This window comes from Algoriphagus iocasae (assembly GCF_014206875.1).
GTDB classification, from domain to species: Bacteria; Bacteroidota; Bacteroidia; order Cytophagales; family Cyclobacteriaceae; genus Algoriphagus; species Algoriphagus iocasae.
In genome coordinates, this window is record NZ_JACIJO010000002.1 from 1398069 (window position 1) to 1513411 (window position 115343).

The window sequence follows — 115343 nt, forward strand, 5'->3', positions numbered from 1 at the left end:
ATTTTGATTAGCTGCAGTCCTGTTGAGGATCCCGATTTAATAAATGTTTACCCTACAGAAAAGGGGGTGCCTGAAATTACTCAAGGTGTTGAGGTTAAAGTTTCAAAAGAGGGTGGTCCAATAGGTGTTATTATTGCGATTAATGATAAATGGAATGATTTATCAAACTATGATTTCGAAAAAAATATCGGCAGGTTCTTTAGCCAAGATTCTTTGCATAGGGTTGCGGCTAAGGAAGCTGACTTTTATAGGTTTGAATTAGATGAAGGCAATTATCTATTGCATATTGGCTCAGGTAAAAATTTCCCCCATTTTTTCTCACTAAAAGAATTTACAGTTGTAAAGGGTGAGGTAACCATATTAAAAAAGGATTTTTCGGAGCAAGAAATGGACTTCTCTGAAATAACAGATTACCAAAGAGAAAGAGGGGTCTATATCCCATGGTAAAAGTTAAAATTTAATATACCGTTTCGCTATTTGCCTAATACATTCTAGCCTTGAGAGCCTGATTTCGAGAAATTGGAGTCAGGTTTTTTTGTGATAAGATGATCACAGTTTAGCCGAAAAACATTCCAAAAAATTCAACTAAAAACAAAAAAAATGGAAGCAAGCGAAATATCATTGGGCAATTTAGTTTATATCAAGACTGACCCACAACAATTCATAGGCTACATCGTCGCAATCCCAGAAGAAGGTGAAGAATTATTTACTGTACGGATTGGCCAAGTCAGCTCACAGCATTTTCCGTGGGAATTATCAACCCAGAAAAGTGAGCTTGTTAAAAGAATTGGAAGCAGTACTATTATCCGAAATGGATAGGTAACGGATTGGAAAATGAGAAACTCAATTCTGATTTTTCGGGAGCCCAAAAATTGGCTAGAAAAGCAAATTTGGCATAGGCCAAAACTTTGGAAAGTTTATGAGCTTTTAAATGTTGAAAAATTAAGCATTGAAATAAGGCCGGATTTTTTAACAAAAAATAGCCTTATCAAAATTGCGATGAATATCAGATTGATTGAAGAGAAATTAGGCGAAATCAACCCTGATATTCTTTCAATAATGCTGGCGCAAAACCCAAGGTCTGTAATGGAAATTATAAAGGTTTTTATACCTCGCAGTGAAAGGGAAACCACCTTAGCATGGATTGAAAGAAATGCCAAATCAAAAGATCTAGCAGATGCATTTTATTTCTGTAGGGAACATGCACTGAATTCAATATAAGGGCGAATAACAGAAAAAGATAATGGCTGTTAAATCAAAAAACGGTGGATTAATTTGGGAAGCTGGTATTGATACCGGAAGGCTTGTTAGTGATGCAAACAAGGTTGAGAATATTTTTAAAAAACTGACTGAAAATCAGGTAAAAGAAGAAAAGAACCTACTAAGAAATATATCATCAAGTTATGCTCAAATAGCAACTGATGGTAGGCGTGCATTTAGTGCAATGACACCACAAATGCAAAATCAGATTGTTACTGTAAATAAGCTGAACAATGAGCTTAGAAAGATTGCTGATACCCAAAGATATTTGGATCAGGAATTCAGGAAAGGAACAATTACAGAAGCCCAATATTTAGCTACAACAAACCAACTAACTGCAAGCACTAGAAGTCTGAATGCTCAACTTGAAAGGCAAAACCAAACTGTTGCCAGATCAACCAAGACAAATGCATTATACAACCAGGTGCTTGCAAGTACTGTTGGATTTCTTTCCATTCAACAGGGCACAAGGTTAATTAGCGACATAGTAAGAACAAGAGGTGAAATTGAACAGCTGGAGGTTGCCTTTACAACAATGCTTCGATCAAAAGAGGCAGCAACTCAGTTAATGGCTGAAATTGTAGATGTAGCAGTTGAAACACCTTTCAAACTTACTGAAGTTGCCAGCGCAACCAAACAGCTTTTGGCTTACGGCTTCGCCCAAAAAGAAATCAAAAATGAGTTGATTTCGATAGGTAATATAGCCTCAGGAGTTGGGGCTTCATTCGGTGATATAGCATACGCTTACGGAACCCTGAGAGCGCAAGGAAGGGCTTATGCTTATGACATTAGACAATTTACAGGTCGAGGTATTCCGATTATAGAAGAGCTGTCCAAAGTAATGAACGTATCTACTCAAGAAGTTCAAGCTTTGGTAGAGGCTGGGAAAGTGGGATTCCCAGAAGTTCAAAAGGCATTCCAGAACCTAAGCGGAGCGGGCGGTCAGTTCTTCAACTTGATGGAGAAACAAAGCCAGACAGTTACCGGGCAAATCTCAAAGCTTCAGGATCAGATTGAACTTATGTTCAATGAAATAGGAAAATCCAACGAGGGAGCAATAAGGGATGTGACCGCAGGAGCTGCTTTCATAGTTGAAAATTACCAAACAGTAATCAAGGCACTAGAAGTATTGATTGCTACATACGGAGTTTACAGAACAGCGTTAGCCATCAACCTAGCCTTAACAAATGCTGTTTCGGCAGGTGAAATAAAATCAGCTGGAATTAAAGGATTGTTGACTTTAGCAACAGGGAAGCTAACTGCAGCGCAGCGGGCTTTAAATATTGTTCTGGCAGCAAACCCTTATGTAGCGGTAGCCACTGTATTAGCTGCTCTAGTTGCTTCACTCTATTTGTTCAGGGAAAGGGTTAAGCAAGTAGAAGATGTTCAGGTTAGACTTAATAGGGCTACAGAAGAAACCAATAAATATTTCACAGAACAAGAGGCAAAAATAAAGACACTAGTTTCTACACTTGGAAACCAAAATGTTGCCGAATCTGTAAGATTAAAAGCCTATGAAGAGCTTAAAAGTATTTCTCCTGACATCGTCAAAGGATTGACTTTTGAAGAAGCGAAAACAGGTGACTTAACTAAAGCTGTCTACGGTTATGTTGATGCTTTGGAAAAAAGGTTGAGGGTTGAAAATCTCACTAATGAAGCGGTACAGTTAAGGGGCGAGATCTCGGAAAAAGAACAAAAACTACTTGAGTCAAGAGATAAACAAGCCAGATTAAAAGCAGAAGGTAAAACTATTTCAACTTCAGTATTTGTTGATTCCCCCTATGAAAAACAGAGACTACAATCAGAGAGATTGGTAAAGGAGCTTGAAAACCTATACAATCAGGAAAAACAGTTAGGTGATCAGATTGCAAGCAACCTAGACCAAAGCAACAACTCAGCAGAAGATAGAATTGCTGTTTTGAAAAGGTTACAAGGTCAGGTGTCTGAGACCTCAGTTGCTTACAAAAAATACGAAGATGAGATAAAATCACTTCAATCTACTATAGAAGTAGTAGAGTCCAAGCCGTCAAAGAACAAGGCTTACTTTGAAAAGATAGTAAAGGAGAATACCGAGGCTTTGGAATTACTGGATTTATCTTCAGATGACTTTGAAGCGAAATCCAAAGAGTATAAGGACAAGATTCTTGAAGCCCAAAAGAACTTAGATTCCTTTGGGCTGAAAGGTGAGAAGGGTGAGTTAAAGAGGGAAAACAAAGATCAAAAGGATGCAATCAAGGAACGTGAAAAAATCCTTAATCAGATTTCAAACCTAGAAGATAAGGCCTATAAAAAATCGTTTGACAAGAGGGAAAAAGAGAAAGCAGATCTAAAACGCCAATTGGATGAAATAAGAGAATTGGTAAAAGATGCAGGGTTTCAAAATGCCAATGGAATATTAAATCGAATTGACAACCTTGAATTAAAGGCAACTGGAGATATTGATTACAGAAATGATACCGAACAGTTCAAGACTGAATTTGAGAAGCGAAAGAAAATCTATGAGGATTATGAAAACCATGTCCGTGACTTTGGTGTAACGAGTGCTGACAAAAGATTTAGCTCTGAATTGGAGATTGCCAAAAATTATCTTGGTACCATTCAGTCAGAGTATGAAAAGATATTGACTATTGCACCGGAAAACAGGTCAGGAGTGCAACAGGAAAGATTGAGGTATTTTCAGATTATCCTTGATACCGAAAAGAGAGAGCAGGAAGCGCAATTGGAAGCACTTCTAAAAGCAAATCAATCCTACCAACAGCAAAGAACTGCTTTACTTGAAAATCAGACAGAGCAAAGAAAAAAGATAGAAGCAACCGGAGATTTAGAGGCTTTGGCAACTTTTGAAAAGAATGCAGAAAAAGCATTGTTTGACTTAAATGAAGTTGCAGCAAAAGATTTAACCGGTTTTTCTGAATTCTTCGACAACGTAAGGTTACTATCAAGGAAAGCAGCTTTTGAAGGGATTGACGTGCTAAAAAAGGCTATTGAAAAACTTTCAAAGCTGGATAAGGAAAAAGGAGGTATTGATCCAGATTTAGCAGCTGAATGGGTAGACCAATTAAACCAGGCTGCTCAAACTATAGGTGCAGAGATCCCACAAGAAATGCAAAAGTGGGCAACATCCATGAATTCCATTGCTCAAAGCGTTTCAGAAATAAATCAGGATTTAGGAGCGATGTTTGGCACTATAGGGGATATTATTGGTGGTTTGGCAAATGTCCAACTCGGATTTAATGAGCTTCAAACAGCCCAACAAACCGAGAATAAAACCGATGATTTCACAGCCAAATCAAACCTATACGCGACTGCAATAAATTCAGTGGTCAAGCTAACTAATCTAGCTGTCAATGCATCCAAACAGAGGCGACAGGTGGAGGAAAAATATTACCAATCTGTAATAGGATATCAGCAGGATTACAACCTTGCATTGGTTGAACAGATGAGGTTGCAGAGCGAGGCATCAGGAAGTGTTTTTCTAACCAATTATCAAGGGAAACTAGAAAATGGGTATTTATCGCTAACCGAGGCATCAAAGGGATTTAATGAGGCTTTGAAGGAGTTGGACAGGGTCCAAGTTAAAACAGGTACTGAAAGTTTCTTTGATCTTAAGGCAGCCGCGGGAGCTACAGGTATTGGGGCAATTGGCGGTGCTGCAATCGGAGCTCTTGGAGCAGCTGCAGTTGGAGCTGCTATTGGTTCAGTTGTTCCAATATTAGGAACCGCCATTGGGGCAGGTGTTGGGGCAATTGTAGGGATTTTTGCAGGAAAGAAAAAGAAAAATTCTTATGGGGAACTTTTGGAAGAATTCCCGGACTTGATTCAAACTTCAGCTGATGGATTGGTTGCAGTCAATGAAGAACTTGCAAAGGCAATTTTGGCGAATGATTTAATCCGAGAAGGGGGTAAAGAGCTTGTTGAAAATGTTTTAGAATGGGGTGAAGCAGTGGAGGCAGCAAGGGAGCAGATCACACAGACTATAGGAGAATTAACCGGACAAATCGGAGGTGAATTAAGAAATGCATTAGTAGATGCATTTAGAAACGGAACAGATGCAGGCTTGGCTATGACTTCCACTGTTGGGAAGGCCATAGAGGACATGGTTAGTCAGTTGCTGTTTTCCGCTGTGTTTTCAGACGTATTTAAAAGCCTTGAGGATGATTTGGTTAAATCTCTAGATCCTATTTCAGGAGATCAAAGCGTAATTGATGATTTTGACAGGTTCTTGGAAAAAGCTGGACCAGCTCAGGAAACTTTTTTTGATCTAATGGATCAAATTCAGAAACAGGCAGCAGGTAAAGGGATTGATATATTTAAGCCTGGAAGTTCAGGATCATTACAGCAACCCGGTTTAGTTGGCGCAATCAGAAAAGAGCTTACAGAGGCTACAGGATCGGAATTGGCAGGTCTTTTCCGTGGATTCTATGACCTTCAGAAGATAGCAAACAATGTTTCTTATGAGCATCTGGCAGTTGCCAACAGTCAGCTTGCATCAACCATGGCCATACAGGTGAATACAGCTCAGACGGTGGTGGAATTACGAACTATGGCTGTAGACATTAAAGCTATTGTGAAAAACACAAAGCCAGCTCAAAACGGACGTGACCTGGGAGACGGATAAGAAATTATAGATCAATGGATATTTTCGAAAATAGCACTTTAGTTCACTCAGTGTCTATAGATGATCAAACTGTTTATAGTTGTCAGCTCATGGGGGAGGACAAAATCACTGCAGTTTGGATTTCTAGTAATGCCATGGAAATTAACATTGGTGATTACATAGAGCATAAAGGGCAACGCTACTCTTGTAACCTTACACCTACGGTGGAAAAGATTGACAATAGAACCTTTCGCTATGAAGTGGTTTTTGAAAGTCAGATTTACAGCCTATTTAGAAAGAAGCTCAAGCATTTGTATAAGGGAGATTTCACTTATACAGCTGACCTTTCTTTATTCCTTCAGTTGTTGATTGACAATATGAATTCCATTGATTCTGGATGGAGCTTTTTAACCGATGGATATGAGACGCCATTACATACAATTGGATTTAAGGGAGAATCATGCAGGGCGGCACTGACTCGAATTTGCGAAACTTTCGGAATGGAATTCAGGCTAAATGGAAAGCAGATCATAGTAAAGCCTAATGTTGGATTCCTGACAACCCAATCATTTCAATATGGCCGTGGTCAAGGTCTTTATAAGCTTTCCCGTGAAAACGTAAATGAAAATAGTGTAGTTACTAGACTCTTTGTTTACGGAGGTACCAAGAATATTCCTTTCGATTATAGAGAAGGATCAGAGCGGTTGATTTTTGCACCTCCTGCAACTGCATATTTGGAAAATTTTGACTACACAGATTTGATTATTGAAGGAGATGTGTATTTCGATGACATTTACCCTGAAAGAACCGGGTTTGTAACAAGTAGCCCAGATCCTTTGACTATAATCGATTTGGGAATTGATTTTGATATCAATGATTATTTATTGGAAAATGAGGAAGCTAAGATTGTTTTCACTTCAGGATCCTTGTCAGGAATTGAATTCGTAATCAATAAATATGATCATCCTGCAAGAAAGATATCTCTCAACAAATACATTGAAGGTGAGGATTTTTCATTGCCTAGCGAAACCCGATATCCTGAAGCTGGAGATAAATATGTTTTGGTGGACATTAGAATGCCGGAAAGCTATATCACTGATGCTGAAGCTAGATTATTAGCAGCTGGAACTGAGTACTTGAATAAGGTAAAAAGTCCAAAGGTTTTGTACAGGCTTGACATCGATGAAAAGTATGTCCGTGACACTGGCATCGAAGTAGGTATCGGAAATACTGTTCAGGTGATCGATGCTTCTTTGGGAATTGACGACAGGATCAGGGTTGTTTCAGTTTCCTATCCTTTGGTGAATCCTTCTAAGGTTACATGCGGACTTTCTGAATCAATCCCGCTTACAGTAACTGAACGTATGAGAAAAGACGTTGCTACTTCAAAGGTAGAGATTAGGGAGGTTGACAGGAAAAGAGCTGAAAACCTAAGGGAATCAACTCAGAGACTAAGACAACTGCAGGGATTGATTTATGATGCTGATGGGTACTTCAATCCTGTAAATATAAAACCTGGAAGCATTGAAACTATTATGCTTGCAGTGGGTCAGAAATCCCAAAACCTGATTCTTGATGAATTGATAGTTACCCCAAATGTTGGAGCTGATCCGGATAGCTTTGAAATGAGTGCAGCCGATGTGGTCCACTTGGAATATGAAATTGAGGGATTGGGATTTGACTGGGAAATTGATCTGAGATTGTTTGAGGATCTGGATCCTGCTATCCCATATTATGTGTATGCCAGATGTTCCAAAACAGCCCTAACCGGAACATGGGAATTGTCACCTACTCCGATACTGACAGAACAGGAATCTGGTTTTTATCATTTCTGGATAGGAGTTCTTTATCAGGTAAACAACGGATTAAGAGCTTTTGAATTCACTACCGGAATGACCTATATCATAGGTGGTCAGACTATCACCGGAAGAATAAGAAGTGCGGACGGCTTGAACTACATGGACCTTACCCAAGGTACATTCAAATTAGGAGATACAGAACAATCCATTGATTGGGGCGTGACCGTTGCAGGTCAGTTGACTATTAACGGGGTGGTAGTTTCCAAAATGAGTTTTACCGAAGACGCCGAAATTATCAACCTGATTGTCCATAATCTAAAAACACAATCTGAAGGAAAGAGAATCCAGATATTAGAAACTGAGAATGCATTGAAGTTCATCAATGATGATGAAGAAGTTGTATTGGAAATAAATGATAGTTTGGGGACTGATGCAGATGGGAACATCATTAGCGGTATTAGAGTAAACAATCCTTCCAACGGCGGTACATCTTGGTTAAGTGGTGGAGGCGTTTTTTCAAATGCTTCAGGGGTAGCCTGGGAGTCCGCTACTACTGGAAGAAAGACCAATGCAAGTTTAGTGGGTTTGCTTCAGTCAAGGAATTCAGAATCAGATGGGATTAGCGCGGCTATAGTTGGTATTGATCAAACTACTGAACTCGACGGTGATTCAAAAAGCTATGGAGGGTATTTTAATTCAGCATTAATAGGTAGTTCATTTATAAACGCCCTAAACCTTAAAGTTAAGGTTATTGAAGGAACGACATACACTATTGATAACATGACTGATGGCAAATCAACTTTTTTTAGCTGTTATAATGATTCAGGGCTTACTATTACCCTTCCAGTAGGTGAGGGCCAAAGAGTGATTTACATTCGAAGAAATAATTCGGCTGGGGTTACTATCAATAGAGCTGGTAGCGATCAGATTTTGAATCCATCAACATCAACCTCTGTTAGTATTCCTGATGTTGGAGGTTTGGCTATGCTTGTTTGGGATGGAAGCTATTGGACTTCAAATATGTTGTAATACCACTGATTATTCGAAAAAAAAATCTAAATCCTGGTAATTTGCCGGGATTTTTTGGTTAAAAATACCCAGTACTGGGTATAGGGATTAAATGAAGTATTTGAGACATTAGTATATTATCGATATGAAATGAAAAGACTGATTTTAGTTTTAGAATGCCTATTACCAAGCTTTTGCCTTTATGGCCAAATCAGTATTACTGATATTGAAAATAAAGAGACTCAACAGACAGCAGTTTACGACAGTCTTAAGAATTTTTTAGGTTATGATTATCAAAAATATTTAGGCCAAGATCTTTATGTTCTTCCTAAAAATGAAAAATTAAGGATTTATGGCTATAGTGATTTTAAAATAATTGTTAACAACAATTTTCAAACTTATAATCCTGAGAACAGTTTTTCAAGCAGGACTAAATATGATTCTATTGCAGGCCAGTATTTTACAGTTATTAAAACATCCGGAGAACCTGATGATTTCACCAGGGATAAGTATTTAATCCTTAATTCAAGGAAAAATGGACAAACCTTATATTTCTTGTATGATCCTAAATACGAATCATCATTCCCTTTTTTGGTTGTGGGTTATTTCGAGAAGTTAAAGAAGACCTATTCTCAAAAAAATTGGTTTGTTAATTATGCAAATGATGAATCATTTGATCTTTCAACAGGGAATAAATTATCTATCGCTAAAGGGAGCTATTATTGTGAGGACGTAACGATAGACTCTGAGAACTTTAAAGTATCATTGTTGCTTTTGACTCCTCAAGGAAATAAATTTTTATATCAACTTTATGATACAGGGCTATATCCTGTAACTATTCTTCCCAAAACTGATGCTGAAAAATATAAAAGAAAATTTGGTTCTGACAATTGGCAATCAATATTAGATCGGAAATTAAAGATTGGATTTACCGAAGAAATGGTTAAAATGTCATGGGGAGAACCACTAGAAATAAATCGATCTAGCAATCATGATCAATGGGTTTACAGAAATCAATATCTTTATTTTGAAAATGGTTTACTGACAGACTTTAATTGAAGGTAAAGATATTCTCGTATCAATTGAAAAGTAAACAACCTTTGATGCCCGGAAAGTCCGGGTTTTTTATACCCAAACGAAATATTTTTTTCTCATACTAATTGCCCGTAAATTGCACTCAAATCAATACTTGTTTGCAAAAACGTTGTTCAGATAGTTTTAAAAAATATTCTAAGTATTTGATTTACAGATTAATACGACCCATATTATGACAATACACAGAGAAGGACGAGTTTTGCTATTTTGGATGATGATCATCCTGGTAGCTTTAAATTACCTATTATATTATTTCCTGCCTGAGCAGGATCTTTTATTGAATGTTTCCATGCTTGGAAGCATCATCATTTACCTGTTGGTTCTGCAGTTTTTTAGGAATCCTGTTTTCCCTCTTCCAAATGAAGAAGGGGTAGTTTATGCGCCAGCAGATGGGAAAGTAGTGGTCATTGAAGAAACTTTTGAAGATGAGTACCTAAAAGAAAAAAGAACGCAAGTTTCCATTTTTATGTCACCTGTGAATGTCCATGTCAATCGCTCTCCAATCAAAGGAGTGGTAGATTTTTTTAAATATCATCCAGGAAAATACTTGGTAGCTTGGCATCCAAAGTCAAGTACCGAAAATGAAAGAACCACGATGGTGCTACGCAACCAAAATGGTACTCAGATTTTAGTAAGGCAAATTGCCGGAGCTGTGGCCAGACGTATCAAATGGTATGTAAAGGAAGGTTCTCAATTGGATCAAGGAGGAGAATTTGGTTTCATTAAATTTGGATCAAGAGTAGATGTATTTCTTCCATTGGATGCTGAGATTCTGGTAGGTCTAGAACAAAAAACCAAAAGTGCCAGAACTCCAATAGCGAGGTTGAAAAAATAAAATCAAAAAAATAACAGTAACGATTGGGTATTTGATTGCGTCATTAGTTTTAACAACTAAATCCCAACCCATGAAAACTCTATACGCTGTATTTTTTGCATTCTTTGTATTAAGCATCGTTTCCTGTAGCGATGAGGAGGAGCCAAGATCTCCACTTATTGGTACTTGGGAAAATCGGAATTATGTAGACTCTTTAGAGTTGTGGTTTGTAAATACTTACAATTTTAGAAATGATAGTATTTTTGACATAACCTCAACTGTGAGAGAAACTGAAATTGGAAATGATTTAGGATACAGATTGATTTCTACCGCTTGGTACAATTTGGAAAGTGATATTTTTCAATATTATTATGATGACGGGTTATTTCATTTTGGAGGTGGGGAGGATGATCCATTATATGTTCCTGAAAAAGATTTAAAACCAGGGATCATTGATTTTTTCAGAATACCAAAAGGAAAATTGACCTTTTCAAATGATTTTAGGCAATTTACTTTTCAGGAAGATTGCTGGAAGCCAAACCCAGAAAACGAAGATTGCTTCGAGTTTCCTGTCAAAACTTTTGTAAGGGTGGATTAAGAACCTCTCTTGATTTTATAAATCCAGTATCCAAGACCGATTGTCGCTAAGAAAAAAAATGTTGTGGTCCATTCAAAGGTTCGACGCGTGCTCAGCATATCCTCAATTTTTTTGTCTTTTTCAGCCATGACCCGCTTTACTGCTTGGAGATCTTGCTCCAGCTTTAAAGTGATGGCTTTGTAATCATCTCCGGTTTGAGTGGCAACGGTGGTCTCAATATCTCCGATCATTCTCAATTCGTCCATGATCGCATTGTCTTTTACCAAAATTCGTTGTAACCACTCATTGGTTTCGATCATGTCTTTTTTGGTTCGGTTACCAAAAATTCCCGATTTCTTACTTTCGCTTCTTTTCCATTCTTCTGTCAGCGCATCCCTTTCCTGGATCATGCGCTCCAGTTTGGCTTCACCCGCTTGGGTAAGTTGGTTCGGCATGAAATAAAGTAACAAAAGCAATAAACCGTGTATCATTCTTTTTCTGCGAAAATTGGAATTAAGGAAGTGATCTTAGGCATTTCTAAAGCCAACTTGTCTTTGACAAAAAGCCAACCAAAAGTGATCATTCCAATGAAAAATATTAAAGTAGCCAATTCGAATTTCCTCTTTTCTAGTTGGGATGCATTTACTTCATACCCTTTTTGTGCCAAGGCATTCTTTAATTTCTGGATGTCCTGCTCCTGAGAGAGTGTAATTGTTTTGTATTGCTCGTTTTCTGAAACGATAGAAGAATGGTCAATTCGGTCATTCAATTGAAGCTTCTGAATAATCGCATTGTCTTTTTCAATAATCCTCATAGCAACTTGATTAGCATAAGAAGAATTGCTTTCCATTTCATCACTGACCAATGCAAAAGAAGATCTATAACTTTTTTTCAGTTGAGATAATAGACTGGCTCTTTCCTGAAGAAGGTTGTCAATTGGAGCTTGTGCGTAAATTTGGAGTGGTAGTAAAAATACCCAAAAGAATAAGATGGTTTTCATGGTGGTAAAAGGTTGTGTTTCTCCTACCTAATCCAAAGCTTAGACCAAAATTCCTTTATTTCTTCCAGCCTCTGGTCATTTCCTTCTTTCCTGGAGGGCCTGGAAGCGATTCTACTTCAAAACCTATTTCTTTTAGATCTCTTTTTAATTTTCCCTGTGCACAGTAAGTAGTGAAAATTCCACCTTGGTTCATTGACTCATAAATCTTCTCCAAAAGCTGTTTTTCCCACAATTCAGGCTGTTTGCTGGGGGCAAAGGCATCAAAAAACACCACGTCACTTGGATAAAGAGTGACTTCTTCAAGAGTGGTTTTCTCTTTTTTCATATTGAAATACTCAGAAACTACCGCTCCTTTATCCCATTCCATTTTATGTAATCTCGTGAGGTAAGGTTTGTAATGAAAAAAGCCATCGTCTAAATCGCCATAATTTAACTGAGAATAAATTTCCTCAGAAAGTGGAAAAGGTTCGATGGTATGGTATAAGACTGGAATTTGGTTTTGCTCCGCCCAAACCAAGGTAAGCCAAGCGTTTAACCCGGTGCCAAATCCTACTTCAAAAATCCGCAAAGGTTTCTTGGTTGGGTTTTCCATCAGCCATGAATCCAGACCATATAGCATGAACACATGAACGGACTCCTTTAGCGCTCCATGAAAACTATGGTAAGTTTCTTTGAGATCTTCATTATATAATGAATGTGAGCCATCCTCAGTGAGGATAATTTTCAATTTTTCACTCATACCTTATAGATTAAAGCAACACAATACGCAGAGACTCCTTCTTCTCTACCTACAAACCCAAGCCACTCGGTAGTTGTAGCTTTGATAGAAATAGCGTTTTCAGGGACTTTCATTACCTCTGCCAAACAAGCTTTCATCGCTGGAATATGTGGATTTACCTTCGGGTTTTGAAGGCAAATGGTAGAATCGATGTTACCTACTTCATATCCTTCTTCTCGAAGCAGGTCCAGCACGTCTTTCAATAAAATTTTGCTGTCTATGCCTTTAAATTTGGGATCCTTGTCAGAAAAGTGATAACCAATATCCCGAAGATTTGCTGCTCCCAATAAGGCATCGCAAATCACATGGATTAATACATCAGCATCCGAATGGCCAACGGCACCTTTTTCATGTTCCAGTTTGATCCCACCCAACCAAAAGTCATAGCCTTCCTTAAGCTGGTGGACATCATAGCCCATACCTATTCTAAATGTGTTCATGAAGGAATAGATTTATAATGAATCACAGAAGACTTCTCCTCAGTCAAGATGTTTCTTGCCCAACTGGTTAACTCCTCTGCGTTGATTTTAGATTTATTTTCAAATTCTTTTAAATACAAATCGGGACTGCCCAGAGATGCATAATAAGCTAAATTAAAAACTCTATTCAGTAATTGAATGGATTCGTAGGATTTCATCGCCTCTCCCTGGTTTTTGATTTTTTGAAGTTTGACTTCAGAGATTTCTTCGTTCAAAAACTCTTTCAATTCATGATCTAAAGCAGCTTCTCCCTCTTCAGATGTTATTCCTGAATCCATTTTACCGGAAATCACCAAAAGACCCGGGTCAACAGATCCCAGAACATAAGCGCCAATAGATGCAAATAACTTCCCTTGCTTGACAAGTTTTTGTTCGAGAATGGATGACTTTCCAAATCCTAAGATGTCAGAAGTTAAATCTGCTGCAGTGTATCCTACTTCAGTTTTACCTGGCATTTTAAAAGCTTTATAAAGCGCGTCAGTTGGAACTTTTGATTCTACAATTTTAACTCTCTTTTCTGATTGAATTGGTTCTGAGGTGATTGCTTTTCGAGTTTTACCACTTGATGGTATCGGTCCAAACCACTTCTTCGTCAAACTTTCAATCTGGCTTTTTGTGACATTTCCCCCAACTACTAAGACGGCATTGTCTGGACTATAATGAGACTCATAAAAATCCCAAATATCTTCATTTATATACCCTTGAATATCTTCGATTTTTTGACCGATTGTTGGCCAGCGGTAGGGATGTTTTTCATAAGCCAAATCCCTCATATGATGCCAAATATCACCATAAGGCTGATTTAAATACCGCTGTTTGTATTCTTCAATGACTACCTTCCTTTGGGTTTCAATGGTTTTCTCACTTAAGGTCAGTTGCAGCATGCGGTCAGATTCCAGCCAAAATGCTGTTTCAATATTGCTGGCAGGAAGTGAAATGTAATAATTGGTGACGTCGGGACTTGTAAATGCATTGCAAGACCCACCAACTCGCTCTAGCTCCCTGTCAAACACAGGGACGTTTTTAGAACTCCCAAACATCAGATGCTCAAAAAAGTGAGCTAGACCGGTTTTTCCCGGTTTTTCATTTCTAGACCCTACTTTATATAGAATGTTGAAAACCGCCATTTTGCTACTGGGGTCTTCGTGGACGATTACTTCCAGTCCATTTGGTAAGAAAAATTGATGGTAAGGCAGCATGTTATTTGGCAAACAAAACTAAGTTTTTCCTGAAATTGGGTGAAACTGAAAAGTCCGAAGCCCGTTGTAAATGATAAATCGCGTCAGAATTATCCAAAGAATTTACCGTTGGTCGAAGCTTTTCAATTTTTTTACAAAAAAAACCGAACTTTGGTTCAAGTCACTAAGTTAGCTTCCCAAAATATACTTCACCCTATCCAACCATGAAAAAACATTGTGTAAGCCTAAATAAAACTGGTCAGTTTTCTGAATTTTTTCTGGATTACATTGAAGGGAAGGAATCGCTGAAACCTTTTTACACACATAAGCCGACCCTGGAAAGTTTTAAAGAGGCAATCAATGCGAAGAATTTTTCCCAGGAAAAACGTGAGGTTTTAGTAGAGGCATTGAAAAGCCAGTATGAAGGAATCGAAATTAGTGATTCTGTTCGTGGGAATATCGAGAGCTTGGGAAAGCCAAATACTTATACAGTGACAACTGGTCATCAACTGAATTTATTTACCGGTCCGCTTTATTTCATTTATAAGATCGTTTCCACCATCAATTTGGCGAAGAAACTTACGGAAGCTTATCCTGAATCCAATTTCGTCCCCGTGTATTGGATGGCTTCAGAAGATCATGATTTTGATGAAATCAATTATTTTAAGTTGGACGGGAAGAAGTATCAATGGAATTCTGATCAGACTGGTGCTGTGGGAGATTTTAAGCTAGATTCTTCATTTAAAGAATTTTTAAAGTCTGTTTCCTTCGCTCCTGATTTTTTCAAAGAAGCTTATTCAAGTTCCAAGACTTTGGCCGAAGCAGTTCGAAAATATGTCAATCACCTCTTTGGAGATCAGGGTTTGGTGATTTTGGATGGGCATCATTCGTCCTTAAAAGGTCTTTTTAAAGAGGTAATAGATAATGACCTTTTCGAGCATGCGCCATTTCAACAGGCTCAAAAGAATACCGAGGAACTGGAAAGTTTAGGGTATAAAAGTCAGATTTATCCGAGAGAAATTAATTTCTTTTACCTCCAAGACGGGATTCGTGAAAGAATCGAGCAGCATGGAGATGAATTCTTTGTACTCAATACGGATTTGAAATTTTCAAAATCTGAATTAAAGAAACAGATTGAAAACAATCCGGAATATTTTAGTCCTAATGTGGTTTTGCGCCCGCTTTATCAAGAAATGATTTTGCCTAATCTGGCGTATTTGGGTGGGCCTGCTGAAGTTGTTTACTGGCTTCAGTTGAAAGGAGTTTTTGACCATTTTGAAGTTCCATTCCCAGTTTTGCTTCCAAGGAATTTTGCGTTATTGATTTTAGAGCCAATCAGGAAAAAACTCAATCAGTTGGGTTGGGGCAATGAAGATATCTTCAAATCCTTTACAAATTGGAAGAAGGAATATGTGCTTGAGGAGTCAAGTTTGGATATTGAATTAAAGAAGCAAAAAGAAGTGGTGTCAGCGCTCTTTGATAAAAAGGGCGAAGAAGCGGCCCAACTTGAGGAGAGCCTGAAATCTGCATTTGAAGCTGGTAAAGTCAGGTCCTTGAAGATATTGGATCAGATGAGCCGGAAATTAAGGAAAGCTGAAGAAAGAAGATTGGATATTCAGATTACTAGAGCTTTGGCCATACAGGATTACATCAATCCGGGAGGTTCACCACAAGAGCGTGTGGTCAATATGATGCAGTTTTATCTGGAGGATGAGACATTGATTGAGTGTTGTCTCGACTGTTTTGATCCTTTGGATTTCAAAATGATGGTATTGGATCTATGACTTTGGATAAAGATCAGATCCGAAAAGAGTTTAGAGTAAAGCGGAAAGCCTTATCTGAAGAGGAAGTTCAGGCTAGTTCCGAGCAAATTTTTTTGAGGTTTAAAAGTTGGTTGGAAGAAAGATCAAGTATTAACCACATCCATATTTTTTTACCCATAGCCCATCATAAGGAAGTGAATACTTTTCTTATTCGGGATTACTTGTTTGAAAAGGGAATAAAAGTTTATACCTCCATCATTCCTGAGGGAAAATCAAAAATGGATACTGTTTTGATTGATTCCAACACAAATTATAAAATTGACGCATGGGGTATTCCCATTCCAGTAAATGTAGAGCCTGTTGAGCCAGTGGAAATCGAATTAGTTTTGATTCCTCTGTTGGCATTTGATGAAAAAGGAAATAGGATTGGTTTTGGGAAAGGGTATTATGATCAGTTTTTAGCTTCATTGAAACCTACAGTTTTGAAAATGGGATTGAGTTTTTTCTCTCCAGTCAAAAGTATTTCTTCCGAAAAGCATGATATCCCTTTGGATTATTGCATTACTACTGAAAAAGTTTTTACTTTTTGACCGATTAAATTTTCTTGTGCTTTTATGAATAAATCTTTACTGTTTGCCGGCTTACTAGTCGCAGGGCTTTTCTTTTTCGCTTCAGATGCAGAGGCACAGTTAAAAGCATATAATACATCCATAGGGATTAGGGGAGGTACCAGTGTTGGTGGCTCTGTCAAAAGATTTATTTCTGATCATGATGCGGTTGAGTTGATGGTGTACACGAGATGGAAGGGCTGGGTAGGTAATCTTTTGTACGAGCATCATATGGATATCAGAGAATTTGAAGGATTGGAATGGTATGTAGGAGGTGGAGGACACTACGGGGTCTGGAAAGTAGGTAAAAGTGAACCACCATGGGTTTATAAAGCAACCGAAGATTATGCTGCGTTTGGAATCGATGCGATAGTGGGCTTGGATTACAATATTAATAGGACAAGCTGGTTTATCAGTCTGGATTGGAAGCCATCCTACAACTTTCAGGATTTTACAGACCTTTGGTGGGATGAAATAGCCTTCACTTTAAGATATGCGTTCTAATTTTGCGAAAACCTCATTTTTTTAAACCGGTTTTTAAACTTTTCACAAAAAATCCTTAGAAATACTGATTTTTTGAACCCTTGAAGATTGGTTTTGACATTTTTTCAATTTTTATCTCTTGTTAAAATTCGTTTCCAAGAATATTATTTTGCAATGAATAATTGATAGTTATTTTTATTCTGAAAATAGCTATTAAATAGCCTTGATATTCCAGAAAAATTTTTTTTCCAAACAAAAATTTTTTTTTTGAAAATAGAATTTTAGGGTTTTGACAAAATATTGTTTTGTAAATGTTAAAATTTTACATGAAATCAGTTAATATTTGTTAAAATGCTTATTCAAACCAAATATTTACTGTTTTGAGCCATTAAAACAAATAATCAACCGTTAATCGGGTATTTTGCTTTAAAATTGTATTAATAAATAAAAAATATGGATTAAAGTAATTGTTAATATTGTAATTGCACTTTATGTATTATAAATAGATTTTTATCAAGTATTTTTTCTTCTAGGTCCCTATTTTGAAATTAAAATCAAATAATTTTTATTTACGCTTATCAACTAAACTAAATACCTTATGAGAAAAGCTTTACTCTTTGTTGTTGCGCTTTTCACCATGGCCCTCAGTTATGAGGTGTCGGCGCAACAACGGGTAATTACCGGTACGGTAATTTCCGAGGAAGACGGACTGGGTTTGCCGGGTGCAACCGTCCTCGTGAAGGGTACAACAGTGGGTACTACCACCGATCTGGATGGTAATTATTCCATTAATGTCCCTGCCGGTTCTGACGTATTGATTTTCTCTTTTGTAGGTCTAGAAACCTCAGAAGAGACGATTGGCAACAGGACCATTATTAATGTCACCCTGACAACAGATGCAGCGCAACTATCCGAAGTGGTAGTAACTGCGATCGGTATCGAAAGGGAGAAAAAAGCCTTGGGTTATGCAGTTACCACTGTAGGTGACGAGCAACTTGAGAATCGCCCTGAGCAAGACGTTGCCCGCGTTTTGCAAGGTAAAGTTCCGGGTGTAAACATTACTTCTACTAACGGTATGTCTGGTTCTGGTACGAACATGGTTATCAGAGGTTATTCCTCTGCTACTGGTTCTAACCAGCCTTTGTTCGTTGTAGATGGTGTTCCTTTCAATACCAGCACTAACAATACCAATGGTTTCACTACTGGTGGTGCTACTACTTCTTCTCGTTTCTTGGATATTGATCCAAACAACATCGAGAGCATGTCTGTATTGAAGGGTCTTTCTGCTACAGTACTTTATGGAGACCAAGGTAGAAATGGTGTAATCTTGATTACTACCAAATCTGGTGCTTCTAAAAGAAAAGCTGCAGAAGTAACAATCAACCAATCAGTATTCTCTAACAAAGCAGCTTCTTTGCCTACATATGGTACAACATATGGTAATGGTTTCCAGCAGGCTCCAGGTTTCTTCTTCTCTAACTTCGGTCCTAGATTGGATGAGGGAAGAACAGTAAATCACCCTTATGCTTCTTCTTCAGTAGCATCTGTTAGAAATGCTTTCCCAGAATTCTGGGTTGATGGTGTTGTAGGTGGTACTCCTATCCAGTATGAATACAAAGCGTATGAAGATCCTTCTACTGCTTTCTTCAGAACTGGTTTGGTAAGTAATACTTCCGTACAGATTTCCGGTGGTTCTGACAGAACTGGTTTCAATGCATCTTTCGGTTATACTGATGATGAAGGATTTACTCCTGGAAACGAATTGAAAAAGTATAACTTCGGTTTGGGTGTAAACTCTGCTGTTTCTGATAAGTTGTCAATCAACTCTTCGTTTACTTTTGCAATCACTGATTTGCAATCTCCTCCTGTTAACGCAGCGTTTGGTTCTGGTCCATCTGGAGGTATTCCTTCAGCATTTGCTCACGTATTGTATACTCCAAGATCTGTAGATTTGGCAGGTCTTCCATTCGAAAATCCTACAGATAATAGTTCTGTTTATTACAGAGGTGGTAATGATATTGTTAACCCATTGTGGTTAGTGAAATATTATCAGAATACTTCTGATGTGAAGCGTTTCTTTAACTCTACTTCTATCAACTACGATCTAAACGATAACTTCTCTGTGACTTACAGAATTGGTTTGGATACGTATTCTGAAGTTCAGGAAAAAAGATATAACAGAGGTGCAGGATCAGGTAGTGCAGCGATTCAGTCAGGTATGTATACTACTGCAAACATTGTAAATACTATCTGGAACCAAGATTTGATCTTGAACTGGAAAAAAGAATTCTCTGATAAATTCGGTATGAGTGCATTGTTGGGTGGAAACTCAAGATATGACGTGTTCGGCAGAACTGGTATTGAGTCTCAGAACCAATTGGCATTCGGTTTATTTAACCACTCTAACTTTACTTCTGCTTCTTCTGGAGGTCTAAACTACAATGAAGAGCAAAGAAGAATGGGTATTTATGCCAACTTGACTTTCGATTATTCTAACTACTTGTATTTGAACGTTTCAGCAAGAAATGACTGGACTTCTACGGTTGAGAAAGAGAACAGAAGGATTCTTTATCCAGGAGCTTCAGTTTCCTTCATTCCAAGCACGGCTTTTGACTGGAATTCTTCAACTATCAATGATTTGAAATTGAGATTGGGTTACGGTACTTCTGCTGGTTTCCCAAGTCCTTATAGTACAAGAAATACCTTGGCTCAGAATCCAATTGCATTTTCAAGAGATGGTTTGATCACGCAGACTCACTCAGTATCTAATGCTTTGGGTAACCCTAACTTGAAGCCAGAGCTTCAGGAAGAATTGGAATTTGGTGTGGAAGCAGTAATGTTTAACAACAAATTGAGATTTGATCTTTCCTTGTATGAGAAAAACACTAATGACTTGATCACTCAAGCTCCAATAGATCCTGCAACTGGATTTACTTCCACTGCAATCAACGTGGGTAAGATCAGAACAAGAGGTATCGAATTCCAGGCTAATATTACTCCAGTATCTACTGCTTCAGGATTTACTTGGAATTCTATTGTAAACTGGGGTCTTTATAGATCTGTGACCATGGAATTAGGCGATGGACTTGATGAAATCGTTGTTGCTGGTTTTACAACTCTAGGCAACTTCGCTATTCCTGGTGAGCCTTTCAACGTAATCAAGGGTATCGGTTTTGCAAGAGATGAGCAGACTGGCGAGCCAATCGTTCTTTCTGATGGTATCTACAAAGCAGATCCAGAGTTGAAAATCCTAGGTGATCCAAACCCAAGATGGAATGGTTCATGGATTAACACTTTCTCCTTCAAAGGATTCACTTTGATGGCAATGATGGAATACAGACACAAGGGAGCAGTTTTCTCTAACACTGTAACTGCAACTCTTGCTAGAGGTGTAACAAAAGATCCAGTAGCTGACAGAGAATTGACTTTCATCATGCCAGGTGTGAAGGAAGATGGAACTCCTAACGATATCCAGATTTCTGCTTCTGATTATTTCTTCTCTGGTTATCAGGGTAGAACTGATGAGCCAAACGTATTTGATGGTTCTATGATCCGTCTTCGTGAGGTTTCTTTGGGTTATGAATTACCTACTAGCCTAATTGCTAAGACTCCATTTAAGAGAGCTTCTATCGCAGTTAGTGGTAGCAACTTGTGGTTCAAAGCTTTGAACTTCCCTCCAAACATGAACTACGACGTAGACGTGTTGGGTACTGGTGTGGGTAACGGTCTTGGTTTCGACTTTGTGACTGGACCTAGCTCTAGAAGATTTGGTGGAACTGTAACTCTTGCATTCTAATCCCAAAACTGAAACAAAATGAAAAAATATATTTATAGTTTGTTGTGTGCAGCAACCATGTTATTTGCGTCATCTTGCGATTTAGATTTGCTGGATAACCCAAATGCGGTAACTGCAGAGACAGCTTCTCCCGATTTCCTGCTTAACAGGATTCAACTTGATTATACTGGATTCTATCAAGGGATCTCTAATACAGGGATGTCTTTGACAAGAATTGTAAACCAAGGTAGTGCTCAGTATGAAAGTGCTTATACTGCTGCTTCTACAAACGGTTGGTGGTCAAACTCTTATTCCAACATCTTAGCGGATATCCAGTTCCTTGAGCCTTTGGCAGAGGAAGGTAATCTTCAAAGACACTTAGGAATTGCTAAAACTATCAAGGCAATGGTTTTATTCCACTTGGTAGATGTGTTTGGTGATGTACCTTATTCTGAGGCTCTTGATGCGGCTCAGTTCAATCCTAAGGTTGATGCTGGTAAGTCAGTTTACGATGCTGCTTTTGCTGCTTTGAATGAGGCTGCAGGTCACTTTACGGCTGCTTCTTCTGGTTCACCAAATGATTATTTCTACGGTGGAAATTATACTAAGTGGGTTAAATTGGTTAATACCTTGAAATTGAGATATTTCCTTAACCTACGTTTGACTGAAGAGTCTACTGCAAAGGCAGGTATTGATGCATTGGTTGCTGAGAATAACATGCTGAAAGTTGGAGATGACTTCGTTTTCAGATTTGGTACTTCAACAGCTAACCCTGATTCAAGGCATGGTAACTTTGTAGGTTCTTATACTTCTGGTGGTGGTACTTACCACTCTACTTACTACATGTGGCACATGACTGAAGCGAAAGGATTTGATGATCCTAGAGCTAGATTCTACTGGTATCGTCAGGTGTTGGTAAACTCTACCAATGTGGATGAAATTGAGTGTATTTCTCAAATTGCTCCTCCTCATTACCTAGCTGGAAACTTTATCTATTGTCTTCCTGGTCAAAGAGGTTATTGGGGTCGTGATCACTTGGATTCAGACGGTGTTCCACCAGATGGTTTGAAGAGAACAATGTGGGGTCTATACCCAGTAGGTGGAAGATTTGATGATGATTCTGCTATGCCTACAAATAGCCCAACTCTTGGAAACCAAGGTGAAGGTCTTTATCCTATCATGCTTGCTGCTTACGTAGATTTCATGTTGGCCGAGGCTAAACTTGAGATCGACGGAGACGCTGCTGCTGCTAAGACTTATATGCTTTCTGGTATCCAAAAGCACATGGATTATGTAAAAGGGTATGGACTTGCTTCTAAAGAAGCTGGTGCGATCAACGCATGGTTTGCAGATCAGGAAACTACATTAGATGAGGATATCGTAGCTTATAAAGCATATGTTTCTAATGAGTATGATGCTGCTTCTAACAAGATGTACATCATCGGTCGTGAGTACTGGTTGTCTCTTTTCGGAAACGGAGTTGAATCTTACAACTTGTATAAGAGAACTGGAGAGCCAGGAAACATGCAGCCAGGTTTAGAGCAGAATGCTGGTTTATTCCCACGTTCTTTCTTGTATCCTAACGTGTACATGGTTACCAATACAAATGCTAGCCAGAAATCAGGACTTGATGCACAGGTGTTCTGGGATAACAATCCTGCAGGAAATGCTTGGGTTTACTAACCAAAAAATTTGAGATAATATGAAAATGTTAAAATATAGTTTTGGCTTTCTCTTAAGTGCTTTGGTATTCCTAAGCTCATGTAGAGATTTCGTTGAGCCAAATATTCCGTACTCTGAGTTTGATACGGGAGCTTACTTGCGTACTATTCGTACCACGGATGAAAATACCAGTCTTACTTTCAATTTCTTTAACTTGGCAAATTCAAAGTTCGCTTTGATACTGGAAGCGGTGGATATTGAAGATGGAGCTACAGTAGAAACTGTAGAGATCAAAGTACAGCACAGAAGATTGATTACAGGGGTTGGTTTGGAATATACTCCTTCCGAACCGGTATTAGTCAAAACCTTGTCTGCTGCTGACTTTGCACCAAATACTGAATCTAGATTCCTTAGAACATCATTTCAAATTCCTGCATCGGAAGCAATTTCTGCAGTGGGTTTGACACCTGCAGATATTGAGGGTGGTGACACTTTTGAATTCAGTTTAATCTTGACTGATAATAAAGGTAGACAATTCAATAGAGAAAACGTATCCGGTAACATTGCTGGTGCGCCATTCTATGACTCTCCATTCCAGTATTTTGTAAATGTTATTTGTCCTTCTGATTTGGGTGGAACTTATGAGTTTACTCAGACAAATATGGATTCAATTTACGGGTCTTGTTCTGGAACAATATCTGGAACAACTACTTGGACTCCTGTTTCTGGCGCTCCTGGTGCCTACAGAATTTCAGATGCAACTTTTGGCTTCTGGGATTGTTATGGAGATTCTTGGGGTTCTGGTAGCGTAAGAATCAATGATGCATGTGGAAACCTATCCATGTCAGGTGCTGATAAATACGGTGTTGGATATTCTATTACAGTGCTTAGTAGTACACCTGAGGAACTTGTTTTCGTTTGGTTGAACGGGGATGGTGAAACTGGTGAAGTGACTATGAAAGCGCAGGACGGAAAACCATTGCCTACTTTGATGTAATCTTGATCAAAAATTAGTATAAGCGGCATCCTTTGGGTGCCGCTTTTTTTTAATCATTTTGGGCTATTTATTTAATTTATGAAGTTGTGATAAACTCTGGTAGTATGAACTTTTGGGTTACCTCTTTATTTGAATATTAATATTCTGAAAGAATATTAATATTCGTGAATGCAAATAAGCGATTTTTTTAATTGACTTTATCCTTATAGTTTTGTGGAGATCTGAATAACCCATCATGGATAAATTTTCATTTATTGCCAACGCTCATGTTTCATATATCGATGAGCTTTACGCTTCATTTAAAAGCGACCCAAGTTCCATAGACCCTAGTTGGAAAGAGTTTTTTGAAGGCTTTGATTTTGCGCTAGCAAATTATGACGCAGATTCTACCGCTGAAAGCAAAGGAAAACCTACACCAAAAAATGGTGCTCTTGCCACTCCAGGAACCATTATGGACATGGAGCAATTGCCAAAAGAAATTAAAGTTCGTGCGCTGATACATGCACATAGATCACGTGCTCACCTTCGCTCCAAAACTAACCCTGTTCGGGAAAGAAGAGATAGAAAAGCGCTGATTGATCCTGAATATTTCGGTTTGGGCCCAGAAGATATGAATACGGAGTTTCAGGCTGGGAATGAAATCGGAATTGGAACTGCAAAATTGTCTACCATTATAGAATCATTGAAAAAGATCTATGAAGGACCAATAGGCTTTGAATATTTATACATCCGTGATCCGGAAATGCTGGATTGGTTTAAAACCAAAGTTGAAAAAGAAGCTCTTGCTTTTAATCCACAAGTGGAAGAGAAGAAAAGAATTCTTTTTAAACTGAACCAAGCGGTAGTTTTTGAAAATTTCTTGCATACCAAGTACTTGGGGCAAAAGAGATTTTCTTTGGAAGGTGGCGAAAGTACCATTCCATTTTTAGATGCAGTAATTAACACAGCAGCAAAATTAGGTGTAGAAGAAGTGATGATCGGCATGGCCCATAGAGGTCGATTGAATGTGCTGGCGAATATCATGGGTAAAACCTACGAACAGATTTTCTCAGAATTCGAAGGTACAGCCAAGCCGGATTTGACTATGGGTGATGGTGACGTGAAGTATCACATGGGGTATTCCAGTGATATTGTAACGCCTGATGAGAAAAAGGTTCACTTAAAATTAGCACCAAATCCATCCCACTTAGAAGCTGTTAACCCAGTAGTAGAAGGTTTTATCAGAGCTAAAATCGATTCAGAACATAAAGGAGATAAATCTAAGGCTCTTCCTATTTTGATTCATGGTGATGCTGCTGTTGCAGGTCAGGGGATCGTTTATGAAGTGACTCAAATGGCCGATCTAAAAGGCTATAATACAGGAGGTACAATCCACTTTGTCATCAATAACCAGGTTGGTTTTACTACTGATTTTGATGATGCAAGATCTTCAATTTATTGTACTGATGTCGCGAAAATCATAGATGCGCCAGTAATCCACGTAAATGGTGATAATGCAGAAGAAGTGGTTTTTGCAGCCAATCTTGCTGCAGAGTTCAGACAGAAATTTGGCAAAGACATTTTTGTCGACATGGTCTGCTACAGACGTCATGGTCATAATGAATCTGATGAACCGAAATTTACTCAGCCAGAATTATATAACCTGATCTCAAAACACCCAAATCCAAGAGAGATTTATGTGAAGAGATTGACCGAGCGAGGAGATATCGATGCTAAAATCGCTTCTCAGATGGATGAAGAATTCCGTCAGCTCCTTCAGGATCGTTTGAATATGGTGAAGGAAAAACCTCTTCCGTATCAAGCTACTAAGTTTGAGAGAGAGTGGGGAACATTGAGAAGATCTACACCTGAGGATTTTGATCACTCTCCTGAGACAGGAATTTCTGAAGAAGTTGTAAAAGAGGTGGCTGATGCATTGACTTTAATCCCGAAAGGATTTAAGCCGATCAAGCAGATTGAAGCCCAAATGAAGCAGCGAAAAGATATGTTCTTCCAGTCCAAGGAATTGAACTGGGCAGCTGCCGAACTATTGGCTTATGGATCTTTATTGACCGAAGGAAAATCCGTGAGATTGACTGGCCAGGATGTTCAGAGAGGTACATTCTCCCATAGACATGCGGTATTGCATGATGCCAATACCAATCAGCCTTACAATTCCTTGTTGGAAATGAAGGAACGTAAAGCAAATTTCCAGATTTATAACTCCCTTTTATCGGAATATGCAGTTCTAGGTTTTGAATATGGTTATGCCATGGCAAACCCTAATTCTTTGACTATTTGGGAAGCTCAGTTTGGTGACTTTGCAAACGGTGCCCAAACAATGATTGACCAGTTTATTTCTTCTGGCGAATCAAAATGGCAGCGTATGAATGGATTGGTGATGTTGCTTCCTCACGGTTATGAAGGTCAAGGCCCAGAGCACTCCAATGCCAGACCAGAGCGATTCTTGCAGCTTTCTGCAGAATATAATATGGTAGTTGCTAACATTACTGAGCCATCAAACTTCTTCCACTTATTAAGAAGACAATTGGCTTGGGAGTTTAGAAAGCCATGTATTGTGATGTCTCCGAAATCACTTTTGAGACATCCTAAAGTGGTATCTCCACTTTCAGAATTCACCTCAGGAACATTTAGAGAAGTCATTAAAGACACAACTGTTGCTGCCAAAGATGTGAAAAGAGTGGTTCTTTGCTCAGGAAAAATCTATTATGATTTAGAAGAAGCAAGAGAGAAAGAAAAAGTAAAAGATGTTGCGATTGTCAGAATCGAGCAGCTTCATCCACTTCCTAAGAAACAAATGTTGGAAGTTTTGGCTTCTTACAAAGGTGCCGAAGTAGTATGGGTTCAGGAAGAGCCAGAAAATATGGGCTATTGGAACTATATTCTAAGATTGCTTTATAAGGAATTGCCGATGGAATTGATCGCCAGAAAATCTTCTGCTTCTCCAGCGACTGGTTACAATAAGGTTCATGTTGAAGAACAAAAATCAATTGTAGCCAAAGCTTTGAAACTTAAATAATCCGAAATAATCATATCATTTTGTTCCAACTTTTGCTCTTAACAGCAAGAGTTAAAAAGAAAAACACATGAGCAAAGAAATTAAAGTGCCAGCAGTAGGCGAGTCTATCACCGAAGTTACCGTCGGTCAATGGTTTAAAAATGACGGAGATCAGGTACAAATGGATGAAATCCTTTGTGAGCTGGAATCTGATAAAGCAACTTTTGAATTGCCTGCTGAGGCAACTGGAATATTGAAAATTAACGCTCAGGCGGGAGAAACTTTGGAAATCGGTGCTGTCATCTGTACCATCGAAGAGGGTTCAACTCCTGCTGCCAAGGCTCCAGAGGCAAGTGCTGCTCCAGCGGCTGAAAAAAGCTCAGGACCTTCTGCCACTGGTGAAGTAAAAGAGATGATTGTCCCTACTGTTGGAGAGTCTATTACTGAAGTAACTTTAGCAAACTGGATCAAAGCTGATGGTGATTATGTGAAGTTGGATGAAATAATTGCTGAAGTAGATTCAGATAAAGCAACTTTTGAATTACCAGCCGAAGCTTCTGGAATTTTAAGGCACGTAGCACAAGAAGGCGATGTACTTGAAATTGGTGGCTTAATCTGTAAAATTGAAGTGACCGAAGGTGAGCCAGCATCTCAAGCTTCTTCTGAGTCTAGCGCAGCACCTGCGGCATCTGCTCCTTCTGGAAATACAAACTATGCAACTGGACATGCTTCTCCTGCTGCTTCCAAAATTTTGGCTGAAAAAGGAGTTTCTCCTGAATCAGTAAAAGGTACCGGTAAGGATGGTAGAATCACCAAGGAAGATGCACAAAGTGCTCAAAAACCTGCTCCAGCTCCAGCAAAAGCAGAAAGCATGCCTGAAGCAGCACCTGCTCCTGTGGCCGGTTCAAGAAACGAAAGAAGAGAAAAAATGTCTTCTTTGAGAAAAACTGTTGCGAAGCGATTGGTTTCTGTGAAAAATGATACGGCGATGTTGACCACCTTCAATGAGGTGAATATGAAGCCAATCATGGATTTGAGATCTAAATTCAAAGAGCAATTCAAAGAGAAGCACGGCGTTGGACTTGGCTTTATGTCTTTCTTCACCAAAGCAGTTTGTGTGGCACTTCAGGAATGGCCAGCTGTCAATGCAAAAATTGATGGAAACGAAATCGTCTATAATGACTATTGTGATATTTCCATTGCAGTATCGGCACCAAAAGGCTTGGTAGTTCCAGTGATCAGAAATGCTGAAACGATGAGCTTTGACCAAATAGAGAAAGAAGTGGTGAGATTAGCTGGTAAAGCTAGAGACAACAAGCTTTCTATCGAGGAGATGACTGGTGGTACTTTTACTTTGACCAATGGAGGAATCTTCGGTTCCATGATGTCTACACCAATTATCAACGCACCTCAGTCAGCTATTTTAGGTATGCACAACATCGTACAACGCCCAATGGCTGTAAATGGTGAAGTGGTAATCCTTCCGATGATGTATGTGGCACTTTCATATGATCACAGAATCATTGACGGTAGAGAGTCTGTAAGCTTCTTGGTAAGAGTAAAAGAATTGCTTGAAGATCCGACTAGGTTGTTGTTTGGAGTTTAAAACAAGTACAAAGTACCAAGTATTAAGTACAAAGAATAGATTAGTAGTTAAGTCAGTGATTTTAGGTTAAATTAATAATTTATTTTTAACCTAAAGCACTTCCTTATGAATCGTTTTAAAGAATTACTCGTTTGGCAAAAGGCCATCGATTTAGCTGTTGAGGTTTATCATATCACAGAGAACTTACCAAAAGAAGAACGCTACGGATTGATTAGCCAGATAAACAGAAGTGTGATTTCGATTCCTTCGAATATTGCTGAAGGAGCAGGAAGAAACACCAACAAAGATTTCAATAATTTCTTGGGAATTGCCCAAGGTTCATCTTTTGAGTTAGAGACTCAGTTGATTATCTCAAATCGACTGAATTACATTTCAAAAGATGATTTTCAAAAAATAGAAACTCAGCTTGAACATATTCAAAATATGATCGCCAAGCTGAAAAAGAGTCTAAATGTTTAACTTCCGGATACTTGGTACTTTGTACTTAGTACCTGGTACAAAGACAATAAAATGTACGACGTAATAGTTATCGGTTCTGGTCCTGGAGGGTATGTGGCAGCGATTCGCTGTGCGCAACTAGGGATGAAAACCGCATTGATAGAAAAATATCCGACTTTAGGTGGAACATGCCTAAATGTAGGCTGTATTCCTTCCAAAGCACTTTTGGATTCTTCTGAGCATTATCATAATGCTGCACATACTTTTGAAACTCACGGAATTGGTTTGAGTAATTTGAAAGTCAATCTGAAGCAAATGATCACTCGTAAAAACGATGTGGTGAAGCAGAATACTGACGGTATTCAATACCTGATGAAAAAGAATAAAATCGATGTTCATCAAGGTTTGGGTTCTTTTGTGGATAAAAACACCGTGAAAGTGACCAAGGATGACGGTTCGTCTTCCGATATACAGGGTAAAAATATCATCATTGCCACTGGCTCTAAACCATCTTCTTTACCTTTTATCAAATTGGATAAAGACCGTGTTATCACTTCTACGGAAGCTTTGAACTTAAAAGAGATTCCAAAGCATCTTGTGGTAATTGGTGGTGGAGTAATCGGTTTAGAATTAGGGTCGGTTTATGCTCGCCTTGGTGCCAAAGTCTCTGTGATTGAATTCATGGATTCTTTGATTCCTACAATGGATCGTACCATGGGTAAAGAACTTCAGAAGTCTTTGAAGAAAATCGGATTTGAATTCTTTTTAAAGCATAAAGTAACTTCTGTTGAAAGCAAAGGCAAAGAAGTGACTGTGAAGGCAGAAACTCCAAAAGGTGAAACAGTAGAAGTGAAAGGTGATTATGTGTTGGTTTCTATTGGAAGAAGACCTTATACTGACGGCCTAAATGCGGAAGCTGCCGGGGTGAAGTTAACAGATAGAGGACAAATCGAAGTCAATGATCACTTGCAGACTAATGTTCCAAATATCTATGCGATTGGTGATGTGGTGAAAGGCGCTATGCTTGCTCACAAGGCCGAAGAAGAAGGTGTGTTTGTAGCGGAGACTTTGGTTGGTCAAAAGCCACATATCAATTACAACCTGATTCCTGGTGTTGTTTATACTTGGCCGGAAGTTGCTGCTGTTGGATACACAGAGGAGCAATTGAAAGAAAAGGGCATTAAGTACAAAACCGGTAAATTCCCATTTATGGCTTCCGGAAGAGCGAGAGCTTCCATGGATACGGATGGATTGGTGAAAGTTTTGGCGGATGCTGAGACTGACGAAATCCTTGGCGTACACATGATCGGCCCTAGAACTGCTGATATGATTGCGGAAGCAGTGGTGGCGATGGAATACAGAGCTTCTGCGGAAGATATTTCCAGAATGTCACATGCACACCCAACCTACACTGAAGCCTTTAAAGAAGCTTGCTTGGCTGCAACAGACAATAGAGCGTTGCACGTTTAATTCAAATAAAATCATTTTTAAAAGCCATCTGGAATTATTCTGGATGGCTTTTTTATTATTAAAGTAAATTTCATTTGCTATGATTTGTGCTTTTTAAACTATTTTGTTAGACGGGTCGTAAAATTTATTTAATTCTAACTCTTTGTTCATGAGATATTTTTTTCTTTTATGTTCTGTTATTTTTGGAAACAGTCTATTTGCCCAAAATGGAATTGTTTCAGGTAGCATTTTAGATAGCCAAACAAATTCTCCAATTTCTGAAAGCCATATTTTTATTCCAGGCACTGCAATCCAGACCTTTTCGGATAGCTTGGGGGTATTTAACCTAAAGGGATTGCCCACAGGAGCTTGGGATTTGGCAGTAATGAAAGAAGGATATCTTTATCAATCAAAATCGATTGTGATTAATCAGGCAAATACTGGATCCAAGTTGGATATTTTGCTAAATCTCAAGCCAAACCTCGAAACGGACGAAAATTCTGCTAAACAACAGAAAAAATTAGAGAGGGACTTTTTAGAATGGCTGGAAGTCGAATCGGGCAGTAAAGAAGAGCTTAAACTGATCAATCCTGAAGTTTTGATCTTTCAAAAAAATGAAGAAACAAAGGGGTATTGGGTAAATACAAAAGAGGCTTTATTGGTTCAAAACCTTAAAACATCCTACTTGATGACGGTCTATTTCAAAGAGTCCGTTAAAATGGATGGGGAAATTATCCCAGATAATTTTTTGATTAGCTATCTGGAGCTGAAGCCCGGTAGCGAGGAAGAAAAGGAACTGATCAATAAAAATCGCATTCAGCTTTATGAAAGTTCGCCAACTTATGCGCTTCGAATGCTTCTAGGTGAGCAAGATGGGCCAATTGAAATAAAACCATCAGATCAAGATGGTCAATTTTTATTGTTTTTGAGCTCTCCTCTAGTCTTGGAAAATGGTAGTAAATCAATTGCTTTTAAAAATAATGAATTGTTGATCCGGGCAAACGGAAGTCCTATTCATCCAGATAATCTGATTACTTCAGGATTTGCCAATTCATCTAATCCTTTCACCCGATTACCATTGGATTTTGATTATGACAAAGTATCTACTCTGGCGGAGGTTCAAAAAACACCCGAAACATTGATGGAAAGAGTTTTCCTTCATACTGATAAGGATATTTATTTGATGGGAGAGGAGCTGTTCTTTAAGGCCTACATGATCTTCGGAAATCCATTATTGGTAGAGGAATCAAGTAAAGTACTCCATGTTGAAATTTTGGATTCCAGCGGCTACAGTATGGTTCATCGGATTTTCCCGATTGAAAACGGGATGGCTCAAGGGAAAATTCCACTTACTCCTGAATTTAATACCCGTGATTTTATTGTAAAATCTTATACCATTTGGGGAGCTAATTATGGAGAGGAATTTGAGTTTTATAAACCTATACAAGTTTACACTAATTACCCTGAGTTAGAATCAAATTCTCTTGGTGAGTTATCAGAGGGGATAACGGTTTTTGCAGATAAGGAAGTCTATTCAAGTCAGGATTCTGTTACCTTAAATATTATAGCAAGGAATAAAATAGGTTCTATTTCCGGCGCCAACCTTTCTGTTTCGATCATTAGTGAAAAATCAAATTTGCTCATTAACCCGGAAAGAAGTGAATTTGTGAATTATGCTGCATTTACTCCCGAAATCAAATTAAAACAAACTGATTCTTTTCAGTTTGAAAAAGAACTAGGCTTCACTCTTGTAGGTAAAATTAAAGATGAAAATATCCTTATAGACAAAAGTAAAGTGGAGGTTTTGGTAGATAATTTTTTGGATAAGAGGGAATTGCTTGCAGATAAGGAGGGGCTTTTCTACCTCAAGGGATTGCAAAAATCAGGTGAATTTAGCGTACTGATCAAAGCTAGAAACAATCAGGATAGACAATTGGATGAATTTGAATTGAGCCTCCTTCAATCTCCTAATATGCTCAATCTTTCAGCATTTGAATTTCCTAGCCCTCCCCTTGTAAAAAGACCTTTGGAAAGAGTCGATTCCTTACAAAGAGCCTATCTGGCTTTAAGAAAGGGCGAGATTTTATTGGAAGAAGTGGAAGTGAAAAGCACAAGAAAAATCGACAGTAGATCCATGCCATTTGGAAGGGCTCCAATTGTTTTGGAAATGAAGGATGTTTACCTCACCGGAGATACCCAACAGTTTATTTATTCTTTAGCCAATAGGACGGGGCTGAGAGCTGCAGGAATTCCTCCAATGCTGATCAATCCTAGGGGATACCCGGGCGGTCCGCCCGTCATTTTATTAAATGGCAATCCGATCACAAGTGTCTTGGGGCCATCGATTGGAAGTAACCCACAGGAGAACCAATATCAAGCACTACAGTCAATCAACATTTTTACCATAGAAAGAATTGAAGTGATAAAATCAATCATTCCGCTACTTGGGGAGGCTGGTCGCTTTGGAGCAGTAAATATCATTACAAAAGTAGGACAGTATGTCGCATCCAATGAAAAGCCTTATCAGGAGTTCCAATTACAAGGTTTGGAGGAATCCAAGCCACTTCCTAACCCTTTATATTCTTTCCCCAGTACTACACTTTATTGGAATCCTGAAGTCAAAATTTCTCCTAACCAGACATCAACTTCTCTCAAATTTAAACTGCCAGAAGACTCAGAACCATTTTGGGTCATTGTGAATGGGGTAAATGCCTCTGGTGAACCAGTTTCGGGAAGAATTCTACTCAATGAGAATAAATTAGGCTCGAATTAACTAGAGGTCTTAAACTTAAAACTTGTAGCTTTTTCTTTGTTCTATTTTTTGCCTTATTTCGATTATGAAGTTTAAAATCGCCATCCTTGGAGCCGGAAATGTAGCTTGGCATCTTGCCCCAGCTTTGGAAAGTGCCGGTCATGAAATCACCGAGGTTTATGCTAGAGATATTTCTGAAGCCATCAAGATTACGGAAAGACTTTATGCCTCTGAAGCAAAAGATGATTTGGATTTTTCTGAATCCGAAGCAGAGATTTTTATTCTGGCAGTAAAAGACCTGGCTATCCCAGAGGTTGCAGATGAAGTCATTTTACCCGAAGGAAGTATTTTGGTGCATACTTCTGGAACCATGTCGCTAGGTGTGCTGGGCTATAGTTCAGCCAGTTATACCGGCATATTTTACCCATTGCAATCATTTTCTATCGGTAGAAAACTAGATTTTGAAGATGTGGCCTTTTTGCTGGAATCCGAAGATGAAGAAACCCTACAAAAGCTTCGCAAGTTGGCCAAGAGCCTTTCTTCGATGAATTATGTGGTAAAGTCCAAAGACCGAAAAGCCATCCATGTGGCGGCTGTCTTTGCCAGCAATTTCAGTAATCACATGATTCGGATCAGCGAAGAGATCATGAGAAGGCAAGGATTGGATTTTGATATGTTAAAGCCTTTGATCATCGAACAGATTTCAAAAGCGCTTCAAATTGGAGCTAAAAATGCTCAGACAGGACCGGCTATCCGAGAGGATTATCAAACCCTGGAAGATCATCATAGCTTTTTGAACTACAATGAGTCCATAGCTGAAATCTATAGATTGATCTCCCAGGATATTATTGACAGTTAATGGGACCAGGTACCGAATTTACCGTTTTGGTAATCTTCATAAGCTTGATGGATTTCTTCTTCCGTATTCATAACAAATGGACCCTGAGCTACCATCGGTTCATTAAATGGTTTTGCGTGACCTAAAATCAGGATCGAGCCTGTTTTTGCAGTAACCTTCAGATCTACCTCTCCCTTTTCGAATTCTACTAAATTTCTATAAGGAACCACTTCACCATTTACATCCAGTTCTCCTCTGACGATGTAAAAGAAAATGTTTTCATCTTCAGGAATAACCTTCTCAAAACTTCCACCTTCTTGCAGATAAATTGTGCTCATGGTCAGTGGAAAAGATTCCTCAAATGCTCCTTTGGTACCATTCCATTCTCCAAATAATTGCTGCACTTCGACCTTTCCTTCATCAAGGGTGAATGCAGGAATTTGATCCTTTTGCAATCCTACATATTTTGGATCAGTCATTTTTAGCCTAGCCGGCAGGTTTAACCAAAGTTGAAGGATTTCTAAATCACCACCTTTTTTCTTGAACTCCGAGCTACTCACTTCCGAATGGATCAATCCTCTCCCAGCAGTCATATATTGAACTCCTCCAGGACCGATCACTGATTCATGCCCAGAAGAATCTAAATGCATAATATCTCCTTCTAAAATAAAAGTAACCGTCTCCATACCTCTGTGGGGATGCGGTCCAAAAGGCAAGCCTCGGTTTGGCGATGGATAAGTCTGAAATCCATGATGGTTCAGAAAGATAAAAGGATCAATCTGCTGAAGCTGTCTGGTAGGCATAGGACTATAAGTCACTAAATCAGCAATGGGTCTGTATTCTCCTTTATGAATTCTTTTGATCTTGGTCATATGTTGAGTTTTTTGATGTCTATACATTAAATGGAGTTTGAATCTAAAAAGTTTACAAGATTCGATTTTATTTTAGTTGCTTGTCTATGCTCAAAATAGACTGTAATAACACATTTGCTCCATTGGCGATATCCTCTGGAGTGGAAAATTCCTGAGGGGAATGACTGATTCCGTCTTTGCTAGGGATAAAAATCATTCCTATTGGAGCGAATCGAGCCATTTCCTGAGCATCATGTCCTGCTCCACTTGGCAAATAGGTGCTACTAAGTCCGAGTGATTTGGCAGAGTTTTCAATGATTTTTTGAATTTCAGGATTTGCCAAAGCTGGCTTACTTGCTACTTCGATATGATTAATACTTAGCTCGGTATTGCTCTCCGCTGCAAGTTTCTTTGCTCTTTCCTCAATCTTTTGATACACCATCTGGATTTTTTCCGAGGACAAATCTCTGATCTCCACATTCACTTTTACTTCGCCAGGAATGACATTTCCAGCTCCGGGAAATACATCGACTTTGCCGACAGTAGCTACTTGTGCTCCTTCAAAAGAATTGACGATTTCATTGACTGCTAGAATCAATTTTGCAGCAGGAAGCATAGGGTCTTTTCTCATATTCATTGGCGTGGTTCCAGCATGATTAGCAAAACCCTTGAAGGTAAATTCATACCATTCTATCGCTACAATTCCTTCTACAACTCCAATATCTATCCCCTCTCGGTCCAGGTTTCCACCCTGCTCAATGTGTAACTCCAGAAAAGCAGCTACGTCCCCAGAATTCCTTTTCAATTCGGCAATTCGGTCTGGGTTTCCGCCAACAGCTTTGATTCCTTCAAACTGAGTCAAACCGCTAGAACTTTTCACTTGTAAAGCTTCCTTGGTGAGCTGACCAGCTAATGCCCTACTACCTACGACTCCACCTTCCTCATTAGTGAAAATGATGACTTCCAGAGGATGCTGGGTTATTTGATTATTTTCTGTCAAAGTCTGAACCACTTCGATCGCGCTCATCGAACCAACAGGTCCGTCATAATCTCCACCATTGGGAACCTCGTCGATGTGGGAGCCAAAAGCAATTGGTTTCAGATTGGGGTTTGACCCAGCTTTTTTGCCGATTAGATTTCCTGCGAAATCTGTAGAAACTTCTAACCCGGCCTTCGTCATCAATTCTTTTACATATTTCCTCGCTTCAATATCATATTTGCTAAAAGCTACTCGATCCGAGCCTCCAGCTTCATTTTTCCCATATGTTGATAGAGTCTTGAGCGTTGAGTTAAGTCGGTCTTTATTGACTTTGATGTCTGTTTGTGGGAAAGCATTTCCAAAAAATGTCAGAGTCAAAAGAAAAGTGAAAAGCTTTTTCATACCTATTGTTTTTCTTTCAATTTCAAGAATTCTTTCAATTGTTCAAACTTTTAAAATATCAGGTAACTCTTTAAAAAAGCAAAAGGTACTTGGGAGTATTGAGGAATAGATAGGGCGTCGTATTTTCCTTCATTTAAATAAATCTAAATCTGTGTGGGATCTGCGTAATTTCCTGCGTCAATCTGCGGGAAACTATAGAAATGTCATAAAAAAAACCTCTCCGAATTCGAAGAGGTTTTCCCAATAGGTTTGCTATTTGAGAGTTAATTATTTTAACCATGCGAGTTGAACATCATCTGGAGCTTTCATTCTGTCCGCTACGCGCATGTATCTTTCTGCTAATTTTGATAAGTAGATCTGAGCTTTGGATGCTACATCATTTAAGCCGGTCAGGCTTTCAATTTTCCAAAGGCTTACCAAATGTTCGATGATTCGAGCATAATCCCATCCTGTGTAAATCCCCACTTTCTGAGTGATTTCTGAGAATCTTGTATAGATAGAGGGATTTGATCCGCCTTCACCCATCAAGACTGCAGGCATCACAATTTGCTTTTTCATCATCTTTTCAAAAGCCAAAATCGCTCCGTTTGGATCGATCTCAAAAATCTGTGACATAAAGGACTTGTAAGCCTTTTCATGTCTTGCCTCATCTCCAGCGATGGTCTTGCAAATTCTGGAAAGAACAGGATCTCCAGCTTTATCAGCTAGTTTTCCAGTATTCACATGAGATATTTTGGTAGCTCTTTCCTGAAAGGAAGTATAGATCATGGCTTGATACGGATCGCTTTCAGATTTCGGATCAAAGCCATTGGTCAATAATCTATGGATGGTGATTTCAACTGCCTTCATATCTACCCTTCCAGTCATGTAAAGGTATTTATTCAAAAGGTCTCCATGTCTATTTTCTTCAGCAGTCCATGCTCTGGACCATCTAACCCAGCCTGATGGAGAAACTAAACTTCTTTCTTCATTGATTCCTTCTAGGAGGTTGAAATAAGTCTGATAAGATGGCAGAGCCTCTTCTGTAATCATATTTCCCACCAAAGAAGTAAGTACTGTGTCGGGAATCCCTTCGGCTCTTTTTTGTAATAATTTAATTTCTTCGTGAATATCAGGATTGCCAAAATCAGGCAAGAAATCTGTAGGCTGCCAGCAAGTCTCTGGATCAACCAAAATATTGTCTACCGCATCCGCCACAAAGCCATCAATTTGGCTGATGACCTCCATGTTTTTCTCCAGTTCGTAATCTATTGGTTTTGAGTTTTTCATGATTGAACTTCTTTATTTGAAGTGTTTAGAGTCCGTCTTATAGTTTTAAATCAATTAAACTAAGTCGGTACTCTTATCTAACGGGTAATTCGCTTACAAGATACGGACAAATTACCAGATTAAATCGAAAGAAACCCGATACCTGTTTTCGGTTTCTTTGAAAATAAAATGAAAAAAGCCTCGAAAATGAGGCTTTCCGATTGAGTTTGAAGTTTTTTAATAGTCTAATTTATAAGCTACCACCTTATTTTTCATAAATGTTGGTACCAATACAAGATTTTCTTCTGGTATGAATCCGACGTCGGCAGTGTTTGATTCTTCAGCTTTTGTGTCAAGTAGAAGCGTTTGACCATCTCCAGAAACGAAATAAATCTCACCTACCCATTTTGATGCAACGTAATTTCCATCTCCCAAAATGATCAATCCATCACCACCAGTAACTGTGGTGTTTAGCATAGTTGAACTTCCATCTGCATTGAACATTTTAAGACCTGATCCATCCAATCCATATATCTTTCCATCAGAACTTACAGCCACGCCATTCAAAGAAGCATTTCCTTCAGAAACTGTAGAAACGACACCCTCATCTAGTACATGAAGTAAGCCTTTATTCATCCCGGTAAAATATATTTTGCCATTGTAAGCAGCTGCATCATTCAAGAATTCAGCTCCTTCAACAGGATATTTGTTGGTGATTTCTCCAGATTCAAGATCGATTTCTACCAATTCATCAATATCTGTTACATACAATTTGCCATCAGAAATTGCCATTCCTTTTGGGGCATTTAGACCTGTAACCCATTCCTGATTGACAATTGTGCCATTTTTATCCAAAATAGAAATGGAACCTTTTCCATCCTTATCGGTTGGCGTTCCTTCAATGTTTGAAACATATAAATTTCCTGTGTTCGCATCATATAACACCGATTCGCAGGTTGTTAAAGTTGCAGGGGTTTCCCAGACTTTAGTGAGGGTAGGAGTTTTTGCATCTTCTACCACCATTTCTTCGGTAGATGCTTCTTCGGTCTTTTGAGGGCTGCATTGTGCAAAAAGGAATGCTGCCGAAAGGCCAAATAAACTTGATTTAATTAGAGTTTTCATAGTGTGATTAATTTTTGGTTAGTGTCCAGTTTTGTTGATTAAATGATGCTGGGGCGGTTTCTTTTAAACGATCTTCGATTTTATCCAAATACATCGTGTTGTATCGTAATCGGGTAATGTAGTTAGGAAGGTTAGGGTCACCGTTCCAGCAATGTTCTGCCCGGTCACCATATGCAACTTCTCCGCCGTAATAAGGTTTGTCGGTTTGCTCTAAAAATGTTTCAGTAAGGTATACTGCATTGTTTAGATAATAGTTATCCATATCACCGCAATAGATGTTTACTTTCCCTTCTAGCTTCGGTCCTAAAGTTTCCCAGTCCCGCTCCATGATGTAGCGAAGATCGTAATTCTCCCGCCAAAATTCAGCAACAGTAGGATCAATTTCCCCAGTCTTTTTATCCCAGATTGGTTTGGGATATCCATCTTCACCTACCGGTGAATAAACTGCCTGCCAAATATCAAATTGCTCTCCAGAGCGAGTTTTTGGGCCTCCAATGGCCAATTCCCTGTGATTCATATCTTTTACCATGGCAGAAACATGCCCTAAATAATCTCTATGTCCCGGGCGTAGGGTTTTTCTGAATTCTCCTTCCTGGTAATAAGCATTTTTATCATCGTAAAGATTAATAGTAGTAAAAGCTCGAAAGTCAATTGGATCGGGACAGGCTGCAAAACATCCATTATACTCTTCTGGGTAAAAAACCTGGGCTGCCAAGGCTTCCCATCCTCCCGTTGAACCACCATAAAGAAATCTGGACCAGCCTTCTCCTATACCGCGAAATTGCTTTTCGATATAAGGAATCAGCTCGTAAGTCAACGCATCTCCATACGGACCGAGATTTTCTGAGTTGACCGCATAGCTGTCATCATAAAATGGATTTGCGTGCTGGATTTCTATGATAATAAACCTCTTGAAATCCGGGGAGGTCCATTTTTTATAGAAGTCGTAAGCTTCCTGCTCTTGCATTTTTTGGTATCCATAGATTCCAAATCTTGCAGAATAGTCATCTTCCAGCAAATCAGGATCTGGTGGGATTGTTCGAAATCCTCCAAAGTCATCCGGGAAATGCCCATGAAAAACCATCAATGGATAATACTGATTAGGATTTTCATCAAAACCTTCAGGAAGTAGCACATGTGCGCCGAGATAAGTGTCCATCCCCCAAAACTTCGAAAGAAGTTCCGATTTCATTTTGATATGCTTGATGTATTTGCTGTCTTCCGGTTCTTCCACGGGTGGAATTTCCTGATTTATTGTGAGTTGAATCGTTGCCCCTTTTGTCCAATTGAAAGGTATGGCCTCGGAATAAATATTTCCAGGAGTATTGGCCCATTTTCTACCTTCTCCCTTGTCCATGGCTAATTTTACAGTATGGCCATCAGACCTAGTGAAAGTCTCATATTTGATGATGAAAGCCTGCATGACATAGTTTCCTTCCGCTAAGTCTTTCAAGTTTTCGATTGGATATCCAAAGCTGGACGTATCCAGTTTTATGACATCACCTGGAGTAAAATTTTCTATGTCCATCCCGAAAACTTGGGCAGTAGAAGCATCATCTGAGATGGAGAATCGGGGCTCTTTTTCTTTATCCGAAGAGAATATCATTAAGAGTCTGCCATCAGTCAGGCCAGCTTCAAGTTCAGGACTAATTTTGATACTTACTGGGGAATTTTCAATGGGTGGTTTACAAGCCCAGAAGAGGCAAATGATTAAAATGAAATTGAGTAATTTTTTCATGAGTAGGTGGTATTTCCTTTAAAAGTTAATGATAAAGGATGGAAAGTTTTGTAAAGTGGTGTTCAAACCCGTTCAAATCAGAATTATTTTTCATGAATTTCCCATTTATGGATTTTTTTTCAACAACTCAGCAAAACAGAGTATCTTTCATTTTTATAAACCACCAACACAAATGAAAAAAAACTATTCCTACCTGCTTTTAGGATTGCTGGCCTTTGCCTGTCAACCAAAAGAAACTACCCCAGATTACACAGCGATGAGCGACGATGAGCGTCTCAAAGTAGCTACTGAAATGGCTCATAATACCATCATGGTAGATGGTCATGTGGATCTACCATACAGGATGAAAGTCGGAGGATTTACTCTTCAAAGAGAAATTCTGGATGTGTCTGTCAGAACAGATGGAGGTAATTTTGATTTCCCTAGATCCAAAGAAGGAGGCTTAGATGCTCCATTTATGTCAATTTATATCCCTGCTGGCAACCAACAGACTCCAGGAGCTTCTAAAGCTTTGGCTGACTCATTGATCTTAATGACAGAGCGACTGGCGGAAACTTTTCCAGACAAATTCGCCATGGCATATAGCCCAGCTGATATTGAAGCAAATTTTGAAGCAGGAAAAATCTCCCTTCCAATGGGAATGGAAAATGGCGCTGGATTGGAAGATGATATCGCTAATGTGGAATATTTTCACGGAAGAGGAATTCGATACATCACGCTGACTCATGGTAAAGCAAACCTGATCGGAGACAGTAGTTATGATACAGTTAGATTGTACAATGGTCTAAGTGAATATGGAGAACAAGTTGTCAAAGAGATGAATCGAGTTGGAATCATGGTTGATTTGTCTCACGTTTCTGATGATACGTTTAAAGATGCTTTGGCCATTACAAAAGTTCCTGTGATTGCTTCACACTCTTCAGTTAGGAAGTTTACTCCCGGTTTTGAAAGAAACATGAGTGATGAATTGATTCAGGCAATGGCAAAAAATGGAGGAGTGATGATGATCAATTTTGGAGGATCATTTATTGATTCCGCATATTCAGCAGGAAGTACCGCAGTTAGAGAACATTTAGTGAATTGGTTAGCAGAAAATAATTTGAGCAGAAGTGATTCAGCAGCGCAGGCATATATCGCTGAATATACTGCTGCTAATAATCCTTTCCCAACGGTTCAACGAGTGGCAGATCACATTGACCATGTAAAAAACCTTGTAGGTATAGACTATGTGGGATTGGGTTCAGATTTTGATGGAGTAGGTGATTCTTTGCCAACTGGCCTGAAGGATGTTTCTATGTATCCAAATATAATAGCAGAGCTTCTAAAAAGAGGGTATTCTAAAGAAGATATCGAGAAAATCTGTTACAAGAATGTTTTCCGAGTATGGAAAGCAGTTGAAGATTATGCTACTGCCCAGAAATAAATTTTCCCTATAAACCTTTATACCGGACCCTGTTTCTTAAATGAAACAGGGTTTATTTTTTAAACCCAATCTGATTTCTTTCACCTAATGTAGGCTTTAAAAGTTCTTCTATCATTTGATAGATATGATTAATGTGTTGATTTTGATTTGATTCAGCATCTTGCAGTGCTTGAATTTTATCCTGTAATTCGGAATAGTTTAAGGTCCATTCTCGGATTTTCACGAAAATTCTAATTATAGAGATGTTGACCTGAATGGCTTTTGGACTATTAAGAACTGAAGAAAGCATGGCTACGCCTTGTTCAGTGAAAACATATGGCAAGGTTCGACGACCGCCCCAACTTGAAGTCGCAATTTGCGACTTCAAGTTTCCCCATTCTTCAGTTGTAAGCTGAAACATAAAGTCTTCGGGGAATCTGTCTATACTTCTTTTGACTTGCTCATTGAGTCTTTTAGTTTCTACACCATACATTTCTGCCAGATCAGAATCCAACATAACCTTTTGGTTACGGATCTTGTGGATAAGTTGGAGTACTTGTTCCTCGTTTAAAAGTTCATTCATGGATTTCTCTGAAAAAATGCAAATCAATATAGAAAAAAAATTTGCCTCTAAATGTACAATATGTCGTAAATCAACCCTTATCCGAATAAAATTCTGTCATAATTTCCGTTTTGACCGTGAAAACTTCAATTTTCCAGCCATTGTGGCCGAAAAAAGTAATTGGAAGTAGTTTTGATATTAGAGGGGAGATGCTTGAGGTTTAAAATGAATCTCTGCACCACAATTTCTAAATTCAGACAACACTAATAACCAACTATAATGGACTTTAAACAATATACTATCAAATCTCAGGAGGCGATTCAAAAAGCGGTGGAGTTGGCATCAGCTGCCGGACAGCCGAATATTGAGCCATCTCACTTGCTCAAAGGGATCTTCTCTGAGGATGAAAATGTAACTGACTTTTTATTTAAAAAGCTCGGTGCAAACAAGCAGTTGCTCAATCAAAAACTGGATGAGCAATTGGAACGCTTACCAAAAGTAAGTGGAGGACAGCAACCGTACTTAAGCAATGCCGCCAACCAAGTCCTGACCAAGGCAAAAGACTATCTCAAAACATTTGGGGATGAATATGTGGCTATTGAACATTTACTCTTAAGTATACTGGCGGCAGGAGACCCTTCATCAAAGATTTTGAAAGATCAGGGGATTGCTGAAAAGCCTTTGATCGAAGCAATAAAAGAACTGAGAAAAGGCAATAAAGTGACTGATCCAAACGCAGAAAGTAAATACCAGGCATTAGAGAAATACTCTAAGAACCTGAACGAAATGGCCAGAAAAGGGAAGATTGACCCTGTGATTGGCCGTGATGAAGAAATCAGAAGGGTACTTCAGATTTTGGCTAGAAGAACCAAAAACAACCCGATCCTACTAGGTGAGCCTGGCGTGGGTAAAACAGCGATTGTGGAAGGTTTAGCACAGCGAATTGTATCTGGAGATGTTCCCGAAAATCTAAAATCCAAGACGTTGATCTCTTTGGACATGGGCTTGCTGGTAGCAGGAGCCAAGTATAAAGGTGAGTTTGAGGAGCGGTTAAAAGCAGTAATCAAAGAGGTGACTGATGCAGAAGGAGAAATCATCTTGTTTATTGATGAGATCCATACGTTGATCGGTGCCGGAGGTGGTGGCGAAGGCGCCATGGATGCTGCCAACCTGTTGAAGCCTGCTTTGGCTAGAGGTGAATTGCATGCAATCGGAGCGACTACCTTAAAAGAATATCAAAAGTACATCGAAAAGGATAAGGCTTTGGAAAGAAGATTCCAGGCTGTCATCGTTGATGAGCCAGATGCTGCCGATGCGATTTCGATCTTGAGAGGTATCAAGGACAAATATGAATTGCACCATGGAGTGCGGATCAAAGATGATGCGGTGATTGCAGCAGTAGAGCTTTCTCAGCGCTACATTTCTGACCGATTCTTGCCGGATAAAGCCATTGACTTGATGGATGAAGCGGCAGCTAAATTGAGGATGGAGATTGACTCTTTACCTCAGGAGCTTGACGAATTGAATCGAAGAATCATGCAGTTGGAAATCGAGCGTGAAGCGATCCGAAGAGAAAAGAACAAGGACAAAGAAACTGTTCTTAGCAAAGAATTGGCTGAGCTTTCTGAAAAGAGAGACAGTGTTAAAGCCAAATGGGAAAGCGAAAAAGCTGTCATTACCGGTATTCAAAGAGAAAAAGAGCGAATTGACAACTATAAACTGGAAGCTGAGCAAGCTGAAAGAGCTGGGGATTTTGGGAAAGTAGCCGAGATCAGATATGGTAAAATCGGAGAAGCTGAGCAAAAGCTAGAGTCTTTCAAAAAGCAATTGGCAGAAATGCAGGCAGGTTCGCCTCTGTTGAAAGAAGAGGTAGATCAGGAAGATATTGCGGCTGTAGTTTCTAAATGGACTGGAATTCCGCTTTCCAAAATGATCCAATCTGAGCGCGAGAAGTTGTTGCACTTAGAAGAAGAATTAGGAAAGCGTGTAGCTGGGCAGAAGGAGGCGATTACCGCCTTGTCTGATGCGGTGAGAAGAAGTCGTGCAGGTTTGCAAGATCCAAAGAGACCTATAGGTAGCTTTATCTTTATGGGAACCACAGGTGTAGGTAAAACCGAATTGGCGAAAGCATTGGCTGAATACCTCTTCAATGATGAGAATGCCATGGTAAGAATAGATATGTCTGAATATCAAGAAAGACATGCCGTCAGCCGATTGGTGGGAGCGCCTCCAGGATATGTTGGGTATGATGAAGGTGGACAATTAACAGAAGCAGTGCGAAGAAAGCCTTACTCTGTGATCTTATTGGATGAGATTGAAAAAGCGCATCCAGATGTCTTCAATATCCTCTTGCAGGTCTTGGATGATGGACGATTAACAGATAATAAAGGTCGAGTAGCAAGCTTTAAAAATACGATCATCATACTGACTACCAATATTGGTTCTCACTTGATCCAAGAGCGATTTGCGGAAATCGAAGAGTGGAACAAAGATGAGGTGATGGAAAAGACGAAGCAAGAAGCTTTTGACTTACTGAAGCAAGCTGTGCGCCCTGAATTCTTGAACAGGATCGATGAAGTGATCATGTTTGAGCCTTTAAACAAGAAGATTATCCGGAAGATTGTGGATATCCAATGGAGAGAAATTCAAAAACGATTGGCTGAGGCAAATATCGAAATCGAAGCAACCAAAGAAGTCTTGGATTATCTAGGAGAGGTTGGGTTTGACCCGAACTTTGGAGCAAGACCTTTGAAGAGAACCATGCAAAGATTGGTATTGAATGAATTATCCAAGCAGATTTTGTCTGGATATATCAAAAACGATTCTGCGGTATTAGTGGATTTGGATGCAGATAAGCAGGTTTATTTCAAGAATATCGATGCCCCTGTGGAAGTGTAAAAAATAGTAATTCGGTAAAACCCTCGGAGAGTTTAGGCTTCGAGGGTTTTTTTATGAATGTTTATGATCGGGTTTAGTGCAAGTTTGAGTTTTTTCTGATTTGAAGGCTCCTTTAACTCTTTGCCAAAAATTGGGTTTTATGTAAATGATCTCACCCATTAAATCAACCTCGTCTTCTGATAATAGGATTTCGCCTAATTGAACAGGCTATTGGGTATCGTAAATAGTAATTTCCTTGGGCTTATATCCAATAAATGTAAGGGATAGTATTAATTTTTGACTGGTCACAGAATCAGGAACTTCTAGTTCAAAATTCCCATCAAGATCGGCATTTGTACCTGTTCTGAACCCTTTTAATAAAATGGAAGTCCCGGGTAAGGGTTGTATTTCATTAAAATAAGAACTAATCACTTTCCCTTTAATTGTTCTTTTGGTTTTTGATGTGTTATCGTTTTTTTTATTATCCAGATGATGAATAGGTGTTTGCTCTATAGATGCTTGTACCGGTGTCTGAGAAAATGCTGGCAAAGAAATTCCGGTGATCCCAATAAATCCTATAATCCATAATGGAGAAAATTTAGATTGTTTGAAAGTGATTTTTTGTTGCTTCAATTGATTTGGCTTGAAAATTCCACAGCTTTTACCTGAGTTAGTTAAAAAATAATCCGAAATCTCATTAGGACTCATAGTTCTGAAGTCCATCACTTCTTTTTGGCATGAACGACAAAAGCCTCCATTTTCAGTTTTTGAAAAATTGTCAAATCGCTGAGAGCAAGGGTTTGGTATCTTTATAATTTCTTTCATTTATTGAAAATAAGAATTATATACCAAAAAGCTAGTTTTAAAAAAGGTTCTTAACTTTTGGAGAAGCTTTAAAAAATAATCTATGCTCGAACACTTTTTCCAATGTCCTTATTGCCTAGCTGAAATCTCCATGTTGGTAGATCCCTCAATATCGTCACAAAAGTATATCGAGGATTGCGAGGTTTGCTGTAATCCAATCGAAGTTCAAATCACCATTGAAGAAAATGAAATTGTGGCCTTCGAGGCTAATTCAATTGAACAGTAGGCTATTTGGCCGACTTTGTTAAAATGATTTTGCCGAGATTCTTCGGTAATTTTTTAGTGTTTACTACGATTTCTTGGGTCTCATAATCAATCATTGAGATTTTGAGAGTTACCTCTTCCTGATCAAAATTCTTTAAATCGATATAAAATTTCCCACCTATATCAGTTACCGTTCCTGTGGTAGTATCCTTCACCAGGATAATCGCGCCTGGAATAGGTTTTTTATCCGCTGACAGAATGAGACCTGTGGCTATTTTGCCTTCCATGGCTACTTCTTTTTCAGGCGCAGCATTAAGTGAGGAAGCAGAAAAGATTAGCACTCCAAGAATTAAACAAACAGCAGTGACTACACCTATTTGTAAATTCCTGAGATAAATTTTTCGGGAGTTTTCCAATGTGTTTTTCATATTGTTACGAAATTTTAATAACAATATGATATAATTAGTTTTAAAATCCTAATTACCTGAAAATTAATTCACTGGCGTATGCTCCATTAAATAATTTGTAAGTAATGTATATAGATGAAGTGAGGTTCCTGTTCCCTCATAAATCCCATGTGACCTATTAGGATATGGCATCATCTGGAATTGCTTGTTGTGTTTGATCAACTCATTCATGAGCATTTCTGCTCCTTGGTAATGCACGTTATCATCGCCAGTTCCATGGACAACCAATAAATTACCTTCTAAATTTTTGGCATAGGTGATCGGAGAGCCATTGACAAAGTCCTCCATATTTTCCTGAGGAAGCCCCATGTAGCGCTCTTGGTAGATATTATCGTAAATCAGCTGATTGGAAACTGCTGCCACGGACATACCAGTCTGATACACTTCAGGGAATTTAAACATCAGATTCAAAGTCATAGATCCACCGCCGCTCCATCCCCAAACTGCCACTCGGTTTTCATCCAGATAAGGAAGTTTTAACAACTCTTTGGCTGCCAAGCCTTGATCTTGAGCATTGATTACTCCGATTTTTCTATAAATGATTTTTCTCCAATCGCTTCCTTTCAGAGTAGGTGTTCCACGATTATCCATGTCGATAATGAAATAACCTTTTTGCGCCAGCATAATATTGAATAATCCCACTTGCGTATCAGTAGCTACAGTACTCCAAGGTTCGCCATAGACGTGGAATAGCACCGGATATTTCTTCGATTCATCAAAATCCACCGGATAGATGACCCGTGCATCCATAGTTACTCCTTCAGAGGTAGTCACAGTGGTAAACTTGATTTCAGGAGTTTTAAGAGAAGCCAGTTTGGCTTTGTAAGCCTGATTCTCTACCAAAGTTTTCAGCACCTCATGCTTTGGCAAAGAGACCAATCTCGTGGTCAAAGGATCTGAAGTGCTTTGATGATTATGTACCGCAAATTCACCGTTTGGAGCGATATCATAAGTATTTACTCCTTCGAAAGCCTCTGGAGTCACTCGTCGAAGTTTTCCTTTGCCAGCTAAATTAATGGCGTACAGATAGCGCTGGGTGGCATTTTCAGGAGAAGCGATAAAGAAGACTTCTTTGTCAGAAAGGCCTCCAAAAGAAGCCACATCGTATTCTCCAGGAGTGAGTAAGGTCTTGTTACCACTTGCGATATCTACTTTATAAAGATGTCTCCAGCCGTCAGTTTCGGTCAATCGTAGAAATGCATTTCCATCATCTACCAGCGGCAAACTATTATCGCTCCAACCATATCTGGATAGGTCAGGATAGGCCAAATCCACCCAAGTCTTTTCAGTTTCTACATAAACCTTCTTCAGTTCTTCATTGGAAGGTTTATAGGTCCAGATCGTCAATTGATTTTGCTTTCTGTTCATCTGCTGAATCAAGAGTAGATCTTCATTGATCCACTGCATACCTGGTAAGTAATTTTCTTTTTCTCCACCGGGAATCGGAAGCCATTTTGTTTTTTTAGAAGCGATGTCGATTAGGCCAATTTTTGCTCCTGCAGGTTCTTCGCCCACTTTTGGGTATTGTAAAGGAATCGGTCTGGAATAGACTGAATCCGTATTGTTGATCATGTAAAAGGTTCCGATTTTGGAGGCATCGATTTGCCAAAAAGAGATGAACTTGGCATTTGGGCTCCAAGCAAAACCATCCCGCTTTCCAAATTCCTCTTCGTAAGCCCAATCAAACGTGCCATTGATGATTTTGTCAGTCCCATCGGAGGTCAATTGAGTGACTTCTCCTGTTTTAAAGTCCTCCAAGTATAAATTGAATTTCTGAACATAAGCGACTTTGGAATTGTCTGAAGAGAACTTAGCAAACATCAAAGAGGAAGATTCAAACTGTGTCCCCAACTTCTTCAGAAGTTTTGTGTCCAGATCATAAACGTAATAGTCTCCTTTAGTATTCGATCTCCAGACCCTGCTGGAATTGGTGAAAATCAAGACCTTGCTACCGTCTTCTGAAAGGCTGAAAGATTCGATTCTTATGGGCTTTCCATTGCTTTGCAAAGCAGATCCCGGAACGAAAACACTTTTCTCTAAACTTTTGCTATCCCATCTTGCCAGTCCATTATCGTTCTCAACAGTGACATAAGCCGCACCATTTTCTATCCATTGAATCGGCTGAAGCCTTTCTTGACTGAATTCATTGGAAGCGTAGATTCTCTCCAGTGTGAGAATATCAGAAGTTTGGGCTTGGATGCTTTGAGTGAAAACAGAAAAAAGGATTCCTAAAAAAAGGAGGTGATGGGGACGTCTCATGATGATCTTTGGGATATGATGTTCTCAAAAATAAAAGAATATCCCAAGACTTCTCATAGAAGGTTAATCCAAAAGAAAAACAGGTCAATTTGACCTGTTTATTAGAGTTGGATATTTAGTTTTTATAGCTATTCTTCAAAAGCTCCATCACTCATTTTTATTTGCCCAAAGGACATCGGTAAATCTTTAAGTTCCACCTCCACAGATTTATTTGCATGCTCAAAATGACCTAACACTAAGGTTACTTTCTTTTCTGTTATAAGACTGAGGTCCAACTCAAAAAAACCATTTGCATCGCTTACTGTGCCTTTTGTAGTTCCTTCAACAAGAACGGTTGCTCCTACAACTGGTAGTTTGTTTTTATTAACTAACTGTCCTCTGACAACAGGATTTGACGGCGGTTTCATTTGAGCGTTTGCTTCATGGATTAAGCCAAAACTCAAAATCAAGATAAATGCACAGGAAAAACGAAGTAATTGAGACATGTTCATGGATAGTATATAAAAGTTAACAGAACTAATTAACTAAATATATCGATTCGATCCAAGTAGTTGATTTTAAAACAATTGGATTATAGATTCCACCAATAAGTAAATTTCAATACCACAGATCTGTTCTTAGTGTAAAATGGAGCTGGTAAATAGTTATCCGTATAGACTAAGAAAATGTCTGATGCGGGTTTAAATCTCCATTGAAACCTCGTGTTCAGGTTAATATTTTCTATCTGTTCATTGTATTGGACAAATGCCGTGAAGAAAAGCGTATTGGTCATCGTGACATCCACTCTTGGTCCCACCAACCAAAAGTTGGTATTGTACCAAGGCTCAGGCAAATGAATGGAATTATAATTGGCGCTTAAGGCAATGCTGACATAGGGTTGAAACCTGTAGCCGATATCTGCAGTAACATTATATCGCTTGCCGTCCGCATAATATCCGCCCAATCGGGTAGTAAAGGCATAGGTAAAGACACTTTGTGGCTTGGAAGTAAACTCTGCACCTGTGGCGTACCATTGATGCTCAGTTCCCCTAGCAAGTGTATCACCGCTGTAATTTGTCGGGTCAAATGGGCGCTGAAGTAATACATAGTCTGTAGAAACCCAAGCCTGGAAGGTGCTTTGACTTCTCCATTTAATGTTATAGGCAAGAAAAGTGGTGTTATCTGTTTTCTCACCATCTGTATTGAAGAAGTAACGTACCCCAACTTTAGGGCCGTGATTCAGGATTTTTTCACTTTTTGGGAAAAACAAGTAACTCGCTTCTTGATTGATTTTATAAAATCCGTTTCTAGGAACGTAGCCCACTTCTGCGGTATAATTTTTAGAGACATATTGATGTTCCCAGTTCCAAGTCAGATTTCCGGAACTGTATTTCAAGTTTGCTGCATGGACAAATCCATCGCCAACCTGGTTAGGAGCAAAGCTCTTCATAAACATGGCTTTTCCAGTCCATAGATTGTTGGAAGAAGCCAAGTTGTATTCCAGTCCAGCATTTCGATTGAATTGGGAATAAATGGGTTGTTCCGCATCAGGGTCAGGGTTGTAGTTCAGAGACTGCTTGTTGATAAACATCCCGGTTATATTGGATCTGGCACCAACTTGTCTCTGTAAAGCAAAAACGGTAAAGTTTTGAGAAGGTAATCCGTCTTCCTCCACTTCTCCGGTTTGCATGTTCATTGCCCCGATCCGCCAGTCTTTATTGATTTTTCCGCTCAATCTTGCTCCAAACTGAATAGGTGCATTTAAGCCAATTCTTCTGGAGAAAAACGGCCGGATCGTCTCGTATCCAAAGCTGGCAAAGAGATCTCCATTTTCCAGAAAGAACTGCCTTCTTTCGGGAAAGAACAATTCAAATCGATCCAGATTTGTGACCTGCCTATCCACTTCTACCTGTGAAAAATCAGGATTCACGGTCAGATCCAAATTTAGAGAGGAAGTCAAACCGATTTTAGCATCCAGGCCTACTTCTCTTCGATATTCCGTATCGCCATTACCTGAAATATCTTTCTTGATTCCTCCCAAAGCGTAGGGAATTACTGAAATATTTGCACCTGTCTGTGGAGGCGCCTGATCCCAAATTAGCGAGCCTGTATAAGCCAAAGATGCAGAAGGGAACTGACGGGGAACGGGTGCCCATCCTGACTTTTCGGTGGTTTTCAGATCCAATCTCGAAAAGTTAATTCCCCATTCAGTAATTCCTTTTTTGTATCGAATTGATTTGAATGGGATCGCTGCCTCAAAAACCCATTTGTCATCGTAGTTGGTGACTTTTGATCGCCATTTATTATCCCAACTCAAATCCACACTACCTCCATTATACATAATGCCATCCCATTGCGCTCCGGCAGCATTAGCTCCAAATGAAAATCCGTTTGTTTGGTCGTCAAATGGATCCATGAAAAGCAGGAAGTTGTCGTTTTTGCCAAAGCTGAAATCCCGTCGAAGCGACTCGACCATATATGGGCCTTCCACGGCAAGAAAATTCTCCACCAATAAATAGAGATTTTCATCGTCATAAGTCATCCTGACATCCGTTCGAACCCGCGCAAAACTGGTGTCCATCGGAGTAATCATAAAGAAGTCAGTTGCTATTTCTGCATCTTCCCAAGCTTGTTCATCAATTGCTCCGTCGATTAGAATTTCTGAACTGGCTTTTTTGATATGAAGCTGATAAGCAGCATTGATTTTCTGTGCAGATAAATAGAATGAATTTGCAATACCAAAGAGCAAAAAAAGAATGAGTTTACGCATGGGATTACAATACTTAAGAATTGGGGTTCATTGATGAAGTTATGAGGAGAAAATGTTTGTTCTCTAATCTGGCTTAAATTTCTTAGCCTTATTGCTTTAATCGATAGCTCAGGGTTAGTATTAACTGTCTTCTTTGGTACTGTGAATTGCCTTCTGTAAAGAAATTTACTCCTTCGCTGATGTATCTGTTTCTTCGGGAATTGAAAATATCGGTAGCATTGAAAACCAAATTTCCTCTGTCTTGAAACACACTTTTGCTGGCGGAAAGATCCATAAAGAATATTCCTTTTCTAACTCCTTGAACAGTCTTTTGTCGGGCATCATAATTTGCCCGAACTTGAATATCGAACCCTTCTGCCACTGTAAATCTGGATGTCTGGCGGAATAACCAAGAAGTCGTTTTGGTTTCGTAGCCATTTTGGAAATTGGTACCATCAATTCTAGCGTGGAAGAAATTCAAATTGAAGTCTATTTTCCACCAGTCACGGATCTGATAGTCACTAGTAAGCTCAACCCCAAATGAGTTTTCTCCATTGAGGTTATAGGGCAATGTTCTGGAGTTACCATTCTCATCTACCGTGCGAAGTCGCTCTATTTTGTCATCAGTACTTCTGTAATAAACTGTCGTAAATAATGTTCCTTGATCAAAGTACTTGATGTGGCCTAGCTCGAATGCGTTAGTGTATTCTGGATTAAGGTCTGGATTTCCACTGAAAAAATTCCTAGCGTCTGATAGTGTGACATAAGGACTGAGGTCATTGTAAACTGGTCTTCGAACCCGGCGGCTGTAACTGACTTGAAAGGCATTTTCGGTTGAAATATTATAGGTCAGGTGTGCACTTGGGAAGAGGTTGGTATAATTTCTTGGGTTCACTTCATTCGTTTCTTCCAGTGTGGTCTTTACATCGGTGTACTCCACACGCAGTCCACCTTGGTAGCTCCATTTTCCTGAAGTGTTCCCTACTATTCCATAGGCTGCCAGGATATTTTCATCGTAAAGAAAAATATTATCCAATCCAGGCACAGGTTCAAACTCACCACTTTCATTTTCTTCTTCTACCAGGTAATCATTTTTCATTTCCCGGAAACTTGTCCTGAATCCCGTTTCAAATTTTCCTTCTTTGGCAAAAGGCTGAACATAATCCAGCATGGCTAAGTATTGGTTTTCGTATTCGTCATTTAAGGAAGTTTGGACCAAGGAGGAACCTGCTATGGAGGTGCCATTTGGCAAATAGGAACTTTGGGTAAAGGTCTGGTCAGAATTCTCCCAATAATTCAGATAAGTTAGTGTTCCGGTCAGTTCATGACCTTTCCGTTCAAAGCTTTTCTTGTAATTCATGGAAATTTCAGAATTAGGCTCTTGCTCTGTTTCGTCTTGATTTCTCAGAGTATAACCTTGAAGGTTTTCAAGGGTGTTCCATGAATCCTCATAGCGGATATCGGTATTTCTATGTGCATCAGATCTTCTCCATAGGTAGGAAAGCGTAAGGATACTATTTTCGCTGAAATAGTAATCTAAGCCTCCTCTGATGTTATTGTTCATACTTTTTACTAAACCTTCATTCGTTTGATTGAGGATAAAAGTGGTGTCTTCACCGTAAGTCTCCTGATAAAGTTCGCCTACATTTGGTGAGTGTCGGTAAGTAAGTCCGTAGTTGATAAACCAATTGATACGCTTATGGCGGTAATTCAGGTTGGCGGTAAAGCCCAGATTGGTAGGAGTTCCGCCTACTACCTCAAAGGAGCCATTGAAGCCCTGATTGTTGTCTTTTTTCAGAATAATATTGATCACCCCAGCCATTCCTTCTGCCTCGTATCTTGCCGAAGGATTGGTGATTACCTCTACCCGTTCGATCATATTTGCTGGCAATTGTCGGAGCCCCGCACTACCTTTAAAACTAACCAGCCCAGAAGGTTTTCCATCGATCAGGATGCGCACATTTTGCGATCCTCTAAGACGAACATTTCCTTCAGGATCCACTGCAATGGAGGGGAGGTTCATCAGAATGTCACTGGCATTTCCTCCAGCATTGGCAAGATCTTTTCCTACATTGAAAATTCGCTTGTCCAGCGAAAGCTCCATGGTTGTTTTTTCTCCCTGCACAACCACTTCTTCCAAATCACCAGCAGTAGATTCTAATTCTATAGTCTCTAAATCCACCTTATTGTTTTCTCTGGAAAAAGCAATTACCTGAGTCTTATGCGACTCAAACCCCATAAACTCTACCAATGCATAGAAATTCCCAAAAGGTACATCAACGGAGAATTTCCCATTTTCCTCAGAAATCCCGCCGGCGACTAAACTATCTGATGGAGAATAAATAGCTACAGAAGCAAAACCAAGAGGATTTCCCGTTGATTTCTCCTGAATTGTTCCTGAGAGTTTGGCTTTGTTCTGCTGAGAAAATCCAGAGAATCCCGTCAGAACGAAAAGTAAAAGGAAAGCAATAGGTTTTCCTGAATTGATCTTTTGGAAAAGATTCATGGTACTTGGCTAGGTTTGAGTTTTGGGTCAGTTCCAAATCATCTGTTGGATAAGGAAATAGGTGTGAAAAGATATTCTGAAAAATTGGTGTTTTCGGTATAAAAATGACTAAAGGCAAAATTTTAAGGATGGAGATTATCTATTCATTGGAAAAACCATAAGAAGAATGGGTGCTTTTAAATTTTATTCCAAGTCAGACTTATTTTAAAAATCAAATCTCCATACTCACTAAATAACTGGTGTAAGCCAAATAAACCAGTAACAAAATGGCAGCTTCCCATCTGTCCAGGCTTTTTCGTTTTCCGGTAAACATCGCCAAGAAAAGGAAAACTGTCCCTCCCATTAAAATGTACAGGTCGGTATTAAATGAAAGCTGATAATCCAATGGTTTGATAATAGAACTTACACCAAGGATCAGAAAAATGTTGAAAATGTTGGAGCCAATGATGTTTCCAATGGCGATGTCATTGTTCTTTTTTAAAGAGGCTACCACCGATGTAGCCAATTCAGGCAGAGATGTGCCGGCCGCAATAATTGTTAGCCCGATTATTTTTTCGCTGACACCCAGATTCTGTGCAATCTCCACTGCATTGTCTACGACAAGTTTTCCTCCCAAAACCAATCCTGCTAGACCTCCAAAAATCAATAATCCGATTTTGATAGTGGAATAGGGTTTAGTTTCAATTACTTCAGTGGAAGGCTCAGATTTTAATTGGGTAAAAACGTAATATAGAAAGGCCCCGAAACACAGTAATAACCCAATTCCTTCCACCATAGAAAGATTAGGTTGGCTTCCTGCAAAGAAATTATTTACCATCAGCAAAAGAATGATTGCTCCCAGTAGTGAAAACGGGATTTCTTTCCAGACCGAACTGGACTGTACAGAAAGCGGAGTAATAATTCCAGCAATCCCTAGAATAATAAAAAGATTAAAATTGTTTGAGCCGATGACATTTCCAAAAACGATGTCCGGGTATCCTCCTGATGCGGCAACTGAATTTACTACCAGTTCTGGAGCGGAAGTACCGAAAGCCACGATGGTCAGTCCGATTGCCAAATCAGAAACCTTGTACTTTTTTGCAAGAACAGAAGCTCCGTCTACCAACCAATCTGCTCCTTTGACTAATAGAAGTAGGCCCAGAATTAACAACAGAAATTGAAGAACCATAAGACGTACGAGATGAAATTTTTGAATTAAAAATTGGTCAAAAGTAGACGGAAAAATGAACATTAAATCGAACCCAAATAGATTTATTTTTGAACATTTTTAAGCTTTTTGGAAGACTGATTTTTTCGAAGGTTGTGGTGAAAAAATAATTGACTATTTTTCTATTATGCTAAAAATCAAATTTTTATGAAAAAGATCATTGCTTCAATTTTCGCCTTGCTAATCGTAGGTAGCATAGGCTGTTTTGCTCAAGGAGAAATGCCTCCACATATTAAAGAAAATATTGCCTACCCCGTTTTGGATTTTCATCCTTGGGTAGGAGTCATGCCAATAGAAGATCCAGTAATGAAATATAATCCTGAACTGGATTATAAAATCGCCATAGATCTGTATGGAAGAGTAAAAGATTCGACTGCAATCCAATCTGCTATTTTGGAAGTGGCCCGAACTTACAATCTGAATATAGCGAATGGAGTACCTGCAGAGAAAATTCAGATTGCTGCCGTGATTCATGGGGGATTAGTCCAGGCAATTTTAAAGGAAGACGATTATCAGAAAAAATATAGTCAGTCAAATCCAAATCTTGCTGCCATCAAAGCTTTGGAAGCAGTAGGGGTGAAATTCTATGTTTGTGGGCAAAGTGTTCGATTCAATAACTTAAATGCTGAAAATTTGACTCCAATGGTAAAAATGGCAGTATCTGCTAAGACCACTTTTATCACCTTAGACCAAATGGGATATTCGTATCTCAACGTGAGTGAAGATTAGTACTTGATAACCAAAAAGTCCGGAGCTAATAAGCTCCGGACTTTTTGCATTTTTTTCTAAGCCTCACACTGAATGGTCTTTTCAAGTTTGGTTAAATCAAATCCTTTCTCCTTGACTCTCTTCAAAATTCCTTCATAAATAGTTTGATCCATTTCTGGAGTTCTTGAAAGAATCCAAAGGTATTTTCTATTGGGGTGGCCGACTACCGCATAAGAGTAATCATCCGCTAAATCAATGATCCAATATTTTCCTCTAAATGGCCAAAAGAACTGAACTTTGAGTTTGGCATTTCCTGAGCCTTCCTCTACAAAAGCTTTGGCAGTAGCCGTTTTTGTTTTTTCTTTTTCCGGAAGGTTACAGGTGTTTTCAACTTGAATTGTCCCATCTTCATTTGGGGTGTAGGTAGCTTTGGTACAAGTGCAACCTTTCTGGAATGACTGGGGGAATGAAGCAATCTCATACCATTCTCCTGAATATTTTTCCAAGTCTACATAGTCGACAGTTTCAAGGTCCTGAGCATTTGTCTGATGAGATAAAAACAGGATTCCTGCTGCAGCTAATATTGGAATAGTTAAAGCTATTTTTTCTGATCTTTTTAATGTTCTCATAATTGGTTTAGTTAAATCTAAAGGGTGCAGTTTTCCTGTTTTGGTAGCCATAGATACTGATGGCTAAGAAAAGCACTCCCGCACCGATAAGTGCTGTCCATTGTAAAGAAGGGATCTTATCCCAATGTCTGACGGCAATGGCAACCAGCGCCCAAACTCCTACACAGGCGAATTCCCGGAGATTCCTTGTCACAATCATAAATAGGTTTAATAGTACGGCCACTACAATCATCACAATCGTCCAGGTAGTTTCTGATTCCCCAGTTCCCCAACCGATTTTTGCCAAATAGGCTGAAATGTTTGCGATTGTGGCTACCGCAATCCATCCGCTGTAAAGTGCGATAGGCCACCAAAGCCAAAAGATTATTGGTCTTGGAGCATGCCATCTTTCCATATTCGTATTCAGGATTACGATGACAAGAGAAGTTAGAATGCCTAGCATGACGACTACACTCAATCCTGTATTTTCCATCAACCACATGTAGAGCCAGAGCCCATTTCCAATGTTTGCCATAATTAGGTAAGGCCCGACTTGGGATAGGAAATCTGAATCTTTTGCTGGGTTAAATGCTCTGGAAATAAAGAATATAGCTTGTGCGAATAAGGAAAGGAAAATGATCCCCCAAATAGAGAAAGCATACCCGGCAGGAGTAAACAGATTTTGATATTCCGAGCTTAGAGAACTCACGGTGTTACCATTCAGGCCTTTGGATCCTACCCAATAATTCCAAAAGATGATCAACACCAAAACGATCATATTGATCGTAGCATAAATTTTATGGGACTTTTTCATGAGTTCGCTTTTATGGGTTTTAATTGTTGAAGTAGAGTAGGGATTAATTCAGAAACTGTCGGATGAGTTTGGACTGAATTCATCAAAGTTTTATAACTTAATTTTCCATATATAGCAGTAATAAATAGTCCAATAATTTCATCTCCACCTACACCTAAAACAGCTGCACCAAGGATTTGTTCTGTCTTGGAATCCACGATCACTTCCATTTTTCCTTTGGTTTCTCCTTTCTCACGGGCACGATTGATTTGTGACATTTCCATTTCTGCATAAAGAATTTCTTTCCCAGAATTTTTTGCCTGGGACAATGTCATTCCAACCCTTCCGAGAGGAGGATCGGTGTATAGCGCATAATTGAGAATTCGATCACTGACTTTTTTGGATTTATCGCCAAATAATTGATTTTGCAGGATTTCAAAATCATGGTAAGAAGTATGGGTAAAAGCACCTTTTCCGTTGCAATCTCCCAGAGCATAAATGCCTTTTACATTGGTTTCCAAATGGTCATTTACTTCCACAAAACCTTTCTTGTCAATAGCCAAACCTGCTGATTCTGGGTTCACCAAATCCATATTGGATTGTCTTCCTGTTGCCAAAAGTAGATGAGACCCTGAAGCCTGTTTCTGTTCTCCTCCGCAATTCATCAAAACCCTGACTCCTCCGTCAGGATTGTTTTTGCCCTCAAGACAATGGGAATTGCACAAAACTTTAATTCCTTCTGATTCCAAAATTTCCCGGATTCTTTCTGAAATGGATGGATCCTCTTTCGAAATCAAACGATCGCTCATTTCAATGATGGTGACTTTGCTGCCAAGTCTTCTGAAAATCTGGGCAAACTCCAATCCGATATAACTACCGCCTACAATCAATAAATGATAAGGGATTTCTTCCAGTTCTAATAAACTTTCATTGGTCAGGAAATTCACATTTTCAAAACCTTCGGGAATGCGTGGTCTAGTACCCACGTTGATAAAAATTTTTGGAACAGTTAGGATAGCAGATCCAGCCTGAACGGTCGTTTGATCCAAGAAAAAGCCTTTCGCCTGAAAGGTGGTGATTAACTTTTCTTTTCGAAGGCTATCGACCAATCCATCATGGGATCCAGCGACGATTTTATCTTTTCTTTCTTTTACTTTTCGAAGATCTATTTTTTCCAGTTTGGGGTTTGGAATACCCAAATCTGATGCGTTTTTTAACTCCCAGGCTCTCCTTGCACTGGCCACATAAGCCTTGGTTGGGGTGCATCCCGTGTTGACGCAGGTTCCTCCGAACCTCCCTTTTTCTATCAGGGCAACTTTTAGATTTTGGCCCGCAAGAGCAAATGCAAGTGGATTTCCCGCCTGACCTGAACCAATTATTATTGCGTCAAAAGATTGTTTTTTTGCGTCTTTCATAGAAAAATAGATTCAGTGATATGAAATTATCCTTCTATAATTTACAAAGATGAGACCATGAAAAAAGGAGTCCTGCAATATTGACTCCTTCATATTGATTTTAATTGGTAGGATTTTGAGCTTTTTACGCTCTAGTCGGGATGGCATTTCTTACATTTCCATGAAACTCATTGATCGCTTTGGTATGGAAATATGGGTAAATGATTTTGTCGCGAAACCAAGACCCGCTGCGATAAAAAGTCTTATGGGAAACCTCTGTTTTTCCATCAGGCAAGGTTTTGAAAGTAATGAATTGCGAGCCTTCGGATTTTGAGTTTTCCAGGTAACAAATACGGATTAATCTTTTGTCCTTATCCACTTCCATCACTTCATGTCCTACGGTCAGTTTTATTGCTCCATTGAAGACGTGAAGGTTTAGAATAATGACCTGACCGACGCCCATTCCTCCATTATATTCCTGGCCTGGGAAAACTTCCTCACCGGTTGATCTGGAATACAGTTGATTGAAATGGATCATCTTTCCCGCCCAGGCTTTTGCCGGGTCTATCGTTACATAAGTGTTCCAAACTTCCTCAAAAGTCTGATCGTAAAGGTATTTTTCAAAATGCTCGTGATAATTAGAATCAGAAGCGGAATAGCAAATTGAGTTTAATTGAGAATAAGGGGATGGATGAGGGGGCATCTAAATTTGATTGTGCGAATTGGTTTAAATTTAATTTCCTTCAGGAATTGGAAATAAAGAAAAGGATTGCACTTGGAATGGCAAACTGATTCATAAAAAAAAAGGAGCCCGATCTGGACTCCTTTTCTAATTAAAATGCTCTCTTTTCGAGATGTTCATCTAATTCCAGTTTATTGATCCCTTTTGACAACCAATCAGGAGCTTCTTCACCTTTCAAATGATGATTGAAGAATTCCATCATTCTCACAGAGTAGTCTTTTCTGTTCTCAAGTTTTCCAAGACCGTGGTTTTCTCCTTTATATTGTACCAAAATCACTGGTTTTTTCAATCTCCTCAAAGCAGAATAATATTCAATTCCTTGGGTGAAATCCACTGCTCCGTCTTTGTCATTATGAAGCATCAAAAGTGGAGTGGTGACATTTTTCACATGATACACTGGGCTGTTTCGCTCGTAAGAATCCCAGTTTTCCCATGGTCCGCCAGTGAATCTACCTTGAGAAGCTTCGAAGATTGACATGTTTCCTCCACCTGAATTCCAGTAAATCAAATCATACATGGAAATCATATTGGTCAAAGGAGCCCCAGCTGCTGCTGCCTTAAACATATTTGTCTGAGTGATCAAGAAAGCAGTTTGATAGCCACCCCATGAGTGACCGTGAATACCGATATTGTTTTCGTCGATTACTCCGGTTTCAATCGCTGCTTTTACCCCAGGGATAACACACCAAACGGCGGACATACCCGGATCATCCATCGTGTAAACGATATCTGGAATAAATACTGCAAAGCCATTGCTGGTGTACACATTTGGATTCCATCCGGTACCGCTGTAGCCTGGATTGGACCAATTGTGTAGAGTCTGTGAAAGCTTTTCATAATAGTAAACTACTGTTGGGTATTTTTTGCCTTCAACATATCCAGCAGGAAGGAACAAGGCACCTTGTAAGGTATCGCCTTTGTCAGAAACATAATCCACCAATCTTGTACCTGCAGACCATGAATATTTAGATGCATCAGGTGCATTTTCAGTCACCTTTTTAGCGGAAGCAAGAGAAGCATCCGCTACGTAAAACTGAGTGGGCTCGTTATAAGTCTCTTTGCTGTAGAAATAAACAGGGGCTTTTTCAGCTTTCTGAAGGGAACCGATCGAAGCGTCCTCCCAAACCAGTTTTTCTGTTCCTGCTGCTAGGCCAGATTTCTTGGCAGGGTTGATTTTTGCAATCCCACTTTTTTTAGTCCACTCGCCATAGATTCTGAAATACTGTGGCTTGCTCAGGTCAATTCCCTTTTCCTCTCTGTCCAAAGAGAATCGATACTGATATCTGATTTTCTCAGACCTTCCGTCTTGCGTCAGGTTAACCGCTTTTTCTTTGCTTTCCCCTGCAGGGATTTGCCAGATATCCCAACCATCGCTGATCAAAACATATTGGCTGTCACTGCTCCAGCCAAGAGAATTTTCAAGTGGCTTTTTCACATTATGATCATCCTCTACATCCACGAAAGTAACTGGAAGACTCGCAGTTAGATTTTTTTCTTCCCCGCTGGCAATGTCATAGCTGTAATAATTGCCATCATAACCATAAATCAATTTGGTGCCGTCGGGAGAACTTCTTGGGTAAGAAGAATATCTTGGTAGGTAGAAATTGGTGAAAAGCGTTGTCTTCTCGCCGGTTTTCAAATCAACAATATAAAAATCGCGATAACTCTGACCGTCTAAGTTGCTTTGCAATTCATAAGATTGCATGTCAGAACCCAAGGCATATTTCTCTTTTGGAAGGAGACTTAAATCACGCATGGAGCTATCCTGAAGCGCAATATGCTTACCTGAAGCGATATCATACATCGCCCAAAAACTGTAATTTTTGTCCATGTTTTCCAGGACTTGCTGGCGTGACTGCAATCTGCTGTCGTTCCAATGCCAAATGGTCATGTCAGGCTTTTCTGCATCTCCTTTTTTTGGTGAAGCTTTCGCAGTGTCAAGCTTTGAAATTGCTTTTTGTAAATCTTTGATCGAATGAATGGACGTGTCAGCCATGATTTTTTTCATCGCTTCAGATTCAGCTTTTGCGACAGAATCTTTATCTACTTCTTTCTTGGCTTCTTCTTTTTTTGCTAAAACCAATGGGTGGATTCCATAAAAAAGTCGAGTTAAATCTTCAGACCACATCGGACGTCTGTTTGGGCTGATGGTATAATCCTGATCAAATCCAGTAGAATCTTTCTGAGGATCATACACTGTTACCTGAGGTGCAGAAAGGTTCTTTACTCCAATGATTTTACCTTGGTCCTGCTTGTATTTTTTATCTTCCACCATTTTCAATGCGGCAAAAGCATCTCCCTTTTCAGTCCAGCTAAGTGATTTATAGCTTGCTTTGTCATTTTCCAAAACAGTAGTGCTGTTATTGGATAAGTTCAGCAAGTAGATTCCATTTCCAGATTTGTTTGCCGCATCTACCGTGTAGGCCAGATACGTACCGGGCTTGTTAAAAGAGAATTCAAGCACATTTCCCAAAGTCAGGGCTTTTTCAGTGCTAAGGTTATAAATCAATAAGTCTGATCCTTTTCCTTCACCATTTCCATCCTTCGGAAGGTTGATGGCCAAGACGGAAGAACCGTCATTATTGAAGGAGAAAGTGCTCACTTTCTCGAAGGTCTTTTTCTCGTCAGTACCAAGTTTGATCAGGTGAAGCTTGTCATGTAGTGGCTTACCTTTTGATTTTTCGTTTTTCTTTTTCTCGTCAAACTTTGGATCTTCCTTAAAGGCTATCCATTTGGAATCCTTGCTGAAAGCGACTTGCTGGCCGGTTACTCCACCGATATTATAAGTTTTCTTACTTTCTGGATCATTTACTTTTTGGACGATGAGTTCTCCGTCTCCCTCTAGCTGAACAATGGTATAGGCCATCCACTGACCATCAGGAGAAACTTCAAACCTTCCTCCATTCATATATTTCCAGGTGGGAATATCCTTCCAAGTAATGGGTTTTAGGTCTTGGGCTTGGATACTAACTGCTAAAAAAGTAAGCATCCAAAAAAGTGATAGAAATTTTCTCATTCGATTGATTTTGTGATGAATGTTTGAAAATAGAAAAAAATCGTGAAGGGTTGACCTTATTGTTTGTAAAAGGAAAGTAGTAGCGAATGATAGACTTGGTACGTTAGGGATTTTAAGTTATTAATTATGACTTTGCTTTTATAGTTTTAGGTTTCAGTTTTTCATTACTTTAGAGATAGCGAAGTCATTCTTATTCCTTTCTTTTAAAGCTAAAACAGTATTGATATGAGAAAAAAGTATCTCTTTTGCCTTCTTATTTTGACACTATTTTCATGTAATCAAAATAGATATCCAGTAGGTCATTTCCCTGATGAGGCGGTGAATTTAGGTGTCCTTAATTCTGCAAAAGATGATATCAATTCGGATATTATCACAATTAACCATGAAGTAGAGCTGGTTTTTTCATCTAACAGAATTGGTTCTAATCCAAATCACTTCAATCTGGTTGAGGGGAAATTAGTTTTTTATTGGGATAGAAATGAAGGTTTTTTGAGTGTAAATGAAGGGAGTAATTTATTCGATTCAGAATTTAGAGATTGGGTAAGAAAAACAGAGACTTCCTTTAATGAAAAAGGGCCATATAGCTTTCAAACGCCAGAGGGAAATCGAATTTTGTTGTTTAGTCGAGATAATGATCAAGGTTTTTATTCTATCCATGTTGAACCTCAAGTTTCCAATTCTTCCGAACTGGAAGTTCAAAACTTTAGAATCATGGATGAATCATCCAATGAAATGTATCCGAGTTTTTATGGAGCTGACTATTTGAAAGGCGGGAATGTAGAAATCCAAGGAATTCCTGAAAAACTGTTGTTTAGCTCAGATAGAGATGGGGCATTTGATGTTTATGAAATGGATATTCCTACAGATCAAAGCCTGATTCCTTATTTAATCGGAGAGACAGAAAAGAATATTCAAAAAATTTCTATCAATTCTTCCTCTCATGACCACATGCCATTTGTTTATGGTGAGATGTTGGTTTTCTCTTCAGATCGAGTGGGAGGGTTTGGTGGTTTTGATTTGTATTATTCTTTTAAAACGGAACAAGGATGGACAGATCCAGAAAACTTTGGCCCCTCGATCAATTCTGAATATGATGAATATCGCCCTGTTGTTTCAGAACACTCCCAGTTTGACAATCGACTCTTGATTTTCTCCTCCAATCGCCCGGAGGGCTTAGGTGGTTTTGATCTTTACTTTGTGGGAATTCCAAAGTATTGAAAATCCTGAATTGAAGTTTAAAAAAAAACTGCTTCAAAAGGAGCAGGTTTATAGTTTAGAATTTTTAGACTTCTAGTTTTATCATTCTGGTTTCTCAAAAACAATTTTTCCTCCCATAACAGTCATCATAACTTTACTATTTAAAATCTCCGACTCAGGGATTTCCATGATGTTTTTATCAAAAACAGTGAAGTCCGCCGCTTTTCCTACTTCGATAGAGCCTTTAAAATCTTCTTCGAATTCAGCATAAGCGCCATCTAAGGTATAAGACTTCAAGGCCTCTTCTCGGGTCATTTTTTGGCTGGATTCATAGCCTCCTTCGGGAGTGCCCACCAAGGTTTGGCGACTTACCGAAGCGAAAAATGAAGGTATCGGATCTACCGGCTCTACTGGAGCATCTGTTCCGTTTGCGACTACCGCTCCGCTCTGCATTAATTTTTGCCAAACATAAGCTCCATCTACAATTCTTTTCTCTCCTAATCGATCGATTGCCCAAGGTCTGTCTGAACTCAAATGAATCGCCTGCATGGCGGCAATCACACCCATTTCTCCGAATCTCGGAATGTCTTCTGGGTCGATATGCTGTGCATGTTCAATCCTAAATCGAAGGTCTTCAGCATCCGGATATTTTGCAAATGCCGCTTCGTATTGATCTAAAACTTCTCGGTTTGCCCGATCTCCAATGGCATGCGAATTAACCTGGAATCCCGCAGGAATGGCTTTTTCAGATACTTGGCCGACCACTTCCATCGGCAGCGTTTCATGCCCGAAATGGCCCGGTCTGTCGGTATATTCTTCCAAAAGCCAAGCTCCTCTGGAGCCTAAAGCCCCATCACAGAATAATTTGATGGACCTGACAGAAAATAGATGATCCACGCTGTCAATCATGGGGCCTCTCTTGTACCAATTTTCTAGAAGTTGAGGATCGCTGCCCGCCAACATCATATAATGCCTTGAAGTCAATTTCCCTTCTTTCTTAAATTTCAACAATAAATCAATCGTCTCCTGACCACTACCTGCATCGTGAAAGCTAGTAATTCCCTTTTCTGCCAATTCCTGAAGGGCCAAAGTCAGGGCCTGTTCTGCTCTTTCCGGTGTTTCTTGTGGCACCAATCTGCCTACTAATCCAGAAGCTCTTTCGGTCAAAACACCTGTTGGATTCCCTAATTCGTCTAAAATAATTTCCCCACCTTCGACCTCTCCCGGTCTTTCTCCTTTGAGATTATTGATGCCTGCCATTTCCAATGCTTTTGTATTTGCAAAGGAAGCATGGCCAGAAGCGTGTCTTAGGAATACCGGATTGTCTGGAGAAACTTCATCCAAAAGATCATTTGTCTGAAAGCCTTTCACCATCTTTTCCGGCTTTTCGATCCATTTGTCCTGATGCCAGCCTCGGCCGGTGATCCAGTCTCCCGGCTTTGCTTTGGCCACAGCTTCAGCTACTTTTTCCACCAGTTCATCATATGTTTTCACATACATCAGATCGAGTTCCAGTTTGTTATAGCCGATTCCCATCAGGTGCGCATGGGATTCGATCAAACCAGGAGTCATGGTCATTCCTAATAAATCTACTACTTGGGTTTGATCAGAAATGAATTCGCTGATTTCATCTGAACTTCCCAAAGCTAAGATCAATCCATCTTTGACAGCGACGGCTTCCACTTTTGGATTGGAGGGATCTACTGTATAGACTATGCCGTTGGTGAAGACAATGTCTGCGGGATCGGACTTTTTAGAATTACAGCTGATGAAAAAGAAAACTGCGAGGATAAAAATGGATAGATTCTTCATGGGTGATTTTTATTTACACCATAATCTAAACCATTTAAAGTAATGCTCAAAGTTTAAGAAAATTACTGGATCCAGATTTTCCTTGAAGTAGAAAAATTTCCATTGACTTCAAACTGCAGAATGTATAAGGCCGGAGCCAAAAATCCTGCTTGAATCTCAAGCTCCCGGTTGGGCTCAATCGTGATATTCTCTAACAGGACTTGCCCTAGAGAATTGATTAATCGGGCTTTTGCAGGAAGATTTGATATGATTTTAATTGGACCGTCTGATGGGTTTGGATAAATTTTTAGCCTAAACTCATTTTCTGCTGGAGGATTCTCCGAAATGGCTTGGAGATAGATCAGCCCACCAGCTCTAGTTCCTAGAATTAAATCAGGTTTTCCTTCAAAAATAGGTCTTACAGTTGTGATCCAAGTGTTTCTTCCAAGTTTAGTAGGAAGTAATTGATCACCAATTTCCACTTGAATTTCTTCGATTGTGGAAGAATTCATAAAGTCCGAAACTTTTTTCAAAACCCCATTTTGGTCTATCGCAAATAAGTCCGGGTTGGTTTGTGGGTAAACTGCAACTGTCAAATTTCTATTTGCAGGATTATCCGAGAAACCTAAAAAATCCTCTTCTAACAAGTTTGATGTAAGGTTTCCAAAATCAATTTCATACAAATCCAAACTTCCATTTTGCTCAGCAACTAGAAAATAGTCCTGGTCTTCGTAATTGAAAAACTGTAAATAATCTCCTCGATTGGGTTGGTATCCTGAAATCTCAATCGGCATGTATTGAGTTTGGTCCTCATTTAGTTCAAAGATCTTTTGGCTCGGTACGCCATTGGAAATGGAAATTCCTGAAAAAATATCATGGTCCTTTCCGGCTTGATCATCAAAAAGAATATGCTGTACATTGATAAGATTCAGCTCATCCAGTAAGGAATTGATTACTTCAATTTGGCGGAAGGTGCCATTTTCAAGTTCAAAAATGGATTGTTTGCTCGTGACTTTTCCATTTACCAGTTGATTGGAATTCACAAAAATGGATCCCGAAGTTTTGTTCCCAATGTAAAGCGGAATGCTGTTTTCGCCCAAATCGATCATTTGATCTTGGAGATAGTTAAAGTCTGATGTTCCATTTGGCTCAAGTTTGACGATTGAGTTTTTGAAGTCAATGTCAAAATTCACTGCAGATTCATTCGTGTTGAGTCCAATAATTAATTTCTCATTAATGACATGAGCAACATGAAAGATCGGGAATTGTGGCAAGTTTCCGTATCCCGGAAGTTCATTGGAATAGGTGTCAAAAAGCGCTTCTTTTTCTGTCCCCTTATTGGGTAAATAATAAAGAATGCTGCATTCATCTCTTCCCAATACCAAATCAGAAATTCCGTCTCCATCAAAGTCTCTATAAAGGATTGAATGACCTCCTGCATGCTGGATTCTGTCATTTTCATCCGTATTGGTTCGTAAGTCTATTCCAGAACATGTGACTCCAAAAGACATTTCACCGCAATTGCAAAATTCAAAATTCCCCCAATGTGTTTCTGGAAATGCAAAGCCATCCACATCCGGATTTCCGGATCGATCAACACTGGTGTTTTCATAAAACTCCAAATAATCTCCCGATGCAAAATTGAAAATCACTAGGTCCAAATCTCCGTCTCCATCCAAATCCTGAATAAGAGGTGTGTCCAGGTTGTTTGCCTGAATATTTCCCGATCCGTCGATTCTTAAAAAGTTTTGTGCAACTGACCAGCTAAGATTACCATTTTGACTGGTGTTTCGGTAAGCTTTTATCCCCAAAGGAGTCGAGGTGAAGAGGTCTTTTTTACCGTCTTGGTCAAAATCTGCCAAAACCAGGAATCCTGCTATGTCTTCAGGGAACAAATAACTTAATTCTGGAAGGTGAGTAAATGTTTCTCCCTCTTTTTTATAAACCTGTAATTGTCTGCTGTTAATATCCCAAATCACCCATTCTTCCACCTGATCGCCATCAATGTCCATGGTTTGAATTTGAGAGGAATTGATACCGCCTGAGAAAGGAGAGGAAATAGGATTGCCTGCCACCTCGACCTTGAGGGAATTCTTTAGGGAATAGACTTCTTGAGAAAATGCGGGAAACGAAAGAAGAATTAAAAGGGGAAATAAAAATTTTCGCATAAATCTGAATAAGAAATCTAAAATTAATACGGATGTATCCCCTCAAAGATGTGAATGATTCGTTTATTTTGGGAGTAAAATGGATTCAAAATGAATATTTCTATTCTTTATAAACTTTTCAAAAATAGCACTGGAGTAAGTACGGACACCCGAAAAATCGAAAAAGGGAATGTTTTTTTCGCTTTGAAAGGACCCAATTTTAATGCAAATGAGTTTGCTCCAAAAGCCTTGGAAATGGGGGCTTCTTTGGTGGTTATTGACGATCCAGCCTATTTTATTGAAGATGATGAGCGTTATTTCCTTGCGAAAGATGCTTTGAAAATGCTTCAGGATCTGGCCAACTATCATCGAAAGCAATTGTCCATTCCAATTATCGGATTGACGGGATCCAATGGGAAAACTACCTCCAAAGAATTGCTGCATGCAGTCTTGCAAAAGAAATATAAGACTGCAGCAACTATTGGAAATTTGAACAATCATATCGGCGTGCCTTTGACTTTATTATCGATAGGAGAGGATGCAGAGATGGCGATTGTTGAGATGGGTGCAAATAAGCAAGGAGATATTCAGGAATTGTGTGAGATCGCCGAGCCTACGCATGGATTTATCACCAATATTGGAAAGGCGCATTTGGAAGGAATGGGAGGCCCTGAAGGGGTTTTGAAAACAAAAACGGAATTATTCCAACATTTAAGAGAGCATAAAGGACAAGTTTTTATCAATTCTCAGGATCCGATTTTATCCAATTTGGCGAAGCGATTTGAACACCCGATTCTTTATCCAGCCAAGGGTGATTTTTGTGAAGTGAATTTTATTGAGGCAAATCCATTTGTGAAATTTTCTGTCGATGGAGGAGAAGAGGTGTTCCTTAGTTCCTTAATTGGAGCTTATAATTTTGGAAACATCGCGACAGCTTTGACTATCGGGAAGTTTTTTGAAGTGCCAATGGAAGAGGCTATTGAGGCTGTAATTTCTTATAAGCCATCTAACATGCGGTCGCAGTTGATTGAGAAGCGAAGTAATTTAATTATCCTCGATGCATACAATGCCAACCCATCCAGTATGGAAGTCGCAATCCGGACTTTCGGAAATATGACTGGCAAGAAACATAAAATGATCATTTTGGGCGATATGTTTGAGTTGGGGGACCATGCAGAATCAGAGCATGCCAAACTCGGAGAAATCGTCAGCGAATACGATATTGATAAAGTATGCTTTACTGGAAAGCTGATTGTTTCTGCTTTATCCAAAGCGCCAAAAGCATTGTATTTTCCAGATCCATTTTCCTTTAGAAATTGGCTTCAAGACAGCCAGTTAGAAGATTATTTGATTTTAATTAAAGGCAGCAGAGGGATGAAATTGGAGGGATTGGTTGATTTTATATAAACCAATCCATTAGGAAATCTGTTAACCCATCGAAAATTAAAACTTTGAATTTATGCGTCCGTACCTAGATTTTTTATCCCAATTAGCAGAGAACAATAACAAAGAGTGGATGGATTCCAATAAGAAATGGTATCTCTCCTGCAAGGAAGAGTTTTTGGAGGATGTTGCTGTGATTTTGAAAGGTTTGGCTGAAAGAGAGCCTGTCTTTGAAGCGTTTAAACCGAAAGACTGTGTGTTTAGACAAAACAGGGATGTTCGTTTTTCTGCTAATAAAGATCCATATAAAACCAACTTTGCCGCTTATTTCTCACCGAAAGGCAAAAAGTCAGAAGGCCCAGGATATTATCTTCACGTGCAGCCCGGCCAATCTTTTATTGGTGGAGGGATTTGGATGCCGATGGGGGAAACGCTGAAAAAGATTCGTAAGGAGATCGATTATTCAGGGGCTGAGCTGATGAAAATCGAAAATGAACCAACTTTCAAATCTACGTTTGGGGAGATTCAGGGAGAGAAATTGAAAACCAGTCCGCGAGATTATGATGCGGAACACGAGTTTATTGAATACCTCAAGTTGAAAAGCTTTACGGTCACCACACCTTTAAAAGACCAAGCAATTAATTCCGGTCAGTTTATCGGAATTGCATTGGATACCTTTAATACGATGCGTCCTTTTCAGGATTTCTTAAGCAAAGCGGTGGAGGAAGTAGAGGATGGTTCAGGAATATTGTAAAAAGAGCTTTTCTAGCGTGGCAGCTACCCCATCTTCTTTATTTCCTAAAGTAATTTCTTTTGCAACGGCCTTCACTTCTGGCCGGGCATTTCCTACCGCTACACCCATGCCAACAGCTTGTAGCAATTCTATGTCATTGTAATTGTCACCAAAAGCGATAACCGATTCCATTCCGAAATCGAAGGAATGTTCCAGGATTTTCTTTAAACCAGTTGCTTTAGAAATAGATTTTGGAGCGATTTCCAAGTAGTTGTCATTGGATCGGTAGAGATGAAGATCATTCCCATGCTCGAAATGAAGTTCTCCGAAAAGCCACGATATTTCCTGAGAATCTCCCATGCACATCACTTTGTGAGCTCCTGAATTATCTTTTCCCCAAAGGCTCATTACTTCTTGGCTTGGAAGCCAAATACAGTCTGTCTTTGTATTTCTGATTTCTCTCTGGGACCAGTAATCATCCTTTTCCTCATACCAGTTTTCGCCTTGATAGAGGCTGACATGGATTTCGGATTTTTTGGTCAGTTCGATGATTTTTTTGACGAGTTCCAAAGGAATCGATACTGAATCTAAAACTTCTCCGGAAGCACTGAGTACATAGCCACCATTATAGCTTACAAGAGGTTGATCTGGTTTTCCCAAGTCACGCACAAGATGCCTCATGGCGTTTGGCATTCTTGAGCTTGCAAGAATCACCGGGAAATCAGGTTGAAATTTAGCTATGATGGATTTAAGGCGAGGTGATAAATCTCGGTCTGAGTTGAGAAGCGTCCCATCAACATCAGAGCAAAATGCTTTTATATTCATGTAGGTAATTTCGATTTTTATTGGTCACAAGGAATCTCCTAAGCAGAAAAGGCGAACAAAGAATTCTCTTTTTAACTAGAGGGATTTTATCAATCGAATTCTGACCAATCTATTTCATCGGCAAAGTTGGCGAAAACACCAAAACCAATGATCGCGATGAAAATCATAACAGAGGCGAAAATAATAAGTTTCACAATCAATTCCGCTTTTGCCCATTTCGCCTTGTCTGGATCCGTATTGCTGTCCACAGCCCAAACAATCAACATGATGAAACCAATTAACGGAAGTCTTTTGATGATGACTGATATAATCCAGTCGCCTAATGTCATTGGCGGTTTTTTAAACTCAGGTGGCATTTCCATAATATCTTATAGGTTAGGTTAAAAGTCTCTCGTGTCAAAAGTATATTCCTGCATCGCTACGTTTTCCGGATTGTTAGGGTCCGTTTGAATAAACTGTACCGTGATCTGTCGATAATTTTCCGAATTTTCGAAATCCCTCAAATAAATTTCCGCGCAGTTTCTGGCCAGAATTTCAGGTTGATTACCCAATTTGACGGGGTCTCCATTTTCCAATTTAAGAAAGATTGTGGATTCTGTGTGATCATCTACTGTTGAGCTATTAAGTGCTACGCTCATTCCTCTAAAATCTCCCAAAGCCCGAATTTCTTCAGAAGGCATAAAACCTTCGCCCATCATACTTTCCATACCCTTCATAGCAAATTTTGCAATGTTTTCGGGATTGCAGGAGCAGGAGGAAAAGAATACTACTGATAAAAAAATCAGGAAATAACGATTTAAGAACTTATGCTTCATTGGAAAAGATTTGAAGCAAGATACAATTACTCCTCAGTCTTTTCAACTTCTAAAATCACTGTGTAGTCTTTTTCAGAATAGGATTTCGTAGTGTTTGGATATGGGGTCACGTCCATGAGTTTAAATAAATACCCTTTAAATTCCACTTCCGAAGGAATGCCATTAAATGGAGGGTAGCTACTTAAAGTGAATTTCTCTTCAGTCCCGTTTACTGCAAGAATGACTTCCAGTTCAACTAATCCCTGCCAGATGCATTGTACATTTTCAGGGCATCTGGAATCTCCTATTAGCTTTGAAAAAGTGATGGAAACAGGCTCACTGCAAAAATTGATGGTACTTTTAAAATCGACTTCAACGGGAGTCTCAAGTTGATAATCAGTACAAGGCGATTCACCCTGACAAGCCGTATTAAAAAGGAAAAGCAATGGAATAAAAATCCGAATAATGCACCATTGATTTAAGAGGGTATGACGTTTTGTCTTCATAATTGTAAAGACGTTAATAATCAGAAAAATGCAACTGAAACTTTTCCTTCAAAAGCTTAAGATTAAATTTCTAACACAAAAAAAGCCTCACATTTCTGTGAAGCTTTGAAGTGGAGAATACCGGATTCGAACCGGTGGCCTTCCCGAATGCTATCGGGACGCTCTAGTCATCTGAGCTAATTTGTTTTTGGGAAAGTATAGAAACAAAAAAGCCTCACATTTCCGTGAAGCTTTAAAGTGGAGAATACCGGATTCGAACCGGTGGCCTCTACACTGCCAGTGTAGCGCTCTAGCCAACTGAGCTAATCCCCCAAAAGGTTTGCAAATATAGAAAGGTCGTTTTACTGTGCAAACATTAATTATTCCGTAGAGTAATTAATTCGAGTCATGATACTTCTTCCTAAGGTTACCTCGTCAGTATATTCCAATTCACCTCCCACAGGTATTCCACGGGCAATTGTACTTACTTTGACGTTATTTTCTTTTAGTCTTTTCGCTAGATAAAATGAAGTGGTATCACCTTCCATCGTACCGCTAAGTGCCAAAATCACTTCTTGAACAGGTTCGTCTTCGGATGATTTTTTAACTCTCTCCAGAAGGGATTCAATAGTAAGTTCTTCGGGTCCGATCCCCTGGATAGGAGAAATCACACCTCCTAAAACATGGTAAGTACCTTGAAATTGATTTGTGTTTTCGATCGCCAAAACGTCCCGAATATCCTCTACTACACAGATCACGGTTTTGTCCCGACGCATGCTAGCACAAATGGTACATTGGTCAGAGTCGGAGATATTGTGGCAAGTTTTACAATATTGAATTTCTTGCCTCATTTTAGACAATGCCAATGTCAAAGCCTCTGTATGAACCTCATTTTGCTTGAGCAAATGCAAGGCTAGTCTCAAGGCTGTTTTTTTTCCGATTCCAGGAAGCCTGGAAATTTCGGTTACGGCATCTTCAATAAGTTTGGAAGGGATATTCACTCAGATTCGATTATACGATTGCGGCTTGGATTCCGGCATCTAATATAGCTTCACACATTGGTTTGAGCTCATCGATACTTCCTTTTTTTACAGCACATTTTCCTTTGAAATGGATGATCAATGTGCATTGCTCTGCTTGCTCAGGACTGTGCTTGCATACTTTCACCAAAATATTGGCCACATGGTCGAACGTATTGACATCGTCATTATAGACAATCAGATCTGAGGAATCTAAATCCACCACTTCCTCCAGCAATACTTCGGTCTCTTCCTGAAATTGATAAGTCATGTTCAATCGATTCATTTTGCAAAATTAATAATATTGGACAAATTAGCGGCTAATCTCCAACTCATTTATGAATCCACAGGTAGTTCTGATCGTTATTTCCTGCTATTTTTTACTTCTATTTTTGATTTCTTGGTTTACTTCCCGAAAAGTTACTGCCGATACATTTTTTACAGGAGATAGACAGTCCCCATGGTTTCTTGTCGCTTTTGGAATGATCGGAGCATCCCTATCGGGTGTTACTTTCATCTCTGTTCCCGGGGAAGTTGGGAATTCTAACTTCTTTTATTTTCAGGTAGTCTTAGGCTACACTTTGGGGTATTTTACTATAGCAAAGGTGCTATTGCCTCTTTACTATCGGTTAAATCTTGTTTCGATCTACTCTTATTTGGAAGACCGATTTGGTTTTTGGTCCTATAAAACCGGTGCTTTCTTCTTTATCCTATCTAGAACTGTAGGCTCTTCTCTTCGGGTTTTCTTGGTGGCTTCAGTTCTTCAATTAATACTTTTTGACTCTTTGGGGATCCCATTTTGGGTTTCTGTGTTGATCACTGTAGGGCTTATTTGGTTATACACCTTTCGTGGAGGTATCAAGACAGTGGTTTGGACGGATACGCTTCAGACATTCTTTATGCTTGCTGCAGTGATGGTCAGCATTATATTGATTGGAAGGGAATTGGAGCTTTCCAGTGTTACTGAATATTTCAGGGTGGTTTCGGAAGATTCGAGATCCACGATTTTTAACTGGAATTGGAAAGATGGCACCAATTTCTTTAAGCAATTTGTATCAGGTGCGTTTATCACAATTGTGATGACTGGGCTTGATCAGGACATGATGCAAAAAAACCTGACTTGTAAAAATATCGGGGAGGCACAAAAAAATATGTTCTGGTTTACCATTAGCTTGGTGATAGTAAACTTGCTTTTTTTAGGTCTAGGGGTGATGCTGTATTTGTTTGCAGAAACCAAAGGAATACCTCTTCCTGCCAGAACGGATGAACTATTTCCATTATTGGCGACCCAGTATTTCACACCATTTGCAGGCATTGTTTTCGTTTTGGGGATTACTGCTGCGGCCTATTCCAGTGCTGATTCAACTTTGACAGCTTTGACTACTTCATTTTGTATTGACTTCTTACAAATCGACAAAAAATATCCAGCCGAGAAACGAGTTGGGGTAAGGCAAAGAGTTCATATTGCCTTTACTTTTTTGATGTTTATCGTGATTCTGATTTTTCATTTGGTCAATGATCAAAGTGTCATCAACACAGTATTTGTCATCGCTGGCTACACATATGGACCCTTGTTGGGTTTATATTCCTTTGGGTTATTTACCAAAATGAGAGTAAAAGATCGCTGGGTTCCATATCTGGCAGTTGCAGCTCCTGTGATCACTTACATTATCAGCAGTAATTCTGAAGAATGGCTTTGGGGGTATAAATTCGGTTTTGAAGCCTTAATTCTTAATGGATTGTTGATGTTTATCGGACTTTGGTTGGTACGCGAAAAATCAAATGGATAATTCTATTTCTGGATTCCAAAAGACCTGATCAAAGTTCTGAACCTGGTCTTTTTCTACTTTCACACCTTCTTTTGCCAAAGCCTCCTGCATTGCTGTTGGAGTAGAAAAATGATGTCTTCCAGTCAATAATCCTTGTCTATTTACGACTCGATGTGCGGGGACATCCGGTAAAGTATGTGCGGCATTCATAGCATAGCCGACCATCCTAGCTCCACTTTTTAGACCTAAATAGTGGGCGATGGCTCCATAGGAAGTGACTCTTCCTTCAGGGATTTCCTTAACTACTTGGTAGACAAGATCAAAATAATTCGGTTTTTCAGTCATGATGTGAAAGGTTGATGATCGCCTGATTGATGGTTTTCCTGATTTTAGTTTCTGTTTCTTTTTCTCCGGTTTTGATAGGGAATTGAAAGCGGATCAAACTAACGCCGGATTTTCTTTCTAAAACATTGAGTTGGGCTCCTTTGATATAAACCAGATCAGAGAAGTCTTTTAGCTTTTGGGAAAGCTTGGTTTCGATCTCAGATATTTGCATCCCTGTCATATTGTCGATCTCAAAATCAAAAATCATCTGATGAGAATTATTCCTGCTGAAATTGACTATTTCGGAGGCCAAAACCATAGAGTTTGGAACTATGATCGTTTCACCAGTTTCATTTTTCAATACCAAGTTTATCAGTGTAATATCTCGGATGAAACCGGTGTTTTTGCCAATCTGAATTTTGTCTCCGATTTCCAATTGATCCGAAAACATGATGATCAGCCCATTGGCAATGTTTGTGATATAGTCTTTTGTCAACACTGCAATTGCCGCAGCGACAATGGTGATACTGGTCAAAAATTCTAAAGGACGAATTCCAAATGCAAGCATCAAAGATATCAGTAAGACGATCACATTGAGGATCCAAGAAATCCGATCAATTCCAATGACAAAATTGGGTTGCACTTTTTCATCCTTTGTTTTTTTAAGGTAAAAGCGTAAAGCCGCAAAGCGTCCCAGAGAAATAATCAGGTTGCTACTCAATAGAAATATCAAAGCCCTTCCAATATTTTTGAGAATGGGATAGTTACTAAAAACAGGGCTTAGAAAATTTTCGCTTTCGTATATAAACTCCAGACAGATAAGTAAAAAGAGTTTGAAAATGAAGTTTCTGCGCCTTACATTTTCTTTTGTCTGGATGCTGGTTTTTAAATGATTCATGTCTAATTCTAAAAATTAAGGGTAATTTTAGGAATATTCAGACAGAATTTTTCAAAAAGTATGAGCAGAAACATAATTATTACAGGAGCAAGCGGAAATTTAGGGACTTCAGTTGTTGAGAAATTTAAAAGAGAAGGTTATCATATTATCGTTTTGACTCAACCAGGAAAAGAAGAATATATTGAGGATGCCGATGATAGTTATGAAGTGGACGTCACTGATGAGGAGCAAGTAACTGCTTTTGTGAAGGAGTTTCAATTGCAATACGGTGAATTAGATGCATTGGCATTATTGGTTGGCGGTTTTGGAATGGGAGGATTTGAGTCAACAAGCCAAGCAGATCTTCAGAAAATGTTCCATCTGAATTTCTTCAGTGCTTACCATTTGGTTAGAGGTTTTTTGCCGATCATGAAAAAACAACAAAAAGGGACATTCCTGTTCGTAGGTGCTAAACCGGCTTTGGAGCTTGAAGCAGGAAAAGACATGTTGGCCTATGCCCTCAGCAAAAGACTGATCATTACTTTGACAGAGATCCTTGGCGAGGAAATTAAAGATTCCCCGATACGTTCCCATGTATTTGTGCCAAGTATCATTGATACTCCGATCAATCGTGAGGCTATGCCTGATTCTGATTATTCGAAATGGGTTAGACCTCAGGAAATTGCAGAAGCAATGCATTATGCTGTAAATACCCCTGCTTTGAGAAATATGACCTTCAAACTTTATGGAGAGGTATAATTGAAATTGGTAAGTCGAAAACCAATCAGTTCTTGCTCCAACTAGTTTGATAACAAGTATAATCTATGAAAACGAAATTGTTTTTTTGCTTAATGCTAGCCGCATTAGTAGGTTTTTCTGCGAATGCCCAAACCGAAGAAGAGGCTGTGAAAACAGTCATAAACTCCCTATTTGACGGGATGAGAGCAAAAAATGCTGATCAAATTTCTGATGCATTTTCAACGGATGCAATCATGCAGACGATTCAGAATAAACCTGAAGGGACAGTTATCGCTAGTAATTCTGTAGCGGACTTTGCAAAAAGTATTGGGTCTGTTCCTGCCGAAACGTATTTGGATGAGCGTTTGACTGATTTTGTTATTCAAGTGGATGCAAATATGGCCACCGCATGGACTCCTTATCAATTTTACGTGAATGAGAAATTCAGCCATTGTGGTGTCAATTCATTTCAATTGGTGAAAATGAACGGTGCCTGGAAAATCGTCTATATAATCGATACCAGAAGAAAAGACGCTTGTGTTGAATAGATGAATGAATTTAAATCTCAGATTTTTCAGGCAGCTTTTGAGCTTCTAGAACAGCGGAAAGTCCTTCTTGCATCTGAATTGAAATCTCTTGAGCAAAGTATTCATGAGGATACGAAAAGTTCAGCAGGAGATAAATATGAGACTGGTAGGGAAATGATCCGGCAAGAGATCGGAAAGGTCGAAAATCAGTTTAAACAAAATCAATCTTTTTTGATGGAGATGAATCATCTTCAGGATTCTTGTAAACCTTTTGCAAAGGTGTCAGAAGGTAGTTTGCTGCGTTGGGGAGATGATTGGTTGTTTATTTCATCCAGCATAGGTCAGCTGACTGTAGCTGGGAAAAAGGTTTTTCTTCTCAGCAAAAACTCACCTTTGGGACAAGCATTGATCGGGAAAGAGAAATCGGAAGTAGTGGCTTTTCGAGGGCAGAGTAAACCTATTAATGAGTTGGTTTAGCTTACTGATTTTTGGGGACAAAGCTCATCAATTCTCCAGCCTCTCCAGACAAAGTAATTTTTTCAGAATCCCCTTTAAAGGATTTTACTTGCTGAATTGCCTCTAGAAATTGATTCTCACCTTCGGCTAGACAGGCCCTTTGGGTTACCGCTCCTGGATCGAGTTTTAAATCTTTTCCTTCCAGGCTGTATATCCCTGAGAAATTGTTACAACCTCCAAATCCACTCAATTTTCCAGCTTCTTCAAAATTTAAAAAAGGTAAACCGGAAGGAAACAATTCTGCTAAAGTGCTATTCCCTTTGAGACTTTCTAGTTCCCATTGGTTATTGGTGAGCATGCCTACAGCGGTTTTTTGTATCGGTTTACAGTTGACCAGCATTAAGACCATAAAAAGTATGGGGATTATCCGAAAAGCTTTCATAATCGATTGGATTTGTTCTAAAGGATAATTTATAAATTTTTTAGACCAAATTCTCTTTTGGTTTTTAAAGGAATGTCAAAAATTACAAGTTGTTTTTGGAAAAAAGACCTGATTTTTTGTCTAATTATTAAAGAATGTCTGACTTTTTTGAAAAACTACAAAGGATTGTTTGGCATATCAAAATTTTGGTCTTAAGATTGTCGTGTCAATTCTTCGGATATGGTATTTGCAGCACATATTTCAGTTACAGAAAACCTCTACACTTTACGTGGAACAGTTGCACGTACATCTTTTTTTATGTCCACCGGAATGTTCACCACCATTACGGGGTGATCCCGTTCAAAAATCAGTAGTACCCGCCCTTTTGGTCTTTTATGGCCCGTTTTAGTTTAAAAACTCATTTCAAAATTCTTTATGAAAGTCATCAAGTTTGGAGGTTCATCCGTAGCGAACCCCGAAAACATCAAAAAAGTATTTTCCATTATTGAGGAGAAGCTTAAAAAACATGAAATAGCCATAGTTTTTTCAGCATTTGGTGGTGTCACGGAAAGCCTTTTGAAAATATCCCAACTTGCAAGAGAAGGTGATCAAGCATACAGAGATACTTTACAAACCTTAGAAGAAAAGCATCTGGATTTGGTGAGACAGCTTATTTCTGTTCAGAACCAATCCACTGTGATGACTTATGTGAAAGTTCGTTTCAAAGAGTTGGAAGATCTTTTTCACGGGATTTATTTGATCAAAGAAAATTCTCCGAGGACTTTGGATTATGTAGCCAGTTTTGGAGAAAGACTTTCTGCTTTTATTCTTGCAGAAGCGTTGGCAGGAAAAGGTCTGAAAACACAATTTTTGGATGCGCGAGAAGTAATCCGTACCAATGATCGGTTTGGTCAGGCTCGAGTGGATTTTGAAACTACCAATGCACTTATCAGAAGTTATTTTGGGAAGAATGATGGGATCAAAGTAATAACAGGCTTCATTGCTTCCACATCAAAAGGCGAAACAACAACACTTGGCAGATCGGGTTCTGATTATACGGCTTCTATTTTTGCAGGAGCCTTAGAGGCAGAAGATCTAGAAATCTGGACTGATGTTTCTGGAGTTTTGACTTCTGACCCTCGATTAGTATATACCGCGTTTACAGTGCCTCAGCTGAGCTATAACGAAGCCATGGAACTGTCTCATTTCGGTGCAAAGGTGATTTTCCCTGCGACTATGCAGCCGGCTATGAAGCGGAATATTCCGATTTATATCAAAAACACTTTTGAACCGGAAAATCCAGGCACCAAAATAAACAGCGAAGTCACAAAAGAGGCATTGATCAAGGGAATCAGCTCCATGTCCAATATTTCTATTGTGACTGTTCAGGGTGCGGGGTTGATTGAGTCTGTTTCCGGGACGAGCCGAGTTTTTAAAGCTTTGGCGGAAGCCGAAGTGAATATCGTGTTGATTTCTCAGGCATCTTCGGAGCATAGCATCTGTTTGGCTATCAAAACAGATGAGGCCTACTTGGCCAAAGAGGCTGTAGAAAAGGAATTTCACTATGAGATAAAATCTGGTGAAATGGAAGAAGTGAATCTTCTTCATGGATTTTCTACAGTTGCGGTAGTTGGTGAAAACATGAAGCATAACCCTGGAGCTTCTGGACGTATGTTTAGAGCTTTGGGTCGAAATAACATTAACGTTGCTGCAATCGCGCAGGGGAGCTCAGAGTTGAATATTTCTGCTGTGATCCCACAGGCCGATTTGCAAAAGGCCCTGAATGCCCTTCATGAAGCGTTTTTCTTATCTGAGAATAAGGTGTTACACGTGTTCTTAATTGGGACCGGTTTGATCGGTCAGGCTTTGATCCGAATGATCGCTTCTCAGCAGGAAAAACTGCAGCAGGACAGCATGCTGGATATTCAGATTCACGGACTGGCGAATAGCCGATACATGGCTTTTCACGAGGATGGATTTGATCTGAAAAACCCTCATAAATTGGGTTCTGGAGATCAAAAAATGGATCTGAATAAATTTATTGAGACCATGGAGCAGATGAACTTCTCCAACTCAGTAATGGTGGATTGTACGGCTTCTTTGGAAGTGGCAAACACTTATTCCAGAATTCTTGAAGCTAAAATCGGGATTGTTACTCCTAATAAGAAAGCTAATTCCGGTTCGATGGAACAATACTTGGCTTTGAAGAAAATCGCCAAAAAGCGTGGGGTGAAATTCTTATATGAAACCAATGTCGCGGCAGGCTTACCAGTCATCAATACACTTCAGGATTTGATGCTTTCCGGTGATCGGGTAATCAAAATTGAAGCAGTTTTAAGTGGGTCGATGAACTTTATTTTCTCGGAATTTGAAAAAGGCTCTTCTTTCTCAGAAGTGGTCAGAGTCGCAAAAGACAAGGGTTATACTGAGCCTGATCCACGAGATGATTTAAGTGGAATGGATGTGGCGAGAAAGATTTTGATTTTGGGTAGAGAGGCTGAGCAAACACTAGAGTTTGATTCAGTGACAGTGGAAGGAATGGTGCCGGATGATTGTGTTGAGACTACTTCGGTAGATGAGTTTTTTGTGAAATTAAAAGCTCATGATTCACACTTTGAGAAGGTAAGAGAAGAGGCGAAAGAAAAAGGAGAGAAACTTCGATTTATGGCGACTTTGGAAAATGGATCTGCGAAAGTCGGCTTGAATTCACTGAAAGTTGAACACCCGTTTAGTAGCCTGCAGGGAAGTGATAATATGATTTTGTTGACTACTGAGAGATATCATGATTTTCCAATGATTATCAGAGGTCCTGGTGCAGGAGCAGATGTAACTGCTGCTGGAGTATTTGCGGATGTGATCAGAATCGGTAACTATACTCGGGAGTGATGAAATCAGTCAAAGCTTTTGCGCCAGCTACAGTTGCAAATGTGTCCTGTGGATTTGATATCCTCGGATTTGCGATTGATGCCATGGGCGATTATGTGGAGGTTACTCTTCGTGATAAGCCAGGCCTAAAAGTCATTTCAATAGAAAATGATGGAGGAAAACTTCCTTGGGAAGTTGAGAAAAATACCTGTGCTGTAGCTATCCAAGCGATGCTCGATAGTTATGGAAAGCAAGTAGGCATGGATATTTCCTTGCGAAAAGGACTTCCTCTAGGCTCGGGAATGGGTTCCAGTGCAGCAAGTGCTGTTGCTGCTTTAGTGGCTGCTAACAGACTTTTGGGAGAACCTTTTGAAAAGAAAGATTTATTGCCTTTTGCGATAGTTGCAGAAAAAGCAGCTTGCGGAGCCGGACATGCTGATAATGTCGCTCCAAGTTTGCTTGGAGGATTTGTACTGATCAGAGATTACCACCCTTTGGATGTGATCAAACTTCCTGTGCCAGATGGATTGTACTGCACCTTGCTTCATCCGCATTTTCAGTTGAATACATCTGATTCCAGAAGCGTTTTGCGGGATTCGATTCCATTGAAACATTCTACGATTCAATCAGGGAATGTCGCTGGATTTATTGCTGGTCTATACCAACAAGATTTTGGATTGATTTCCCGATCCATGAGAGATGTAATTGCAGAGCCTTACAGAGCTGTTTTGATCCCTGGGTTTTACGAGGTGAGAGAAGCTCTGAAAGGAGCAGGAGCTTTAGGAATGGGGATTTCCGGATCTGGACCAACGCTTTTTGCTTTGTCCGAAGGAGCAGAAAAATCGAAAGAAATGGCCCGTGCTGCTGAGGAAATCTATGAAGGAATCGGTTTGGGCGTAGACGTACATTTCTCCGCAATCAACACGGTGGGAGCTTATGTGCTAGAAGAAAAGAATTAGTCTATGAAGTTTTACAGTACAAATAATCCACTATATCAGGTGAGTTTGGCAGAAGCAGTGATCAAGGGGCTTGCTCCAGATCAGGGTTTGTATATGCCAGAAAGAATACCAACACTTTCAAATGAGTTCATCGAGAAACTCCCTGATTTGAGTTTCAGAGAAATTGGTTATGAGGTAATTGGAGCAATATTTTCAGAAGACTTAACGAAAGAAGAGATCCATGAATTGGTGGATCATACGTTGACTTTTGATGCACCGCTGGTGAAAGTTGAGGAGGATGTTTTTAGCCTTGAATTGTTCCATGGGCCTACCTTAGCATTTAAAGATTTTGGAGCTAGATTTTGCTCAAAATTGATGAGTTTGTTGTTGACAGATTCGGAGAAAAAAGTGCGGGTGTTGGTGGCGACTTCTGGTGATACTGGGAGTGCCGTGGCCAATGGATTTTTAGGAGTCGAAGGAGTGGAAGTAATCATTCTTTTTCCAAAAGGTAAAGTGAGCGAGTTGCAGGAAAAGCAATTCACGACTTTGGGTAAAAACATCACAGCATTGGAAGTGGATGGGGTTTTTGATGACTGCCAAACAATGGTGAAGCAAGCCTTTTTGGATCAGGAATTGAATGAAAAGTTGTTGTTGACTTCTGCTAATTCCATCAATATTGCTAGGTGGATTCCTCAGGCTTTGTATTATTTCTATGCTTATTCTCGACTTCCAAAGAATGGAAAGAAAGTCGCTTTTGCTGTTCCTTCTGGAAATTTCGGGAATATTGCGGCTGGGATTTTAGCTCAAAGAATGGGATTGCCAATTGAACATTTTGTGGCTGCGACGAATGTAAATAAAGTTGTTCCAGACTTTTTAAGAGGGGCTGAGTTTAAAGCGATGGCATCAATTCCTACCATCAGCAACAGCATGGACGTAGGAAATCCAAGTAATTTTCCGAGGCTTTTGGCTCTCTATGGGAATAGTGAAGAAACATTGAAAGAACAGGTTTCAGGTTATTTTTATACTGATTCAGAAACTGTGGATGTGATGCAGGAAGTGAAAAAGGAGGGGTATACCTTGGATCCGCATGGAGCGGTTGGATATAAAGGACTAAAAGATTTTATGTCGGAAAACCCTGGATATCAAGGTGTGTTTCTGGAAACAGCTCACCCTGGGAAATTCCGGGAAACTGTCGAAAAGGCTTTGGACTTGAAGCTGACTTTACCAGAGAGGCTGGCGGCTTTTATGGAAGGGAAGAAAAAAGTAGAGTCCTTGGAAAATGATTTTATTGAGTTTAAAGAATATTTGAAGTGCTTGGATTAACATTTAGATTTCGCCGAAATGAATCAGCTCTATTTCTAGTGCTGCAAGCTCCTCGACTAAATTAATGGATTTCCAAAGTTGGTACTCTTTCTCCCTTTCGAGGTAAGAATCAGCTCGATTCGCTATTCCAGGATGAGTCATTAACTCCAGTAAGTTATGAGACTTAAAAGATTTTATCAGACTCTGCAACATAAGTTTCTGATTGATCTCTTTGCCAAATGACAAGTCTGAAATCAGACCTTCTGTAGTGGTAAACAACTTTTGGTTTACAGGAGTGAATGAAGTAAATCCTTTTAAAATAAGTGATCTAGGTTTCGAGGTAATGGAGTTTGTATCAGAATTTCTGATTTTTTGAATCCCTAGCTCATGCAACTTGTTTTGGATTATTTTACCAATTATGGGGAAGTGGTGTAAGTGCTGATGACTATCAGCATGAGTTATTTTGATTCCATGATCTTTTAGGAAGTTTGCTTGGGCTTCCAGTTCTGTACTTAGGTGGATTGGGTTGATTTTTCCTTTTAAGGCCTGGTAGAAAAGTTGTTTTGCACCTAGAAATGAACCCTTTTCATCTAGGATAGATGAGATGTGCTGACTGGGAGCAAGTGGTTCCCCATCTAAAAAATTTACGTGGAGGCCGATTCCGATATTTGGTATTTTTTTTAATTTATTCAGGTCCGATTGCTTAGCCATATTGGCCAGAACAGTAGTGGAACTGATTTTTTGGTCGATGAGCAAATCCAAAATAGCTGCCGTGGCATCCTTGTCAAATCCGAAATCGTCGGCATTAATGATCAGCCGTTTGTTCATTTTTTTTCAAGGTAGAATGTGTCGTTTTTCTGATCGAATAAGGCTGGATTTTTGTCCCTGAAAAGTAGTTGTAAACTCCAATTTCAGCGACAAATCCAAAGCTGATCATAATCAAACCTATTAATACAAGGAATACAGAAAAGAGAAATTCAATTCCATAATCCACACGGATATTTGTGCCAAAAAACAAAGAGGTGACCACTAAGTAGAGCATGGGAATTATTCCTATAATCAACATTAATCCACCGAATACACCAAAAAGTCGAAATGGTTTATTCATAAAGGAAATACAGAATTTTAAGAAAATCAGATCTACAATTACCGAAAACAATTTTGCTATTTTGTAGCTGCTTTTTCCTCCTCCTCTTTTCCTGATGACAATGGGGATCTCAGTATATCGCACGCCTTTCCTAGCGATAATTGCTCCTAAAAATCGGTGAGAGTCTTTTAGAATATTGGTGTTTTCTAACAAAAACCTGCGATAAGCTCTAAAGGTGCCCCCGAAATAACTCATTTTGGTTCCCGAAATTTTATTGATCAGCCAATGCGCTGACTTGGACATTTGCCTTTGAATAAAACCTTCTGGACGTTGGGATTTCAATCCCCCTACCATATCAAATCCTTCGTTGAGTTTATCGAGAAATTTGGGGATGTCGGCTAGATTATGCTGTAGATCGCCATCCATAAAGATGATAATCTCTCCTGTACTGTGCTCAAATCCACTCCTCAAAGCAATACTTTGTCCAAAATTCCCTCCTAAATCTATTCCATGAAAATTGGGAAATGCTCCGCATACACGTTCAATCTCTAGCCAGGTATGGTCTGAGCTTCCATCATTTACCATGATTACTTCCCATGGATATGCCAATTGGTCAAATGCCTGAAAAACCTCTCTACCTAATTCAAAAGCATTAGTCTCCTCTTCGAATAATGGAATGATGACAGATATTTTTCCTAATTCCATGCGATTCTCCTAAAGTTAAGTTGGAGTTAATAATTAAAAATATTCCTTTTGAAGAGAAGTTAGTATTTTCAAAGGTATAATTTACTTCTTTCTTTCAATTGTGTAGCTCACAAGGTTCTCTAAAGAGGTTTTGTATTCTGAATCGGGAAACGATTTTAAAATATCGAGTGCTTCTTGATAGAAACTATTCATGACTGTTTTTGCATATTCCAAACCGCCGCTTTGTTTTACATACTGAATTACTTCATTTACGGCTTTTTTATCCTCACTTCGATTCCTGATCAGGCTGATGATTTTTCTTTTTTCTAACCAATCGCTTTGATTCAAGGCATAAATCAAAGGCAGTGTCATTTTCTTTTCTTTGATATCGATCCCAACTGGTTTGCCGATTTCATCCTCTCCGTAGTCAAACAGGTCATCTTTTATCTGAAAAGCCATCCCAACCTTCTCTCCAAAATTTCTCATTTTATCGATCAATTCCGGATCGTCTTGATTGCTAGAAGCACCGACGGCACAGCATGAGGCAATAAGGCTAGCAGTTTTTTGACGGATAATCTGGTAATATACTTCTTCAGTAATGTCGAGTTTTCTTGCTTTGGCAATCTGTAAAAGTTCGCCTTCTGACATTTCTTTTACAGTGTTGGAAACGATTTTCAGTAAATGAAAATCCTCATTGTCCACACTCAATAACAAGCCTCTAGAAAGTAAGTAGTCACCTACTAAAACGGCAATTTTGTTCTTCCATAGAGCGTTTACCGAAAAGAATCCTCTTCTGTAATTTGCATCATCCACAACATCGTCATGAACAAGCGTTGCTGTATGAAGTAGTTCTATTAAAGCAGCTCCACGGTGGGTGGATTCATTGATTTTGCCGGTGATTCCAGCAGTTAAAAAAACAAACATCGGGCGCATTTGCTTTCCTTTGCGCTTGACGATATAATTCATAATGTGGTCCAGCAGCTTGACCTTACTTTTCATAAGCCCTCTAAACTTCTGCTCAAACTCAGCCATTTCGGCTTCAATGGGAATTTGTATTTGTTTAAGGTCTGCTTTCATCCGATGAATTCTGTCGTAAAAATAATACCCTTTCTTTCATGGGCAAGCGGTAATTTCAGCATAGATTGAGATTCCTTCAGATTATATAATTATTTCAACTTTTTTGTATTTTGTAAAGAATGTTCCATCAAATAAACCGCACTAATCGACAATAGTTATGAGAAACATCGTGATAGAAATTAAATGGGCAATAATTTTTGCCATTATAGCAATGGCCTGGATGGTTTTGGAAAAGAGTCTTGGCTGGCATGATGTTCACATCGATCAGCATGCGACACTAACCAATATTTTTGCTATTCCGGCAATCTTGATTTATGTTTTTGCACTTCTCGATAAAAAGAAAAACTATTACCATGGTCAGATGACTTACTTGCAAGGTTTTTTGTCTGGAGTGGTCATTACTGTTATCGTGGCGGTCTTAAGCCCATTCACCCAATACATCACAGTTGAATATATCACGCCTGATTATTTTGCTAACGTGATTGAATATTCTGTATCCACTGGGACTTTGACACAAGAAGAGGCCGAGGAATGGTTTAACCTTAAAAGTTATATGGTTCAGGCGACCGTCGGGGCTTTAATTATGGGTGTGATCACCTCTGCCATAGTCGCTATTTTTACCAAATCGAAGAAACAAGCCTGAGTTGACCCCGTTAGTGGGCTTTATGCGAAAGGCTTTTGTTATCTTTGAATTGTAAAAACTGAATTCCACTTGGAGGAAAAATATCTAAAGCATAAGTACGACCCGATCATTCCGAGTAAGAATGAATGGCCTGTAGTAAAACTTGCCAGAGAGCGGAAGGAGTTTGTTAAGAAAGTCTCTGACCTTGCTGAAGAAAGAATTCTGAATCTGACGGATAAAAATCCTGATATTTTAAAAGAGGAATTAGAGACAACTCTTTACAGGGAGAAACTAAGGATTAAACAGAATCCATGGGTTGTTGACCCGGATGATGAGGGCTCTTTTTGGGGAGAAGTGAAGGATTCTTTGCTACATATTACCACTGCAACTGGAACTACTAAAAAGAAAAAACTGGAAGGATATCAGTCGATTTTGAATAAGATCACTTCCAGATATGCAGAGGAGATAGCCAGTAATTTCAAGCATACTCATTATAAATTCACGAGAAGTGTAGTTACTTACGGGTTTTCCCGATTGCTGAATGCTGCAAGAGTAAAAGGTTTCAAATCGATTTTCAGTAACCAATATACTTTACAGGATAAAATCCAGATCACTGGAGAAACAGATCAATTACGAGATCTTGCTACAAAAGGAACTGTCGTGATGGTTCCTACCCATTTTAGTAATTTGGACAGCATCCTTATCGGCTGGATTATTTCCGTGCTAGGTCTTCCTCCTTTCATTTATGGAGCAGGATTGAACCTGTTTAATATCTCAATTTTCGCTTATTTCATGAATTCTCTCGGTGCCTACAAAGTGGATCGAAGGAAAAAGAATTTGATATATCTCGAAACTTTAAAGACCTATTCGAAAGAGGCGATTCAGTTTGGGTGTCACAGTCTGTTTTTCCCAGGAGGTACCAGGTCGAGAAGCGGAATGATTGAGTCTAAATTGAAACTTGGTCTTTTGAGTACAGCTATAGAGGCTCAGCGGGCAAATTTCCAGAATGGGTTGGATGATATTTCAGGAAAGATCTTTATTGTTCCAGTTACGATTAATTATCACTTTGTACTTGAGGCTCCAAGTTTGATTCGGGATCACCTTAGTATTACAGGGCAAGAGCGTTACTACAAGGAGAATGATGAATTTTCCAACTCCTATAAAATTTCCAAATTCCTTTTGAAGTTCTTTACCAAAGGATCTGATATCTCGGTTTCGGTCGGAAAAGCAATGGATGTGCTGGGGAATTATGTGGATGAAAACGGAGATAGTCTAGATAAAAAGGGGAGGAAAATCCATACTCGTGATTATTTTCTTTCTGAAGGTGAAATCACAGTGGATCATCAGCGGGAGGAGGAGTACACTAATATGCTTGGAAAGAGAATTGTGGAGGAATTCCATAAAATCAATCGTGTTTTCAGTTCGCATTTGGTGGCCTTTACTGCATTTGAAATGATAAAATCAGCCAATAGAAAGCTGGATTTATTTGATTTGATCAGACTTCCGGAAGAAGATATAAGTATCCCTTATGATGAATTTAAAGCCAATTGTAATAAGGTTTTGGATCGTATCATTCAATTGACAGAAAATGGGAAGATCAATATGGCACCGCATCTTCATAATGACATGGACACCATAATTAAACATGGGTTGGATAATGTCGGAATGTATCATGCGAAAAGACCTTTGATCATGGATGCCAAAGGTGATATTGTTACTGAGGATATGAGTTTGCTTTATTTTTATCACAATAGATTAACAGGATATGGACTCGAAAAACTCTTCTGAACCTCAAAAAAAATGGATTGGGGTTCTCGGTGTGGGTAGTTTCGGGACCGCTATTGCCAACATGCTTGCCGAGAAAAGTCCGGTCATGGTGTATGCCAGGAAAGAGGATGTTGTCAATGAAATCAATACCAATCATACTGCTCAAGGAAAGGCGTTGAACCCGAAGATAATCGGGACGCACAACCCTGAAGAGATCTGTAAATCCTGTGATATCCTCTTTATGATGATTTCATCTTCGGGATTTCAGGATGTAGCCAAAACTTTTGCGCCTTACCTTCACCCATACCATCTGGTGATTCATGGTACCAAAGGTTTGTGTTTGAACCTTGGAAAAGGAGAGACTTTAGACTCTGTCCAGAAAATTCAGCGTTCTCAAATTCTGACTATGAGCGAAGTGATCATGCAGGAGACGGTAGTTGTGAGAGTAGGATGTCTAGCTGGACCAAATTTATCGAAAGAGTTGATCAAAGGTCAGCCGGCTGCAACTGTTATTGCCAGTAAATACAATGAGGTGATCCTCGAAGGGCAAAGCTTACTTCGTTCTGAGAAATTTCAGGTTTATGGAAATTCAGATATAGTCGGAGTTGAATTGAGTGGTGTGTTGAAAAATATCATTGCTATTGCATCCGGGGCTTTAGCAGGTCTTGAGTTGGGAGAAAATGCAAAAGGACTTTTGATTTCCCGAGGAATGGTGGAAATGGTTCACCTGAGCAATGCACTTGGAGGAAGTGTTAAATCTGTTATAGGCTTGGCGGGAATCGGAGATCTGGTGACTACTTGTAATTCGGTAGATTCCAGGAATTTCACGGTAGGATTTAGACTTGCCAAAGGTGAGACGCTTGATCAGATCATGGCTGATATGGAGGAAGTTGCGGAAGGAATAAATACCATTCGAGTGATAAAGGCATTTTTGGAAACAGCCGATTTGCGAGCTCCTATTACAGAATACTTGTATCGGGTTTTATTTGAGGAGTTTGATATCAAAGAAGCCTTGCAGTTTCTTATGAAGTATCCTTTCAATGTGGACATTGACTTTGTGTAATAAATAGACGGAAACAAAAAAGAGGCTTTGGATTGTTCCAAAGCCTCTTTTTTTGATTTGACTCGATCTTATCTAATCGGAATAAGTTTCACCAAAAGACCTGTACCTTCTGTGATGGCGTAAAGATAGCCGTCAGGACTTTGCTTTACTTGTCTTACTCTTCCAATATCCTGAAGCATCACTTCTTGAGAAAGTGCATTTGTGCCATCCATGTCCACTCTGTTGATATGCATTTTGGCTAGTGCACCGATTAAGATGTCTCCTTTCCAAGCTGGATATTTATCTGAAGTCACCATTGTGATTCCAGCAGTCGCAATTGAAGGAACATAATATGTAGCCGGTTGCTCCATGCCTTCTTTTTCAGTGATCTCGGTTAAGGTAGTGCCATCATAATTTTTACCATATGAGATCACTGGCCAACCATAATTTTTACCCTTTTCGATCAAGTTTAATTCATCACCTCCCATTGGGCCATGTTCTGATTCCCAAAGTCGATTGTTTTCCAGATCATAGTATAAGCCTTGAGGATTTCTGTTTCCATAAGCCCAAATAGATGGGATTGCTCCAGGAGTGTTTACAAATGGATTATCTTCTGGAATTCTTCCGTCATCGTGAATTCTGTGGATTTTTCCATGAGAGTTTGTCAGTTCCTGCGCATTCATTGCTTTGTCAAATCGATCCCCGCTAGAGTAGAATAAATAACCATCTTTGTCAAAAACGATACGGCTACCGAAATGATTTCCGCCTTTCCATGCTGGTTGGGACATGATCAATTCCTCTTGATCTACCGCATTATTTCCATCAAGACGAAAACGCATGATGGTAGTGGTGCCTTCTTCTTCCGTGATTTTTTTGGCATAACTGATATATAACCAACCATTTTCACCATATTTTGGATGAGCTTGGATGTCCAATAATCCGCCTTGACCAGTGGTGCGAACCTCAGGAAGGCCTTGGATTTTTTCTCCGGTAAACTTGTCATCTTTGAAAATCAGGATTTCTCCTTTTTTCTCAGTTACCAGTAGTGTGCCGTCTTCTAACCAAGTCATGCCCCACGGATTTTCGAATCCTGTATGGAGTGTATCTACTTTCAGAAGGAGCTTTTCCGTCTGAACAGCGTTAGTTTCATCGATTGGTTCTGCAGGAATTGCTTCTACTTCTGCAGCTTTTTGTTCACAAGCAACTGCCAAAGCAGCTCCGAAGGCTACCAAACCTATTTTTAGAATTGATTTGTTAAAATTCATATCTGATTTTAAATTAAGACATGAAGATAAGACAAGTTGTGCAGACTTGTGATGTTCTCTTATTTCAGCTAATTTATTTTATAGAGAATTGGTGCTTTTTTAAGTGCTCAACGGCTTCAGTAACCATAATCTCAGAGCCAATAAACAAAGGAGTTCTTTGGTGTAAGCTAGTTGGTTGAATTTCCAAAATTCGCTTCGTTCCATCTGTGGCAATAGCTCCGGCTTGCTCGGCAATGAAGGCAAGTGCATTTGCTTCATACATCAGTCTTAATTTCCCATTCGGATTTTTTTGAGTGGCAGGATACAGATAAATTCCTCCTTTTAGAAGATTTCTGTGAAAGTCGGCTACAAGGCTACCGATATATCGGGCAGAAAAGTTGGCGGATTTACAAGCATCGATATATTCTTTGATTCCTGAATTCCATTCCTCCTGTGTTCCTTCATTGATAGAGTAAATTGTTCCATTTTTTGGGGCTTGTATAGAAGGGTGAGACAGGAAAAATTCTCCTAAAGAATGTTCGTAAGTAAATCCATTTACTCCAAAACCAGTGGTGTAAACCAACATTGTGGAAGATCCATATAGCACATATCCAGAGGCAACTTGCTCTGTTCCTGGCTGCATGATGTCTTCTTCTTGAATTGGGCTCCCGATCGGAGTTTTTCTTCTATAAATCGAGAAAATTGTTCCAATACTAATGTTCACATCGATGTTGGAACTTCCGTCTAAAGGGTCGATCGCCACCACATATTTTCCGGATTTATTCTGTAAATCGATCACAGCATCCTCTTCTTCTGAAACTATGGCACAGACTTCGCCACCTTTACTCAAAGCTCGGATAAATCGGATATTAGCGATGACATCCAGTTTTTGCTGTTCTTCGCCTTGCACATTGGTTTGGCCAAAAGCTCCGCCGATGTTGGAAAGTCCGGCACGATTGGTTTCTCTGTTGACGATTTTCGATGCCAAAGCGATGTCTCGTAGTAGTTGGGACAGCTCTCCTGAGGCAAAAGGAAAGTCACTTTGTTTAAGTTTAATAAAACGGTCGAGGGTAGTGCCTACTGAATAAGCAAGGCCACTTTGATCTGGTTGGTAAGGTAAGATTTTCATTTCGTGGAAAAGTACAATAATTAGTTTTAGATACCCTGAAATTAGGAATAAATTCTTATGGCAAAAATGATTGTTTACAAATTTGGTGGAGCATCTGTAAAAGATTCTCAAGCAGTAAAAAATTTAGCTGAAATACTGCGTAATCGATTGCGAAAAAATATGATTATTGTGGTTTCAGCCATGGGAAAGACGACAAATGCTTTGGAAACTATTTTAGATCTCAAATTTTCAGGAAAAGATTTTTCCAAGAATAGTACAATTTTAAAAGAGTTTCATGTGAAGATTTGTCAAGACTTATTTCCAAAAGAGCATCGGATTTTTCCTGTTTTGGATAATTATTTTTTGGCTTTGGGAAAGAAATTGGAGAACCCACTGACGAAAGATAACTATGATGAATTTTATGATTCCATCATCGGGTATGGTGAGTTGATATCTTCATTGATCGTGATGGAGTATTTATGCGAACTCGGAATGATTGCCCTTTGGAAAGATGCCAGAGACTTTATTAAAACCAACAGTGATTTTCGCTTTGCAAAAATTAATTGGGAGAAAACCAGAATCCAATGCCAAAATCAACTGAAACCGGTATTAGAATCTTTTCCAGTTGTTACCCAAGGATTCATTGGTGCAGATGATCAAGGCAAGCCCACCACGTTGGGAAGAGAAGGATCTGATTTTACGGCTGCGATATTAGCCACATCCTTGGATGCAGTTTCTGTTACAATCTGGAAGGATGTACCAGGTGTGTTAAATGCCGATCCTAAGAAATTTGAGAACACCGTTTTGTTTGATGAGCTTGGTTACAAAGAAGCTGCTGAAATGACTTATTACGGAGCATCGGTCATTCATCCAAAAACCATCAAGCCATTAGCCAATGCAAAAATACCTCTGTTTGTCAAATCATTTTTGAATCCTGAATCGCAAGGGACAAAAATATATTCCCAGGAAAGCCAGAAGTCAACACCTGCTTTCATTATCAAAGAAAATCAGCTTTTGCTCAGTTTTAAAGTGACAGATTTCACATTTATTGAGGAAGGTCATATTCACAAAGTTTATGAAGAACTGAAGTCATTGAAGCTTCGAGTTAACATGCTTCAGATTTCAGCAATCAGTATTTCTCTGGTGATGGATTTTCAAACTTTCAAACTTGAGAAGCTTTTGGAAAGATTAAAGCCATTTTTTGAAATCCGATACAATGAAGGATTGGAGTTGTTGACCATTCTACATCCTCAGCAGGTAGAAATGGATAGGTACCTGGATGGATTCGAGGTTTTTTTGGAGCAAAGCACCAGAAACACTGTTCAAATCGTCAGGAGAAAAAAGTGAGCAGGAAAGGAAATTCGCCTTTTGAAGGATTTTCTGTATTTTCAGAAACCAAAAACTCTCAATAACCAACCTATGAAAAACAGAAGAATTTTTCTCCAAAAAGCAGGACTTTCAGCACTTGCTTTGAACCTTACTCCATTGAATCCTTTATGGGCTCTAAACGAAGAAAACATCATGAATGTAGCCGAAGATAAACCATTAAGAGTCGCAATTATGGGCTTAGGCAGTTACGGAACCAGAGTAGCAAATGCCATGAAAGACTGTAAAAGAGCCAAATTGGTCGGTGTTATCAGTGGCACTCCATCCAAGATTGAAGCTTGGCAAAAAGAGTACGGGATTCCAGCTAAAAACTGCTATAACTACGAAACTTACCACCAAATAAAAGATAATCCGGACATTGATGCAGTGTATGTAATTACTCCAAATGGTTTGCACAAAGAACATGCGATCGGCGTGGCAAATGCAGGTAAACATGTAATCTGTGAAAAACCTATGGCAGTCAATGCCAAAGAAGGTAAAGAGATGGTGGATGCATGTCATGCAGCGAGAGTAAAACTGCTAGTGGGCTATCGAATGCATTTTGAGGCAAAAACACAGGAAGTGATCAAGATGCGAATGAATGGGGACTTTGGAAAGGTTTTGTTTTTTCAAGGCTTGAGTGGATTTGTCATTGGTGACCCTACGCAATGGCGTTTGAATTATGAGCTTTCCGGAGGAGGTGCCATGATGGATATAGGAATCTATTCCATCAATGGAGCTAGATATATGATTGGGGAGGAGCCGATTTGGGTTACAGCTCAAGAAACCAAAAATGATCCTGTAAAATTTAAAGAGGGAGTTGATGAGACCATTCAGTTCCAGTTTGGATTTCCTGGAGGAGCAGTTGCTTCCTGTCTATCGACTTATAGCATGAATAATCTCGATAAATTTTTCTTGAATGGAACCAAAGGTTTTGCCGAAATGCAGCCTTCGACTGGCTACGGTCCGATTGAGGGAAGAACAAATAAGGGGCCTCTGACAAATCCTCATGTCACCCATCAAACTACGCAAATGGATGAAATGGCTGCTATAATCCTAGATGGGAAAAAGCCATTGGTTCCTGTGGATGGAGAGGAAGGCTTGCGTGACCTAGTTATAATTGATGCTATTTATAAAGCAGTCAAAACCGGTGAAAAAGTAGGTTTGGTGTAATAAGATTTCACTCAAGTGGGAGTTGGACGAAAATTAAATCAAGCCATTGATCGAATTTTCTTCCAACTTCCTTAAACCTTCCAACTTCAAGGAAACCTAATTTTTTATGAAATTCCAGGCTTTGGAGATTGTTTGCGTCGATGCCTCCTACCATAAGATGATAGCCTTGATTTTTTGCAATCAAGATCAGCTTCTCCATCAATAACTTTCCAACTCCAATACCTCTATTATTTGGGTGAAGATAAACTGAATGCTCGATTGTGAATTGATAAGAAGGCTTAGGTCGGAATGATCCATAAGTAGCAAACCCTATTACTTTTCCATCTTTCTCAGCTACCAGAATAGGAAAGCCAGCTTTAGTTTTTTGATGAAACCAATCCATTTGAAATTCCAACGATTTCGGTTCGTAGTCATAATTAACCGTGGAATTAAGGATTTCATGATTATTGATTTTTAGGATTTCTGGAATATCCATTTCCATTGCATCCCGGATGACAAGGCTCATATTATCGGATATAGCGATGGATGATTCGCTCGATTCCAGGAAGATAGGCTGTGCCAAAAAGATTCAAGTGAACCAAAAGAGGGTAGAGGTTATAGATTCCCATCCGGCTTTCAAAATCTGGTTCCAAAGGCAAGATGGACTCATAGGATTGATAAAAGCGAGAGTCAAAACCGCCAAAAAGTCGGCTGAATGCCAGGTCCATTTCTCGATGCCCAAAGTAAATCGCTGGGTCTATCAACGCCGGTTGGCCGCTTGCATTGCAAAGAACATTGCCAGACCATAAATCACCATGTAATAATGAGGGTTTCTCAAGAGGGATTATGGATTCAATTACTTTATAGATTGCTTGAAATTTTTTTAGAAAATCAAGCGGGATTAGGCGGTCAAAATAGGCTTTACCTAATAAAGGTTCTAATCTTTGTTCGATATAAAAATCCACCCAATTTTCTGTAGGATAGTTTCTTTGCTCCAATGATGCGATGAAATTATCCTGGTCTAATCCGAAATTTTTGCTGCTGGTGAGGTGTAAATCTGCTAAGCCAAATCCTAGAGTTTCCCAATAATCCAATTGATATCTGCCCGAAGGGATAAATTCAGAAAGTAAAAAGTTATAATCACCGACGCGACCACAACCGAAAATTTCAGGAATTTGTAAAAATGTGTGTTTTCGTAAAACTTCCAGACCATGGGATTCCTTTTTGAGGATGTCTTTTTCATGGTCAAAATTTAATTTCAGAAAGAAATCTCCCGCTGAACTTTCGATGCGAATTCCCTGGTTATGATTGCCTGCAGCAACCAAAGAAGCAGATTTTAATGTTGCCTGAGGACCCAGGCTTTGGAAGAGAACTTTTTCGTAGATATCATGCAGATCATACATAGAGCTGATGGGTCTCTTTTACTTTCGCTAGGAAATTATCAAGTGCCTCATCAAGGATCTCATATATTTCTTCAAAACCTTCCTCTCCTCCGTAGTATGGGTCAGGAACTGGAAGGCCCTCAGAGCCGGGGACAAAATCCCTCATCAGATGGATTTCCTTTTCCGGAAAACCATATCGGACTTTCATTGAATTGAGGTTTTTTACATTGTTTTCATCCATCGCGATGATGTAATGAAAATCTCTGAAATCTGTTCTGTTTACTTGTCTGCCTCGGTGATTGATTTGAAGATTATGCTTTTTCCCTACCAGAATGGTACGCTCATCCGGAAGCTCTCCGATGTGGTAATCGGAAGTGCCGGCACTGTCAGATTTAAAAGACGATAACAAGTTTGATTCCTGGACTTTTGCATCAAAAATAGCTTCCGCCAATGGAGATCGGCAAATGTTTCCCAGACAAACAAATAAAACTTTAATCATACTAAATACTCAGATCGGATTTTTCAAAAAACAGAAGCTTTTGAAAGTACTTAATTTTAAGATGAAATGCACGAATGGTTTTTGATTTTTTGACTCAATTTAAAAATCCGTACAATTTTTATTGGATTAATTCAAACCTCAATTAACTGATGGCCCATAAGTCATGCGGTTTGGCTACTTTTGGCAAATGAATTTGCTGTACAGAATAGCGATCGCAATTGCCACATTAGTCTTGCCCATTATTGGGCTGTTCAGTGCAAAGGTTAACCATTTTTTGAAAGGGAGAAAGGGTCTTTTAAAGAAACTTGCTGATTTTCGGTCAAAATACCCGGGGAAATTAGCTTGGTTTCATGTGGCATCTCTAGGCGAATACGAACAGGCAAAACCGGTCATCTCGAAACTTAAGAAAGAAAAACCGGATTTATTAGTGGTTGTAAGTTTCTTTAGTCCATCAGGTTATGATATCGCAATCCGTAAACCACAGGAAAATGTTGATTTCATTTCTTACATCCCTTTGGATAGAAAATCCTGGGCTTTTGATTTTGTGACACTGCTAAATCCGACCATCGCATTTTTTGTGAAATATGATCTTTGGAACCATCATATTCTTGCATTGAAAAGCAGGAAAGTGCCTACGGTTTTATTTTCAGCATCTTTTCGAGAGGATCAGAACTACTTTAAATCTGATGGATTTTTCAGAAGTGTTTTGAAAAAAATGGATCTGATTTTCACCCAAAATGAAGAAAGTATTCGGCTACTGAAATCGATCAATTATCCTGAAGCTTATTTAGCAGGAGATACCAGGTTTGATCGAGTGAATGAAACAGCAAAGAATCCTAAGCATTTTTTGGAAATCGAATCATGGGTAGAAGGGAAAAAAGTGATGGTTTTGGGATCAGTTTGGGAGGAAGATATGAAGTTGTTGATTCCGCTGATCAATCAGAAAGAGAAATATTTATGGATTGTGGCACCGCATGATCTTAAGCCTGAACCCATGGAATTCTGGGCAAGATCCATACAATTCAAATCAACTCGATATTCCCAAAAAGAAAGTCTGGAAGGGGTAAATGTTTTATTTATTGATAACATAGGGATGCTTTCTTCCTTGTATCAATATGCCAGAATTGCCTATGTGGGTGGGGCTTTTGGAAAAGGGCTTCACAATATTTTGGAACCCATTGGGTTTGAAATTCCAGTCATTTTTGGAGCTCTAAAAAACCATTCAAAATTTCCTGAAGCTGCTCAAAGCATTGCTCAAGGTTGTGGATTTTCCATTTCGGATTTTGAAAGTTTAAAAAATGAATTTGCTAAACTGCAAGAGGAAGAATTTTACGGTAATGCCAGGTCCAGAGCAAAATCTTGGATGGAGGCAAATTTAGGTGCGGCAGACAAAATTGTCTCTGAGGTTTTATTAAATTATCCATTAGATGGAAGGTAGAGTAATCAAATCAACTGGCAGCTGGTATGTCGTGAAAACTGAGTCGGAATTTTTATCGGCCAGGTTAAAAGGGAAATTCAAGCAGCAAGATCTGAAGTTGACTAATCCCATCGCTGTGGGCGATTGGGTGACATTGGATAAGGAAGAAAACCAAGAGACAGCAGTAATCACGGATATCCACCCTAGGGAAAATTATGTGATTCGAAAATCTACCAGAAAGCAGCACTTTTCTCACATTATCGCCAGTAATCTGGATCAGGCAATTTTAGTCATTACCATGAAAAACCCAAGAACATCTCTGGGATTCATTGATAGATTTTTGGTGAGCACAGAGAGCTTTAGACTCCCTGCGATTTTGGTGGTTAACAAAGTTGATCTGATGGAAGGTGAAGATGCGGAAGACTGGTTGCTAGATATTCATGAGATTTATGAACCATTAGGATATCAAGTCGTGGAGGTCTCTGCGTTGAATGATAAGGATCTACTTGAAAAGTTTAAGCCCTTACTTAAAAATAAATCTACTTTGATCGCAGGACATTCCGGCGTAGGCAAATCAACTTTGTTAAACAGGCTTGTTCCTAATGCTTCCCAAAGCACAAAAGAAATTTCAAATTTTAGTGCCAAAGGGGTTCATACAACCACTTTTGCAGAGCTTTTTCCATTTGAGGGAGGCGGAGATTTGATAGATACTCCTGGGATTAAGGAGTTTGGGATTTTGGATGTGGAAGACCATGAGCTTTCCCATTACTTTCCGGAAATGCGAAAATATCTAGGCGAATGCAAGTATAACAATTGTCAACACATCAATGAGCCGGGATGTATCGTAAGAGAAAAGGTAGAAGAAGGATATATCCATCCTTACAGATACCAGAGTTATGTGAATATCCTGAACGAGGAGGATTCATATCGTTAAAGTAAATGATTTTGAAACCTTATAGAATTGGCCTAATTTTCATTTTTCAATAAAGACACATGAGCGAAGTACTCAATCATAAACAGATCAAGAAAAAAATCACCCGAATGGCGTTTGAGATTTATGAAAGAAATCTTAATTCTGCCGGAGTGGTTATAGCAGGAATCACAGGAATGGGAAAAGTCTTGGCTGATCTATTGGTTCAGGAGCTGAAATCTATTTCCCCACTTCAAATAGAGGAAATTGAGATTATTCTGGATAAGACCAAACTACATTCAGAGGAAATAGAGCTTTCTGAAGAAATAGAGCTTTCAGGAAAAACCTTGATTTTGGTCGACGATGTTCTGAATACAGGCAAAACCTTGGCATATGCCATGAAGCCATTTCTTGATAAAGAATTATATAAAATGGAAATCGCTGTGCTAGTCAACAGAAGTCATGGTCAGTTTCCTTTAAAACCCGATTATACCGGATATGAACTCTCTACTACTTTGAATGAACACATTCAGGTAGATTTCTCAGGAAGTGAATATTCTGTTCATTTAAGATAAATCATGTCCGTTCATTCTTCAGCATCAGTTAAAAGGATCACCACGCACATCCTTCAGGAAATGAAAAATCGTGGGGAAAAAATCTCCATGCTCACCGCCTATGATTTTTCGATGGCAAAAATCGTCGATGACGCAGGGATAGATATCATTTTGGTCGGTGATTCCGCATCAAATGTAATGGCAGGTCATGAAACAACTTTGCCAATAACGCTAGATCAGATGATCTATCATGCATCTTCTGTTGTCAGAGCAGTAAATAGAGCCTTTGTAGTGGTGGATATTCCATTTGGGTCCTACCAAGGAAATAGCACAGAAGCGCTGCGCTCGGCTATTCGAATCATGAAAGAATCTGGTGCTCATGCCATCAAAGTGGAAGGTGGAGCAGAAATTAAAGAGTCTGTAGTGAGAATTTTAAGTGCTGGAGTTCCTGTGATGGGACATTTAGGTTTGACGCCTCAGTCTATTTATAAATTCGGGACATATAGCGTCAGAGCAAAAGAAGAATCGGAAGCACAGAAACTGTTAGAAGATGCTAAAATTCTGGAGGAATGTGGCTGTTTTGCGATTGTGCTTGAGAAAATTCCAGCCAAACTCGCTAAAAAAGTAGCAGAAACAGTATCTATTCCTGTCATTGGTATTGGTGCTGGTGGAGATGTCGACGGACAAGTATTGGTAGTTCATGATTTGCTTGGGATCACGCAAGAATTCAAGCCTAGATTTCTTAGACAGTATGCAGATCTACAATCTATCATGCTAGAGGCATTTGGTAACTATATTAAAGATGTCAAAAACCGTGACTTCCCTAATGAAAAAGAGAGTTATTAGGAGAGACTTAATATTAAATTGAAAGCACTAAAAAGCCCCCAATAAGTATTTGACTTTTTGGGGGCTTTTTAATTATAGGCTTGCCTTCTTTCTTTCTTTTTGATTTTTAAACTGAAACCAGACTTGATTTTTCTTTTAGTCTGATCATGAAATCACTGAGCACATTCATATAGTTGATGAAAGCATCGTAAGGTGAATCGTAAGGACTGAAATAAGAATGAATATCACCATCTGAAAAGAACTTGGTACACATGTAATAGAAATGATCGGAGGTTTGTAAATATTTCCAATCTCTTTTTATTTCATCGTCATCAATCGTATTGACCAGTTTTTCTAAATCATATAATCTGTCGAAGGCTTCATCCTGAAGATCATTTCCTAACCAAGCGGTAAGATCTCGTTCTTCATCAGCCCATGAAATCGGAATCGGTACGTGGATTTTTCCTACAGGTGGTATTTTTGATATCACTTCTGATGGAGTGGAAAAACCGAAGTCAGTTTTGCTAAACACTGCATCTGGAAGACTTCTCATAAATTCAAAAATCCCAGTTTCAGCCCATTGATGCTCTCCAAATGTTTCATAATCCATGAAGAGATTGAGAGTTTCTTCTTCCTTAGGAATGGCATTGATCCAGTTGACAAACTTGTCTGTAGTCAATGGGAAGTCATCCCAGGCTTTATTGCCAAATCTAAATGCGATGTCATCACTTAGCCTAAAGTTTTTCAACAGGACTTTCAGTTTCGGCTCAATGCTATTGACGTACACATAGTTAGGGCTTTTCCAGCCCAAAATATGCTTTGCTCCTTCAGTGAGCATGCCATCATATCCAAGTTCTGCCACCATCGCACCTATTTGATCAGAATAAATCAACTCAGTATTCCGGAATACTTTTGGAGTATATCCGTTGAAAAGTTCCTTGATTTTTGATTGGTGCTGATAAACCAGATTTTTGAATTCATCCTTGCTTTTCAAAGATGCCAAGGAATGGGAAAATGTCTCATTCAAAAGCTCAACATGACCTGTAGCAACTAGCTTTTGGAAGCTTTCTAAAACATCCGGTGCATAAGCTTGCATCTGGTCCATGAAGGTGCCAGAAATAGAAAAGCTGACTTTAAATCCCCCATTGTATTTATGGATTAGGTCAAGCAACAATGCATTCATGGGTAAATAGCACTTTTGTGCAACTTTTCGCATAATGCTTCTATTGCTGAAATCATCCCAATAATGATGGTCTTCTCCAATATCAAAGAACCGATAGGGTTTTAGGCGGAAAGGCTGATGAACCTGAAAATAAAAGCAAATAGTTCTCATGATTTTTGGGATAAAGTTTTTTCATATACTGTGACAAGCTTAGCCGCTACATGTTCCCACTTCAATTTCTTTAACTCCTCACTTCCCAGTTCTTTAAACATTCGGGAAATGCCGTTATAGTGTAAAAGTGCAAAAATCGCATCTGCCATTGCATCAATGTCCCAGAAGTCGATTTTGATCGCGTTGGTCAATACTTCAGCAACACCTGATTGCTTGGAAATAATTACTGGAGTGTTATGTCTTACAGCCTCCAAAGGAGAAATTCCGAATGGTTCGGAAACGGAAGGCATCACATATACATCTGAGATCGCATACATATGATCCACATCTTTTCCTTTTAGGAAACCGGTGAAATTAAACTTGGTAGCGATTCTTAATTCTGCTACCCGGTCTATCATTCTGTTTAATAAATCGCCTGATCCTGCCATGACAAAGCGGACATTTGGATCTCTGTCAATCACTTTCTTTGCTGCTTCAACAAAGTATTCTGGACCTTTTTGGAAGGTGATTCTACCTAAAAATGTGACGATCTTTTCAGGTACTTTTTTCTGGAAATTTGATTGAATAATACTTGCGTCCAAAACCGCATTATGCAAAACGGATACTTTGTTTGCTGGGACGCCATATTTTTTGATAATGGTGTTTCTGGTCAATTGGCTAACGGCCACGACATGATCTGCGGCATGCATACCAGCTCGTTCGATGTCATAAACTACCTGATTGACCGTTTCTCCTGATCGGTCAAATTCTGTGGCATGGACGTGTGCGACTAGGGGTTTCCCACTGATCTCTTTTGCCGCGATACCTGCAGGAAATGAAAGCCAGTCATGAGCGTGAATGATTTCGAAATCACTTCGATCTCTGGCTATTTGAGCTCCTGTCAATGCGTATCTCGAAACTTCCTCCATCAGGTTTTTTCCATACTTTCCACTAAATTCATATTTAGTGGAGAAAATACTTTCGTCTACATCTGTTCTGTCGTGGATGGCATAATCTGTGAATTTCTTGTACTCTTCCGGTCCTAAGTAAGGAACCAAAAAGCTGCTTACTTCCAGATAAGTGAGATTTTTCCAGATTGATTTAAATTTCTTTTCCCTGTAGTCAATTGAAACATCACTTGCGTTGACAAAATCTGCCATCGGCTCTTCATCTCCCCAAAGTTTTGGGACTACAAAAATGATATCTTGATTGTGGTGGGTCAGTCCTTTGACCAAACCATAACAAGCTGTTCCAAGTCCTCCAGAAATATGTGGTGGAAATTCCCACCCAAACATTAATACCCTCATAAAAAGCTAATTATATCTTCTTGACCAAATCCATCATTCGTAATAATTCTGCAACGCTCCAAGCCTGGGAAATGGCTCCTTTTGGCCTATGTGGTGGGTCGCCATCATACAATTCCGCGACTGTTCCAACACCATATTGTGTCATTACCCCATCAAACCCTTTAATTATTTTATTAATAAAATTTAAAGATGATTTACCATGGAGTTTAATATATCCTTCTACAAAATGTCCTAATGGCCAAGTCCAAACAGTTCCATTGTGGTACGCTTGATCTCTGCTTATTTGATCTCCGAAATAATATCCTTTGTAGGCGTAATCATCAGGAGATAAAGATCTCAAGCCTCTCGTTGTTAAAAGTTTAGATTTTACGATCTCCAAAACCTGATCTTTTTGGTTTTCATTGAGCATCGTATAAGGCAAAGAAGTAGCGAAAACCATGTTAGGTCGTACTGCCCAGTCTTTTTCAGTACCATTGACCACATCGGCTAAGTATCCAAACTCTTCTGACCAAAATTCTTCTAAAAATGACTCTTTCGTTTTTTCTGAAAGAGCCTTTATTTTTTCATCTCCTGTCAATTCCGCATAAAAACATAGCGCATTGTACCAGAGGGCTTGTATTTCTACTGGACAACCGGTTCTAGGGGTAACTGGCCCTTCTGGTGTCACTGCATCCATCCAAGTCAAAGCTTTGCCTTCCTCGCCACCATAAACCAGTCCATTCTCCTGAACTTTGATATTGAAATCAGTCCCTTGGATATATCCATCAATAATTCCCTGCATTTTATTGAGGAAATTCTTTTTGATGGTTTTAATGTCCTGGGTATAGATCACATATTGTTGTAAAGACCAGAAGTACCAAAGTGGAGCATCTATAGAGTTCATATTGGTAATGACACCACTTCCTACATTCGGGAATAATGGCCCATGAAGGTCTTTTGACATCGTTTCCATGATGTCTAAAAATGTATCGAAATCTCCGGATGGAAGTGTCAATCCAGGGGCTGCCACGAAAGTGTCTCTTCCCCACCAGCCAAACCAAGGATATCCAGCAATCACTCTGGTTTCTCCATCTCTTTTTCTGATGAATTGGCCTGCAGAGTTTTTAAGGCAGTTTTCAAAGTTGTTTCTAGGGATTCTTCTGGCGATTTCTTTTTCAAATGCTGCTTCTCTGGTTTTAGGGTCAGCTTCAGTAAGTCCAGCTGAAAGAATGACAGATTCTCCTTTTTTGATGTCAAATTCGAAATAGCCAGGAACATATAAATCTTCCTGGTAGTCATAACCTCTTTCGCGCTCTTGAATGTATTCTACGTTGTAATACCAGTCTGGTGCCGGTACAAATTCTCCTTTCTTGGAAAGCTGTATATAAAGTGGATCGTAGTTTTCATAAAGCTGAAATTTGACCCCGTTTGGAGCTTTCGTATACTTCTTATTGATAAAAGTATTTGCTTTCATCAAGTTATGGTAAGGTCGAAATGCCAAGAAAGGGGATATACGGATTTTGGTAGGAGAGTGTGCTTCCAATAATGTATATCGGATCATGACACGATCTCTGTTTGTATCAAGGATCAGCTCTTTTTGCAATAAAACGCCTCCGACTCGATAAGTGAGTTTTGGAATCGGTTCTGAGTCAAAATCCTCCAAATATTTGTGTCCTCTTGGAGAATAATTTCCTGGGAATTTGCTGATTCCCAAATTAAAACTCGCTCCATGCTGAATTACCGTTTCATGCACAGTAGATAACATGACATGGCTTTGGGTGTCGATTTGCGGCTGAGGTACCACGAGAAGGCCATGGTACTTTCTAGTGTTACACCCAATAATAGTAGTGCTGGTATAAGTGCCAGACCTATTGGTTCGGATTATTTCCCGATCCAGTGAATAATTCAAATTAATCAGCTGGGTTTTATCAAAATGGATGTAACTCATAAATAAATCATTGAATGGATTTAAAAATAGAGCTTTGCATCCATAAGAAAAATATTATGGAAAAAAATTAAGGTTATGTTTCCATAACCTTTTGTTTTTTTTAAAATAATCAGGAATGAGTCCATTCTTTTTGGAATTCATCGAAATTTTTTAGCGATTCCTCAAATTTTGAAATGTAGTTTCTAGTCATCTTTACATTGATGCGCTTCACTACCGGGAATTTCGGATTAGATTGGAACAAAGTAAACATCGCAAATTGGTTTAGTTTGAGCTTTGCTGGACAAATGCTGTGCCAGTTAGAGCCTCTATAAACAAGAAAACCCCTCGTTATGAGGGGTTTTTGGGGTGAAAGACCGGGTTCGAACCGGCGACCTCTGGTGCCACAAACCAGCGCTCTAACCAGCTGAGCTACAATCACCATTTATCATTTGAAAGATTGATCTCCCAAACGGTCTGCAAAAGTAATTATTAAGGTGTTCCAGTGCAAGGTCAGGCTTAATAATTTCTTAAAAAACTTATTCTTTCTCCTTTTTTCTCTTCACTGAATTTTCCGTCTTCGTACGCTAAATGTCCAGAAACGATCGTATGAGTAACTTTTGACTGGAATGTATGACCTTCAAATGGCGACCAACCGCATTTTGACAGAATATTGTTTTTTTCTACTGTCCAAGGAGAATTCAAATCTACCAAGACCAAATCGGCAAAATAACCTTCTCGGATATATCCTCTTTCTTCGATTTCAAATAGAATGGCCACGTTATGACACATTTTCTGAACGATCATTTCCAGACTGATTTTTCCCTTGTGATAGAAGTCCAGCATTGCTACCAAGCTGTGTTGATTTAATGGTCCTCCAGATGGAGCTTTGGTATATACCTGAGATTTTTCCTCCAGTGTATGTGGGGCATGATCTGTCGCAATGACATCAATTCTGCCATCCAATACTGCTTTGAAAATCTCATCTCTGTCATGAGCAGTTTTAACCGCAGGATTCCATTTGATCAGATTACCTTTTTCCTCATAATCTTCTTCTGAGAACCACATGTGGTGGATACACGCTTCAGCTGTAATTCTTTTGTCTTTTAGCGGTATTGAGTTGTCAAATAGTTCTAGCTCCTTGGCTGTGCTGATATGAAGGATGTGAAGTTTAGTCCCATACTTCTTGGCCATGGCTACTGCTCTGCTTGAGGCATCATAGCAAGCTTCCTCTGATCTGATCTTCGGATGGAATTTTACAGGGATGTCATCCCCGTAGATTTCTTTGAAGGAATTCAAATTAGCCTTGATGATATTATCATTCTCGCTATGAATCGCAATCAGCATTTTGCACTCCTCGAAAATCTTTTCCAGAACAACTGGATTGTCAACAAGCATATTTCCAGTGGATGAACCTTGAAAAACTTTTACTCCACAGACATTTTTAGAATCCACTTTGAGAATTTCCTCCAGATTGTCATTGGTTGCACCAAAGAAGAAGGAATAATTAGCCAAAGAAACTTCAGAAGCTCTGGAATATTTTTGTTCTAAAAGATCAATGGTAGTCGCCTGAGGAACGGTATTAGGCATTTCCATGAAAGTAGTAGTGCCACCGGCAACACCAGCTTTGGCCTCCGTGTAGATTTCAGCTTTGTGTGTCAGTCCTGGCTCTCTGAAGTGAACCTGATCATCAATAAGTCCTGGTAGTAGGTATTTTCCCGTGGCATCAATGGTGATGTCGGCAGTCTCTGAACTTAAGTCTGAGCCTATTTTTGCGATTCTTCCTTCTTTAACCAGAATATCTCCAAGACTTATCCGGCCTTCATTGACTATATTTGCGCTGGTGATCAGTATACTTTTCATCGATTCTTTCAGATTCATTTTCAAATTACACCCTAAAATTAACGAATCATGAGCAATGAGGCCTTAGGTTTTGAAGCATTTAAGTTAAATCGCCAATTATTGGATGCGATCGCTGAGGCTGGATATACTCATCCTACCCCAATCCAAGAAAAGGCCGTACCTCTTGCGCAGGCTGGGCATGATGTGTTGGGAATAGCTCAAACAGGTACTGGGAAGACTGCAGCCTATGTTTTGCCAATTTTGATGAAAGTGAAATATGCCCAAGGGATGCATCCAAGGGCATTGATTTTAGCGCCTACTCGAGAGTTGGTGATGCAAATCGAAGAGGTAGTTAGGCAACTAGCGAAATTTACAGATCTAAGAATTGTTTGCCTTTATGGAGGCTTGGGGCCAAAGACTCAGATAGAGAACATCAAGGCGGGAGTGGATATCATTATTTCTACTCCTGGTAGATTTATGGAGATCTATCGAAAAAATGAGCTTTACACAAAGGATCTGAAGACGATGGTTTTGGATGAAGCGGATAAAATGATGGATATGGGTTTTATGCCTCAGATCCGGTCAATTTTAGAAGTGATTCCTGTCAAGAGACAGAATTTGCTGTTCTCGGCAACTTTCGGGGGAAGGATTGAAAAGCTTGCGCATGAATTTTTAGAATTTCCTGAAAGAGTAGAAGTAACTCCTCAGGCGACTACTGCAGAAACAATCGGGCAGGTAAAATATCTTGTTCCTAACATCAAAACCAAGATCAATCTTTTGGCAAAACTTCTGGAAGAAGAAGCAGTGACAAGAGCGATCATTTTTACGAGATCAAGAAAAAATGCAGAAGAGGTTTTCCACTTTCTGGATAGAAGGCATTTTGGGGAGATTCGAGTAATCCATGCCAATAAGGGTCAAAATACCCGAATTAATTCCATGGAAGATTTTAAAGGTGGAGAAGTAAGGATTTTAGTTGCGACAGATGTGGCTTCCAGAGGATTGGATGTCAGCATGGTTTCTCATGTGATCAATTTTGATGTGCCTTTGATCTATGAAGATTATGTGCATAGAATCGGTAGAACCGGGCGTGCAGAACAGGAAGGGAAGGCAATTACCTTTGTCAATCCGGCAGAAAGCTATCACTTCGAAAGAATCGAGGAAATAATTAGAATGACTGTGGAGGAACTTCCAATTCCAGAAGGAGTCGATATTCCTGCGACACCATTTGAGGAAAAGCAAGCTTATGCGAGAGAATTGGATCGATTAAAGCAGCGGGATGATCCTAATTATAAAGGGGCATTTCATGAAAAGAAAGCTCAGAAAAAGGCAAATCCATTTACAGAAAAAGCCAAAGAAGAAAAGAAGCGAGGAAATAAAAATTCGAAAGCGAAAAAGAATAGAAACCAGCTAAAAACGAAGAATCAAAAGAATAAAGGTAGATAAAATAGAAAGCCCCGAGTTATCGGGGCTTTTTCTTTTTTAGGCCTTTAATAGTTTATTATTTGAACGCTGATTAGAGTTTCATAAACAAGTTTTAGAGTTTATCTTAAAAAATATTAAATAAATAGTTTATCGGATAAGTTTTAAATGCAAGTATTAGTTTTAAGGATAGAAATCCTGAATAATTTCAATTATGTTGGTTCAAACCTTACTTTCAATCTATCTGTTTTGGTGGCAAAGCCCGGATTCTCTAGAAATATTAGTTCCGTTCAATCATCATTTGAAGAGATCAAAAAGTATAGCAATTGAAGTTGAATTTTTAAATGGATTTAGGAATGAGAGGCCAACGGCTTTTTTAATTGAAGATACTTTTGATCAGGTTTTTGAAAATGAGAATCAATTCATTCCATCTTCCGAATCACTCAATATAGTTTTGATAAAAGGAAGGAAGGATAATGAAGAACTCAAAAAGGCAGTGAATCAACATGGTGTTCCTGATATTAAACTAGCTTACCAACTGTATAATCAAGATCAGATTGCCAGAGATATTGAAATAATTAGAAAAGAACTTCTTGGGGAAAAGAAGGTGGTTTTATTTGGGTATTCATCCTCCGCTACGATCTTGCAATATTACATCTCATTATTTCCTGAACAGGTTGAAAGAGCAGTATTTCTAAATCCCTTAATTTTTGATATTCAAAAAAATCTGAGTTTTCCCAGGTCTGATTTGTCTATTTCCGAATTCAAATTGAGCGAAGAACAAATATTTGACTTTAATTATTTTTCAAACTTTCAATCTCATCCCATTTCAAAAGAACAATTTGAAAAGGAATCTAAAAACAGCTTGATTCAATTTTTGACTTTTAAGGATTGTCTAGGAGGGTTTGGCAAACTGCCTATTAATGAGAATGATTTTGCCTTAACAGTAAGATTATTTGAGCATTCATTGGCAATCTCTGATTTACAATCCAAAGGAGTTTATGAAAATGAGATATTTAGAATGTTGAAAGAAAGAAGCAAGCCTTTATGGGAATCGTATTCTGAATCGAACTTCTTAGTGCATGGCACCAATTATGATAAAATTCTTGAGTTTGAAGGGAAAGTCACATTGATTGGATGTGCATATGACCAATTAATTTATCCAAAATCCTATGATGCATTGGCCGAGTTTTATTCAAATAGCACTTTGTTACTAATTAAAGATGGGCATGCATTTCAAAAAACAATCAGTGCTGGTGTCCTTAATTTATTGATTGAAGCTTTTGTAGAAGATGATATAAAAAAGAAGTTGAATGCTTACTCAGAAATGACCGAACAGAATTTTTTATTCAAAAAATATAAGGAAGGAGATTTTAAAATTCCTCCTCCTTTTTAAGTAAAAAAGCCCCGAAATTTTTTTCGGGGCTTTCTGTTTTATCTGTCGGTTCTTGTATTTGTTCCGTCCACTCTGATTCGATTTTCTCTATTGGCAAGATCCCAAGCTGTATAGAATATTAGCTTAGCTCTTTTTGCCATCAATGGGAATTCGATTTTGTCCACAGTGTCTGTTACTTGGTGGTAATCATCATGAACTCCATTAAAGAAAAACGCAACGGGAATGTTATGCTTTGCAAAGTTGTAATGATCTGATCTATAATAGAATCTGTTTGGATCATCCTCAGCATCGTATCTGTAATCCAGGATCAAATCACTGTAAGTGATGTTATTGTATTCCAAGATTTTCTTCAAATCTGTAGAAAGCATTTCAGATCCAATAACATAGACGAAGTCTTTGTTTTCTGCATCCTGGTATTCGTAATCGATTCTACCTACCATGTCAATGTTAATATCGACCACGGTGTTTTCCAATGGGAAAATTGGATGCTCAGAATAGTATTCAGAACCTAAAAGTCCTTTTTCTTCACCAGTTACATTCAAGAATAGAATAGATCTTCTTGGCTTGATGCCGTCTTTTGCAGCGGTAGCGAACGCTTCAGCAATTTCCATCACAGAAACAGTTCCAGAACCATCGTCATCAGCACCATTGAAAACTTCCCCAGTGCTACTAACACCTACGTGATCGTAATGAGAAGAAATAACTACGATTTCATCTTTTTTGTCAGTTCCTTCGAGAAAAGCCAAGATGTTTGAAGACTCAACTTCTTCTACTTTCTTTTTGATCTGGTAAGATGCTTTTTGAGATTTGATGGTCTCTGGAATTGATTTCGCAGCTTCCTTCAGCTCTTCCACAGGAGTGTCAAACAATTCTCCCATTTTATCTGAGCTTACCATGAAAATTGGTTTTTGCTCTACTTCTTTAGCAAATCCGATTCTTCCTTTTCCTGCCAAAGTCTTATATCTGTTGGCGATTCTGTCAAAGTTAGCCTGGCCTTCCATAGATACGATTACAATACCTGCTGCACCGGCTTCCATTACTTTAGTGACAAGGTCATTGGATCTCACGCCAACAGCCCAGATTCCAACCAGTTTGTCTTTGACATCAACTTTTGCAAGGTTTTCGTCAGATACCAAACCTAAAAATACCAATTCAGACTTGGCTGCTTTTTTCATGTCTCCATCACCAATGAACACAAAGTCCTCATTGTTGACCAATTTATTCTTTCCGATCTTCAAGTTTACTTCGTCAAATGAAGTGCTGACTAAGTCTACTTTCTGAAGGTAGCTTCCGTTTACTGGACCTGTAAGTCCAAGATTTTTATAGAAATTTGAAATGTATTCTGCAGCAATTTTTTGCTCTTCAGAACCTGTGTCTCTTCCTTTCATCTCATCAGATGCCAGATACGTTAGGTTTTTGGTAAGATCTTCTGCAGTAATTGTGTTGGCGTATTTCACCTGCACAGGTGTTTGAGCCATTGATGGCAGCGAAAGCCCAAGAGCCAAAGCACCAGTCAAAAACAAGCTTTTATTCATCTTGATTATAGTTAGGTTTTATTTTATCTATCTGAGAAAACGAAGGTTCGGGTGATCAATTTTGGGTCGAAAACTATACCTAGATTCCCAGATTGGTATTTTTCGCTCCAAAACTAGATAATTTTTTAAGGCTACAAACAACCGCCTATCAATAAGAGTTAAAAGCTTGTTAAAATATTGAAAATCAAAAAAGCTTTATCGCTCAATAAATTGTACCTTTGCACTTTGAAAAACAAGGGCATGTTTTAACCCAAATATTCATTCTTCCCTACGTTCTCTATGAAGATCAATCTTTCAAACGCTGTAAAATTCGAAAACAGACATAACGGACCGACAAATGCGGAGATTTCCGAAATGCTGGAAAAAATCGGAGCCTCTTCTCTTGAAGAATTAATCGATCAAACTGTTCCCAAATCCATTCAATTGGAAAAGCCGCTGAACTTGCCTTCTGCGCAATTGGAAACAGATTTCTTGGTTGAATTCAAAAAGTTGGCTTCCAAAAACAAAGTTTTAAAATCATTTATCGGTCTAGGATATTATGACACGTTTGTACCAGGAGTGATCTTGAGAAATGTGTTGGAAAATCCAGGATGGTACACTGCTTATACCCCTTACCAAGCAGAGATTGCACAAGGAAGGTTGGAAGCATTGATCAATTTCCAGACTGTAGTGATGGAATTGACAGGAATGGAGCTGGCAAATGCTTCCCTTCTTGATGAAGGAACAGCAGCTGCTGAGGCGATGGGTATGCTTTTCTCTGTAAAAGCAAGAGAAAAGAAAACTGCTACGAAGTTTTTTGTGGATGAAAAAGTGTTCCCTCAAACAAAGGCGGTTTTAGAAACCAGAGCTGAGCCTATCGGAATTCAAGTCGTTTATGGTTCAGTGGATGAACTTGACGTAACTGATCCAGAATTATTCGGAGTTCTTTTCCAGTATCCTGATTCTGATGGATTGGTAAGAGATTATTCCGCGATAGTTGCTGCGGCAAAGGAGAACAAAGTACACACAGCATTTGCAGCGGATTTGTTGGCGTTGACACTTTTGACACCTCCAGGAGAAATGGGAGCTGATGTAGTAGTTGGAACTGCTCAGAGATTCGGCGTGCCAATGGGTTATGGTGGCCCTCATTCTGCATTCTTTGCTACCAAAGAAGAATTCAAAAGACAGATTCCAGGAAGAATTATCGGAGTTTCTTTAGATAGAGCAGGAAACAAAGCTTATAGAATGGCTCTTCAGACTAGAGAGCAACATATCAAAAGAGAAAAAGCTACATCCAACATCTGTACAGCACAAGTTTTATTAGCGGTGATGTCCAGTTTTTATGCAGTATATCACGGACCAAAAGGTTTGAAAAATATTGCATTGAGAACGCATGGATTGGCAAAATTGACTGCGGAAGGATTAAAAGAACTTGGTTTTGCTGTAAGCGAAGGTGAGTTTTTCGATACTATCAAAATTAAATTGAGTTCTCATGACCAAGCTCATTTCTCTGCAATGGCGGTAGGAGCGGGTATGAACTTCAGATATGCAGAAGACCTTGTTTTCATCGCTTTTGATGAAACTAAGTCTCTTCAGGATGCTCAGGCGATTGTAAACGTGTTTGCGACTGCTGCAGGTAAAGATTCTATTTCGTTGAGCGATAAAGCTGAAAACCTTGAAGTTTCTATTTCAGATGCTTTAGTAAGAAAGTCTGAATATTTGACTCACCCAGTTTTCAATAGCTTCCATTCTGAGCATGAAATGCTTCGATACATCAAGCGTTTGGAAAACAAAGATCTTTCTTTGGTTCATTCCATGATTTCATTGGGCTCTTGTACAATGAAACTGAATGCTACTGCTGAGATGATTCCTGTTACTTGGCCAGAATTCGGTCAAATGCACCCATTCTCACCAATGGATCAGACCGCAGGTTATCAGGAATTGTTTGCAAACTTGGAAAGATGGCTTTCTGAAATTACCGGATTTGCTGGAACTTCACTTCAGCCAAACTCAGGAGCACAAGGAGAGTTTGCCGGTTTGATGGTAATCAGAGCTTATCATTTGAATAGAAATGAAGGTCATAGAAATATAGCCTTGATTCCAACTTCAGCGCATGGTACAAACCCAGCTTCCGCTGTTATGGCAGGGATGAAAGTGGTTTTGGTGAAATGTGATGAAAAAGGAAATATTGATCTAGACGATCTGAAAGCTAAAGCAGAAGCACATTCAAATGACCTTGCATGCTTGATGGTAACTTATCCATCTACTCACGGAGTATTTGAGGAGGCGATCAGAGAAATCTGTGCTACTATTCATGAGCATGGTGGTCAAGTATACATGGATGGAGCAAATATGAACGCACAGGTAGGATTGACAAGTCCAGGAAATATCGGTGCCGATGTTTGTCACTTGAATCTTCATAAAACATTCTGTATTCCTCACGGTGGTGGTGGACCTGGTATGGGACCTATTTGTGTTGCAAGTCACCTTGTGCCTTTCCTACCTGGAAATCCATTGGTGAAAACAGGAGGTAAAGATGCTGTGTCATCCATTTCTGCTGCTCCTTATGGAAGTGCAAGTATTCTTCCAATCTCTTATGCTTACATCGCAATGATGGGTGGAGATGGTTTGACGAACGCTACCAAGATGGCGATCCTGAATGCGAACTACATCAAGGAAAGATTAAGCGGACATTATCCGATTCTTTATACAGGAACCAAAGGAAGAGCAGCCCACGAAATGATTGTGGATTGCAGAGCTTTCAAAGAAGTTGGAGTTGAAGTGGAAGATATCGCAAAACGATTGATGGATTATGGTTTCCATGCTCCAACAGTGTCTTTCCCTGTTGCAGGAACATTGATGATCGAGCCAACAGAATCTGAGACTAAAGCTGAATTGGATAAATTCTGTGATGCCTTGATTTCTATTAGAGCTGAAATCAAAGAGATCGAAGAGGGGACTGCTGATAAAGTGAATAACGTATTGAAAAATGCGCCACATACTGCTAGTATGGTATTGACTGGAGAGTGGGATTTACCTTACTCTAGAGAGAAAGCTGTGTTCCCAGCGGCCTATGTGAAAGAAAATAAATTCTGGCCTTCGGTAAGAAGAATTGATTCTGCTTACGGAGATAGAAACTTGGTTTGTAGCTGTATTCCTGTAGAGGATTATGCTACCGAAGAAGTTTAATATTGACTTCCTCAAAAAAAAAAATTGGGGCTGCCATTGGCAGCCCTTTTTTATTAATCGGCTGGTAAATTATTTGGTTCACTAAGTTCAATCTCCAGTCCACCGGTTTTTTTGGAGATGAAATTATATATCCAGGCAAAAAGCGCCCCAAATATGAATCCTAGTATTCCATAAATAATAGGGAAAATAATGATCAAGAGGATTGGGAATGCAGATCCGAAAGGCAACCCTGAATCCATATCCCCAATTATCGTGCTCATAAAAAGCCCATAAGGAATTCCTATTATCGCACCTATTAGTGCTAATGTGAGTCCGTAAATCTTTGCTGCTGAACCGACTCCGATCTTTTTGATAACTTGCATAAAAAGTAATTAGGTTTTAGTTTTCAAAATATAGTCAAAAAAAAAGCACATTTAAAATGTGCTTAATAATTTAATTGATTTTTTTAGTTAGACATTCACATGTCTTTCAGCGTGGTAGGATGATCTCACAAGAGGTCCTGATTCCACGTATTTCAAACCTCTTTTCAAGCCTTCTTCTCGATACATTGAAAACATATCAGGGTGAATGAATTCAGCAACTTCAATGTGCATTTTGGTTGGCTGTAAGTATTGGCCAAGTGTCAAAATATCACATCCATTTGCTGCAAGGTCATCCATTGCCTTAAAGACTTCTTCTTTAGTCTCGCCCAATCCCAGCATAATTCCGGTCTTGGTTCTCTTACCATATTCTTTGGTCAGCTTAATTTGCTCCAAAGAGCGGTCATATTTTGCCTGAGGTCTCACTCTTCTATAAAGACTTCCTACCGTTTCCATGTTATGGGAAACTACTTCCTGGCCACCATCGATCATTCTATATAAAGCATCCCAATTTGACTTTACATCAGGGATTAGTGTTTCAATAGTGGTAGAAGGGGAAAGCTCTTTAGTTTGTACGACCGTCTGGTACCAGATTTCGGCACCTTTATCTTTAAGTTCATCTCTATTGACAGATGTGATAACTGCATGCTTCACGCCCATCAATTTGATTGCTTCAGCAACTCTTCTTGGTTCGTCTGTATCGTACTCTGGTGGTCTTCCGGTAGCGACTGCGCAAAAAGAACAGGATCTGGTACAAACATTTCCTAGAATCATAAATGTAGCCGTTCCAGCACCCCAACACTCTCCCATGTTCGGACAGTTTCCGCTTTCGCAAATGGTATGAAGCTTATGCTCATCCACCAGTTTACGGACTTTGGCATATTCTTTCCCAATTGGAAGCTTTACTCTCAACCAATCAGGTTTTTTTCTACGAGTTGCCTCTTCGGAAATAACTGGTAATTCGATCATGAAAATATAAGTTTATGCAAAGGTACAGCAGCAGGGCTAAAAACCCAATTTCTATTACTTTCTGAATCCGTAATAAAATGTAAAATAAGCAGATTGAAAGATCTGTTTATTTTCTGCCGTAGGGATTAAAGGTATTTCTTTGGTAAAACCTTCAAGCATGTATCCAAGTTCCAATC

Annotated in this window: 96 protein-coding genes and 3 tRNA genes (2 of these 99 cut by a window edge); 46 read left to right on the forward strand and 53 right to left on the reverse strand. The window is 39.2% G+C overall.

All coding sequences use genetic code 11. The features are described 5' to 3' along the window. From FHS59_RS13545 to FHS59_RS13580, 8 genes are all read left to right on the forward strand, one after another. Window positions 1–447: the 3' portion of a hypothetical protein gene (locus tag FHS59_RS13545; protein ID WP_184495775.1), read on the forward strand. Its footprint begins 30 nt before the window's first position; only the last 447 of its 477 coding nucleotides appear in the window; the start codon falls outside the window, past its left edge; its stop codon occupies window positions 445–447. A gap of 153 nt (window positions 448–600) precedes the next feature. Further along, entirely contained in the window at window positions 601–819 is a 219-nt protein-coding gene (locus FHS59_RS13550) for a hypothetical protein (RefSeq protein ID WP_184495777.1), read from the forward strand. Between the two features lie 180 nt (window positions 820–999). After that, window positions 1000–1221, forward strand: a complete 222-nt coding sequence (locus FHS59_RS13555; RefSeq protein ID WP_184495779.1) for a hypothetical protein — start codon at window positions 1000–1002, stop codon at window positions 1219–1221. Between the two features lie 22 nt (window positions 1222–1243). Next, window positions 1244–5878 carry a tape measure protein gene (locus tag FHS59_RS13560; RefSeq protein WP_184495781.1) on the forward strand — a complete coding sequence of 1545 codons (4635 nt, stop codon included), beginning with the start codon at window positions 1244–1246 and terminating at the stop codon, window positions 5876–5878. Window positions 5879–5892: 14 nt separating this feature from the next. After that, window positions 5893–8685, forward strand: coding sequence for a phage tail protein (locus FHS59_RS13565; RefSeq protein WP_184495783.1), 2793 nt, complete (start codon window positions 5893–5895; stop codon window positions 8683–8685). Window positions 8686–8814: 129 nt separating this feature from the next. Then, the gene (locus tag FHS59_RS13570; protein WP_184495785.1) at window positions 8815–9723 is read left to right on the forward strand and encodes a hypothetical protein; all 909 of its coding nucleotides are present in this window, start codon (window positions 8815–8817) and stop codon (window positions 9721–9723) included. A gap of 208 nt (window positions 9724–9931) precedes the next feature. Next, the gene (locus FHS59_RS13575) at window positions 9932–10594 is read left to right on the forward strand and encodes a phosphatidylserine decarboxylase family protein (protein ID WP_184495787.1); all 663 of its coding nucleotides are present in this window, start codon (window positions 9932–9934) and stop codon (window positions 10592–10594) included. Between the two features lie 70 nt (window positions 10595–10664). Then, the gene (locus FHS59_RS13580; RefSeq protein ID WP_184495789.1) at window positions 10665–11171 is read left to right on the forward strand and encodes a hypothetical protein; all 507 of its coding nucleotides are present in this window, start codon (window positions 10665–10667) and stop codon (window positions 11169–11171) included. Here FHS59_RS13580 and FHS59_RS13585 read toward each other — a convergent pair. The 5 genes from FHS59_RS13585 to FHS59_RS13605 are packed head-to-tail and all read right to left on the reverse strand — an operon-like array spanning window position 11168 to window position 14606. Then, entirely contained in the window at window positions 11168–11605 is a 438-nt protein-coding gene (locus tag FHS59_RS13585) for a Clp protease ClpB (protein ID WP_246388436.1), read from the reverse strand. The two genes, FHS59_RS13580 and FHS59_RS13585, sit on opposite strands and share 4 nt — an antisense overlap. Before the next feature lie 32 nt (window positions 11606–11637). Beyond that, a complete protein-coding gene (locus FHS59_RS13590; RefSeq protein ID WP_184495793.1) occupies window positions 11638–12150 on the reverse strand; it encodes a hypothetical protein in 513 nt (170 codons plus the stop codon). A 55-nt stretch (window positions 12151–12205) separates the two neighbouring features. Next, window positions 12206–12889 (reverse strand): tRNA (5-methylaminomethyl-2-thiouridine)(34)-methyltransferase MnmD, encoded by a 684-nt coding sequence (mnmD, locus tag FHS59_RS13595; RefSeq protein WP_184495795.1) that lies wholly within the window; start codon window positions 12887–12889, stop codon window positions 12206–12208. Further along, window positions 12886–13368: a 2-C-methyl-D-erythritol 2,4-cyclodiphosphate synthase gene (gene ispF / locus FHS59_RS13600; RefSeq protein WP_184495797.1), complete on the reverse strand. Its 483-nt coding sequence runs from the start codon at window positions 13366–13368 to the stop codon at window positions 12886–12888. The genes mnmD and ispF overlap by 4 nt, the downstream gene beginning before the upstream one ends. Continuing rightward, the gene (locus tag FHS59_RS13605) at window positions 13365–14606 is read right to left on the reverse strand and encodes a M16 family metallopeptidase (RefSeq protein ID WP_184495799.1); all 1242 of its coding nucleotides are present in this window, start codon (window positions 14604–14606) and stop codon (window positions 13365–13367) included. Before FHS59_RS13605 ends, ispF begins: the two co-directional genes overlap by 4 nt. A gap of 203 nt (window positions 14607–14809) precedes the next feature. On the opposite strand from FHS59_RS13605, the gene bshC reads away from it, so the two are divergent. The 12 genes from bshC (at window position 14810) to FHS59_RS13665 (ending at window position 33975) form a co-directional block, all read left to right on the forward strand. After that, window positions 14810–16369, forward strand: coding sequence for a bacillithiol biosynthesis cysteine-adding enzyme BshC (gene bshC / locus FHS59_RS13610; protein WP_184495802.1), 1560 nt, complete (start codon window positions 14810–14812; stop codon window positions 16367–16369). Then, window positions 16366–16938 (forward strand): 5-formyltetrahydrofolate cyclo-ligase, encoded by a 573-nt coding sequence (locus FHS59_RS13615; protein ID WP_184495804.1) that lies wholly within the window; start codon window positions 16366–16368, stop codon window positions 16936–16938. Before bshC ends, FHS59_RS13615 begins: the two co-directional genes overlap by 4 nt. Before the next feature lie 24 nt (window positions 16939–16962). Further along, window positions 16963–17460, forward strand: coding sequence for a hypothetical protein (locus tag FHS59_RS13620; RefSeq protein WP_184495806.1), 498 nt, complete (start codon window positions 16963–16965; stop codon window positions 17458–17460). A 577-nt stretch (window positions 17461–18037) separates the two neighbouring features. Continuing rightward, window positions 18038–21235, forward strand: a complete 3198-nt coding sequence (locus tag FHS59_RS13625; protein WP_184495808.1) for a SusC/RagA family TonB-linked outer membrane protein — start codon at window positions 18038–18040, stop codon at window positions 21233–21235. An 18-nt stretch (window positions 21236–21253) separates the two neighbouring features. Continuing rightward, on the forward strand, window positions 21254–22897 hold the full coding sequence (locus tag FHS59_RS13630) for a SusD/RagB family nutrient-binding outer membrane lipoprotein (RefSeq protein WP_184495810.1): 1644 nt from the start codon (window positions 21254–21256) through the stop codon (window positions 22895–22897). Between the two features lie 19 nt (window positions 22898–22916). Then, the gene (locus FHS59_RS13635) at window positions 22917–23873 is read left to right on the forward strand and encodes a hypothetical protein (protein ID WP_184495812.1); all 957 of its coding nucleotides are present in this window, start codon (window positions 22917–22919) and stop codon (window positions 23871–23873) included. Between the two features lie 235 nt (window positions 23874–24108). After that, entirely contained in the window at window positions 24109–26892 is a 2784-nt protein-coding gene (locus FHS59_RS13640) for a 2-oxoglutarate dehydrogenase E1 component (RefSeq protein ID WP_184495813.1), read from the forward strand. Between the two features lie 67 nt (window positions 26893–26959). Further along, entirely contained in the window at window positions 26960–28477 is a 1518-nt protein-coding gene (odhB, locus tag FHS59_RS13645; protein WP_184495815.1) for a 2-oxoglutarate dehydrogenase complex dihydrolipoyllysine-residue succinyltransferase, read from the forward strand. Between the two features lie 105 nt (window positions 28478–28582). Then, window positions 28583–28936, forward strand: coding sequence for a four helix bundle protein (locus tag FHS59_RS13650; protein ID WP_184495817.1), 354 nt, complete (start codon window positions 28583–28585; stop codon window positions 28934–28936). A gap of 51 nt (window positions 28937–28987) precedes the next feature. After that, the gene (gene lpdA, locus FHS59_RS13655) at window positions 28988–30385 is read left to right on the forward strand and encodes a dihydrolipoyl dehydrogenase (RefSeq protein ID WP_184495819.1); all 1398 of its coding nucleotides are present in this window, start codon (window positions 28988–28990) and stop codon (window positions 30383–30385) included. A 148-nt stretch (window positions 30386–30533) separates the two neighbouring features. Further along, window positions 30534–33137, forward strand: a complete 2604-nt coding sequence (locus FHS59_RS13660; protein WP_184495820.1) for a carboxypeptidase regulatory-like domain-containing protein — start codon at window positions 30534–30536, stop codon at window positions 33135–33137. 64 nt (window positions 33138–33201) lie between these two features. Beyond that, window positions 33202–33975, forward strand: coding sequence for a Rossmann-like and DUF2520 domain-containing protein (locus tag FHS59_RS13665; RefSeq protein ID WP_184495822.1), 774 nt, complete (start codon window positions 33202–33204; stop codon window positions 33973–33975). Here FHS59_RS13665 and FHS59_RS13670 read toward each other — a convergent pair. The 5 genes from FHS59_RS13670 to FHS59_RS13690 form a co-directional block, all read right to left on the reverse strand. After that, window positions 33972–34826: a pirin family protein gene (locus FHS59_RS13670; protein WP_184495825.1), complete on the reverse strand. Its 855-nt coding sequence runs from the start codon at window positions 34824–34826 to the stop codon at window positions 33972–33974. The genes FHS59_RS13665 and FHS59_RS13670 overlap by 4 nt on opposite strands. 67 nt (window positions 34827–34893) lie before the next feature. Then, a complete protein-coding gene (locus FHS59_RS13675; protein WP_184495826.1) occupies window positions 34894–36186 on the reverse strand; it encodes a Zn-dependent hydrolase in 1293 nt (430 codons plus the stop codon). A 267-nt stretch (window positions 36187–36453) separates the two neighbouring features. Beyond that, window positions 36454–37455 carry an acyl-ACP desaturase gene (locus FHS59_RS13680; protein WP_184495828.1) on the reverse strand — a complete coding sequence of 334 codons (1002 nt, stop codon included), beginning with the start codon at window positions 37453–37455 and terminating at the stop codon, window positions 36454–36456. Window positions 37456–37671: 216 nt separating this feature from the next. After that, the gene (locus FHS59_RS13685; protein WP_184495830.1) at window positions 37672–38556 is read right to left on the reverse strand and encodes an SMP-30/gluconolactonase/LRE family protein; all 885 of its coding nucleotides are present in this window, start codon (window positions 38554–38556) and stop codon (window positions 37672–37674) included. 7 nt (window positions 38557–38563) lie between these two features. Further along, the gene (locus tag FHS59_RS13690) at window positions 38564–40294 is read right to left on the reverse strand and encodes an alpha/beta hydrolase-fold protein (protein ID WP_184495832.1); all 1731 of its coding nucleotides are present in this window, start codon (window positions 40292–40294) and stop codon (window positions 38564–38566) included. A gap of 172 nt (window positions 40295–40466) precedes the next feature. Between FHS59_RS13690 and FHS59_RS13695 the strand changes: the two genes are divergently transcribed. Beyond that, window positions 40467–41717: a dipeptidase gene (locus FHS59_RS13695; protein WP_184495834.1), complete on the forward strand. Its 1251-nt coding sequence runs from the start codon at window positions 40467–40469 to the stop codon at window positions 41715–41717. Window positions 41718–41769: 52 nt separating this feature from the next. Here FHS59_RS13695 and FHS59_RS13700 read toward each other — a convergent pair whose 3' ends face one another. Continuing rightward, window positions 41770–42279 carry an ORF6N domain-containing protein gene (locus FHS59_RS13700; protein ID WP_184495835.1) on the reverse strand — a complete coding sequence of 170 codons (510 nt, stop codon included), beginning with the start codon at window positions 42277–42279 and terminating at the stop codon, window positions 41770–41772. Between the two features lie 258 nt (window positions 42280–42537). Between FHS59_RS13700 and clpB the strand changes: the two genes are divergently transcribed. Then, window positions 42538–45156: an ATP-dependent chaperone ClpB gene (gene clpB / locus FHS59_RS13705; RefSeq protein ID WP_184495837.1), complete on the forward strand. Its 2619-nt coding sequence runs from the start codon at window positions 42538–42540 to the stop codon at window positions 45154–45156. Between the two features lie 207 nt (window positions 45157–45363). Here the strand turns inward: clpB and FHS59_RS13710 are convergent, their stop codons facing one another. Beyond that, window positions 45364–45768: a carboxypeptidase-like regulatory domain-containing protein gene (locus FHS59_RS13710; protein ID WP_184495838.1), complete on the reverse strand. Its 405-nt coding sequence runs from the start codon at window positions 45766–45768 to the stop codon at window positions 45364–45366. Between the two features lie 274 nt (window positions 45769–46042). On the opposite strand from FHS59_RS13710, the gene FHS59_RS13715 reads away from it, so the two are divergent. Further along, window positions 46043–46225 (forward strand): CPXCG motif-containing cysteine-rich protein, encoded by a 183-nt coding sequence (locus tag FHS59_RS13715; RefSeq protein WP_184495840.1) that lies wholly within the window; start codon window positions 46043–46045, stop codon window positions 46223–46225. Between the two features lies 1 nt (window position 46226). On the opposite strand, the gene FHS59_RS13720 is transcribed toward FHS59_RS13715, so the two are convergent. The 6 genes from FHS59_RS13720 to FHS59_RS13745 all read right to left on the reverse strand — a co-directional run bounded on the left by FHS59_RS13720 (window position 46227) and on the right by FHS59_RS13745 (window position 55331). Next, window positions 46227–46631, reverse strand: a complete 405-nt coding sequence (locus FHS59_RS13720; RefSeq protein WP_184495842.1) for a carboxypeptidase-like regulatory domain-containing protein — start codon at window positions 46629–46631, stop codon at window positions 46227–46229. Between the two features lie 63 nt (window positions 46632–46694). Beyond that, complete coding sequence (locus FHS59_RS13725) at window positions 46695–48929, reverse strand: S9 family peptidase (protein WP_184495843.1); 2235 nt, start codon at window positions 48927–48929, stop codon at window positions 46695–46697. 128 nt (window positions 48930–49057) lie between these two features. Beyond that, complete coding sequence (locus FHS59_RS13730; protein WP_184495845.1) at window positions 49058–49414, reverse strand: carboxypeptidase-like regulatory domain-containing protein; 357 nt, start codon at window positions 49412–49414, stop codon at window positions 49058–49060. An 86-nt stretch (window positions 49415–49500) separates the two neighbouring features. Next, complete coding sequence (locus tag FHS59_RS13735; protein WP_184495847.1) at window positions 49501–51678, reverse strand: DUF5916 domain-containing protein; 2178 nt, start codon at window positions 51676–51678, stop codon at window positions 49501–49503. A gap of 88 nt (window positions 51679–51766) precedes the next feature. After that, window positions 51767–54163 (reverse strand): outer membrane beta-barrel family protein, encoded by a 2397-nt coding sequence (locus FHS59_RS13740; RefSeq protein WP_184495849.1) that lies wholly within the window; start codon window positions 54161–54163, stop codon window positions 51767–51769. 211 nt (window positions 54164–54374) lie between these two features. Further along, window positions 54375–55331: a calcium/sodium antiporter gene (locus FHS59_RS13745; protein ID WP_184495851.1), complete on the reverse strand. Its 957-nt coding sequence runs from the start codon at window positions 55329–55331 to the stop codon at window positions 54375–54377. A 186-nt stretch (window positions 55332–55517) separates the two neighbouring features. Between FHS59_RS13745 and FHS59_RS13750 the strand changes: the two genes are divergently transcribed. Then, complete coding sequence (locus FHS59_RS13750) at window positions 55518–56099, forward strand: DsrE family protein (RefSeq protein WP_184495853.1); 582 nt, start codon at window positions 55518–55520, stop codon at window positions 56097–56099. A gap of 56 nt (window positions 56100–56155) precedes the next feature. On the opposite strand, the gene FHS59_RS13755 is transcribed toward FHS59_RS13750, so the two are convergent. The 5 genes from FHS59_RS13755 to FHS59_RS13775 form a co-directional block, all read right to left on the reverse strand. Next, on the reverse strand, window positions 56156–56707 hold the full coding sequence (locus FHS59_RS13755; protein ID WP_184495854.1) for a lipocalin family protein: 552 nt from the start codon (window positions 56705–56707) through the stop codon (window positions 56156–56158). A gap of 7 nt (window positions 56708–56714) precedes the next feature. Continuing rightward, the gene (locus FHS59_RS13760; protein WP_184495856.1) at window positions 56715–57500 is read right to left on the reverse strand and encodes a tryptophan-rich sensory protein; all 786 of its coding nucleotides are present in this window, start codon (window positions 57498–57500) and stop codon (window positions 56715–56717) included. Continuing rightward, window positions 57497–58894 carry a mercuric reductase gene (locus FHS59_RS13765; RefSeq protein ID WP_184495857.1) on the reverse strand — a complete coding sequence of 466 codons (1398 nt, stop codon included), beginning with the start codon at window positions 58892–58894 and terminating at the stop codon, window positions 57497–57499. The genes FHS59_RS13760 and FHS59_RS13765 overlap by 4 nt, the downstream gene beginning before the upstream one ends. 124 nt (window positions 58895–59018) lie before the next feature. Further along, window positions 59019–59576 carry a hypothetical protein gene (locus FHS59_RS13770; protein ID WP_184495859.1) on the reverse strand — a complete coding sequence of 186 codons (558 nt, stop codon included), beginning with the start codon at window positions 59574–59576 and terminating at the stop codon, window positions 59019–59021. Between the two features lie 130 nt (window positions 59577–59706). Further along, on the reverse strand, window positions 59707–62631 hold the full coding sequence (locus tag FHS59_RS13775; protein WP_184495861.1) for a S9 family peptidase: 2925 nt from the start codon (window positions 62629–62631) through the stop codon (window positions 59707–59709). 225 nt (window positions 62632–62856) lie between these two features. On the opposite strand from FHS59_RS13775, the gene FHS59_RS13780 reads away from it, so the two are divergent. Continuing rightward, entirely contained in the window at window positions 62857–63849 is a 993-nt protein-coding gene (locus FHS59_RS13780; RefSeq protein WP_184495863.1) for a TolB family protein, read from the forward strand. Between the two features lie 81 nt (window positions 63850–63930). Here FHS59_RS13780 and FHS59_RS13785 read toward each other — a convergent pair whose 3' ends face one another. Then, window positions 63931–65640, reverse strand: coding sequence for an amidohydrolase (locus FHS59_RS13785; RefSeq protein WP_184495865.1), 1710 nt, complete (start codon window positions 65638–65640; stop codon window positions 63931–63933). Window positions 65641–65702: 62 nt separating this feature from the next. Beyond that, window positions 65703–67787 (reverse strand): FG-GAP-like repeat-containing protein, encoded by a 2085-nt coding sequence (locus FHS59_RS13790; protein ID WP_184495867.1) that lies wholly within the window; start codon window positions 67785–67787, stop codon window positions 65703–65705. A 90-nt stretch (window positions 67788–67877) separates the two neighbouring features. On the opposite strand from FHS59_RS13790, the gene FHS59_RS13795 reads away from it, so the two are divergent. Together FHS59_RS13795 and FHS59_RS13800 are read left to right on the forward strand one after the other, a co-directional pair. After that, the gene (locus tag FHS59_RS13795) at window positions 67878–69173 is read left to right on the forward strand and encodes a UDP-N-acetylmuramoyl-tripeptide--D-alanyl-D-alanine ligase (protein ID WP_184495868.1); all 1296 of its coding nucleotides are present in this window, start codon (window positions 67878–67880) and stop codon (window positions 69171–69173) included. A 52-nt stretch (window positions 69174–69225) separates the two neighbouring features. After that, window positions 69226–69903: a DUF2461 domain-containing protein gene (locus FHS59_RS13800; protein WP_184495870.1), complete on the forward strand. Its 678-nt coding sequence runs from the start codon at window positions 69226–69228 to the stop codon at window positions 69901–69903. On the opposite strand, the gene FHS59_RS13805 is transcribed toward FHS59_RS13800, so the two are convergent. From FHS59_RS13805 to FHS59_RS13840, 8 genes are all read right to left on the reverse strand, one after another. Then, window positions 69889–70707, reverse strand: a complete 819-nt coding sequence (locus FHS59_RS13805; protein ID WP_184495872.1) for a Cof-type HAD-IIB family hydrolase — start codon at window positions 70705–70707, stop codon at window positions 69889–69891. The two genes, FHS59_RS13800 and FHS59_RS13805, sit on opposite strands and share 15 nt — an antisense overlap. Window positions 70708–70796: 89 nt before the next feature. Continuing rightward, on the reverse strand, window positions 70797–71069 hold the full coding sequence (locus FHS59_RS13810) for a hypothetical protein (protein WP_184495874.1): 273 nt from the start codon (window positions 71067–71069) through the stop codon (window positions 70797–70799). Window positions 71070–71087: 18 nt separating this feature from the next. Next, window positions 71088–71522, reverse strand: coding sequence for a hypothetical protein (locus FHS59_RS13815; protein WP_184495876.1), 435 nt, complete (start codon window positions 71520–71522; stop codon window positions 71088–71090). A 26-nt stretch (window positions 71523–71548) separates the two neighbouring features. Beyond that, the gene (locus tag FHS59_RS13820) at window positions 71549–72007 is read right to left on the reverse strand and encodes a hypothetical protein (RefSeq protein WP_184495878.1); all 459 of its coding nucleotides are present in this window, start codon (window positions 72005–72007) and stop codon (window positions 71549–71551) included. Window positions 72008–72118: 111 nt separating this feature from the next. Next, window positions 72119–72189, reverse strand: a tRNA-Ala gene (locus tag FHS59_RS13825). Between the two features lie 56 nt (window positions 72190–72245). Beyond that, window positions 72246–72319: transfer RNA gene (locus tag FHS59_RS13830), tRNA-Ala, on the reverse strand. A gap of 47 nt (window positions 72320–72366) precedes the next feature. Beyond that, complete coding sequence (gene recR, locus FHS59_RS13835; protein WP_184495880.1) at window positions 72367–72987, reverse strand: recombination mediator RecR; 621 nt, start codon at window positions 72985–72987, stop codon at window positions 72367–72369. A 10-nt stretch (window positions 72988–72997) separates the two neighbouring features. Then, the gene (locus FHS59_RS13840; protein ID WP_246388439.1) at window positions 72998–73291 is read right to left on the reverse strand and encodes an ATP-dependent Clp protease adaptor ClpS; all 294 of its coding nucleotides are present in this window, start codon (window positions 73289–73291) and stop codon (window positions 72998–73000) included. Between the two features lie 52 nt (window positions 73292–73343). Between FHS59_RS13840 and FHS59_RS13845 the strand changes: the two genes are divergently transcribed. Beyond that, window positions 73344–74795 (forward strand): sodium:solute symporter, encoded by a 1452-nt coding sequence (locus FHS59_RS13845; RefSeq protein WP_184495882.1) that lies wholly within the window; start codon window positions 73344–73346, stop codon window positions 74793–74795. Here the strand turns inward: FHS59_RS13845 and FHS59_RS13850 are convergent. Together FHS59_RS13850 and FHS59_RS13855 are read right to left on the reverse strand one after the other, a co-directional pair. Further along, window positions 74784–75119 (reverse strand): MGMT family protein, encoded by a 336-nt coding sequence (locus tag FHS59_RS13850; RefSeq protein ID WP_184495884.1) that lies wholly within the window; start codon window positions 75117–75119, stop codon window positions 74784–74786. The genes FHS59_RS13845 and FHS59_RS13850 overlap by 12 nt on opposite strands. Then, window positions 75112–75996, reverse strand: a complete 885-nt coding sequence (locus FHS59_RS13855) for a mechanosensitive ion channel family protein (RefSeq protein ID WP_184495886.1) — start codon at window positions 75994–75996, stop codon at window positions 75112–75114. The genes FHS59_RS13850 and FHS59_RS13855 overlap by 8 nt, the downstream gene beginning before the upstream one ends. Before the next feature lie 60 nt (window positions 75997–76056). Between FHS59_RS13855 and FHS59_RS13860 the strand changes: the two genes are divergently transcribed. The 3 genes from FHS59_RS13860 (at window position 76057) to FHS59_RS13870 (ending at window position 77717) form a co-directional block, all read left to right on the forward strand. Further along, a complete protein-coding gene (locus FHS59_RS13860; protein ID WP_184495888.1) occupies window positions 76057–76734 on the forward strand; it encodes an SDR family NAD(P)-dependent oxidoreductase in 678 nt (225 codons plus the stop codon). Window positions 76735–76799: 65 nt separating this feature from the next. Next, entirely contained in the window at window positions 76800–77261 is a 462-nt protein-coding gene (locus FHS59_RS13865) for a nuclear transport factor 2 family protein (protein ID WP_184495890.1), read from the forward strand. Then, a complete protein-coding gene (locus FHS59_RS13870) occupies window positions 77262–77717 on the forward strand; it encodes a hypothetical protein (protein ID WP_184495892.1) in 456 nt (151 codons plus the stop codon). It abuts the gene before it with no gap. A 1-nt stretch (window position 77718) separates the two neighbouring features. Here the strand turns inward: FHS59_RS13870 and FHS59_RS13875 are convergent, their stop codons facing one another. Then, window positions 77719–78138 (reverse strand): META domain-containing protein, encoded by a 420-nt coding sequence (locus tag FHS59_RS13875; protein ID WP_184495893.1) that lies wholly within the window; start codon window positions 78136–78138, stop codon window positions 77719–77721. 414 nt (window positions 78139–78552) lie between these two features. On the opposite strand from FHS59_RS13875, the gene thrA reads away from it, so the two are divergent. From thrA to thrC, 3 genes are read left to right on the forward strand one after another with little or no spacing between them, the layout of a single operon-like run. Next, complete coding sequence (thrA, locus tag FHS59_RS13880; protein WP_184495895.1) at window positions 78553–81003, forward strand: bifunctional aspartate kinase/homoserine dehydrogenase I; 2451 nt, start codon at window positions 78553–78555, stop codon at window positions 81001–81003. Next, complete coding sequence (locus tag FHS59_RS13885) at window positions 81003–81941, forward strand: homoserine kinase (protein WP_184495897.1); 939 nt, start codon at window positions 81003–81005, stop codon at window positions 81939–81941. The genes thrA and FHS59_RS13885 overlap by 1 nt, the downstream gene beginning before the upstream one ends. Before the next feature lie 3 nt (window positions 81942–81944). Then, window positions 81945–83243: a threonine synthase gene (thrC, locus tag FHS59_RS13890; protein WP_184495898.1), complete on the forward strand. Its 1299-nt coding sequence runs from the start codon at window positions 81945–81947 to the stop codon at window positions 83241–83243. 3 nt (window positions 83244–83246) lie between these two features. Here the strand turns inward: thrC and FHS59_RS13895 are convergent, their stop codons facing one another. The 3 genes from FHS59_RS13895 to FHS59_RS13905 all read right to left on the reverse strand — a co-directional run bounded on the left by FHS59_RS13895 (window position 83247) and on the right by FHS59_RS13905 (window position 86070). Further along, the gene (locus FHS59_RS13895) at window positions 83247–84050 is read right to left on the reverse strand and encodes a carbohydrate deacetylase (protein WP_184495900.1); all 804 of its coding nucleotides are present in this window, start codon (window positions 84048–84050) and stop codon (window positions 83247–83249) included. Continuing rightward, window positions 84028–85014, reverse strand: a complete 987-nt coding sequence (locus tag FHS59_RS13900; RefSeq protein ID WP_184495902.1) for a glycosyltransferase family 2 protein — start codon at window positions 85012–85014, stop codon at window positions 84028–84030. The genes FHS59_RS13895 and FHS59_RS13900 overlap by 23 nt, the downstream gene beginning before the upstream one ends. 81 nt (window positions 85015–85095) lie before the next feature. Next, on the reverse strand, window positions 85096–86070 hold the full coding sequence (locus FHS59_RS13905) for a polyprenyl synthetase family protein (RefSeq protein ID WP_184495904.1): 975 nt from the start codon (window positions 86068–86070) through the stop codon (window positions 85096–85098). A gap of 157 nt (window positions 86071–86227) precedes the next feature. Between FHS59_RS13905 and FHS59_RS13910 the strand changes: the two genes are divergently transcribed. The 3 genes from FHS59_RS13910 (at window position 86228) to FHS59_RS13920 (ending at window position 89522) form a co-directional block, all read left to right on the forward strand. Continuing rightward, window positions 86228–86713, forward strand: a complete 486-nt coding sequence (locus FHS59_RS13910) for a DUF4199 domain-containing protein (protein WP_184495905.1) — start codon at window positions 86228–86230, stop codon at window positions 86711–86713. Window positions 86714–86782: 69 nt separating this feature from the next. After that, window positions 86783–88480 carry a 1-acyl-sn-glycerol-3-phosphate acyltransferase gene (locus tag FHS59_RS13915; protein ID WP_184495907.1) on the forward strand — a complete coding sequence of 566 codons (1698 nt, stop codon included), beginning with the start codon at window positions 86783–86785 and terminating at the stop codon, window positions 88478–88480. After that, window positions 88458–89522: an NAD(P)H-dependent glycerol-3-phosphate dehydrogenase gene (locus tag FHS59_RS13920; RefSeq protein ID WP_184495909.1), complete on the forward strand. Its 1065-nt coding sequence runs from the start codon at window positions 88458–88460 to the stop codon at window positions 89520–89522. The genes FHS59_RS13915 and FHS59_RS13920 overlap by 23 nt, the downstream gene beginning before the upstream one ends. A 68-nt stretch (window positions 89523–89590) precedes the next feature. Here FHS59_RS13920 and FHS59_RS13925 read toward each other — a convergent pair whose 3' ends face one another. Then, window positions 89591–90766: a PQQ-dependent sugar dehydrogenase gene (locus tag FHS59_RS13925; RefSeq protein ID WP_184495911.1), complete on the reverse strand. Its 1176-nt coding sequence runs from the start codon at window positions 90764–90766 to the stop codon at window positions 89591–89593. A gap of 73 nt (window positions 90767–90839) precedes the next feature. Then, complete coding sequence (fbp, locus tag FHS59_RS13930) at window positions 90840–91874, reverse strand: class 1 fructose-bisphosphatase (RefSeq protein WP_184495913.1); 1035 nt, start codon at window positions 91872–91874, stop codon at window positions 90840–90842. Window positions 91875–91931: 57 nt separating this feature from the next. Between fbp and FHS59_RS13935 the strand changes: the two genes are divergently transcribed. After that, entirely contained in the window at window positions 91932–93200 is a 1269-nt protein-coding gene (locus FHS59_RS13935; protein ID WP_184495914.1) for an aspartate kinase, read from the forward strand. 72 nt (window positions 93201–93272) lie between these two features. Then, window positions 93273–94391, forward strand: coding sequence for a Gfo/Idh/MocA family protein (locus FHS59_RS13940; RefSeq protein WP_184495916.1), 1119 nt, complete (start codon window positions 93273–93275; stop codon window positions 94389–94391). A 7-nt stretch (window positions 94392–94398) separates the two neighbouring features. Here FHS59_RS13940 and FHS59_RS13945 read toward each other — a convergent pair whose 3' ends face one another. Genes FHS59_RS13945 through FHS59_RS13955 form a run of 3 tightly spaced genes read right to left on the reverse strand, consistent with a single transcriptional unit; the run spans window position 94399 to window position 96251 of the window. Further along, complete coding sequence (locus FHS59_RS13945) at window positions 94399–94896, reverse strand: GNAT family N-acetyltransferase (RefSeq protein ID WP_184495918.1); 498 nt, start codon at window positions 94894–94896, stop codon at window positions 94399–94401. Between the two features lies 1 nt (window position 94897). Then, window positions 94898–95773, reverse strand: a complete 876-nt coding sequence (locus FHS59_RS13950; RefSeq protein WP_184495919.1) for a fructosamine kinase family protein — start codon at window positions 95771–95773, stop codon at window positions 94898–94900. Then, window positions 95766–96251, reverse strand: coding sequence for a low molecular weight protein-tyrosine-phosphatase (locus FHS59_RS13955; RefSeq protein ID WP_184495921.1), 486 nt, complete (start codon window positions 96249–96251; stop codon window positions 95766–95768). The genes FHS59_RS13950 and FHS59_RS13955 overlap by 8 nt, the downstream gene beginning before the upstream one ends. Before the next feature lie 187 nt (window positions 96252–96438). Here FHS59_RS13955 and FHS59_RS13960 point away from each other — a divergent pair, with 187 nt between their 5' ends. The 4 genes from FHS59_RS13960 to panB are packed head-to-tail and all read left to right on the forward strand — an operon-like array spanning window position 96439 to window position 99978. Then, a complete protein-coding gene (locus FHS59_RS13960; RefSeq protein WP_184495923.1) occupies window positions 96439–97689 on the forward strand; it encodes a 3-deoxy-D-manno-octulosonic acid transferase in 1251 nt (416 codons plus the stop codon). Next, complete coding sequence (rsgA, locus tag FHS59_RS13965) at window positions 97679–98602, forward strand: ribosome small subunit-dependent GTPase A (protein ID WP_184495925.1); 924 nt, start codon at window positions 97679–97681, stop codon at window positions 98600–98602. Before FHS59_RS13960 ends, rsgA begins: the two co-directional genes overlap by 11 nt. A 59-nt stretch (window positions 98603–98661) precedes the next feature. Then, window positions 98662–99153 carry a phosphoribosyltransferase family protein gene (locus FHS59_RS13970; RefSeq protein ID WP_184495927.1) on the forward strand — a complete coding sequence of 164 codons (492 nt, stop codon included), beginning with the start codon at window positions 98662–98664 and terminating at the stop codon, window positions 99151–99153. Window positions 99154–99156: 3 nt separating this feature from the next. Then, on the forward strand, window positions 99157–99978 hold the full coding sequence (gene panB / locus FHS59_RS13975; protein WP_184495929.1) for a 3-methyl-2-oxobutanoate hydroxymethyltransferase: 822 nt from the start codon (window positions 99157–99159) through the stop codon (window positions 99976–99978). 106 nt (window positions 99979–100084) lie between these two features. Here the strand turns inward: panB and FHS59_RS13980 are convergent, their stop codons facing one another. The 5 genes from FHS59_RS13980 to FHS59_RS14000 form a co-directional block, all read right to left on the reverse strand. Continuing rightward, entirely contained in the window at window positions 100085–101290 is a 1206-nt protein-coding gene (locus FHS59_RS13980; RefSeq protein ID WP_184495930.1) for a glycoside hydrolase family 57 protein, read from the reverse strand. Then, window positions 101287–102576: a glycosyltransferase family 4 protein gene (locus FHS59_RS13985; RefSeq protein WP_184495932.1), complete on the reverse strand. Its 1290-nt coding sequence runs from the start codon at window positions 102574–102576 to the stop codon at window positions 101287–101289. Before FHS59_RS13985 ends, FHS59_RS13980 begins: the two co-directional genes overlap by 4 nt. A 10-nt stretch (window positions 102577–102586) precedes the next feature. Next, window positions 102587–104503, reverse strand: a complete 1917-nt coding sequence (locus tag FHS59_RS13990; protein WP_184495933.1) for an amylo-alpha-1,6-glucosidase — start codon at window positions 104501–104503, stop codon at window positions 102587–102589. A gap of 341 nt (window positions 104504–104844) precedes the next feature. After that, window positions 104845–104921 (reverse strand) — tRNA-His (locus tag FHS59_RS13995). 77 nt (window positions 104922–104998) lie between these two features. Next, window positions 104999–106342, reverse strand: a complete 1344-nt coding sequence (locus FHS59_RS14000; protein WP_184495935.1) for a dihydroorotase — start codon at window positions 106340–106342, stop codon at window positions 104999–105001. 48 nt (window positions 106343–106390) lie between these two features. On the opposite strand from FHS59_RS14000, the gene FHS59_RS14005 reads away from it, so the two are divergent. Then, entirely contained in the window at window positions 106391–107764 is a 1374-nt protein-coding gene (locus tag FHS59_RS14005) for a DEAD/DEAH box helicase (protein ID WP_184495936.1), read from the forward strand. 190 nt (window positions 107765–107954) lie between these two features. Beyond that, the gene (locus FHS59_RS14010; RefSeq protein WP_184495938.1) at window positions 107955–109136 is read left to right on the forward strand and encodes an alpha/beta fold hydrolase; all 1182 of its coding nucleotides are present in this window, start codon (window positions 107955–107957) and stop codon (window positions 109134–109136) included. A 38-nt stretch (window positions 109137–109174) separates the two neighbouring features. Here the strand turns inward: FHS59_RS14010 and FHS59_RS14015 are convergent, their stop codons facing one another. Further along, complete coding sequence (locus FHS59_RS14015) at window positions 109175–110671, reverse strand: M28 family peptidase (RefSeq protein ID WP_184495940.1); 1497 nt, start codon at window positions 110669–110671, stop codon at window positions 109175–109177. A gap of 279 nt (window positions 110672–110950) precedes the next feature. Here FHS59_RS14015 and gcvP point away from each other — a divergent pair, with 279 nt between their 5' ends. Further along, complete coding sequence (gene gcvP, locus FHS59_RS14020; protein ID WP_184495942.1) at window positions 110951–113839, forward strand: aminomethyl-transferring glycine dehydrogenase; 2889 nt, start codon at window positions 110951–110953, stop codon at window positions 113837–113839. 53 nt (window positions 113840–113892) lie between these two features. On the opposite strand, the gene FHS59_RS14025 is transcribed toward gcvP, so the two are convergent. The 3 genes from FHS59_RS14025 to FHS59_RS14035 form a co-directional block, all read right to left on the reverse strand. Continuing rightward, on the reverse strand, window positions 113893–114201 hold the full coding sequence (locus tag FHS59_RS14025; protein WP_184495944.1) for a hypothetical protein: 309 nt from the start codon (window positions 114199–114201) through the stop codon (window positions 113893–113895). Window positions 114202–114288: 87 nt separating this feature from the next. Then, on the reverse strand, window positions 114289–115167 hold the full coding sequence (gene lipA, locus FHS59_RS14030; protein ID WP_184495946.1) for a lipoyl synthase: 879 nt from the start codon (window positions 115165–115167) through the stop codon (window positions 114289–114291). Window positions 115168–115221: 54 nt separating this feature from the next. Next, on the reverse strand, window positions 115222–115343 hold the end of the coding sequence (locus tag FHS59_RS14035) for a hypothetical protein (protein ID WP_184495948.1). 607 nt of this gene lie beyond the right edge of the window; the window shows 122 of its 729 coding nt (coding positions 608–729); its start codon lies beyond the right edge, outside the window; the stop codon is at window positions 115222–115224.

Coding starts and splice junctions, on each gene's coding strand:
- FHS59_RS13550 (WP_184495777.1), top strand. CDS start 601: ATGGAAGCAAGCGAAATATCATTGGGCAATTTAGTTTATATCAAGACT.
- FHS59_RS13555 (WP_184495779.1), top strand. CDS start 1,000: ATGAATATCAGATTGATTGAAGAGAAATTAGGCGAAATCAACCCTGAT.
- FHS59_RS13560 (WP_184495781.1), top strand. CDS start 1,244: ATGGCTGTTAAATCAAAAAACGGTGGATTAATTTGGGAAGCTGGTATT.
- FHS59_RS13565 (WP_184495783.1), top strand. CDS start 5,893: ATGGATATTTTCGAAAATAGCACTTTAGTTCACTCAGTGTCTATAGAT.
- FHS59_RS13570 (WP_184495785.1), top strand. CDS start 8,815: ATGAAAAGACTGATTTTAGTTTTAGAATGCCTATTACCAAGCTTTTGC.
- FHS59_RS13575 (WP_184495787.1), top strand. CDS start 9,932: ATGACAATACACAGAGAAGGACGAGTTTTGCTATTTTGGATGATGATC.
- FHS59_RS13580 (WP_184495789.1), top strand. CDS start 10,665: ATGAAAACTCTATACGCTGTATTTTTTGCATTCTTTGTATTAAGCATC.
- FHS59_RS13585 (WP_246388436.1), bottom strand. CDS start 11,605: ATGCCGAACCAACTTACCCAAGCGGGTGAAGCCAAACTGGAGCGCATG.
- FHS59_RS13590 (WP_184495793.1), bottom strand. CDS start 12,150: ATGAAAACCATCTTATTCTTTTGGGTATTTTTACTACCACTCCAAATT.
- mnmD (WP_184495795.1), bottom strand. CDS start 12,889: ATGAGTGAAAAATTGAAAATTATCCTCACTGAGGATGGCTCACATTCA.
- ispF (WP_184495797.1), bottom strand. CDS start 13,368: ATGAACACATTTAGAATAGGTATGGGCTATGATGTCCACCAGCTTAAG.
- FHS59_RS13605 (WP_184495799.1), bottom strand. CDS start 14,606: ATGCTGCCTTACCATCAATTTTTCTTACCAAATGGACTGGAAGTAATC.
- bshC (WP_184495802.1), top strand. CDS start 14,810: ATGAAAAAACATTGTGTAAGCCTAAATAAAACTGGTCAGTTTTCTGAA.
- FHS59_RS13615 (WP_184495804.1), top strand. CDS start 16,366: ATGACTTTGGATAAAGATCAGATCCGAAAAGAGTTTAGAGTAAAGCGG.
- FHS59_RS13620 (WP_184495806.1), top strand. CDS start 16,963: ATGAATAAATCTTTACTGTTTGCCGGCTTACTAGTCGCAGGGCTTTTC.
- FHS59_RS13625 (WP_184495808.1), top strand. CDS start 18,038: ATGAGAAAAGCTTTACTCTTTGTTGTTGCGCTTTTCACCATGGCCCTC.
- FHS59_RS13630 (WP_184495810.1), top strand. CDS start 21,254: ATGAAAAAATATATTTATAGTTTGTTGTGTGCAGCAACCATGTTATTT.
- FHS59_RS13635 (WP_184495812.1), top strand. CDS start 22,917: ATGAAAATGTTAAAATATAGTTTTGGCTTTCTCTTAAGTGCTTTGGTA.
- FHS59_RS13640 (WP_184495813.1), top strand. CDS start 24,109: ATGGATAAATTTTCATTTATTGCCAACGCTCATGTTTCATATATCGAT.
- odhB (WP_184495815.1), top strand. CDS start 26,960: ATGAGCAAAGAAATTAAAGTGCCAGCAGTAGGCGAGTCTATCACCGAA.
- FHS59_RS13650 (WP_184495817.1), top strand. CDS start 28,583: ATGAATCGTTTTAAAGAATTACTCGTTTGGCAAAAGGCCATCGATTTA.
- lpdA (WP_184495819.1), top strand. CDS start 28,988: ATGTACGACGTAATAGTTATCGGTTCTGGTCCTGGAGGGTATGTGGCA.
- FHS59_RS13660 (WP_184495820.1), top strand. CDS start 30,534: ATGAGATATTTTTTTCTTTTATGTTCTGTTATTTTTGGAAACAGTCTA.
- FHS59_RS13665 (WP_184495822.1), top strand. CDS start 33,202: ATGAAGTTTAAAATCGCCATCCTTGGAGCCGGAAATGTAGCTTGGCAT.
- FHS59_RS13670 (WP_184495825.1), bottom strand. CDS start 34,826: ATGACCAAGATCAAAAGAATTCATAAAGGAGAATACAGACCCATTGCT.
- FHS59_RS13675 (WP_184495826.1), bottom strand. CDS start 36,186: ATGAAAAAGCTTTTCACTTTTCTTTTGACTCTGACATTTTTTGGAAAT.
- FHS59_RS13680 (WP_184495828.1), bottom strand. CDS start 37,455: ATGAAAAACTCAAAACCAATAGATTACGAACTGGAGAAAAACATGGAG.
- FHS59_RS13685 (WP_184495830.1), bottom strand. CDS start 38,556: ATGAAAACTCTAATTAAATCAAGTTTATTTGGCCTTTCGGCAGCATTC.
- FHS59_RS13690 (WP_184495832.1), bottom strand. CDS start 40,294: ATGAAAAAATTACTCAATTTCATTTTAATCATTTGCCTCTTCTGGGCT.
- FHS59_RS13695 (WP_184495834.1), top strand. CDS start 40,467: ATGAAAAAAAACTATTCCTACCTGCTTTTAGGATTGCTGGCCTTTGCC.
- FHS59_RS13700 (WP_184495835.1), bottom strand. CDS start 42,279: ATGAATGAACTTTTAAACGAGGAACAAGTACTCCAACTTATCCACAAG.
- clpB (WP_184495837.1), top strand. CDS start 42,538: ATGGACTTTAAACAATATACTATCAAATCTCAGGAGGCGATTCAAAAA.
- FHS59_RS13715 (WP_184495840.1), top strand. CDS start 46,043: ATGCTCGAACACTTTTTCCAATGTCCTTATTGCCTAGCTGAAATCTCC.
- FHS59_RS13720 (WP_184495842.1), bottom strand. CDS start 46,631: ATGAAAAACACATTGGAAAACTCCCGAAAAATTTATCTCAGGAATTTA.
- FHS59_RS13725 (WP_184495843.1), bottom strand. CDS start 48,929: ATGAGACGTCCCCATCACCTCCTTTTTTTAGGAATCCTTTTTTCTGTT.
- FHS59_RS13730 (WP_184495845.1), bottom strand. CDS start 49,414: ATGTCTCAATTACTTCGTTTTTCCTGTGCATTTATCTTGATTTTGAGT.
- FHS59_RS13735 (WP_184495847.1), bottom strand. CDS start 51,678: ATGCGTAAACTCATTCTTTTTTTGCTCTTTGGTATTGCAAATTCATTC.
- FHS59_RS13740 (WP_184495849.1), bottom strand. CDS start 54,163: ATGAATCTTTTCCAAAAGATCAATTCAGGAAAACCTATTGCTTTCCTT.
- FHS59_RS13745 (WP_184495851.1), bottom strand. CDS start 55,331: ATGGTTCTTCAATTTCTGTTGTTAATTCTGGGCCTACTTCTATTAGTC.
- FHS59_RS13750 (WP_184495853.1), top strand. CDS start 55,518: ATGAAAAAGATCATTGCTTCAATTTTCGCCTTGCTAATCGTAGGTAGC.
- FHS59_RS13755 (WP_184495854.1), bottom strand. CDS start 56,707: ATGAGAACATTAAAAAGATCAGAAAAAATAGCTTTAACTATTCCAATA.
- FHS59_RS13760 (WP_184495856.1), bottom strand. CDS start 57,500: ATGAAAAAGTCCCATAAAATTTATGCTACGATCAATATGATCGTTTTG.
- FHS59_RS13765 (WP_184495857.1), bottom strand. CDS start 58,894: ATGAAAGACGCAAAAAAACAATCTTTTGACGCAATAATAATTGGTTCA.
- FHS59_RS13770 (WP_184495859.1), bottom strand. CDS start 59,576: ATGCCCCCTCATCCATCCCCTTATTCTCAATTAAACTCAATTTGCTAT.
- FHS59_RS13775 (WP_184495861.1), bottom strand. CDS start 62,631: ATGAGAAAATTTCTATCACTTTTTTGGATGCTTACTTTTTTAGCAGTT.
- FHS59_RS13780 (WP_184495863.1), top strand. CDS start 62,857: ATGAGAAAAAAGTATCTCTTTTGCCTTCTTATTTTGACACTATTTTCA.
- FHS59_RS13785 (WP_184495865.1), bottom strand. CDS start 65,640: ATGAAGAATCTATCCATTTTTATCCTCGCAGTTTTCTTTTTCATCAGC.
- FHS59_RS13790 (WP_184495867.1), bottom strand. CDS start 67,787: ATGCGAAAATTTTTATTTCCCCTTTTAATTCTTCTTTCGTTTCCCGCA.
- FHS59_RS13795 (WP_184495868.1), top strand. CDS start 67,878: ATGAATATTTCTATTCTTTATAAACTTTTCAAAAATAGCACTGGAGTA.
- FHS59_RS13800 (WP_184495870.1), top strand. CDS start 69,226: ATGCGTCCGTACCTAGATTTTTTATCCCAATTAGCAGAGAACAATAAC.
- FHS59_RS13805 (WP_184495872.1), bottom strand. CDS start 70,707: ATGAATATAAAAGCATTTTGCTCTGATGTTGATGGGACGCTTCTCAAC.
- FHS59_RS13810 (WP_184495874.1), bottom strand. CDS start 71,069: ATGGAAATGCCACCTGAGTTTAAAAAACCGCCAATGACATTAGGCGAC.
- FHS59_RS13815 (WP_184495876.1), bottom strand. CDS start 71,522: ATGAAGCATAAGTTCTTAAATCGTTATTTCCTGATTTTTTTATCAGTA.
- FHS59_RS13820 (WP_184495878.1), bottom strand. CDS start 72,007: ATGAAGACAAAACGTCATACCCTCTTAAATCAATGGTGCATTATTCGG.
- FHS59_RS13840 (WP_246388439.1), bottom strand. CDS start 73,291: ATGAATCGATTGAACATGACTTATCAATTTCAGGAAGAGACCGAAGTA.
- FHS59_RS13845 (WP_184495882.1), top strand. CDS start 73,344: ATGAATCCACAGGTAGTTCTGATCGTTATTTCCTGCTATTTTTTACTT.
- FHS59_RS13850 (WP_184495884.1), bottom strand. CDS start 75,119: ATGACTGAAAAACCGAATTATTTTGATCTTGTCTACCAAGTAGTTAAG.
- FHS59_RS13855 (WP_184495886.1), bottom strand. CDS start 75,996: ATGAATCATTTAAAAACCAGCATCCAGACAAAAGAAAATGTAAGGCGC.
- FHS59_RS13860 (WP_184495888.1), top strand. CDS start 76,057: ATGAGCAGAAACATAATTATTACAGGAGCAAGCGGAAATTTAGGGACT.
- FHS59_RS13865 (WP_184495890.1), top strand. CDS start 76,800: ATGAAAACGAAATTGTTTTTTTGCTTAATGCTAGCCGCATTAGTAGGT.
- FHS59_RS13870 (WP_184495892.1), top strand. CDS start 77,262: ATGAATGAATTTAAATCTCAGATTTTTCAGGCAGCTTTTGAGCTTCTA.
- FHS59_RS13875 (WP_184495893.1), bottom strand. CDS start 78,138: ATGAAAGCTTTTCGGATAATCCCCATACTTTTTATGGTCTTAATGCTG.
- thrA (WP_184495895.1), top strand. CDS start 78,553: ATGAAAGTCATCAAGTTTGGAGGTTCATCCGTAGCGAACCCCGAAAAC.
- FHS59_RS13885 (WP_184495897.1), top strand. CDS start 81,003: ATGAAATCAGTCAAAGCTTTTGCGCCAGCTACAGTTGCAAATGTGTCC.
- thrC (WP_184495898.1), top strand. CDS start 81,945: ATGAAGTTTTACAGTACAAATAATCCACTATATCAGGTGAGTTTGGCA.
- FHS59_RS13895 (WP_184495900.1), bottom strand. CDS start 84,050: ATGAACAAACGGCTGATCATTAATGCCGACGATTTCGGATTTGACAAG.
- FHS59_RS13900 (WP_184495902.1), bottom strand. CDS start 85,014: ATGGAATTAGGAAAAATATCTGTCATCATTCCATTATTCGAAGAGGAG.
- FHS59_RS13905 (WP_184495904.1), bottom strand. CDS start 86,070: ATGAAAGCAGACCTTAAACAAATACAAATTCCCATTGAAGCCGAAATG.
- FHS59_RS13910 (WP_184495905.1), top strand. CDS start 86,228: ATGAGAAACATCGTGATAGAAATTAAATGGGCAATAATTTTTGCCATT.
- FHS59_RS13920 (WP_184495909.1), top strand. CDS start 88,458: ATGGACTCGAAAAACTCTTCTGAACCTCAAAAAAAATGGATTGGGGTT.
- FHS59_RS13925 (WP_184495911.1), bottom strand. CDS start 90,766: ATGAATTTTAACAAATCAATTCTAAAAATAGGTTTGGTAGCCTTCGGA.
- fbp (WP_184495913.1), bottom strand. CDS start 91,874: ATGAAAATCTTACCTTACCAACCAGATCAAAGTGGCCTTGCTTATTCA.
- FHS59_RS13935 (WP_184495914.1), top strand. CDS start 91,932: ATGGCAAAAATGATTGTTTACAAATTTGGTGGAGCATCTGTAAAAGAT.
- FHS59_RS13940 (WP_184495916.1), top strand. CDS start 93,273: ATGAAAAACAGAAGAATTTTTCTCCAAAAAGCAGGACTTTCAGCACTT.
- FHS59_RS13945 (WP_184495918.1), bottom strand. CDS start 94,896: ATGAGCCTTGTCATCCGGGATGCAATGGAAATGGATATTCCAGAAATC.
- FHS59_RS13950 (WP_184495919.1), bottom strand. CDS start 95,773: ATGTATGATCTGCATGATATCTACGAAAAAGTTCTCTTCCAAAGCCTG.
- FHS59_RS13955 (WP_184495921.1), bottom strand. CDS start 96,251: ATGATTAAAGTTTTATTTGTTTGTCTGGGAAACATTTGCCGATCTCCA.
- FHS59_RS13960 (WP_184495923.1), top strand. CDS start 96,439: ATGAATTTGCTGTACAGAATAGCGATCGCAATTGCCACATTAGTCTTG.
- rsgA (WP_184495925.1), top strand. CDS start 97,679: ATGGAAGGTAGAGTAATCAAATCAACTGGCAGCTGGTATGTCGTGAAA.
- FHS59_RS13970 (WP_184495927.1), top strand. CDS start 98,662: ATGAGCGAAGTACTCAATCATAAACAGATCAAGAAAAAAATCACCCGA.
- panB (WP_184495929.1), top strand. CDS start 99,157: ATGTCCGTTCATTCTTCAGCATCAGTTAAAAGGATCACCACGCACATC.
- FHS59_RS13980 (WP_184495930.1), bottom strand. CDS start 101,290: ATGAGAACTATTTGCTTTTATTTTCAGGTTCATCAGCCTTTCCGCCTA.
- FHS59_RS13985 (WP_184495932.1), bottom strand. CDS start 102,576: ATGAGGGTATTAATGTTTGGGTGGGAATTTCCACCACATATTTCTGGA.
- FHS59_RS13990 (WP_184495933.1), bottom strand. CDS start 104,503: ATGAGTTACATCCATTTTGATAAAACCCAGCTGATTAATTTGAATTAT.
- FHS59_RS14000 (WP_184495935.1), bottom strand. CDS start 106,342: ATGAAAAGTATACTGATCACCAGCGCAAATATAGTCAATGAAGGCCGG.
- FHS59_RS14005 (WP_184495936.1), top strand. CDS start 106,391: ATGAGCAATGAGGCCTTAGGTTTTGAAGCATTTAAGTTAAATCGCCAA.
- FHS59_RS14010 (WP_184495938.1), top strand. CDS start 107,955: ATGTTGGTTCAAACCTTACTTTCAATCTATCTGTTTTGGTGGCAAAGC.
- FHS59_RS14015 (WP_184495940.1), bottom strand. CDS start 110,671: ATGAATAAAAGCTTGTTTTTGACTGGTGCTTTGGCTCTTGGGCTTTCG.
- gcvP (WP_184495942.1), top strand. CDS start 110,951: ATGAAGATCAATCTTTCAAACGCTGTAAAATTCGAAAACAGACATAAC.
- FHS59_RS14025 (WP_184495944.1), bottom strand. CDS start 114,201: ATGCAAGTTATCAAAAAGATCGGAGTCGGTTCAGCAGCAAAGATTTAC.
- lipA (WP_184495946.1), bottom strand. CDS start 115,167: ATGATCGAATTACCAGTTATTTCCGAAGAGGCAACTCGTAGAAAAAAA.